The organism is Streptomyces tuirus, assembly GCF_014701095.1.
GTDB classification, from domain to species: Bacteria; Actinomycetota; Actinomycetes; order Streptomycetales; family Streptomycetaceae; genus Streptomyces; species Streptomyces tuirus.
Map to the genome: position 1 here is coordinate 980,001 of NZ_AP023439.1, position 115,343 is coordinate 1,095,343.

Annotated in this window: 96 protein-coding genes, 1 pseudogene and 1 riboswitch (2 of these 98 cut by a window edge); of the genes and pseudogenes, 30 read left to right on the forward strand and 67 right to left on the reverse strand. The window is 72.0% G+C overall.

Going from position 1 to position 115,343, the window contains the following annotated elements; all coding sequences use genetic code 11:
- A protein-coding gene (gene ptsP, locus IGS69_RS04650) for a phosphoenolpyruvate--protein phosphotransferase (RefSeq protein WP_190897243.1) crosses the window boundary here: on the forward strand, window positions 1-1,004 show its 3' portion. The gene continues 667 nt to the left of window position 1, outside the view; 1,004 of the gene's 1,671 nt are visible here — the last part of the coding sequence; its start codon lies off the left edge, out of view; its stop codon occupies window positions 1,002-1,004.
- A gap of 69 nt (window positions 1,005-1,073) precedes the next feature.
- Here ptsP and IGS69_RS04655 read toward each other — a convergent pair whose 3' ends face one another.
- The gene (locus IGS69_RS04655; protein WP_190897244.1) at window positions 1,074-1,964 is read right to left on the reverse strand and encodes a hypothetical protein; all 891 of its coding nucleotides are present in this window, start codon (window positions 1,962-1,964) and stop codon (window positions 1,074-1,076) included.
- 174 nt (window positions 1,965-2,138) lie between these two features.
- Window positions 2,139-4,106, reverse strand: coding sequence for an acetoacetate--CoA ligase (locus IGS69_RS04660; protein ID WP_190897246.1), 1,968 nt, complete (start codon window positions 4,104-4,106; stop codon window positions 2,139-2,141).
- 211 nt (window positions 4,107-4,317) lie between these two features.
- On the opposite strand from IGS69_RS04660, the gene IGS69_RS04665 reads away from it, so the two are divergent.
- Complete coding sequence (locus IGS69_RS04665; protein ID WP_190897248.1) at window positions 4,318-6,684, forward strand: glycoside hydrolase family 31 protein; 2,367 nt, start codon at window positions 4,318-4,320, stop codon at window positions 6,682-6,684.
- Window positions 6,685-6,686: 2 nt separating this feature from the next.
- Here the strand turns inward: IGS69_RS04665 and IGS69_RS04670 are convergent, their stop codons facing one another.
- Together IGS69_RS04670 and IGS69_RS04675 are read right to left on the reverse strand one after the other, a co-directional pair.
- Window positions 6,687-7,223, reverse strand: coding sequence for an NUDIX domain-containing protein (locus IGS69_RS04670; RefSeq protein WP_190897250.1), 537 nt, complete (start codon window positions 7,221-7,223; stop codon window positions 6,687-6,689).
- A gap of 46 nt (window positions 7,224-7,269) precedes the next feature.
- Window positions 7,270-8,091, reverse strand: coding sequence for a M15 family metallopeptidase (locus IGS69_RS04675; protein ID WP_190897252.1), 822 nt, complete (start codon window positions 8,089-8,091; stop codon window positions 7,270-7,272).
- 174 nt (window positions 8,092-8,265) lie between these two features.
- Between IGS69_RS04675 and IGS69_RS04680 the strand changes: the two genes are divergently transcribed.
- The 5 genes from IGS69_RS04680 to glpK all read left to right on the forward strand — a co-directional run bounded on the left by IGS69_RS04680 (window position 8,266) and on the right by glpK (window position 14,873).
- Window positions 8,266-8,691 (forward strand): Zn-ribbon domain-containing OB-fold protein, encoded by a 426-nt coding sequence (locus tag IGS69_RS04680; RefSeq protein ID WP_190904377.1) that lies wholly within the window; start codon window positions 8,266-8,268, stop codon window positions 8,689-8,691.
- Window positions 8,688-9,878, forward strand: a complete 1,191-nt coding sequence (locus tag IGS69_RS04685) for a lipid-transfer protein (protein WP_190897254.1) — start codon at window positions 8,688-8,690, stop codon at window positions 9,876-9,878. The genes IGS69_RS04680 and IGS69_RS04685 overlap by 4 nt, the downstream gene beginning before the upstream one ends.
- 151 nt (window positions 9,879-10,029) lie before the next feature.
- The gene (locus tag IGS69_RS04690; RefSeq protein ID WP_232543433.1) at window positions 10,030-11,787 is read left to right on the forward strand and encodes a bifunctional diguanylate cyclase/phosphodiesterase; all 1,758 of its coding nucleotides are present in this window, start codon (window positions 10,030-10,032) and stop codon (window positions 11,785-11,787) included.
- Between the two features lie 751 nt (window positions 11,788-12,538).
- The gene (locus IGS69_RS04695; protein ID WP_190897255.1) at window positions 12,539-13,333 is read left to right on the forward strand and encodes an MIP/aquaporin family protein; all 795 of its coding nucleotides are present in this window, start codon (window positions 12,539-12,541) and stop codon (window positions 13,331-13,333) included.
- A gap of 19 nt (window positions 13,334-13,352) precedes the next feature.
- Window positions 13,353-14,873 (forward strand): glycerol kinase GlpK, encoded by a 1,521-nt coding sequence (gene glpK, locus IGS69_RS04700; protein WP_190897257.1) that lies wholly within the window; start codon window positions 13,353-13,355, stop codon window positions 14,871-14,873.
- A gap of 220 nt (window positions 14,874-15,093) precedes the next feature.
- Here glpK and IGS69_RS04705 read toward each other — a convergent pair whose 3' ends face one another.
- The 5 genes from IGS69_RS04705 to IGS69_RS04725 are packed head-to-tail and all read right to left on the reverse strand — an operon-like array spanning window position 15,094 to window position 23,310.
- The gene (locus tag IGS69_RS04705; RefSeq protein ID WP_190897259.1) at window positions 15,094-15,699 is read right to left on the reverse strand and encodes a GTP-binding protein; all 606 of its coding nucleotides are present in this window, start codon (window positions 15,697-15,699) and stop codon (window positions 15,094-15,096) included.
- Window positions 15,680-19,378 (reverse strand): hydantoinase B/oxoprolinase family protein, encoded by a 3,699-nt coding sequence (locus IGS69_RS04710; RefSeq protein ID WP_190897261.1) that lies wholly within the window; start codon window positions 19,376-19,378, stop codon window positions 15,680-15,682. Before IGS69_RS04710 ends, IGS69_RS04705 begins: the two co-directional genes overlap by 20 nt.
- Window positions 19,379-19,402: 24 nt before the next feature.
- Window positions 19,403-19,798: a DUF742 domain-containing protein gene (locus IGS69_RS04715; RefSeq protein ID WP_190897263.1), complete on the reverse strand. Its 396-nt coding sequence runs from the start codon at window positions 19,796-19,798 to the stop codon at window positions 19,403-19,405.
- Between the two features lie 9 nt (window positions 19,799-19,807).
- Window positions 19,808-20,242 (reverse strand): roadblock/LC7 domain-containing protein, encoded by a 435-nt coding sequence (locus IGS69_RS04720; protein WP_190897265.1) that lies wholly within the window; start codon window positions 20,240-20,242, stop codon window positions 19,808-19,810.
- Window positions 20,239-23,310, reverse strand: a complete 3,072-nt coding sequence (locus tag IGS69_RS04725; RefSeq protein WP_190897267.1) for a sensor histidine kinase — start codon at window positions 23,308-23,310, stop codon at window positions 20,239-20,241. The genes IGS69_RS04720 and IGS69_RS04725 overlap by 4 nt, the downstream gene beginning before the upstream one ends.
- Before the next feature lie 418 nt (window positions 23,311-23,728).
- Here IGS69_RS04725 and IGS69_RS04730 point away from each other — a divergent pair, with 418 nt between their 5' ends.
- The gene (locus tag IGS69_RS04730) at window positions 23,729-24,289 is read left to right on the forward strand and encodes a hypothetical protein (RefSeq protein ID WP_190897269.1); all 561 of its coding nucleotides are present in this window, start codon (window positions 23,729-23,731) and stop codon (window positions 24,287-24,289) included.
- A gap of 636 nt (window positions 24,290-24,925) precedes the next feature.
- Window positions 24,926-26,488, forward strand: coding sequence for an APC family permease (locus tag IGS69_RS04735; protein WP_190897271.1), 1,563 nt, complete (start codon window positions 24,926-24,928; stop codon window positions 26,486-26,488).
- A gap of 41 nt (window positions 26,489-26,529) precedes the next feature.
- Here the strand turns inward: IGS69_RS04735 and IGS69_RS04740 are convergent, their stop codons facing one another.
- From IGS69_RS04740 to IGS69_RS04755, 4 genes are all read right to left on the reverse strand, one after another.
- Window positions 26,530-31,158: a coiled-coil domain-containing protein gene (locus tag IGS69_RS04740; protein WP_190897273.1), complete on the reverse strand. Its 4,629-nt coding sequence runs from the start codon at window positions 31,156-31,158 to the stop codon at window positions 26,530-26,532.
- 35 nt (window positions 31,159-31,193) lie between these two features.
- Entirely contained in the window at window positions 31,194-32,075 is an 882-nt protein-coding gene (locus tag IGS69_RS04745; protein WP_190897275.1) for a hypothetical protein, read from the reverse strand.
- Window positions 32,076-32,184: 109 nt separating this feature from the next.
- Window positions 32,185-33,711 carry a hypothetical protein gene (locus IGS69_RS04750; protein ID WP_190897277.1) on the reverse strand — a complete coding sequence of 509 codons (1,527 nt, stop codon included), beginning with the start codon at window positions 33,709-33,711 and terminating at the stop codon, window positions 32,185-32,187.
- A 102-nt stretch (window positions 33,712-33,813) separates the two neighbouring features.
- Complete coding sequence (locus tag IGS69_RS04755) at window positions 33,814-34,509, reverse strand: GntR family transcriptional regulator (RefSeq protein ID WP_190897279.1); 696 nt, start codon at window positions 34,507-34,509, stop codon at window positions 33,814-33,816.
- 197 nt (window positions 34,510-34,706) lie between these two features.
- Between IGS69_RS04755 and IGS69_RS04760 the strand changes: the two genes are divergently transcribed.
- The 3 genes and pseudogenes from IGS69_RS04760 to IGS69_RS04770 all read left to right on the forward strand — a co-directional run.
- Window positions 34,707-36,008 (forward strand): MFS transporter, encoded by a 1,302-nt coding sequence (locus IGS69_RS04760; RefSeq protein WP_190897280.1) that lies wholly within the window; start codon window positions 34,707-34,709, stop codon window positions 36,006-36,008.
- Entirely contained in the window at window positions 36,005-36,838 is an 834-nt protein-coding gene (locus IGS69_RS04765) for a putative hydro-lyase (protein ID WP_190897282.1), read from the forward strand. Before IGS69_RS04760 ends, IGS69_RS04765 begins: the two co-directional genes overlap by 4 nt.
- Window positions 36,839-36,869: 31 nt before the next feature.
- Window positions 36,870-37,076, forward strand: a pseudogene (locus IGS69_RS04770) (KipI antagonist); the annotation flags it as partial.
- Here the strand turns inward: IGS69_RS04770 and IGS69_RS04775 are convergent.
- The 5 genes from IGS69_RS04775 to IGS69_RS04795 form a co-directional block, all read right to left on the reverse strand.
- Window positions 37,073-37,945, reverse strand: a complete 873-nt coding sequence (locus tag IGS69_RS04775) for an SGNH/GDSL hydrolase family protein (RefSeq protein WP_232543434.1) — start codon at window positions 37,943-37,945, stop codon at window positions 37,073-37,075. The pseudogene IGS69_RS04770 and the gene IGS69_RS04775 sit on opposite strands and share 4 nt — an antisense overlap.
- Before the next feature lie 245 nt (window positions 37,946-38,190).
- Entirely contained in the window at window positions 38,191-39,384 is a 1,194-nt protein-coding gene (locus IGS69_RS04780) for a glycosyltransferase (RefSeq protein ID WP_190897284.1), read from the reverse strand.
- A complete protein-coding gene (locus IGS69_RS04785) occupies window positions 39,381-40,508 on the reverse strand; it encodes a glycosyltransferase family 4 protein (RefSeq protein ID WP_190897286.1) in 1,128 nt (375 codons plus the stop codon). The genes IGS69_RS04780 and IGS69_RS04785 overlap by 4 nt, the downstream gene beginning before the upstream one ends.
- A 186-nt stretch (window positions 40,509-40,694) precedes the next feature.
- A complete protein-coding gene (locus tag IGS69_RS04790; protein ID WP_190897288.1) occupies window positions 40,695-42,113 on the reverse strand; it encodes a HEAT repeat domain-containing protein in 1,419 nt (472 codons plus the stop codon).
- A 301-nt stretch (window positions 42,114-42,414) separates the two neighbouring features.
- The gene (locus IGS69_RS04795; protein ID WP_190897290.1) at window positions 42,415-42,807 is read right to left on the reverse strand and encodes an ankyrin repeat domain-containing protein; all 393 of its coding nucleotides are present in this window, start codon (window positions 42,805-42,807) and stop codon (window positions 42,415-42,417) included.
- Window positions 42,808-43,105: 298 nt separating this feature from the next.
- On the opposite strand from IGS69_RS04795, the gene IGS69_RS04800 reads away from it, so the two are divergent.
- Together IGS69_RS04800 and IGS69_RS04805 are read left to right on the forward strand one after the other, a co-directional pair.
- The gene (locus tag IGS69_RS04800) at window positions 43,106-43,300 is read left to right on the forward strand and encodes a hypothetical protein (RefSeq protein WP_030843336.1); all 195 of its coding nucleotides are present in this window, start codon (window positions 43,106-43,108) and stop codon (window positions 43,298-43,300) included.
- Between the two features lie 52 nt (window positions 43,301-43,352).
- Window positions 43,353-45,056, forward strand: a complete 1,704-nt coding sequence (locus IGS69_RS04805; RefSeq protein WP_232543435.1) for a hypothetical protein — start codon at window positions 43,353-43,355, stop codon at window positions 45,054-45,056.
- A 355-nt stretch (window positions 45,057-45,411) separates the two neighbouring features.
- Here IGS69_RS04805 and IGS69_RS04810 read toward each other — a convergent pair whose 3' ends face one another.
- Window positions 45,412-46,911: an SCO1417 family PLP biosynthesis transcription factor gene (locus IGS69_RS04810; protein ID WP_190897292.1), complete on the reverse strand. Its 1,500-nt coding sequence runs from the start codon at window positions 46,909-46,911 to the stop codon at window positions 45,412-45,414.
- 99 nt (window positions 46,912-47,010) lie between these two features.
- On the opposite strand from IGS69_RS04810, the gene yczE reads away from it, so the two are divergent.
- The 4 genes from yczE (at window position 47,011) to IGS69_RS04830 (ending at window position 50,466) form a co-directional block, all read left to right on the forward strand.
- Window positions 47,011-47,664, forward strand: a complete 654-nt coding sequence (gene yczE / locus IGS69_RS04815) for a membrane protein YczE (RefSeq protein WP_190897294.1) — start codon at window positions 47,011-47,013, stop codon at window positions 47,662-47,664.
- Window positions 47,661-48,428, forward strand: a complete 768-nt coding sequence (locus IGS69_RS04820) for a glycerophosphodiester phosphodiesterase (RefSeq protein ID WP_190897296.1) — start codon at window positions 47,661-47,663, stop codon at window positions 48,426-48,428. Before yczE ends, IGS69_RS04820 begins: the two co-directional genes overlap by 4 nt.
- A gap of 50 nt (window positions 48,429-48,478) precedes the next feature.
- Window positions 48,479-49,825, forward strand: coding sequence for an MFS transporter (locus IGS69_RS04825; protein WP_190897298.1), 1,347 nt, complete (start codon window positions 48,479-48,481; stop codon window positions 49,823-49,825).
- 266 nt (window positions 49,826-50,091) lie between these two features.
- Complete coding sequence (locus IGS69_RS04830; protein WP_030247095.1) at window positions 50,092-50,466, forward strand: RNA polymerase-binding protein RbpA; 375 nt, start codon at window positions 50,092-50,094, stop codon at window positions 50,464-50,466.
- Window positions 50,467-50,652: 186 nt separating this feature from the next.
- Here IGS69_RS04830 and fxsA read toward each other — a convergent pair whose 3' ends face one another.
- The 4 genes from fxsA to IGS69_RS04850 all read right to left on the reverse strand — a co-directional run bounded on the left by fxsA (window position 50,653) and on the right by IGS69_RS04850 (window position 54,793).
- Window positions 50,653-51,228 carry an FxsA family membrane protein gene (fxsA, locus tag IGS69_RS04835; RefSeq protein WP_190897300.1) on the reverse strand — a complete coding sequence of 192 codons (576 nt, stop codon included), beginning with the start codon at window positions 51,226-51,228 and terminating at the stop codon, window positions 50,653-50,655.
- 88 nt (window positions 51,229-51,316) lie between these two features.
- The gene (locus IGS69_RS04840) at window positions 51,317-52,120 is read right to left on the reverse strand and encodes a polyprenol monophosphomannose synthase (RefSeq protein WP_190897302.1); all 804 of its coding nucleotides are present in this window, start codon (window positions 52,118-52,120) and stop codon (window positions 51,317-51,319) included.
- A 534-nt stretch (window positions 52,121-52,654) separates the two neighbouring features.
- Window positions 52,655-54,256 carry an amidohydrolase gene (locus IGS69_RS04845; protein WP_190897304.1) on the reverse strand — a complete coding sequence of 534 codons (1,602 nt, stop codon included), beginning with the start codon at window positions 54,254-54,256 and terminating at the stop codon, window positions 52,655-52,657.
- Window positions 54,257-54,352: 96 nt separating this feature from the next.
- Window positions 54,353-54,793 (reverse strand): Lrp/AsnC family transcriptional regulator, encoded by a 441-nt coding sequence (locus IGS69_RS04850; protein ID WP_004002750.1) that lies wholly within the window; start codon window positions 54,791-54,793, stop codon window positions 54,353-54,355.
- Between the two features lie 203 nt (window positions 54,794-54,996).
- Here IGS69_RS04850 and IGS69_RS04855 point away from each other — a divergent pair, with 203 nt between their 5' ends.
- Together IGS69_RS04855 and IGS69_RS35165 are read left to right on the forward strand one after the other, a co-directional pair.
- On the forward strand, window positions 54,997-55,431 hold the full coding sequence (locus tag IGS69_RS04855; protein WP_190897306.1) for a hypothetical protein: 435 nt from the start codon (window positions 54,997-54,999) through the stop codon (window positions 55,429-55,431).
- A gap of 160 nt (window positions 55,432-55,591) precedes the next feature.
- Entirely contained in the window at window positions 55,592-55,840 is a 249-nt protein-coding gene (locus IGS69_RS35165) for a hypothetical protein (protein WP_078615159.1), read from the forward strand.
- Here IGS69_RS35165 and IGS69_RS04860 read toward each other — a convergent pair.
- Window positions 55,803-56,975: an acyl-CoA dehydrogenase family protein gene (locus IGS69_RS04860; RefSeq protein ID WP_190897308.1), complete on the reverse strand. Its 1,173-nt coding sequence runs from the start codon at window positions 56,973-56,975 to the stop codon at window positions 55,803-55,805. The genes IGS69_RS35165 and IGS69_RS04860 overlap by 38 nt on opposite strands.
- Before the next feature lie 332 nt (window positions 56,976-57,307).
- Here IGS69_RS04860 and IGS69_RS04865 point away from each other — a divergent pair, with 332 nt between their 5' ends.
- Window positions 57,308-58,573 carry a glycoside hydrolase family 18 protein gene (locus tag IGS69_RS04865; RefSeq protein ID WP_190897310.1) on the forward strand — a complete coding sequence of 422 codons (1,266 nt, stop codon included), beginning with the start codon at window positions 57,308-57,310 and terminating at the stop codon, window positions 58,571-58,573.
- Between the two features lie 49 nt (window positions 58,574-58,622).
- Here IGS69_RS04865 and IGS69_RS04870 read toward each other — a convergent pair whose 3' ends face one another.
- From IGS69_RS04870 to IGS69_RS04880, 3 genes are all read right to left on the reverse strand, one after another.
- Entirely contained in the window at window positions 58,623-59,279 is a 657-nt protein-coding gene (locus tag IGS69_RS04870; RefSeq protein ID WP_190897313.1) for a TetR/AcrR family transcriptional regulator, read from the reverse strand.
- Between the two features lie 75 nt (window positions 59,280-59,354).
- Window positions 59,355-59,495 carry an SCO1431 family membrane protein gene (locus tag IGS69_RS04875; protein ID WP_190897315.1) on the reverse strand — a complete coding sequence of 47 codons (141 nt, stop codon included), beginning with the start codon at window positions 59,493-59,495 and terminating at the stop codon, window positions 59,355-59,357.
- 91 nt (window positions 59,496-59,586) lie between these two features.
- Window positions 59,587-60,966, reverse strand: a complete 1,380-nt coding sequence (locus IGS69_RS04880) for a peptidase C39 family protein (RefSeq protein ID WP_190897317.1) — start codon at window positions 60,964-60,966, stop codon at window positions 59,587-59,589.
- A gap of 194 nt (window positions 60,967-61,160) precedes the next feature.
- Here IGS69_RS04880 and IGS69_RS04885 point away from each other — a divergent pair, with 194 nt between their 5' ends.
- Together IGS69_RS04885 and IGS69_RS04890 are read left to right on the forward strand one after the other, a co-directional pair.
- Window positions 61,161-61,817, forward strand: a complete 657-nt coding sequence (locus IGS69_RS04885) for a uridine kinase family protein (protein ID WP_190904379.1) — start codon at window positions 61,161-61,163, stop codon at window positions 61,815-61,817.
- A gap of 430 nt (window positions 61,818-62,247) precedes the next feature.
- Window positions 62,248-64,107, forward strand: a complete 1,860-nt coding sequence (locus IGS69_RS04890; RefSeq protein WP_190897319.1) for an AAA family ATPase — start codon at window positions 62,248-62,250, stop codon at window positions 64,105-64,107.
- Window positions 64,108-64,215: 108 nt separating this feature from the next.
- Here IGS69_RS04890 and IGS69_RS04895 read toward each other — a convergent pair whose 3' ends face one another.
- The 10 genes from IGS69_RS04895 to IGS69_RS04940 all read right to left on the reverse strand — a co-directional run bounded on the left by IGS69_RS04895 (window position 64,216) and on the right by IGS69_RS04940 (window position 73,342).
- On the reverse strand, window positions 64,216-65,292 hold the full coding sequence (locus tag IGS69_RS04895) for a hemolysin family protein (protein ID WP_190897321.1): 1,077 nt from the start codon (window positions 65,290-65,292) through the stop codon (window positions 64,216-64,218).
- A complete protein-coding gene (locus IGS69_RS04900) occupies window positions 65,289-66,623 on the reverse strand; it encodes a hemolysin family protein (protein ID WP_190897323.1) in 1,335 nt (444 codons plus the stop codon). Before IGS69_RS04900 ends, IGS69_RS04895 begins: the two co-directional genes overlap by 4 nt.
- A 245-nt stretch (window positions 66,624-66,868) precedes the next feature.
- Entirely contained in the window at window positions 66,869-67,324 is a 456-nt protein-coding gene (locus IGS69_RS04905; protein WP_190897325.1) for a PH domain-containing protein, read from the reverse strand.
- A 13-nt stretch (window positions 67,325-67,337) separates the two neighbouring features.
- Window positions 67,338-68,186 (reverse strand): ATP phosphoribosyltransferase, encoded by an 849-nt coding sequence (gene hisG / locus IGS69_RS04910; protein WP_190897327.1) that lies wholly within the window; start codon window positions 68,184-68,186, stop codon window positions 67,338-67,340.
- A 47-nt stretch (window positions 68,187-68,233) separates the two neighbouring features.
- Window positions 68,234-68,506, reverse strand: a complete 273-nt coding sequence (locus IGS69_RS04915) for a phosphoribosyl-ATP diphosphatase (protein WP_003988914.1) — start codon at window positions 68,504-68,506, stop codon at window positions 68,234-68,236.
- 34 nt (window positions 68,507-68,540) lie between these two features.
- Window positions 68,541-69,026 carry a 6,7-dimethyl-8-ribityllumazine synthase gene (gene ribH / locus IGS69_RS04920; RefSeq protein WP_185009030.1) on the reverse strand — a complete coding sequence of 162 codons (486 nt, stop codon included), beginning with the start codon at window positions 69,024-69,026 and terminating at the stop codon, window positions 68,541-68,543.
- A 20-nt stretch (window positions 69,027-69,046) separates the two neighbouring features.
- Window positions 69,047-70,336 carry a bifunctional 3,4-dihydroxy-2-butanone-4-phosphate synthase/GTP cyclohydrolase II gene (locus IGS69_RS04925; protein WP_190897329.1) on the reverse strand — a complete coding sequence of 430 codons (1,290 nt, stop codon included), beginning with the start codon at window positions 70,334-70,336 and terminating at the stop codon, window positions 69,047-69,049.
- On the reverse strand, window positions 70,333-70,974 hold the full coding sequence (locus IGS69_RS04930) for a nicotinamide mononucleotide transporter family protein (protein WP_190897331.1): 642 nt from the start codon (window positions 70,972-70,974) through the stop codon (window positions 70,333-70,335). Before IGS69_RS04930 ends, IGS69_RS04925 begins: the two co-directional genes overlap by 4 nt.
- Window positions 70,971-71,579 (reverse strand): riboflavin synthase, encoded by a 609-nt coding sequence (locus IGS69_RS04935; RefSeq protein ID WP_190897334.1) that lies wholly within the window; start codon window positions 71,577-71,579, stop codon window positions 70,971-70,973. The genes IGS69_RS04930 and IGS69_RS04935 overlap by 4 nt, the downstream gene beginning before the upstream one ends.
- A gap of 144 nt (window positions 71,580-71,723) precedes the next feature.
- Window positions 71,724-71,854, reverse strand: a riboswitch (FMN riboswitch).
- A 189-nt stretch (window positions 71,855-72,043) separates the two neighbouring features.
- Window positions 72,044-73,342 carry an ROK family transcriptional regulator gene (locus IGS69_RS04940; RefSeq protein WP_190897336.1) on the reverse strand — a complete coding sequence of 433 codons (1,299 nt, stop codon included), beginning with the start codon at window positions 73,340-73,342 and terminating at the stop codon, window positions 72,044-72,046.
- Window positions 73,343-73,476: 134 nt separating this feature from the next.
- Here IGS69_RS04940 and IGS69_RS04945 point away from each other — a divergent pair, with 134 nt between their 5' ends.
- Entirely contained in the window at window positions 73,477-74,682 is a 1,206-nt protein-coding gene (locus IGS69_RS04945) for an MFS transporter (protein ID WP_190897338.1), read from the forward strand.
- A gap of 88 nt (window positions 74,683-74,770) precedes the next feature.
- Window positions 74,771-76,150, forward strand: a complete 1,380-nt coding sequence (locus IGS69_RS04950; protein ID WP_190897340.1) for a uracil-xanthine permease family protein — start codon at window positions 74,771-74,773, stop codon at window positions 76,148-76,150.
- Here IGS69_RS04950 and IGS69_RS04955 read toward each other — a convergent pair.
- Window positions 76,129-77,265 carry a glycoside hydrolase family 6 protein gene (locus IGS69_RS04955; RefSeq protein WP_190904380.1) on the reverse strand — a complete coding sequence of 379 codons (1,137 nt, stop codon included), beginning with the start codon at window positions 77,263-77,265 and terminating at the stop codon, window positions 76,129-76,131. The two genes, IGS69_RS04950 and IGS69_RS04955, sit on opposite strands and share 22 nt — an antisense overlap.
- Window positions 77,266-77,440: 175 nt before the next feature.
- On the opposite strand from IGS69_RS04955, the gene IGS69_RS04960 reads away from it, so the two are divergent.
- Window positions 77,441-78,151: a DUF5995 family protein gene (locus tag IGS69_RS04960; protein ID WP_190897342.1), complete on the forward strand. Its 711-nt coding sequence runs from the start codon at window positions 77,441-77,443 to the stop codon at window positions 78,149-78,151.
- Here the strand turns inward: IGS69_RS04960 and IGS69_RS04965 are convergent.
- Both IGS69_RS04965 and IGS69_RS04970 read right to left on the reverse strand, forming a co-directional pair.
- Window positions 78,148-79,845 carry a flavin monoamine oxidase family protein gene (locus IGS69_RS04965; RefSeq protein WP_190897344.1) on the reverse strand — a complete coding sequence of 566 codons (1,698 nt, stop codon included), beginning with the start codon at window positions 79,843-79,845 and terminating at the stop codon, window positions 78,148-78,150. The two genes, IGS69_RS04960 and IGS69_RS04965, sit on opposite strands and share 4 nt — an antisense overlap.
- Window positions 79,846-79,892: 47 nt before the next feature.
- Window positions 79,893-80,681, reverse strand: a complete 789-nt coding sequence (locus IGS69_RS04970; RefSeq protein WP_190897346.1) for a carbon-nitrogen hydrolase family protein — start codon at window positions 80,679-80,681, stop codon at window positions 79,893-79,895.
- A 318-nt stretch (window positions 80,682-80,999) separates the two neighbouring features.
- On the opposite strand from IGS69_RS04970, the gene IGS69_RS04975 reads away from it, so the two are divergent.
- Complete coding sequence (locus IGS69_RS04975; RefSeq protein WP_190897348.1) at window positions 81,000-81,602, forward strand: Repetin; 603 nt, start codon at window positions 81,000-81,002, stop codon at window positions 81,600-81,602.
- Here the strand turns inward: IGS69_RS04975 and IGS69_RS04980 are convergent.
- The 7 genes from IGS69_RS04980 to rpe all read right to left on the reverse strand — a co-directional run bounded on the left by IGS69_RS04980 (window position 81,571) and on the right by rpe (window position 88,894).
- Entirely contained in the window at window positions 81,571-82,767 is a 1,197-nt protein-coding gene (locus IGS69_RS04980) for an MFS transporter (RefSeq protein ID WP_190897350.1), read from the reverse strand. The genes IGS69_RS04975 and IGS69_RS04980 overlap by 32 nt on opposite strands.
- Before the next feature lie 136 nt (window positions 82,768-82,903).
- Complete coding sequence (locus IGS69_RS04985; protein WP_190897352.1) at window positions 82,904-83,356, reverse strand: Lrp/AsnC family transcriptional regulator; 453 nt, start codon at window positions 83,354-83,356, stop codon at window positions 82,904-82,906.
- Window positions 83,357-83,366: 10 nt separating this feature from the next.
- Window positions 83,367-84,836: an amino acid permease gene (locus IGS69_RS04990; protein ID WP_190897354.1), complete on the reverse strand. Its 1,470-nt coding sequence runs from the start codon at window positions 84,834-84,836 to the stop codon at window positions 83,367-83,369.
- Between the two features lie 320 nt (window positions 84,837-85,156).
- Window positions 85,157-86,599 (reverse strand): GuaB1 family IMP dehydrogenase-related protein, encoded by a 1,443-nt coding sequence (locus IGS69_RS04995; protein WP_190897356.1) that lies wholly within the window; start codon window positions 86,597-86,599, stop codon window positions 85,157-85,159.
- A 108-nt stretch (window positions 86,600-86,707) separates the two neighbouring features.
- Window positions 86,708-87,061, reverse strand: coding sequence for a barstar family protein (locus IGS69_RS05000; RefSeq protein WP_190904381.1), 354 nt, complete (start codon window positions 87,059-87,061; stop codon window positions 86,708-86,710).
- Between the two features lie 24 nt (window positions 87,062-87,085).
- Window positions 87,086-88,129: a sugar-binding transcriptional regulator gene (locus IGS69_RS05005; RefSeq protein ID WP_190897358.1), complete on the reverse strand. Its 1,044-nt coding sequence runs from the start codon at window positions 88,127-88,129 to the stop codon at window positions 87,086-87,088.
- Between the two features lie 78 nt (window positions 88,130-88,207).
- The gene (gene rpe, locus IGS69_RS05010; protein WP_062925741.1) at window positions 88,208-88,894 is read right to left on the reverse strand and encodes a ribulose-phosphate 3-epimerase; all 687 of its coding nucleotides are present in this window, start codon (window positions 88,892-88,894) and stop codon (window positions 88,208-88,210) included.
- A 155-nt stretch (window positions 88,895-89,049) separates the two neighbouring features.
- Between rpe and IGS69_RS05015 the strand changes: the two genes are divergently transcribed.
- A complete protein-coding gene (locus IGS69_RS05015; protein WP_190897360.1) occupies window positions 89,050-91,188 on the forward strand; it encodes an MMPL family transporter in 2,139 nt (712 codons plus the stop codon).
- Here the strand turns inward: IGS69_RS05015 and IGS69_RS05020 are convergent.
- Window positions 91,169-92,587: an RsmB/NOP family class I SAM-dependent RNA methyltransferase gene (locus IGS69_RS05020; protein ID WP_190897362.1), complete on the reverse strand. Its 1,419-nt coding sequence runs from the start codon at window positions 92,585-92,587 to the stop codon at window positions 91,169-91,171. The genes IGS69_RS05015 and IGS69_RS05020 overlap by 20 nt on opposite strands.
- A 93-nt stretch (window positions 92,588-92,680) precedes the next feature.
- On the reverse strand, window positions 92,681-93,613 hold the full coding sequence (fmt, locus tag IGS69_RS05025; RefSeq protein ID WP_190904382.1) for a methionyl-tRNA formyltransferase: 933 nt from the start codon (window positions 93,611-93,613) through the stop codon (window positions 92,681-92,683).
- Between the two features lie 325 nt (window positions 93,614-93,938).
- Between fmt and IGS69_RS05030 the strand changes: the two genes are divergently transcribed.
- A complete protein-coding gene (locus tag IGS69_RS05030) occupies window positions 93,939-94,490 on the forward strand; it encodes a hypothetical protein (RefSeq protein WP_190897364.1) in 552 nt (183 codons plus the stop codon).
- Between the two features lie 131 nt (window positions 94,491-94,621).
- Here IGS69_RS05030 and IGS69_RS05035 read toward each other — a convergent pair whose 3' ends face one another.
- The 14 genes from IGS69_RS05035 to pyrR all read right to left on the reverse strand — a co-directional run bounded on the left by IGS69_RS05035 (window position 94,622) and on the right by pyrR (window position 111,394).
- A complete protein-coding gene (locus IGS69_RS05035; protein WP_190897366.1) occupies window positions 94,622-96,775 on the reverse strand; it encodes a primosomal protein N' in 2,154 nt (717 codons plus the stop codon).
- Window positions 96,776-97,075: 300 nt separating this feature from the next.
- Entirely contained in the window at window positions 97,076-98,284 is a 1,209-nt protein-coding gene (metK, locus tag IGS69_RS05040; RefSeq protein WP_190897368.1) for a methionine adenosyltransferase, read from the reverse strand.
- Window positions 98,285-98,521: 237 nt separating this feature from the next.
- Window positions 98,522-99,724, reverse strand: coding sequence for a bifunctional phosphopantothenoylcysteine decarboxylase/phosphopantothenate--cysteine ligase CoaBC (gene coaBC / locus IGS69_RS05045; protein WP_190897369.1), 1,203 nt, complete (start codon window positions 99,722-99,724; stop codon window positions 98,522-98,524).
- 114 nt (window positions 99,725-99,838) lie between these two features.
- The gene (gene rpoZ, locus IGS69_RS05050) at window positions 99,839-100,111 is read right to left on the reverse strand and encodes a DNA-directed RNA polymerase subunit omega (protein ID WP_003988945.1); all 273 of its coding nucleotides are present in this window, start codon (window positions 100,109-100,111) and stop codon (window positions 99,839-99,841) included.
- 68 nt (window positions 100,112-100,179) lie between these two features.
- Window positions 100,180-100,773 (reverse strand): guanylate kinase, encoded by a 594-nt coding sequence (gmk, locus tag IGS69_RS05055; RefSeq protein ID WP_190897370.1) that lies wholly within the window; start codon window positions 100,771-100,773, stop codon window positions 100,180-100,182.
- Window positions 100,774-100,831: 58 nt separating this feature from the next.
- Window positions 100,832-101,155, reverse strand: coding sequence for an integration host factor (locus tag IGS69_RS05060; RefSeq protein ID WP_003977346.1), 324 nt, complete (start codon window positions 101,153-101,155; stop codon window positions 100,832-100,834).
- A 277-nt stretch (window positions 101,156-101,432) separates the two neighbouring features.
- Window positions 101,433-102,278, reverse strand: a complete 846-nt coding sequence (gene pyrF, locus IGS69_RS05065; protein ID WP_190897371.1) for an orotidine-5'-phosphate decarboxylase — start codon at window positions 102,276-102,278, stop codon at window positions 101,433-101,435.
- Window positions 102,275-103,381 (reverse strand): quinone-dependent dihydroorotate dehydrogenase, encoded by a 1,107-nt coding sequence (locus IGS69_RS05070; protein ID WP_190897372.1) that lies wholly within the window; start codon window positions 103,379-103,381, stop codon window positions 102,275-102,277. The genes pyrF and IGS69_RS05070 overlap by 4 nt, the downstream gene beginning before the upstream one ends.
- A 70-nt stretch (window positions 103,382-103,451) precedes the next feature.
- Window positions 103,452-106,760 (reverse strand): carbamoyl-phosphate synthase large subunit, encoded by a 3,309-nt coding sequence (carB, locus tag IGS69_RS05075; RefSeq protein ID WP_190897373.1) that lies wholly within the window; start codon window positions 106,758-106,760, stop codon window positions 103,452-103,454.
- Complete coding sequence (gene carA, locus IGS69_RS05080; protein WP_190897374.1) at window positions 106,753-107,895, reverse strand: glutamine-hydrolyzing carbamoyl-phosphate synthase small subunit; 1,143 nt, start codon at window positions 107,893-107,895, stop codon at window positions 106,753-106,755. The genes carB and carA overlap by 8 nt, the downstream gene beginning before the upstream one ends.
- Window positions 107,892-108,461, reverse strand: a complete 570-nt coding sequence (locus tag IGS69_RS05085; protein WP_190897375.1) for a PH-like domain-containing protein — start codon at window positions 108,459-108,461, stop codon at window positions 107,892-107,894. Before IGS69_RS05085 ends, carA begins: the two co-directional genes overlap by 4 nt.
- Window positions 108,458-109,744, reverse strand: coding sequence for a dihydroorotase (locus IGS69_RS05090; RefSeq protein WP_190897376.1), 1,287 nt, complete (start codon window positions 109,742-109,744; stop codon window positions 108,458-108,460). Before IGS69_RS05090 ends, IGS69_RS05085 begins: the two co-directional genes overlap by 4 nt.
- Before the next feature lie 5 nt (window positions 109,745-109,749).
- A complete protein-coding gene (locus IGS69_RS05095; RefSeq protein ID WP_190897377.1) occupies window positions 109,750-110,727 on the reverse strand; it encodes an aspartate carbamoyltransferase catalytic subunit in 978 nt (325 codons plus the stop codon).
- 100 nt (window positions 110,728-110,827) lie between these two features.
- Window positions 110,828-111,394, reverse strand: a complete 567-nt coding sequence (gene pyrR / locus IGS69_RS05100) for a bifunctional pyr operon transcriptional regulator/uracil phosphoribosyltransferase PyrR (protein ID WP_190897378.1) — start codon at window positions 111,392-111,394, stop codon at window positions 110,828-110,830.
- A gap of 266 nt (window positions 111,395-111,660) precedes the next feature.
- Here pyrR and bldD point away from each other — a divergent pair, with 266 nt between their 5' ends.
- Window positions 111,661-112,164: a transcriptional regulator BldD gene (gene bldD / locus IGS69_RS05105; RefSeq protein WP_018570201.1), complete on the forward strand. Its 504-nt coding sequence runs from the start codon at window positions 111,661-111,663 to the stop codon at window positions 112,162-112,164.
- A 183-nt stretch (window positions 112,165-112,347) separates the two neighbouring features.
- On the opposite strand, the gene nusB is transcribed toward bldD, so the two are convergent.
- The 4 genes from nusB to IGS69_RS05125 form a co-directional block, all read right to left on the reverse strand.
- Complete coding sequence (gene nusB / locus IGS69_RS05110; protein WP_190897379.1) at window positions 112,348-112,782, reverse strand: transcription antitermination factor NusB; 435 nt, start codon at window positions 112,780-112,782, stop codon at window positions 112,348-112,350.
- A 2-nt stretch (window positions 112,783-112,784) separates the two neighbouring features.
- Window positions 112,785-113,351, reverse strand: a complete 567-nt coding sequence (gene efp, locus IGS69_RS05115) for an elongation factor P (protein ID WP_030843148.1) — start codon at window positions 113,349-113,351, stop codon at window positions 112,785-112,787.
- A gap of 53 nt (window positions 113,352-113,404) precedes the next feature.
- Window positions 113,405-114,520: an aminopeptidase P family protein gene (locus IGS69_RS05120; protein WP_190897380.1), complete on the reverse strand. Its 1,116-nt coding sequence runs from the start codon at window positions 114,518-114,520 to the stop codon at window positions 113,405-113,407.
- Between the two features lie 174 nt (window positions 114,521-114,694).
- Window positions 114,695-115,343, reverse strand: partial view of a Pro-rich N-terminal domain-containing protein gene (locus IGS69_RS05125; RefSeq protein ID WP_190897381.1) — the 3' portion only. Its footprint extends 209 nt past the window's final position; the window shows 649 of its 858 coding nt (coding positions 210-858); the start codon falls outside the window, past its right edge — the gene reads right to left on this strand; the stop codon is at window positions 114,695-114,697.

The window sequence follows — 115,343 nt, forward strand, 5'->3', positions numbered from 1 at the left end:
TCTTCGTGGAGCCGAGTGAGGATAAGAAGGCCCAGCTCGAGGCCGCCGCCGCCGAGCGGAAGGCTGCGTTGGCGGCCTCTACCGGACCCGGTGCCACCGCTGACGGTCACAAGGTGCCGCTGCTCGCGAACATCGGTGGCCCCGCTGATGTGGAGGCCGCCGTCGAGGCGGGTGCAGAGGGCGTCGGTCTCTTCCGTACCGAGTTCCTCTTCCTGGACGACAGCAAGCAGGCGCCGTCCGAGGAGAAGCAGGTCGCTGCCTACCGGCAGGTGCTCGAGGCGTTCCCCGAGGGGCGCGTCGTGGTGCGCGTGCTGGACGCGGGCGCGGACAAGCCGCTCGCCTTCCTCACGCCCGCGGACGAGCCGAACCCGGCGCTCGGCGTGCGTGGGCTGCGGACGCTGCTCGATCACCCGGACGTCCTGCGCACTCAGCTGACCGCGCTGGCGAAGGCCGCCGAGGGGCTGCCGGTCTACCTCGAGGTCATGGCCCCGATGGTGGCGGACCGGACGGATGCCCGGGCCTTCGCCGACGCCTGCCGTGAGGCTGGGCTGCGGGCGAAGTTCGGCGCGATGGTCGAGATCCCGTCGGCCGCTCTGCGGGCTCGCTCGATCCTCCAGGAGGTCGAGTTCCTGTCGCTGGGGACGAACGACCTCGCCCAGTACACCTTCGCCGCCGACCGTCAAGTGGGTGCCGTCTCCCGTCTGCAGGACCCGTGGCAGCCCGCGCTCCTGGACCTGGTGGAGCTGTCCGCCGAGGCGGCCAAGGCCGAGGGCAAGAGCTGTGGTGTCTGTGGCGAGGCCGCGTCCGACCCGCTGCTCGCGTGTGTGCTGACCGGTCTGGGCGTCACCTCTCTCTCGATGGGTGCCGCGTCGATTCCCTATGTCCGGGCGACGCTGGCGAAGTACACGCTGGCGCAGTGCGAGCGGGCCGCTGCGGCTGCACGGGCGACGGACAGTGCCGAGGACGCGCGCAGCGCGGCGCAGGCGGTGTTGTCGGGCGAGTAGCTCTGGCCTTGCCGCCCACGGCTTCCGGGGAGGGGCGCTCCACTGAGGTGGGGCGCCCCTCCGGTGTTCTCAGTGCTGGTGGCCCTGGGCGGGTTTCTCGTCGCCGAGGTCGGGCGGTGCGCAGTAGTCGACGTTGGATTCCGGGGAGATCAGGTCTCCGGATTCGATGTCGGTGCAGTAGGCGTCGAAGACCTCTCCCGCGGTGAGGGGTTCGAGTCCGTATGCACGCAGGCGCCAGCCATAGACCTGGTCGGGTGTATCCGGGGCGCTCGCGCGGATGACGAGTCCTCCGGGACTTTCGGTGGCCAGGCCGACGGCCAGGACCGTGGTGAACTCGAGGGCCTCGGTCTCGTCCAGTTCCAGGGCGGCTCCGTCGTCGGCGATGTGCAGGGCGGCGATGAGGGTCTCCGGCGGTCCGGTGACGCTGCAGACGAGGTGGCGGTCGCCGGGCGGGGCCGTGTCGAGAATGCGGACGAGGAGGCCCGCGGCTCGGGTGAAGGCGGCTCGTCCGATGTCTTCGCCGCAGGTGGTGCAGGCGCCCAGGCGGGCGAGGAGGGTGGTCGCGTACTCCCAGGTGGCCCGCCGGACGGCCTCGTCGACGAGGGCCGGGACGAGGTCTGCCAGCGGCCGGCCGTCGTAGGGAAGGGTCGGGCCGGTGGCTGCGATCTGCGCGGTGAAGCGGGTGCGGCTCGACGCGTTGTCGGGGTCCAGGCCCTTTTGCCTGCAGAACCCGGCGTATTCCTCGGGGTCGAAGAGGGCCACGGTGGTGTGGCCGCCCTGCAGCGCCCGGGTCCTGAGGAGGGACTCCACCTGTTTCAGGTAGGTCGCGTGGTCGGCGAAGGTGAAGGTGCGGTAGCGCCGCATGGCCCGGAAGTCGTGTTCGTCGGTGAGCAGGCCGATGGTGCCGGCGATCTCGCGGTGCAGGACGCGTCGCATGGTGCGGTTGTCGGTGTGCGCCATTGTTTCCCCCTGTGCACGGTCGATCAATGCTCACTCACAGTAATCGTCGGCACTGACAATCGGTCCGGGTCTGGTGAGCGTGCACGCAATCGCACCATGAAGGCGCAGGTCACAATGGGTGTGCGCGGTGACCTGCGCCCCGAGTCATGGTGACGGGGAGTTGCGCGGCAGGGGTCAGGCGCGCTTGCGGGCCAGGTCCTCGTAGAAGTTCAGCAGGTCGAGGTTGTCGATGGAGCCCGGGTTGACCGCCTTCTCGAGCGGGGTGCCTTGCAGGAGGCGCTTGACGGGCACCTCGATGCGCTTGCCGGTCAGGGTGTGCGGGACGCCGGGTACTTCGATGATCTCGTCGGGGACGTGGCGCGGTGACAACTGTTCCCGGATCGTCTGCTTGATGCGGTTCAGCAGTGCTTCGTCGAGGACGGCGCCGGGGGCCAGGTGGACGAAGAGGGGCATCCAGTAGCCGCCGTCGGGCTGCTCGATGCCGATGACGAGGGACTCCCTGACCTCGGGGAGCCGCTCCACGGCTTCGTAGATGTCGGCCGATCCCATGCGGACGCCCTGGCGGTTGAGCGTGGAGTCGGAGCGGCCGTGGATGACGACCGATCCGCGGGAGGTGAGGGTGATCCAGTCGCCGTGCCGCCATACGCCGGGGTAGGTGTCGAAGTAGCTGTCGTGATAGCGGCTGCCGTCGGGGTCGTTCCAGAAGTGGATGGGCATCGACGGCATGGGGTTGGTGACGACGAGTTCGCCGACCTCGTCGACGAGGGGGTTGCCGCTGGGGTCCCAGGACTGCAGGTCGGTGCCGAGGCACGGGGCCTGGAGCTCGCCTACGTGCACGGGGAGGGTCGGTACGGCTCCGGCGAAGCAGGAGCACACGTCGGTGCCACCGCTGACGGAGGCGATCCACAGGTCGTCGCGGACTTCGTCGTGGAGCCAGCGGAAGCCGTCGGGCGGGAGGGGGGACCCGGTGGTGGCGACGCACTGGACGGAGGACAGGTCGAAGTCGCGGGACGGGTGCACGCCGGCCTTGCGGCACGCCATGACGTAGGCGGCCGAGGTGCCGTAGAGGGTGGCTTTCGTGCGTTCGGCGATCCGCCACTGGGCGCCGGTGTCGGGATAGCCGGGGCTGCCGTCGTAGAGGACGATCGTGGTGCCGGTGAGCAGGCCGGAGACGAGGAAGTTCCACATCATCCAGCCGGTCGAGGTGTACCAGAAGAAGCGGTCCTCGGGGCCGAGGTCGCAGTGCAGGCCGAGTTGTTTGAGGTGCTCGACCAGGATGCCGCCCTGGGACTGGACGATGGCCTTGGGCAGGCCGGTCGTGCCGGAGGAGTAGAGCACCCACAGGGGGTGGTCGAAGGGCACCTGCTCGAAGACGGGCTCGGTGTCGGCCGAGGTGAGGGCCGACCAGTCCAGGGCGCCCTCGGGTGCCTCGGTGCCGAGGAGCGGGATGTGGATCACTGCGCGCAGGGTGGGCAGTTCGCGGCGCAGCTCGGTGACGACGTCGCGCCGGTCGTGCTCCTTGCCGCCGTAGCGGTAGCCGTCGACCGTGAAGAGCACCACCGGTTCGACCTGCTGGAAGCGGTCGAGGACGCTGCGGGCGCCGAAGTCGGGTGCGCAGGACGTCCAGACCGCGCCGACGGCGGCTGTGGCGAGAAGGGCCACCACCGCCTGGGGGACGTTCGGGAGGTAGCCGCTGACGCGATCGCCGGGGCGTACACCGAGGGCGCGCAGTTCGGCGGCCAGGGAGCCGACCTGGCGGCGCAGCTCGGCCCAGGTGACGGGGCGGGGTTCGTGTGTCTCGTCGACGTGCAGGAGCGCCGGTTCGTCCGCGCGGGTGGCGGCCGCGCGCAGGGCGTGTTCGGCGTAGTTGAGAGTGGCTTCGGGGAACCACTGGGCGCCTGGCATCGAGCGGTCGCCGAGCACGCGCGCGTAGGGGTGGGAGAAGCGGACGTCGAACCACTCCGCGACGGCTCTCCAGAAGGTGTCCAGCTCGTCGACGGACCAGCGCTGCAGCGCCGCGTAGCCGCCTTCGGCGGGGGCGCCGTGGTGTTCGGCGGCCCAGGCCTGGAACCTGGTGATCCGTGCGCGGGCGATGCGCTCGGGGTCGGGCTGCCAGAGCGGCTGGAAACTGTCGGTCGACATGGTCGGCTCCCGGACTGTGCGCGTCGTGTGCGTCCTCCGCGCACGGGCTGGGGTGTGCGCGTGAGCGGCTGGCACGGACAATGCCATGTGATCGACTTCGACACCAGGGCGCGCCCCACATAGTCCCTGTCGTGAAGATGTGGTCCTGGCACGGGTGAACGGCAGTTGAACGACACACGTGTGCGGGTCGGTCGGTGGCAGGGTGAGCAGTATGAACGGTCGTGACCTGGTGCGTTCGGTGAAAGCGGTGGCCTCGGTGGGGGCGGCGCAGGGTGTGCGTACCGTACGGGCAGCCTGGCGCAGGCGCCGGGCCGACGCCATCGGACTGCCGGCGCGGGGGCCGGAGCGTGCACGGGTGCCCGGGGCCGTGGAGGACGTGGAGCCGGGGCCGGGAGGCGGTGTGATCCGGTTCAGCCGGTCGGAGCTGCGGATTCTGGTGGCCGTGAACGGGGCCGTGTTCTGGGGCTGGGACGGGGCGGAGCCGGAGCCGTCGTACGCGCTGGCCGGTCGTTGTCCCGAGCCGGATCCTCGGGCGCTCCTGGAGCCGGACAAGGACGGCGGCTGGCGTGTGGTGGCCGAGCGGGTGACGGTGGTGGTCTCGCGGTACGGCGCGGTGGAGGTGCGTACCCCGGGTGGTGTGACCCTGCGGCGTGATCTGCCGCCGCGGTGGTGGGAGCCGGTCGGGGGCGGTCCGGCGCGGTGGATGCAGCGTTCGGAGGTGGGCGCCGACGCACGGTTCTTCGGCCTCGGGGGGCGTGCCTCGGGTCCCCGGCTGCCGGACGGGACGTACCGGCTGTGGAACAGCGATCCCGGCCGTGCCTTCGCGCCCGGGCAGGACCCGCTGTACATCACGATGCCGGTGCAGCTGGTCGTGTCCGACGGCGGTACGCATCTGGCGTTCCACGACAGCTCGTGGGACGGCACGGTGACGCTGCGGGAGGGCGAGGAGGGCGCGGGTTCCGGGCACGACCGGGCCGGGACGAGTGAGCTGCGGATGGACGGCGGGCCACTGCGCTGCTGGGTGATGGTGGGCACCCCCGCGCGCGTGCTGCTCACCTGGGCGTCGCTCACCGGGGCGCCCGCGCTGCCGCCCGCGTGGGCGCTCGGGCACCATCACGCGCGGTGGGGGTTCGGCAGTGAACAGGAGGTGCGGCGGATCGTCGCGGGCTACCTGGAACATGGTCTGCCTCTGGACGCCGTGCACCTGGACATCGACCATCTCGACGCCCATCAGGTGTTCACCGTCGACCAGGACCGCTTCCCCAAGTTGCCCGTGCTGGCCGAGGAACTCCGGCGGGACGGCATCCGGCTGGTGTCGATCGTCGACCCTGCGGTGAAGGCCCTTCCCGGCAACGCGGTGTACGACAGCGGTGTAGCCGGGGAAGCGTTTGTGCGGGATGCCTCGGGAGAGGTCGTGGAGGGGGTCGCATGGCCCGGGGAGGCGGTGTTTCCCGATTTCACGCACGCGCGCGTGCGTGCGTGGTGGGGCGGCCTCTACGAGGAGCGGCTCGCGCAGGGCTTCTCCGGGTTCTGGCACGACATGAACGAGCCCACTTCGTTCACCGCCTTCGGCGAGTCGACACTGCCGCGCTCGGCCCGTCACTCCCTGGAGGGACGCGGCGGTGACCATCGTGAGGCGCACAACGTGTACGCGCTGTGCATGGCCAGGGCCGGCTACGAAGGGCTGCGGAAGCTGGCCCCGGAGGAACGGCCGTTCCTGTTCTCCCGCTCCGGGTGGGCCGGTATGCAGCGCTACGGGGGGACGTGGTCGGGGGACGTGGCCACCGGGTGGCCGGGGCTGCGGGCATCGCTGGCGCTGGTGATGGGGCTCGGGCTGTGCGGCGTCCCGTACTCGGGGCCGGACGTCGGGGGCTTCGACGGGGATCCGTCTCCCGAGCTGTATCTGCGGTGGTTCCAGCTGGGCGCGTATCTGCCGCTGTTCCGGACGCACGCGAGTCTGCGCGCGGGCCGCAGGGAGCCGTGGGAGTTCGGCGACGAGGTGCTGGAGCACGCGCGCGTGGCGCTTGTCGAACGCCGTCGGCTGCTGCCGTACTTCGTGACGCTGGCGCATCTGGCGCGGCGGACCGGCGCGCCCTTCGTGCGGCCGCTGTGGTGGGCGGCGCCGGAGGAGCGGGCGCTGCGCGACTGCGACGACGCCTTCCTGCTGGGCGACAGCCTGCTGGTGGCGCCGGTGCTGGCCCCGGGCGCCGACCGGCGTGCCGTGCGGCTCCCGTGGGGGCGCTGGTACGACACCGCGACAGGGCGGGCGTACGAAGGGCCGGGGCAGGTGCTCGTCGAGGCGCCGCTGGCGCGGATTCCGGTGTTCGCGCGCGCGGGTGCCGTGCTTCCCGTACGCGGGGAGGACGGCGGGCTGGAGCTGGAGGTGTGGGCGCCCGCCCCGGGACGGACCGGGGGCGGGCTGGTCGTGCCGGACGGGGGCGACGGGTGGGACGAGCCGGAGATCGAGCGCTACACCGCTCGGTGGGCGGGCTCCCGGGTGGTCGTCGAGCGGGAGGGCGAGGACGGCGGCGGCGCGCCGTCCTACCCGGTGCGCGTCCGCGGGGCCGCGGAGCGCTGAGCTCAGATGTACCGGCCCTCGAACCAGGCCCGCACGGCCAGAGTGTGCAGGGGAAAGGCGAGTTCTTCTGGCCTGCGCAGGAGGTGCCAGCCCTCTGTCTCGTCCGTGGCGGCGGAGGAGGGCAGGCCCTCGGCCGGGCGCTCCGGGAGGAGGCCGAAGAGCAGCAGGTGTCCGTCGGGAGAGCTCATCGCGTCGGCGAGCCGTACGTCACGGCCGGCCGCGTCGATGCCGGTCTCCTCCCGGAGTTCGCGGATGACGGCCTGCCGCCAGTCCTCCCGGTCGTCGATGTAGCCGCCGGGCAGGGCGATGCCCCCGCGCGCGGGGGTGATGGTTCGGGTGATGACGACCAGGGCGGTGCCCTGGGTGTCGTACACGGGCTGGAGGGCGACCGCGACCGGGAGCGGGTTGCGGTAGGCCACGGCCCCGCACACCGGGCAGGTGCGGGGCCAGCCGGTGACGCCCTCTCCGTAGGGCGCGCCGCAGCTCGAACAGTGGGGGTTCGGCGCGGGGTTGGAAGCGGAGTGCTGAGATTCGGACACGCGCGGACTGTAGCCGATCACGGAGAGGGCACTTCGGGCAGGCTGCTCAGTGAGCGCCGGCGAGGGACTTCCTGGCCACGGGGAAGTCGAAGTACGTGTCCGGATGGGCCTCGGGCTTGAAGGTGTAGTGCCACCACTCCTCCGCCAGGTTCACGAAGCCGAGGCTTTCCAGGGTGCCCTTGAGCAGCAGTCGGTTGGCGCGCTGCCGGCCCTGGATGCGTGGGTCGAGGGTGTGCGAGAGGGTGTGCGAGAGGGTGTCGAAGCAGTCGAAGCCGGTCCCCATGTCGATCGAGTTGTCGGGGAACCGCTCGCCCTTGGGCGCGAAGCAGGGCACCAGGGGCTCTCCGGGGCGGTAGGGCCGGGTCGGCTTCGCCGGGAGCTTGACAAGCGTGACGTCCAGGGTCGAACCACGGCTGTGGCCGGATTTCGCCGCGATGTAGCCGTCGGCGAACAGCCGGGTCTTGTCGACGTTCGGGTAGAACTCACCCTTCATGGCCTCGTCGTCGAGATCCTCGGCCCAGCGGACGAAGTGGTTTACCGCGCGCTGCGGCCGGTAACAGTCGTACACCTTGAGGCTGTAGCCCTGGCGCAGGAGCTGTCGCTGGGCCTTGTGGAGGGCTTCTGCGGCGGGGCGGGTGAGGATGCAGATGGGCTGCCGGTAGCCGTCGATGCGCTCACCCACGAAGTTGTGCGGGGTGACGTAGCGCATCTCCTGGATGATGGTCGGATCCACGCTTCTCAGCGCCACGAAGTCCTTCGGTGCTTTCGGGTCGGTGCCGGCCTGGGCGGTCGTGCCGGGTGCGGTCGATGCCAGGAGGGCGGCGAACGTGGTGATGAGGGCACGCGCCACGGTGGTGAGTCGTGTCATGCCCCTGCGTCTACCAGGACCGGTGACGTCGTGGGAAGGGGCCGCATGCGGAATCGCGAGCGTCCGTTCGTTTCGGGCTCGCGGACTGCCGATCTCCGACCGGCCGTGACACACTCCTGACGTTCCGTCAGATTCTTTCTGCGGGAGGGTGCTGTGGCGCGTGCACGAACACCTGTGGTGACGGGGTGGTTCGCCGGGGAGGGGAATGATTTCCGGCTGCTCGGCACGCGCTGTTCGGCGTGCGCCTCTGTCTTCTTCCCCCGGGAGGACCATCACTGCCGCAACCCCTCCTGCAGGGGCGGCGAGTTGACGGAGGTTCCGCTGTCGCGGCGTGGGCGCGTCTGGTCCTACACGGACAGCCGGTATCCCCCTCCGTCACCCTATGTGACCGATCCGGAACTTTCGTGGGAGCCGTGCGCGTTCATCGCTGTGGAGCTGGAGGCCGAGCGGATGGTGGTGCTGGGGCAGGCGGCTCCCGGGGTCACCGTCGCCGACCTGGCGGTGGGCCTGGAGGTGGAGGTCGTACCCGGTGTGCTCCATGAGGACGCGGAGACGACCTGGATGACATGGCACTGGCGGCCGACGGGGGTGACGGCATGACGGAAGAGGTGGCGGTGCTCGGCGCGGGCATGCACCCATGGGGCAAGTGGGGGCGCAACTTCGTGGAGTACGGCGTCGCAGCGGCCCGGGAGGCGCTCGCCGATGCGGGACTGAAGTGGCGGGACATAGGCGCGATCGTCGGTGCGGACACGGTGCGGGGCGGCTATCCCGGCCATGTCGCCGGGGCCACGTTCGCGAAGGCACTCGGCTGGCAAGGGGCGCGGGTCACCAGCGTGTACGCCGCGTGCGCGTCCGGGGCGCAGGCCATCGACGCCGCGCGGGCCCAGATCCTCGCCGGGCTCGCCGATGTGGTGCTCGTCGTCGGGGCCGATGCCGCCCCCAAGGGGTTCTTCCGCCCCGCGGGCGGGGACCGGCCGGACGATCCCGACTGGCTGCGGTTCCGGATTCTCGGGGCCACCAACCCCGTCTACTTCGGTCTGTACGCCCGCAGACGCATGGCTGAGCACAGTGACACGCCGGACGATTTCGCGCGGGTGAAGGTGAAGAACTCGGCGATGGGAGCGCTGAATCCCCGCGCGCGCTACCGCAGTCGCGTGACCGCCGAGGAGGTCGCCGCCTCCGCCGTGGTCGCCGACCCGTTACGGCTGCTGGACATCTGCGCGACCTCCGACGGCGGCGCGGCGGTCGTGCTCTCGAGCATGGAGTACGCGCGCCGGCACGGGCAGGCGGAGCCGGTGCGGATCCTCGCGGTGTCCACGGTGACCCCGCGCTACCCCAGCACCGTGCTGGACCTGCCGGACATCGCCACGGACTCGGCACGGGCGGTGGAGCCGCCCGGCGAGACGTTTCGCAGATCGATCGCCCGGGCGGCCTACGAGGAGGCGGGCCTCGGACCGGAGGACCTGTCGCTCGCCGAGGTCTACGACCTGTCCACCGCCCTCGAGTTGCAGTGGTACGAGGACCTGGGGCTGTGCGGGGAGGGCGAGGGTGTGAAGCTGCTGAGGGACGGGGCGACGGCGCTGGGAGGGCGTATACCGGTGAATGTCAGCGGCGGACTGGCCTCCTTCGGGGAGGCCGTTCCGGCGCAGGCGATAGCCCAGGTGTGTGAGCTGACCCGGCAGTTGAGGGGCGTGGCGGGTGACCGGCAGGTCCCGGGAGCGCGCGTCGGCATCGCCGCAAACCAGGGGCTGTTCGGGCACGGGTCGGCGGTGATCGCGGTGCGGTGAGCCTCGGTGCCGTGTGGCCGGCGCTGCTCCTGATGCGGGTCGTACGGTCGATCGAGCCGTGAGGAATACGCTGTGTGATCACGCCGAAATGCTGCGTGAACGTCTCATGAACTGGGCTTGGGCGTGCACCGGTGGCGTCAATCATGCTCCCGTGCACTCCTGGACGGACACTCTCCGCTTCGCCTTCCAACCGGTGGTCAATCTGACGACCGGAGCGGTCGCTGGGCTGGAGATACTCGCCCGGCCGGAGACCGGCGACATCCTGGCCGAGGCCCGCCGGGACCCGGAGCTCGACTGCCGGCTGGCGGTGTCGGCGATCCGCGCGGCGGTGCGGAAAGAGACCCTTCTTCCGTTGTTCGTCAACGTGTTCGCCGGGACCCTCAGCGACCTCGGAGGGCTCCCTTCGCTGCACGACGCCGTGCGTGAGGCCGGGCGGCTCCCCTGGGAGGTGACGCTCGACGTCTGCCCGCCGTACACGCATGTGCCGCAGCATTCTCTGCTGGAGGCGGTGGCCGTGCTGCGCGGGCAGGGCTTCCGGATCTGCGCGGACGGTGTCGGGGACGGGGATGTGCCGTTGCGGCTGCTCTCGGACCTCGCGCCCGGCCTGGTCAAGCTGGACGCCTCGGTGCTGGCGCGACCGGCAGTGGTGCGGTCGATGCGGACGCTGTGCGACGAGATGGGGGCGCTCCTGGCCGTGGAGGGGGTGGAGACCGAGGGGCAGTGTGCGGTGGCGCTGGCGGCCGGGGCACAGCTGGCGCAGGGCGAACTCTTCGCGCCACCGGCCCGCCTGCCCGCCGCGGACGTCTACGTACCGCCCCGCTCCCCCGCCGAGGCGCCGGCTCCGGGGTCCGGGCCGTCGGTGCGGGAGTTCGTCCGGCCCGCCGCCCTGCTGCCCGCCACGGCGTCCGCGGGGCAGGTACGAGCCCTGCTGACCGGGTCACCGGATGTGTCCGGGGTGCTGCTCGTGGACGCCAGGGGGGTTCCGGTGCGGTCCGTGCACCGCTCCCGCTTCCTGCTGTCGATGTCGGGGCGCTACGGGCACGCCCTGTACGCCGACCGCCCCGCGGCCAAGCTCGGTGATCCGCCGCGGACGGTGGGTGTCGACGCCACGGCCTGGGAGGTGCTGGACGTGGTGGCGGTCGGCGAGCGGGACCGCACCTCGGACGACGTGGCCGTGGTGGACGAGAACGGACGGTGCGTGGGGGTCGTGCGGCTCGCCGACCTCGTGCGAGCACTGGCCGAGACACGAGTGGAGGAGGCGGCGGGACTCAATCCGCTGACGCGTCTGCCCGGCTCCGACGCGATCACCGGCGAGGTCGACCGCCGGATCGCGGCCGGGCGGGCGTTCGCGTTGAGCTGGCTGGACGTAGACCACTTCAAACAAGTCAACGACGGGGCCGGATTCGCGGCGGGCGACGAGCTGATCAGGGCGGTGGGCCGGGCGCTGCACCAGGCCGCGGCGGACGGCGCGAAGGTGGGGCATATCGGCGGGGACGACTTCCTGGTTCTCGCCGATCCGGACGGCCTCGATCCGCTGGTTGCCTCGGTGCTGGACGCTCCCTGGTCGGCCGGGGGCCGGCCGGTCACGCTGTCGCTCGCGACGGTGCTCTGCGCGCCGGGCAGCGTGAGCGACCACCGGCAGGCCGCGGCCTGCCTGGCCCCGTTGAAGAAGGCGGCGAAGGCGTTGAGCGGGGCGAGTTGGGTGCTGGGCCGGGCGGGCGTGGCGCGCCATGAAACCCGTCGGGGCTCACAACCCACGCCGGAGCCGGTGTATGCGTCTGCGCCCGCGCGTGCCTCTGCCTCTGCGTCTGCGCCTGCGTCTGCCTCTGCGTCTGCGCCTGCGTCTGCGTCTGCGTCTGCGTCTGCGGGGTGCGGTACGGCGGTCGAGAGGGGCGCGCAAGGCGTCTGAGGCGTGTGGGCCGGCCCCTGCAGGGCCGCTCCCTGCTCGACGGTCGTCGTGCGTCTGCGCTCGTCGGCCTTCGGCGGCGTTCGGCAGCCGAGCCGGCGACTGGGGCCCGTGGAGTTGCGACGCTGCCGAGGTCGTGCACGGGGCGGCGGTGACCGGCCGCCGGGGCCGCCATGACCCGCCGCCAGGCCACCTCCGCCGCGGGCCAGAGCCCCGCGGAACTCCTGCGGTTGAGAAACCTCCTGGTCAGGTGGATCCTGGACACTAGCAAGCAAGGAGTCAGGTGCGGCCGGGTTTTCGCCCCTGGCGGAGCCCGGCGGAGGCCGGACACCATCAGCCAAGCCTCGCGCGGCGCACCGCCGGCCGCGCGGGCCCGGACCAGATCTGAACAACGACCCGACCGGGCGCCGCCAGGGCCGAGCAACCGGCCCGTCGGCCCGGCGTGAGCCCGGTGGCCGTCGGATGGCCGCAACCGTTGCGGTCGGCGACCTTGACGCCCTGTGGGTGCCGGTGAACACTTCCGGTGTCAGTCGACATCGCCGTCCAAAGGCGGCGTATTCCGGCACTGCGGCGCATGGATGCGCCTACGCCAAGGCCCATTCCCCCACGGGCGATTCGGCTGCGACGGCACGCTCGTCACGGATGCCGGGCGGGGCGCGGGATCTCCCTGCCTTCGGCTGAAGTAGCCACGGGAAACGCACCCTGCAGGTGAGGACCGGGGCCGATCGTCCCGGGCCTAGGCTGAGGAGCAGCCATGACTAACGGAGACATTTTCGTCGGCGAGATGATAGGCACGGCGATTCTGATTCTCTTCGGTGCCGGCGTGTGTGCCGCCGTCACCCTCAGATTCTCGAAAGCACGGGCCTCCGGGTGGATCGTGATCGCGTTCGGCTGGGGCTTCGGCGTGCTGGCCGGCGCGTACACCGCCGCTCCCCTGTCCGGAGGGGTCATCAACCCCGCAGTCACCTTCGGCCTGGCCGTCGACACCGGCGTGTGGAGCAAGGTCTGGGTGTACCTGCTGGGGCAGATCACCGGCGCCATGATCGGGGCAGTCCTGTGCTACCTCGTGTACTACGCCCAGTTCGCGGCCAATGTGCGGACGACGGGCACCACGGAGGGCACGGCGGACGAACCAGTGCCCACGCTGGGGATTTTCGCGACCATCCCTGAGATCCGGAACCCGATCGCCAACCTGGTCACGGAGATCCTCGCCACCATCGCGCTGGTGTTGCCGATCCTGGCCCTGGTCGGGCAGGACAGGCACGTGGAGGGCGTCGGCATCGGCCTGATTCCCGGGGGCGGCGGCATCTACGGATCCGGTATCGCGATCCTGCTGGTGTCCCTGCTGGTCGTCGGCATCGGCCTGTCCCTGGGTGGTCCCACCGGCTATGCCATCAACCCGGCGCGTGACCTCGGCCCGCGCATCATCCACGCCATCCTGCCGATCCCGAACAAGGGCACGTCCGACTGGGGCTACTCGTGGATCCCCGTCGTCGGACCACTGATCGGCGGCCTGCTCGGTGGCGTCATCTACAACGCAGCCTTCTGAACCAGCCGAAGGGGTAGCCATGACGGACAACTCCGCGAAGTACGTCGCAGCCATCGATCAGGGCACCACATCGAGCCGCTGTATCGTCTTCAGCCAGGACGGCGCGATCGTCGCCGTGGACCAGCGCGAGCACCGCCAGATCTTCCCGAAGCCCGGCTGGGTGGAGCACGACGCCACCGAGATCTGGTCCAAGGTGCAGGCGGTGGTGGCGGGAGCGCTCGCCAAGGCCGGTCTGAGGGCCGACCAGCTGAGCGCGATGGGGATCACCAACCAGCGTGAGACGACCCTGCTGTGGGACCGGGCGACCGGCAAGCCGGTACACAACGCGATCGTCTGGCAGGACACGCGGACGGCGGCCCTGTGCAACCAGCTGGGCGGCTCGGACGGGCAGGACCGCTTCCGTGAGCAGACGGGTCTGCCGCTGGCGACCTACTTCTCCGGGCCCAAGGCGGCCTGGCTGCTCGACAACGTGCCCGACCTCCGGGCGCGGGCCGAACGCGGCGAGATCGCCTTCGGCACGATGGACTCCTGGCTGATCTGGAACCTCACGGGCGGCACGGACGGCGGGCAGCACGTCACCGATGTGACGAACGCCGGGCGCACCATGCTGATGAACCTGGAGACCCTCCAGTGGGACCCGTCGATCCTCTCGGCGATGAATGTCCCGGAGGCCATGCTGCCGGAGATCCGGTCCTCCTCCGAGGTGTACGGCACCGCGGTGGGCCAGCTGGCCGGGGTCCCCGTGGCCTCCGCGCTGGGCGACCAGCAGGCCGCCGTGTTCGGCCAGGCCTGCTACGACGTCGGCACGGCCAAGAACACCTATGGCACGGGCAGCTTCCTGCTGCTCAACACGGGTGACCGCCCGGTGCCGTCGAAGAGCGGTCTGCTGACGACCATGGGGTACAAGATCGGCACTGAGGCGCCGGTCTACTGCCTGGAAGGCGCGATCGCCATCACGGGCGCGCTGGTCCAGTGGTTCCGGGACCAGCTCGGCATCATCCGGACGGCTGACGAGATCGAGCCTCTCGCAGCGAGCGTGGAGGACAACGGCGGTGCGTACATCGTGCCGGCGTTCTCGGGCCTGTTCGCGCCGTACTGGCGCTCCGACGCGCGAGGCGTGATCACGGGCCTCACCCGGTACGTCACGAAGGCTCACCTCGCGCGCGCGGTGCTGGAGGCGACGAGCTGGCAGACGCGCGAGGTCGTGGACGCCATGTACCAGGACTCCGGGGTGCACATCACCACCCTCAAGGTCGACGGCGGCATGACGAAGAACAACCTGCTGATGCAGCACCAGTCGGACGTGCTCGACGTGCCGGTGGTGCGGCCCAAGGTCTCCGAGACGACCTGCCTGGGTGCCGCGTACGCGGCCGGTCTGGCCACCGGGGTGTGGAACGACCTGGACGAGCTCAAGGCGCACTGGCAGAAGGACGTCGAGTGGACGCCGAACATGGAGGCGTCTGTGCGGGACCGCGAGTACCACAACTGGCGCAAGGCCGTGGAGAAGAGCTTCGGCTGGGTGGAGGAGGGCGACAGCTGACCACGCACGCGTGGAGCGTCGCCACGGCTGCGGCCCGTACTCCCGGTCGGCGGGTGTACGGGCCGTGCTCATCAGTTGTCGGTTATGGGCCGTGCTCATCGGTTGTCGGTTATGGGCCTTGCCCGTCGGTCCTCAACCAGGGGCCCTGCGCGTCGGTCCCGGTTGGCGGGGCCGTGTGCGCCGGTCGTCGGGTTCGGGCCGTTCGCGTCGGTCGTCGGTGTCAGCCGGTCACGGCCTCGCGGCGGTCGGCCGCGTACGCCATGGCGTGCTGGACGACGCCGATGAGTGCCTCCTTGACCGATTCGCGGTCCCGGGCGTCGCACATGAGGAGCGGCACGCCCTCATCGAGGTCGAGGGCCTGACGGACGTCCTCTGCCGGGTAACGGGGAGCGCCCTCGAAGCAGTTGACGCCGACGAGGAAGGGGATCGAGCGCCGTTCGAAGTAGTCGACGGCGGCGAAGCAGTCCTCCAGGCGGCGGGTGTCGGCCAGCACGACGGCACCGAGCGCGCCCTCGGAGAGCTCGTCCCACATGAACCAGAACCGCTCCTGCCCGGGCGTGCCGAAGAGGTACAGCACGAGGTCCTCGCGGAGGGTGATGCGGCCGAAGTCCATGGCCACGGTCGTGGTGCTCTTGCCTTCCACACCGCTGGTGTCGTCGACCGGGCGCCCGGCCTCGGTGAGCAGCTCCTCGGTGCGCAGCGGCCTGATCTCGCTGACCGCGCCGACGAGCGTGGTCTTGCCCACGCCGAAGCCGCCGGCCACCAGGATCTTGAGCGTGACGGGCTCGACCGGAGGCTTGCCGCGCTCAGAACGCCCGAAGATCATCGATCTCTTCTCCTGCTTGATGGGGGTCGGGCGACGGCGGGCCATAGCCTCCGCCGCCTGGGGTTTCGATGACGAGTACGTCGCCGGTGACGAGGTCCGCGGAGTCGCTGCCGCCGAGTGCGGTCACCGTGCCGTCCGCGTGCTCCACCCGGTTGGCGCCGAGGGCGCCGGGCTCACCTCCGGCCATGCCGTAAGGCGGGACCCGGCGGTGCTGGGACAGGGTGGAGACGGTCATGGGTTCGAGGAAGCGGATGCGGCGTACGGCGCCGTCCCCGCCGTGCCACCGGCCCGCGCCGCCGCTGCCGCGCCGCACGGCGAACTCCTCGAGGCGTACGGGCAGTCGCCACTCCAGGACCTCGGGGTCGGTGAGGCGGGAGTTGGTCATGTGGGTCTGGACGACGGGTGCGCCGTGGAAGCCGTCACCCGCGCCGGAGCCTGAGGCAACGGTTTCGTAGTACTGGTGGCGTTCGTTGCCGAAGGTGACGTTGTTCATGGTCCCTGAGCCCTCGGCCTGGACGCCGAGCGCCGCGTAGAGGGCGCCGGTGACGGCCTGGGAGGTCTCCACGTTGCCCGCGACGACGGCGGCGGGCGGCTCGGGGGCGAGCAGGGAGCCGGGCGGGACGACGATGCTCAGGGGGCGCAGACAGCCGTCGTTGAGGGGGATGTCGTCGGCGACGAGGGTGCGGAAGACGTACAGGACGGCCGCGTTGACGACCGAGAAGGGGGCGTTGAAATTGGTGGGCAACTGCGCGGACGTGCCGGTGAAGTCGATGGTCGCGGCCCGGTTCTCGCGGTCCACGCGCACGGCCACGCGAATGACGGCGCCCGCGTCGGTCTCGTAGGCGTAGTCGCCGTCGTCGAGAACGTCGATGACCCGGCGTACGGCCTCTTCGGCGTTGTCCTGGACGTGCCTCATGTAGGCCTGGACAACGTCGAGTCCGTAGTCCTCGATCATGCGACCGACCTCGTCGACGCCCTTGCGGTTGGCGGCGATCTGGGCGCGCAGGTCGGCGAGGTTGGTCTTCGGGTTGCGGGAGGGGTGGCGCGCCTCGGTGAGGAGGCGGAGGGTCTCGGCCTCGCGGAAGCGGCCGTTCTCGGCGAGCAGCCAGTTGTCGAAGAGGACGCCTTCCTCCTCGATGGTGCGGCTGCCCGCGGGCATGGAGCCGGGGGCGATGCCGCCGATCTCGGCGTGGTGGCCGCGTGAGGCGACGTAGAAGAGGATCTTCGGATCACTGTGCTGGGCACCCTCCGAGCCGTTCCTCGCGTCACTCTCCGTGTCGGATGGTGGTGCGGTGTCGAAGACCGGCGTGATCACCGTGACGTCGGGCAGGTGGGTGCCGCCGTGGTACGGGTCGTTGACGGCGTAGGTGTCGCCCGGGCGCATTCGGGGGCCGCGCCGGCGGATGACCTCTTTGACGCTCGTGCCCATGGAGCCGAGGTGGACGGGGATGTGCGGGGCGTTGGCCACCAGGTTTCCGTCCGGGTCGAAGAGGGCGCAGGAGAAGTCCAGGCGCTCCTTGATGTTGACGGACTGGGCGGTCGATTCGAGGCGGGCGCCCATCTGCTCGGCGATCGACATGAACAGGTTGTTGAAGACCTCAAGCAGAACCGGGTCGACTTTCGTGTCGAGATCGGAACTCTGTGTAATCGCGGCGCGTTCCATGACCAGATGCCCGTCGTCGGTCGCCGCGGCCCGCCAGCCGTCGTCGACGACGGTCGTGGACCCGGCTTCGGCGATGATCGCCGGGCCGGTGACGGTGTCGCCGGGAGGAAGGTCCTCGCGGCGGTGGAGGGGTACGTCGCGCCAGGCGCCGTCCGCGTGGAGGCGGACGGTCCGGGGCGCTGCGGAGCCGCGGCCGGGGTTGCCCTCGGGGGCGGCCCGCCAAGGGGCGAGAGCGGAGAGATCAGGGGGTTCGGTGATGCCGGTGGCTTCGACGGAGAGGGCTTCGACGACGATCGGGCGGTCGAGCGTGAAGGAGTACGTGGCGCGATGACGTTCTTCGAATGCGTGGCGCATCGCGCCCGGCTCGGTCAGCTCGACGGTGAGGGTGGTGTCCGTGCCGTCGTAGCGCAGTTCCGCGCGTCGGGTGACCTCGATGTGGTCCTCCGGGACGTCTTCGGCAAGGAGTTCGGCGCGGGCCGCCGCCTCCAGGTCTTCGGCGGTCTTGAGGACGCCGGGCATCGAGGCGGCCTCCAGGGGTGCCTCGACGGACTGCTCGCGCATGGCGGTGGTGTCGGCGAGGCCGATGCCGAGTGCGGAGAGGACCCCGGCCATGGGTGGTACGAGGACGCTGCGGATGCCGAGGGAGTCGGCGACCTTGCAGGCGTGCTGACCGCCGGCGCCGCCGAACGTGGTGAGGGCGTAGCGGGTGACGTCGTGGCCCTTCTGGACGGAGATCCGCTTCACCGCCGACGCGATGTTGGCCACGGCGATCTGCAGGTACCCCTCGGCGACCTGTTCCGGCGTGCGGTCGTCGCCGGTCCGCTCGCCGATCTCGCGGGCGAGGGCGGTGAACCGGTCCCGGACGAGCACCTCGTCGAGAGGCTCGTCGCCGCCCGGCCCGAACACCTTCGGGAAGTGGGCGGGCTGGATCCGGCCGAGCATGACGTTGGCGTCGGTCACGGTGAGCGGCCCACCGCCCCGGTAGCAGGCAGGTCCGGGGTCCGCGCCCGCCGAGTCAGGCCCTACGCGGTAGCGGGAGCCGTCGAAGTGCAGGACGGAACCGCCACCGGCGGCGACGGTGTGGATGTCCAGCATCGGGGCGCGCAGCCGGACGCCGCCGATCCGGCTGGTGAAGACGCGCTCGTACGCGCCGGCGAAATGGGAGACGTCGGTGGAGGTGCCGCCCATGTCGAAGCCGATCACGCGGTCGAAGCCGGCGAGCTGCGACATCCGGGCCATGCCGACGATGCCGCCGGCCGGCCCGGACAGGATGGCGTCCTTCCCGCGGAACTGCCCGGCCTCGGTGAGGCCGCCGTTGGACTGCATGAACATCAGCCGTACGCCTTCGAGTTCGTCGGCGACGTGCCGGACGTAGCGGCGCAGCACGGGCGAGAGGTAGGCGTCGACCACGGCGGTGTCTCCGCGGGGGACGAGCTTCATCAAGGGGCTGGCCTCGCCGGAGAGCGAGATCTGCGGAAAGCCGATGCGGGCGGCGAGCTCCCCGACGGCCTGTTCGTGGGCCGGGTGGAGGTGGCTGTGCATGCAGACCACCGCGACGGCGCGGATCCCGTCGTCGTACGCCTCCTGGAGCGGCCCGGCGAGGGCGTCCAGGGCGGGGGCGCGCAGGACGGTGCCGTCGGCGGCGATGCGCTCGTCGACCTCGACGACCCGTTCGTACAGCAGCTCGGGCAGGTCGATGCGGCGGGCGAAGATGCTCGGGCGGTTCTGATAGGCGATGCGCAGGGCGTCGCGGAAGCCGCGGGTGATGAGCAGCAGCGTGCGCTCGCCCTTGCGTTCCAGGAGGGCGTTGGTGGCGACGGTGGTCCCCATGCGCACGCTGTCGACGGGCTCGTCGGAGCCGCCCAGCAGGGTGCGGACGCCCTCGACCGCGGCGTCCGCGTAGCGGGTGGGGTTGTCCGAGAGCAGCTTGTGCGTGAGCAGCCGGCCGTCCGGGCGCCGGGCGACGACGTCGGTGAAGGTGCCGCCGCGGTCCACCCAGAACTGCCAGCCAGTCACGTCAGTACCCCGCTTCCACGCTGCTCACAGCGCCCGGAGGCCGTTGATCACGTCGCGCAGAATACTCTCGTCCGGCAGCTCGGCGGGGGGTACGGGCCGGTTCACATGGACGAATTCTCCGTCCACGAGATCTCCGACGAGGACCCGTACCACTCCGATCGGCAGGTCGAGTTCCGCTGCGAGTTCGGCGACCGACTGCGGGACGTCACGGCACAGTTCGACGATGTCCACGTGCTCCGGGGAGAGCATGTGGTCCGCTTCGGGATCGTCCGCGTGCGGCTCCGCGACCACGACCGCGATCAGGTCCAGGCGGTGCTGGCCCTGGCTGCTGGTGCGGCCGCGGGTCATGGCGTACGGGCGGACGACCGGTCCGGCGTCGTCGTCGAACCAGTGGCTTCTTCCCTGACCGTCAGCGCTCATGCCATCCCACTACCCGCCTGCGGGCAGATCGGTGCGCGGAGCGGCGGCCAGATGCACACCCACCCGCTTCACGAGCAGCGTCATCTCGTAGGCGACCTGGCCGACGTCCGAGTCGGCGTCGGAGAGGACGGCGAGGCAGCTGCCGTCACCGGCGGCCGTCACGAAGAGGAAGGCGTCGTCGAGCTCGACGACCGTCTGGCGGACGTTGCCGGCCTCGAAGTGACGCCCCACGCCCTTGGCAAGGCTGTGGAACCCGGAGGCGACGGCGGCCAGGTGCTCGCTGTCCTCCCTGGTCAGGTCTTTGGACACGCCCGTCGGCAAACCGTCGCTGGAGAGCACGAGAGCCTTGCGGATGCTCGCGACTCGGTCCACCAGATCGTCGAGGAGCCAGTTCAGCTCCCCCTTGATCGTCGCGGTGTGGCCGGTCGCCTTCGGTGCGGTCATCGACCGTCCCCCTCTGTCGTTCCTTGTGGTGCTGTGCCGCTGTGGGCGGTATCGCCCGCGGCGTTCTCCTCACGGCCGCGCTGCCAGCCCCGCTGGAGCGATGCCATGCGGCTGCGTACTTCCTCGGCGTCGCGTTCGACGGGCTCGGCCCCGACGTCGGTACGCGGCTTCGAGCTCCGTTTCAGCTGCGGGGCCAGGTTCGCCTGCCGGACGCGCCGGGGCAGCGGGGCCGTGCCGGAAGCGGGCTGTGGTGCGGAGCCGGTTCCCTGGGGTGTGGCGCCGGAGCCCGTCCCGTGGCGCGAGGGTCCGGCGGCGGTCTCCGAGGAGCCGTGGTCGGGTGTCTCGGAGCCGCTCGCGGCGATCTCCGCGCGGCGGGTCCGCCTCGGGAGGACGGCTGGCTCCGATCGGTCGCCCGTGGCGCCGGGCGAGGCCGGGGATGCGGTGTGCTCCTCGTTGCGACCGGCCGCGCCGATGCCGCGGCGGGTGGAGTCGGTCCCGCGACGGCGGGCCGGCAGCGGTGGCGGTGCGTCCGGCAGGGCGTCGCCCCGGACGCTGCCGGACGAGGAGTTCTCGGTGCGGCGCCGGGCCGGAAGGGCGGACGCCGGTTCGGGGCCCGGCCGGCCGGTGGCCCGGCTGCCCGTCGGATCCTCGCTCCGGCGGCGTGACGGGAGCGCGGAGGTGGGGCTCGACTCCGTGCGGGCCAGGGCCGTGGTGGTCTCCTCGTCCGTCTTGGCCCGCCGGGTGCGCTGCTCGGTGACCGGGCGTCCGTGCGAGCTGACCAGCTTGGGGGTGTGGCGGCGGGGCAGCGGGACCGGCGGGCTCAGCTCGTCGTCGGCGTCGGACCCGTCCCCCGTGCCGCGGGCGTCGGCGGTCCGGCGCGGGTCGGTGCGGCGAGCTGCGGTCTCGTCCGTGGCGCGGATGAGGGAGTGGCGGGGCCGGAACAGGCCACCGTGTTCGCCGTCGTCGTCCTCGACGGCTCCGGGGAGGTCTGCGATGGCGTCCAGGCCGACGGGTGCCTCGAGCTCGACCGGTCCGTCCAGCAGGGTGGCGGGCAGGCCGGGGCGCTGCGCGGACGCCTGGGACAGCGCGGCGCGGCGGCTGTCCTGCGGTTCGCTGTCCGGGGCCAGCTGGGGGCGGTCGAGGCGGAACCCGATGCCGTTGGTGTCCGGGACGTCGTCGGTCAGCAGCGCGTCGGGGATGAAGACCACGGCGGTCGTGCCGCCGTACGGGGAGGGCTGCAGGGAGACCCGGACGTTCTGGCGCTGGGCGAGCCGGCTGACGACGAACAGGCCGAGCCGGTCGGTGTCGGAGAGCTCGAACTCCGGCGTCTCGGCGAGCCGGAGGTTGGCGTCCAGCAGCGCTTCGGCCGCCATGCCGAGGCCTCGGTCGTGAATCTCCAGGGTGAAGCCGTTGGCGACGCGTTCGCCCAGGACCTGGACGGCGGTGTGCGGCGGCGAGAAGACCGTGGCGTTCTCCAGCAGTTCGGCCACGAGGTGCGTGAGGTCGGCGACGGCCGGGCCGCTGATGGCGATTCGCGGCAGACGTCGGACCTCGATGCGCTCGTAGTCCTCGACCTCGGCGACGGCGGCACGCACGACGTCCATCAGCTGGACGGGCTTGCGCCACTGCCGGGAGGGCGCGGCGCCGGAGAGGATCACCAGGCCCTCGGCGTGCCGGCGCATGCGGGTGGTCAGGTGATCGAGGCGGAACAGGTCGGCGAGTTCCTCGGTGTCCTCGGTCCGGCGCTCCATGGCGTCGAGGAGGGTGAGCTGCTTGTGCAGCAGAACCTGGCTGCGGCGGGCGAGGTTGACGAAGACCTCGGAGACGCCGGCGCGCAGTTCGGCCTGCTTGACGGCGGCTTCGACGGCGGCACGCTGCAGGGTGTTGAGGGCCTGGCCGACCTCGCCCATCTCGTTCTTGTCGTATTCCAGGCGCGGGACCTCGGTCTCGACGTCGACCTGCTCGCCCGCGGAGAGGCGGCGCATCACACTGGGCAGCCGCACTCCGGACGCTTCGTGGGCCTCCAGGCGCAGTTGCCGCAGATCGCGGATGAGGGTGCGGCCGACGCGCACGGACAGGAAGAGGGAGACCAGGAGCGCGATCAGGCCGAGTGCACCGGCGATCACGGCCTTGGCGATGACACCGACGGCGACGGGGTGGACGCGGTCCTGGTAGCGGTCGTTGGCCTGGTCGTTGAGGGTGCCGAGCTCGTCGAGCACGTTCCCTGCGGCGCTGTCCCAGCTCTTGGCGGAGACGCCGCGGGGGCTTCCGGCCCCGGCCTCGGAGGAGACGGCGGCTTCCTCGGCCACGCGCAAGGGAGCGGAGGAGGCGTTCTTCCAGAAGGTCTGGTAGCGGTCGCGTTCCGCCACGGGCAGCAGCGGCAGGTTGACGTCGTACATCAGAGTGCGCTGGGCCACGAGGTCGGAGATGTCCCGCTCCTCGGAGTGCGAGATCCTGCCGACGATCAGGGCGGAGCCGAGGAGGGCGTCCTCACGGGAGAGCAGCTCGCGGGCGCGGGCGAGGTTGACCAGCGCGCGGTACTGCTTGTCCAGCTCGATGTTGTCGACCACGTGCAGGTTGGCGAGGAGCACGTAGCTGGGGTCGACCAGCCGGTTGTAGAGGTCGAGGGCCTGGGTGCGGTTGACGGTGCCGTCCTCGACGCTGCGGCGCAGCGAGTCGATGCCGTCGAAGGCGTCCAGGACGGCGGTCAGTCGCTCGTCGGTGTCCGCGCCCATCGCATCGCGCACGTCTGGGTTCCGGGCGTTCTCGCGGATGCCGGCGACGGCCTTGTCGGTGGCGTTCCGGCTGCGCCGGAGGGCGGCGAGACCGTCGGACGCGCGGGGGTCGGCGAGGTGGACGAGGGTCTGGCGGCGTTCCTCCTGGAGGACGCGGACGGTGTCCTCGATGGGGTAGCCGATCTTCTCCACCACGGACGACACGTTGAAGAGGTCGCCCGCCTCACGTCCCGTGAGCACCGTGGCGAAGGCCCAGATCGCGGTCAGGGACACCAGCGGCACGAGAAGCAGCGCCACGATCTTCCGGCGGATGGACTTCCCGCGAAAGCGCATGGCCTCCCCCAGCTCGGGCCCCCGGCTACCGGGGGTACACATGTGCGTCAACAAACGGCGCGAGCCTACTACCGACGCACAGGGAACTCGAAGACTGGTCCGGAGCCTGGAGTTCCGCGCCAGCCACGCGGCATGGCGAGTTGTCCGGGCATTGCGGGAGTTGTCTCCCGAAACCGGTGGTCGCGGCGCGGACCAACCCCTCGACTCCGTCAGGGTGGTTGGCCGAAATTTTTCGGTCTCCGGGAATCTTCATGAGGAGTTGTTCGTCCTTCTCTATGGGAAACGGGGGCGGAATCGGCCACAGGAGCCGCGTCCCGCACCTGGGCGGCGTAAAACAGCGCAAGCCGGGCAGCCACTGGGGAGCACGGGTCTTCGGACGCGAGCGATTGGTCTGCTGGCGGTGGGGAGTGACACGGTGATGGGCACGGCGGAACGGCGCGGTGCGCCCGGGGCGGGTGGGGCGCAGCTGACGGGGCATCGGGATCCCGAGGCGACCGATCGCGGCATTTCCGAGGGCGCGGCGGGGCCCTTGCAGCGAGAGGCGGGGGTTCGGGCTCGCGAGGGGGGCCGTGGCACCCGCGAGGAGTACTACCGGCCCCTTTGGGTCGAGGAGCCCGCCCGGCGGCGTCGGCTGCCGGATCCGGTGCGGACGGCTGCGGTGCGGGCGGTCCTCCTCATAGCCGTGACGCTGATCCAGGCGATGGTGGCCTTCCTGTGCACGATGGCCGGGTCCTGGCTGGCGTTCCCCATGGTGATCAGCAGTGTGGTCAGCACGATCGCGGCCACCTGGGGAGCGCTCGACGTGTGGGTGACGCGCCAGGTCTGGAACCAGCGCAACGGCGTGGTGTCCGTACCGAGCAGCACGGCGCGGGCCCTGCGGCGCGAGCGACGCCGGACCAGGCGGCAGGAGAGGACCGCCGAGCGGGCACAGGAGCGGATACGCCGGCGGGGTGGAGCGGGGCAGCTGTCCCACTCGTGAGACGTGGCGACGGGGAGGATCCGGGGCGAGGGCGAGGCCACCGGATGCGAGAGCGGCCACTGGCCGAGACCCCGCCCGGCGCGTCCTCGCCGTAGGGTCCCGCGCATCTTCATCGTCGGGCATCGCTCGTCTTCACGGTGGTGCACCAAGCGCCCTAACCGAGTGACACCGCGCGTCCTCACGCGGGCGGTCCACGGCGAGTACAGCCGTTCCGCGTTGGGGACGGCGCCGATGACGACGATCACGAGGCCCCGCGGACGGTGCGGCCGTCGGTGAGGTGGCTCACTCCAAATATCGCGGCGGTGAAGGCGACCCACTCCAGTGACGGCCGCGGTGAGGCAGCCCACTCGGCGACGGCCGCGGTGAGGCGGCCCCCTCCAGCGACGGCAGCGATACCCCACAGCCCGGCCACGCCGATGTCGGTGACCGGGAAAGCAGGTCGGCTCGGCGGTGCAGTGCGCGGCGCACACGGTGACCGTCTCGGCGCCCGGTTCCGGCTTCGGACGCGAGCTCGGGCCCGCGGGGGCGGCCGACTGTCACGAGACGAAGCACCTCTGGCGCAACACCCGTCCCACCCGCCAGGGTTGGTTCGACTGATCCACGCCGCTGTGAGGCACACCCATTGAGGAACCGACCGTGAAAACAACCGCAGAGCCGACCGATCCACACGGCCGGGACGACGCCGAACTGACCGAGTTCGGCTACAGACCCGAGCTCAAACGCACCCTCGGCAACTTCCATACCTTCGCCGCGGGGATCAGCTACATCTCGATCCTGACCGGCACCTTCCAGCTGTTCTACTTCGGCTACGGCAGCGGCGGCCCCGCCTACTGGTGGTCGTGGCCGATGGTCTTCGCCGGCCAGTTCATGGTCGCCCTGTGCTTCGCGGAGCTCGCCGCCCGCTACCCCGTGGCCGGCTCCGTCTACAACTGGTCCAAGAAAATCGGCAATCCGCACCTGGGCTGGCTCGCCGGCTGGATGATGCTGATCGCCTCGATCGTCTCCATATCGGCCGTCGCGCTGGCCTACCAGCTGACGCTGCCGCAGATCTCGTCGTTCTTCCAGTTCGTGGGGGACGGCACCGGTACCTACGACGTGGCGACCAACGCGGTCATCCTGGCCGCGGTGCTGATCCTGTTCACGACGCTCGTGAACGCCTTCGGCGTCAAGCTGATGGCGCGGATCAACACGGCGGGCGTGTTCATCGAGTTGATCGCCACCGTCGTACTGATCATCCTGTTCGCGGTCCACATCACGCGTGGTCCGCAGGTCGTCCTGGAGACGCATGGCACCGGCGCGGGCTATGGAGACGGCTACCTGGGCGCCTTCCTGGTGGCCTCGCTGGCCTCGGCGTACGTCATGTACGGCTTCGACACCGCCGCCTCGCTCGGCGAGGAGTCCCTGGACCCGACCAGGAACGCGCCGCGCGCGATCATCCGGGCGATCGTCGCGTCCTTCGTGCTGGGCGGCCTGATCCTGCTGCTCGCGCTGATGAGCGTGTCCAGCCTGAAGGGCGAGAAGCTCTCCACGGACGGTCTGCAGTACATCGTGCTGGACGTGCTCGGCCCGACGGCCGGCAAGGCGATGCTGTGGTGCGTGCTGATCGCGGTGACGGTGTGCGCGCTGGCCGTGCACACGGCGGCGGTGCGGCTGGCGTTCGCGATGGCCCGCGACAACAACCTGCCCGCGTCCTCGAAACTGGCGAAGTGCCACCCGCGGTTCCACACGCCGGTCCTGCCGACCGTGATCATCGGGATCCTGGCGCTGGCGATCCTGGTGGTCAACATCCGCCAGCCGCAGATCTTCACGGTCGTCACCAGCATCGGCATCATCATGATCTACCTCGCCTACCTGGGCGTCACGGTGCCGCTGCTGGTCGCGCGCCTGCGCGGCGCGTGGCAGCCCGCGGGCGAGGGCCGCTTCTCCCTGGGCCGCTGGGGTCTGCCGGTCAACATCCTGGCCGTCCTGTGGGGGACGGCCATGACGCTCAACCTGATCTGGCCCCGGGCCGCGGTCTACAACGCCGCGGCTCCCTACCACTGGTACCTGCGCTGGGGCGCGGTGCTGTTCGTGGCCGTCATCGCGGGCGGCGGCTTCGCCTACTACTGGTTCGTGCAGCGGCACCGCACCGGTGTGCTCGCCGAGCACCGTTCGCAGGCCACGGACACCGCTGCTGTCGCCGCCCCGGCGGCCGACTGAAGGCGGACCCGTGAGGACGCAGCAGTCTGACGGCGTCGTCGTCACACCGGGCGCTTGTACATCCTGGTCGCCGTGATCTCGCTGTGGACCGCCTCCCCCGTCCGGGCCTGCTGCGGCAGGCCCGGGCGGAGGTGCTCCTCGACGCTGATGTACTTGAGGCCGGCCCTGAGGTCGGCGTCGTTGCGCATGCGGATGACCAGGGGGAACTCGGCCAGCGCGGTGGTGTCGAACAGGCCCGTGGTGTACAGGAGCTGCACGCCCAGGGCGTCCGACACCGCCCGCTGGAGTTCCAGCAGGTACGTGGCGTTGGCGCGGCCGATGGGGTTGTCGAGGAACAGGGTGCCGGCGTGCCGGTGCTTGTCGCGGCCCCGGTCGTTGGACCGCAGCGCGGCCATCGTGCAGTAGAGGGCGATGGCCGCGGTGAGGAGCTGGCCGCCGGAGAAGACGTCGCCCATCTGCCCGACGGGGACGCGCTCGGCGCGCAGCACGGCGTCGGGCTTGAGGATCTCGACGGCGACACCCTTGGGCTCCAGCGCCGCGGCGACACCCCTGAGCAGCAGGGACATGCCGTCGCGCCGCAGGTCGGAGTTCTTCTTGACGGCGGCGCGGGTCGCCTCGTCGATGACCTCGCCGAGCCGCTCGGTGAGGGTGGCCTGGTCGGGCTCCTCGAAGCGGATGCGGAGGAACTCCTGCCCGGACCACTCCCCGAGGCCCTCCGGCAGCCGGGAGAGCCGCTGCGCGGAGCGCAGGGTGGCCAGGGCCGACTCGACCAGGCCGCGCAGGCGGTCCACGATCGAGTCGCGGTTGCGCTCCAGCTGCTCCAGTTCGTCGGTGAGGACGCGGAGCCGGGGTGCGAAGGCGTCGGCCCACTTCTGGGCGTGGTCGGGCAGCGCGGAGGCGGGCAGTTCGCGGATCTGCTGGCGGGCGGGGGTGCGGACCTGCTCGTAGCGGGTGGAGTTGGCGTGCCGGACGAGGATGTCGCTGGCCTCACGGACGGCGGCCTCGGCGGCGGACAGGTCGGCGGCGCAGCCGCGCAGGGAGCGCCGGGCCTCCGCGGCCGACTGCCGGGCCTCCTCGGGGCTGCCGGGGTAGGGCTCGGGCTCCTCGTGCTCCTCGTCCGTGGCGTGTTCGCGCAGCAGGTCCCGGAGCATGGCGGCGATCTCGTCGAAGCCGCTCGCCGCGTCCTCGGCGGCGCGGTGGGCGTCGAGGAGTTCGGCGTGCGCCGCGCGTGCCTGGTTCAGCGCCTCGGTGTGGGAGGCGAGTTCGCCCGTGGCGGTGCGCAGCAGGTTCTGCGCGTGCTCGGCGTCGCGCGGCTGAAGCTCCTCGGGCAGGTCGGTGTGCGTCTCGCCGTCGTCGGCGGGGGCGAGGCGTTCGGCCTCGCCGCGCAGCCGCCCCAGCTGCTCGCTCGCGGTCGACATCCGGGTCTCCAGGAGCTGCACCAGCTCCTCGGCGCGGGCGGCGGCGGCCTGGCGGCTGGGGCCGTCGGAGCCGTCGGGGGATTCGAGGAGCTGCTCCGCGCGGGTGCGGACCTTGTTGCTCAGCCGGTCCAGCTCCGCGCGGGCGGCGCTCTCGTCGCTCTCGGCGCGGGCCTGCTCGGCGCGCAGGTCGGCGCCCACACCGACCTTCTCGTACACCTGGGACGCGGCCCGGTAGGCCTCGCGCAGGGCCGGCAGGGAGGCCTTGGGCGCCTGGTCGTCGTCCGCGGGCACGTCGTCGGGGGCGCCCGCGATCTCGGAACGCTCGGCGCGCAGCGCGCGGGCGGTACGGCGGGTGTCGTCGGCGGCGCGCTGGGCGGCCCGCCGGTCCTCGTCGGCGGCCCGGGCCCGCTCCAGGCAGGACTGGGCGCTCGCCTCGGACTCGGCCGCCTCGTCGGCCAGTTCGCGCAGTTTGACCTGCCAGCCGGCCCGCTCGCGCAGCCGGAAGGCGAGCCCGGCGAGGGCGTCGGCGGAGCGACGGGCCTTCTGGGCTGCCTCCTGCCGCTCGTCCCGGACGCGGGCGGCCTCGGCGGCGACCTCGTCGGCCTCGGCCCGCACGGTCCGGGCCTCGGCCAGTTCGGCCTCGGACTCCTCGGCGAACGCGCGGCTGTCGTGGGCCGCCCGGGCCAGTTCGGTCAGCCGGCCGGCGGGGCAGCCGGTGCGCCAGGAGGCGAGCCGGGCGGCCAGTTCGCGGTCCTTGTCGAGCCGGGCGGCGAGGGTGCGGATCTCCTCGTCCCGCTCGGTGGCCCGGGCGCGCAGCGCCTGCCGCTCCTCGTCGGCGGCGTGCTCGTCGTGCATGGCCGGGTTCGGCGGCACGAGGAACACGTCGCCGCTACCGGAGTCCGGGGCGGGCGTCGGGGCGAGCAGGGCGGCGGCGGTGCCGACCGCGACGGCCGAACGGGGCAGCAGCGCCGCCTCGCCCAGCGCCTCCCGGGCGCGTGCGTGGGAGTCGGGGTCGGTGATGATCACGCCGTCGACGAGTTCGGGCCGGGCGGCCAGTACACGTGCGTGGTCGGCGGGGTCGACGGCCTGGGCGAGATAGCGCCAGCCGGGCAGCGCGGGGATGCCGTGCTCGCCGAGGAACTCGACCGTGGCCAGCACGTCCGGGCCGGGCGGCAGCAGCCCGCCGTCGCCGAGCGCGCCGAGGATGCGGGAGTCGTCGGCGGCGGCCGTGCGCAGGTCGAACAGCTGCCGCTCGGCCGAGGAGACGGCGTCGTCGAGCAGGTCGCGCAGGTCGTCGGCGAAGCGGTCGAGTTCCTCCGGGGTGAGGCCCTGTTCGGCAGCGGCCGGCTGCGCGACGGGCGCGCCGTCCGTGCCGTGGCGGGGTTGCGGAATGCCCGGGCGGGTCTCCGGGGTCAGGCTGAGCAGTTCCGCGAGCCGCTCCTCCCCCGCCAGTGCCTCCGCGGTGCGGCGCTCGGCCTCGTAGGAACGCTCGGCCGCCGTGGCCGCGTCGGCGGCGCGGGCCGCGGTGAGTTCGGCGCGGGATTCGGCGGATGCGGCTTCGCGGGCGTGCTCGGCGGCCCGGCGGGACGCCTCGCGGGCGGCGTCCCAGGCCGCGACGGCGGTCTTCTCGGCGTCGCTGGCGGCCAGGGCCGCGCGGGCGGGGTCGGCGTCGGGCGCGGTGTCGTCGAGCCAGCCGGCCCGGACCGCCTCGGCGGTCTCCTGCTCGACTTCGGCGAGGCGCTGCTTGAGGTGACCGATCTCGCTGCGGGCGCGCTGGGCCTGGGTGGCGGCCGCGGTGGAGTCGCGGTAGGCCGCGTCGCTGACCTCCTGGAGGGCGGCGGAGCGCTCCTCCTCCTCATTGGCGTGGCTCTCGGCCTTCTCCGCTGCGGCGTGCAGGGCCCGTACGAGGTCGACGGCGGCCTTGGAGCGGGCGGCCAGGGCAGGCGCGGCGTCCCGCTCGGCCTCCTGGATGGCGGCGGACACGCGGGTGACGCGGTCGGAGGCGGCGCGGTGGCGCAGCACGGCCTCGGCGGCCTGCCACGCCGAGTACAGCGTGCGGGCGTCGGCGAGCTCGCGCTTCTGCGCGGCGGCGGACTTCTCGGCTCCGGCGAGCGCGAGCGAGGCGTGCCGGTAGGCGAGTTCGGCGGAGATCAGCGCACTGCGCTCGCGGGCCGCCCCGGCGTGCGTGACGGCGTACGCGGCGGCGGTGACCCGCTGGGCCAGGTCTGCGGCCCGGACGCGCTCCCGCACACCGCGCGCGGACAGCCTGCGGGCCAGGGTCCGGGTGCGGCGCTCGGCTCCGGCGTGGACGTCCCGCGCGCGGGAGCGGGCCTCGGCGGCCTCGACGATCCGCCCGAGGAGGTCGACGGACCCGGCGGTGAAGTCGCGTTCGGCGATCAGCTCGGCGCGCCGGCCCAGCTTGTTGCCGAAGCCGCTGACCAGGTCGGCGAGTCCGTCGGTGTCGCGGGTGTCGGTGACGGCGCGCAGCAGCAGGTCGGTGAAGTCGGCGTCCTTCTTGACCGCGAAGAGACCGGCGGCCTCACCTTCGTCGGCGTTCATCTCGCGCTGGTAGCGGAAGAGCTCGGGGTCGAGGCCGAGGTCGCCGAGGTGCTCGATCCAGCGGTCGTGGGTCTCCTCCCAGTGCACCTCCAGGTGCGGGTAGTTCCTGCCCGCCTCGGTGAGGGCGTCGCGGAAGCCCTTCATGGTGCGGCGCCGCCCGCGCGCACTGGACTGGCCCTCGACCGGGGCCCGTACGGCGGTGGACTCCGCGACGGGCAGACCGTCCAGGTTCAGTCCGGGCCCGGGCCGGAAGGAGTACCAGGCCTCGGCGAACTTCCGCGGGTCGTTGGAGACCTGCCGCCCGCGCCACTCGCTGACCTTGCCGACGACGACGCACTCGCCGGTCAGCACGTGCTGCCACTCCAGCGCCACGTGGCCGCAGTCGTCGGCGAGGAGGAACTTGCGCAGCACACCGGAGCTGGCGCCGCCGAGGGTGTTGCGGTGGCCCGGCAGCATCACGGAGAAGATGAGCTTGAGCAGCACCGACTTGCCGCCGCCGTTCTCCAGGAAGAGCACCCCGGCGGGTGCGGGCCGGCGCGGCGGGCCGACCGGCTCGTCCTCGAAGAACTCCGCCTGCGTGGGCGCGGGGTCGGGCACGATCTCGCCGACCCCCCGCAGGTCAAGCACGGTGTCGGCGTAGCGCGCACCGGCGGGCCCGATCGAGTAGAGGCGGACCCGGGACAGCTCGTACATGGCGGACTCTCGTAAGTCTTCGTGAGATGGGGAGTTCAGGAGGAGTGGAACGGCAGCCCGGCGTCGGCGACCAGTTCCAGGTCGTCGCTCTCCTCGGCGGGCAGCAGCGTCGGTGTGCCGTCGGTGACCGGGACGACGCCCAGTTCCAGCAGTTCGGCCATGGCGGCGCTGCCGGCCATGTCGCGGACCTGGAGCTGGTAGCGGGCGGTGGTGCGGTAGGTGCCGCCGTGGTCGTCGCCGGTGCGCTGCAGGAATCCGGAGTCGGTGAGGAAGGCGACGGCCTTGGCGACGATGCCGGTGGTCGAACCGGCCAGCCGGCGGGCGTCCTTGGTGGCGCCGGTCGCGCTGCGCCGCACCCAGATCCGCCAGGCGGCCTCCAGGCCGGGCGCGTCGGTGGCCGGGTCGGTGTTCTCGCCCTGCTCGTCGGCGCGCTCCTCCAGGCGGCGGCAGGCCTGGCGCACGAAGGCGTCGACGCCGTTGACCGAGACCCGGCCGATGTAGCCGTCGTCGGCGAGGTCCTCGGGGCGCGGGAACGCCATGGCGGCGACGGCGAGATGGGCGAGCCCGTGCAGGAAACGGTCGCCTCCGTCGGCGGCCGTACGACGCGCGTAGTCGCCCATGCGGACGGCGAACACCGAGTCCTCGGCGGCGGTCACGGCCATGCCCGCGCGGGGGGAGACCTCCAGGACGATCAGGCCGAGCCCGGTCGCCACGGCGTCCGCGAGCCGCGCGAAGGGCGGGTCCTCGCGGTAGCGCCGCAGCAGGTCCGCGTACTCCTGGTCGCGGGCGGGCTGCAGCTTGGGCTGCAGGCCGAACGACACGAGCCGGGCCGCGTCGGCGGCGTCGGCGGGAGTGACGGCGGCGGTGGCCGCCGGGGCCGGGCTCTCCGCGTCGCCCCACTCGACGTGCTCGCTCACGACGGGAACTCCTTGACCTTGTAGACGGGATTGCGGGCCACGCCCTCAGGGGCGCGGGGAACTGCGCGACGGGCCACGACGGCGCCGCGGCCGGCCACCGGGGGCGGGATCACGCGGCCTCCGTCCTGTCGGCCGCCATCCCCGCCGCGTCCAGCAGTGCGGTGCCGACGATGAGGTCGGCCCCGCCGAACTCCGGGTCGTCGAGTTCGGTCCCGTCGTCGACGGCGAACAGCAGCTTCTGCTCGCCCTGGCGATAGGCCGTGCCGACCGGCGGGCTGGCGGCGTGCACCGCGAGCAGGGCGACCAGATACGGCAGCTCTCGGTCCTGCCGCCGGGCCTGCGCCAGCAGTCCGGACAGCCGGCGCGGCGCGTCCGCCGGCAGGTCGAGCAGCTCCTGCGCGGCCGCCATCTGCTCCTCGCTGAACCGGCTGTCGTCCGGCGTGGCGATCAGGTCGGGCTCGGGCATCTCCGCACCCAGGTGCTCCCGCTCCACCGGCGGCGTCAGCAGTATGTCGACCAGGTCGCCGACCCGGACGGACACCGGTGTGCGCAGCCCGGTGCCGCGGCTGAAGAAGGCGTCGGTGACGCGGACAGCCTGCTCCAGCGGCAGCGGGAGCACGGGCGAGACGAGATGTCCGTAGAGGTCTGTGCCCGACGTCGTCATCGGGGTGGCGAAGGCCTGCCGGTCCTGCTCGGCGCGGAACAGCGGTCCGGCCTCCAGCAGGCGGGACTGCAACTGTGTGTGCCGGCGGATGCAGTCCTTGACGATGTCGACGAGCTCGGCGGCGCGGCGCTTGTGCTCGGGGTCCTCGGACTCGTCCCGTGCCTTGCGGATGTTGGTGAGGATCGCGTTCTCGTGGCGGTAGCGGTCGGCGACGTGCTCCAGCGCCTCGGCGATCATGTCGGGCACGCTTGCGAGCCAGTCCACCGCGCGCACGTTGCGCCGGGTGGCGTCCAGGGCGCGGCGCAGGGTCTCCGAGTACTGCACGGTCCGGTAGCGGGCCTGTTCGGCCGCGAGCTGGGCGTCGGCGAGCCGGCCGCGGCTGATCAGCACGTCCAGCTTGACCTCGGCGGCGATCTGCGCGCTGGTGACGTCCGTGTCGAGGGCGCCGACGAGGACGTTGACCGCCTCGTCCGTCGTACGGAGGTAGACCGTGCCGCCGGGGCCGGGGACCTCTTCGATCAGCTTGAAGTCGTAGTCGCGGCGCACATAGGTGCCGTCCGCCCCGAACGTGCCGTACACGGCGCGGAAGCCGCGGTCCACGCTGCCGACGTTGATCAGGTTCTCCAGGACCCAGCGGGCCACCCGCTCGTGCTCGGCGGCGGGCCGCCGCGGGGCCTGGGCGGCGATGCGCGGGATGAGCCGGGCGACGATCTGGTCGTGGTCGGCGCCCGTGTCGAAGTCCATGTTGAGGGTGACCAGGTCGATCGCCGCGAGGGCGACCTCCGCCATGCCGTACACCGAGTACGCGCCGGCCAGGTTGGCCTTGCGCGCGTCCAGGTCGTGCAACGGCGCGGTGCAGGCGAGCGCACGCAGGCGCCGCGCCAGGCCCTCGTCGGCGGCCGGCCCCGGGGCGGGGCGCGGCCCCGCGCTGAGCTGGGGCGGAACGCTGTCCGTCGATGCAGGCGAAGTCACGGTGCACAGACTAGGTCCTGGGTCTGACAACCACCCAAACGACGCGGTACGCCCCGTGGGCCGCCGGCCTCAGCCGTCCCCACGGACTCCGGAGCCGCCCCCTCAGCCGTCCTCGCCGACCCGCCGCCGGTACACCTCGACCACCCGCTCCAGCGAGTCGTCGAGGTACCCGGCGAGCAGGCTCTCGGCCTTCTCGCGGTCCCCGCCCTGAAGAGCCTCGAGGACCGCGGCATTTCGTACGATGTACGGCTCATGCAGCTGCTGCGGCTCGTCCACCACGTGGAACGCCAGCCGCAGTTCGGCGAAGACGCTCCGCATCAGCTCGGCGGTGCGCTCGCTCGCGGCGAGGGCGACCAGCTCCCGGTGGAAGTGGATGTTCGCGGTACCCACCGCCTTCCAGTCACCTTCCCGGGCCGCGCTCCGCCCCTCCTCGACCGCCTCGGCGAGCCCGTCCAGGCCGTACGGCGGCTCACCGAGACCGCGGACGACCGCGCACTCGACGAGCCGCCGGGTGCGGTAGATGTCCTCGACGTCCTCCACGGTCAGGACCCGGACGAAGACGCCCCGGTTCAGCTCGTGGACGAGCAGGCGCTCGTGCGTGAGCAGCCGGAACGCCTCGCGCAGCGTGTTGCGGGAGACGCCGAGCGCGCCGCCGATGCTGTCCTCCGACAGGCGGGTCCCGGGCGGGAAGTACCCCTCGGCGATCCGGCTCCTGAGGATGTCCGCGACCCGCTCCGCGGTGCTGGTGCGTCCCAGGAGGGTCCGGTCGTCGGAGAGGTCCTTCAACTGCTCTGCCATGCCGGAATTCAATCGCAGATCACAAGAACGAACCAGCATGGGTATTGAGGGATCGTTGAACAATCCCCTACGGTGCTACGCACAGCGTCGCGGCGGCGGGGCCGCTTTCCCCACCGGTTTCCCCCGCCGCGGCGCCTGCCACCCCTACGGCACGGCTCACTCCGAAGCACCCTCCCTCCTCCCTCTGCGAGGTGCCCATGAGCACGACCCCTCCACCGCAGGCCCGGATCGACGGCCCACGCCCCGCGACCACCGAACGCACCTCGGACGACGGGGCGTTCGGCTGGCTGCGTGCCCTGGGCCCGCGCGGCCGCCGCGCCTTCGCCGGCGCCTTCGGCGGCTATGCCCTGGACTCGTACGACTACTTCACGCTGCCGCTGAGCATGGTCGCGCTGTCCGCCTACTTCGGCCTGAACAGCGGCCAGACCGGTCTCTTGACCACGGTCACGCTGGTGGTCTCCGCGGTCGGCGGCGCCCTGGCGGGCGTGCTCGCGGACCGCGTCGGCCGGGTGAAGGCGCTGATGCTCACGGTGATCACGTACGCGGTGTTCACCGTCGCCTGCGGTTTCGCGCCCAACTACGAGACGCTGCTGGTCTTCCGTGCGCTTCAGGGGCTCGGTTTCGGCGGCGAGTGGGCCGTCGGCGCGATCCTGGTCGCCGAGTACGCGAGCGCCAAGAACCGAGGGCGCACGCTCGGCGCGATCCAGAGCTCCTGGGCCGTGGGCTGGGGCCTCGCCGTGATCGTCTACACCCTGGTCTTCTCGGTGGCCGGCGACGACCTGGCCTGGCGCATCATGTTCTGGACCGGGGCGCTGCCCGCGCTGCTCGTCATCTGGTTGCGGCGCAGTGTGCACGACGCCCCCGAGGCGGCCGCGGCACGTGAACGGAGTGCGGAGAGGGGCTCGTTCACGGCGATCTTCAAGCCCGGCCTGCTGCGGATCACCCTCTTCGCGGGACTGCTCTCCACCGGTGTCCAGGGCGGCTACTACACACTGGCCACCTGGGTGCCGACGTATCTGAAGTCCGAGCGGGACCTGTCGGTCGTCGGCACCGGCGGCTATCTGACGTTCCTCATCTCGGGCGCCTTCATCGGCTACCTGACCGGCGGCTACCTCACCGACAAGCTGGGCCGGCGGCGCAACATCTGGCTCTTCGCGCTGCTCTCCGCGCTCTGCATCCTGGCGTACGCGAACATCCCGAGCGGCGCGAACACCCTGCTCCTGGTGCTCGGTTTCCCGCTCGGGTTCTGCATGTCGGCGATCTTCAGCGGCTTCGGGTCCTACCTGAGCGAGCTGTACCCGACGGCGGTGCGCGGGACGGGGCAGGGATTCACGTACAACGCCGGGCGCGCGGTGGGTGCCGTGTTCCCGACGACGGTCGGATTCCTGGCCGACAGCTGGGGCGTCGGCGGCGCGCTGGTCTTCGGCGCGATCGGCTACGGCATCGCGGCCCTGGCCCTGCTCGGGCTGCCGGAGACGCGTGGGAAGGAACTCGCGTGAACGGCACGGGTACCGGCACCGAGGACCGTCCGGTGGTCCTTGTCGACGAGGACGCGCACGCGTGGAGCCCCGAAACGGCCCGCTCCCGCTTCCGGGAGGGCCTGACGGGCCCCACGGCCGGGGTCGCGGCGGGCCACACGCAGGTCAACCTGATCTCGGTGCCCGCCGACTGGGCCTACGACATGCTGCTGTTCTGCCAGCGCAACCCCAAGCCCTGCCCGGTCCTCGACGTCACGGACGCCGGCTCCTGGACGACCGTGCTGGCCGAGGGCGCCGACCTGCGCACCGACCTGCCGCGCTACCGGGTCTGGCGGGACGGCGAACTGGTGGACGAGCCGACGGACGTGCGTGCCTACTGGCGGGACGACCTGGTGTCGTTCCTCATCGGGTGCAGCTTCACCTTCGAGTGGGCGCTGGGCGAGGCGGGTGTTCCGATCCGCCACGTCGAGCAGGGCCGCAACGTCCCGATGTACGTGACGAGTCGGCAGTGCCGTCCCGCGGGGCGGCTGCACGGGCCGCTGGTGGTGTCCATGCGGCCGGTGCCGCCCGGGCAACTGGCGGCGGCGATCCGGGAGAGCAGCCTCATGCCGGCGGTGCACGGCAGCCCCGTGCACTGCGGCGATCCCTCGGGCCTCGGCATCGACGACCTCGGCCGTCCCGACTTCGGGGACCCGGTGGACGCCGAGCCGGACGACATCCCGGTGTTCTGGGCCTGCGGAGTGACCCCGCAGGCGGCCGTGATGGCCTCGCGTCCGCCGTTCGCCCTCACGCACGCGCCGGGGCAGATGTTCCTCACCGACGCACACGACGAGCAGTACCGCGTGGCCTGACCGGAGAGACGGCACATGATCTCGATCGACTGGTGCCGTGCAGGTCCCGCCGCACGGCAGGCCGGTGGTGTTCCTCGCCGACCACCCGACCACCGGGGGTTACCCGGTGATCGCCGTGGTCCTGGCCGCCGGCCTCCCGGCCGCCGCCCAGGCGGTCGCGAGCGCAACGGTCCGCTTCGCGGCCGTACGCCGCCGCCCAGGCCCCGCGTCTGCATGTGACCCGGGCGACAGGCACTAGGCCGCGTCCGCCCGCTCCGCGGCCGACAGGCCGGCCAGGGCGGCGGACACCGCGGCCGAGGCCCTCAGGTCGAGCCGGGCGCTCGTGCCGCGGGCGCGGTGCCGGAGTTCGTCGGCGGCCAGGGACAGGAGCTGGGGCAGCAGGTCGGTGCAGCGGCGCGCCACCCAGCCGGTGCCGGCCGTGGCCAGCCACCACAGGCTCGCGGACGTCGACGGGACGGGGAATTCGGGCTCGGGCGAGGGCGCGGGCCCCGTGGCGAGGCCCCGCTCGGCGAGCAGTGTGTGGAAGCGCAGGGCGAGTTGCCGGTGCCCGCGTTCTCCGGGGTGCAGCCGGTCCGCGCTCCACAGGGCACGGTCGATGGTCCAGTCGCCCTCGCACGCGTGCAGGTGCAGCGCCTCGTACCGCTCGGACAGGGCGTGCACCACGGTGTTCACGGCCCGTTGCCGCCGGGCAAGCGGGGCGGCGAGGGCCCCCGGCAGGCCGAGCATCGTGCCCGGGTCGGGCAGGCACGCGGTGAGCAGGAGCGCCCCCTCCCCGGCGCAGGCCGCGTACACCTGGTCGAGCCGGGCGGCCACGGCCCGGATGTCGAAGGTGCAGCGCAGGGTGTCGTTGACGCCGACGACGACGGACACGAGGTCGGGCCGCAGCTCCAGCGCTTCGGGCAGCTGCCGCTCCAGCACGTCCCGGGTCTGTGAGCCGCTCACCGCGAGGTTGGTGAACCCGGCCGGCTGCTCCGCGAGCCCGTCCGCGAGCAGCGCGGCCCAGCCGCGCCACGCCCCGTCACCGACGGGGTCCCCCACGCCCTCGGTGAGCGAGTCACCGAGCGCCACGAACCGCAGCGGCCCGTCGAACCGCGCGCATCCGTCCAAGCGCGGGGGCCCCTCGACCCGCGAGGATCCCTCCACCCTCGGGGGTCCCTGGACCCGTGGCAGTCCCTCGACCCGCAGGGGTCCCTCCACGCCCGAGGATCTCTCGACACTCAGGGGTCCCTCGCCCCGCAGAGATCCCTCGACCCGCAGGGGTCCCTCGACACGCAGAGGTCCCTCGACCCGCGACGACCCCCCGACCCTCGGGAATCGCTCAATCCACGAGCATCCCTCGACCCACCGAGGTCTCACGCCACACCCCCGGGCACGAACGGCCGGCCCGGGCGCGCCGGGACGGCCGCGTCGTGCGCGGCGAGGAACGCGTCGACCGCCGCGTCCCAGCCGAAGCACTCCGCACGCGCGCGTGCCGCCTCGCGCCGGTCCGCCTCAAGGCGTTCCAGCAGCAGGGCCACGGCGTCCGCGAACGCCTCCCCGTGGTCCGCGGCGACGGCCCCGGCGGAGCCGATCACCTCCGAGAGCGCGGACGACGCGCTCGCCACCACCGGCGTGCCGCAGGCCATGGCCTCCAGCGCGGCGAGCCCGAAGGTCTCGGCGGGCCCCGGTGCCAGGGCCACGTCGGCGGACGCCTGGAGCGCGCCGAGCAGCCCGCGGTCGGAGACGTGCCCGAGGAAGGTGACCGGCAGGCCGCTCTCGCGTGCCCGCTGTTCGAGCCGGGGGCGCAGCGGACCGTCCCCGGCCACGACCAGCACGGCCCGCCGCCCGCGCCGCCGCAGCGCCTCCAGGGCGTCCAGCGCCGTGCCGGGCCGCTTCTCCACGGACAGCCGCGAGCACATCACGAGCAGTGTCTCGTCCTCGCGCGCGTGCCGGGCCCGGGTGTCCGGGTCGCGCAGCGCCGGGTGCCGCCGCACCAGGTCGACGCCGAGCGGCGCCCGGACGACGTTGCGGGCCCCGATCCGCACGAACTCCCGCTCGGCGAACTCGGTGGTGCACACCACGCGCGAGTACGTGTGGGCCGTACGGGCGTTGAGGGCGTCGGCGGCGCGCCGGGCGGCTCCCTCGGGCACGCCCCAGGTGCGCAGCACCCCGTCGGCCGTCTCGTGGGAAACCATCACCGACGGGACCCGGGCGCGCCGCGCCCACCTGCCGGTCCACCTCAGGGTCGTACGGTCGGACACCTCCAGCCGGTCCGGCGCGAGCTCCTCCAGAAGCCGGGCGACCCGCCGCCGGCCGGCGAGGACGCGGTAGCCGCCGGTGCCGGGCAGTAGCGGCCCGGGGAGGGTGATCACCCGCCCCTGCTCGGTCTCGCGGTCGCTCATGCGCTCGCCGGGGATCACGAGGACGGGTTCGTGTCCCGCGGCCTTGAAGCCCTTGCCGAGTTCGCGCAGCGCGGTGCGCAGTCCGCCGGACGAGGGGGCGACGAAGTTGGCGACCCGGACGATCCGCAGCGCCTCGCGGCCGCCGCCGGGGCGGGAGTCGCTCATGCCGCCACCGCCGTACGGCGTCCGGCGAGCACCTTCGTGTAGTGCCCGATCAGCCGGTCGCCCACGGCCGCCCAGGTACGGCCCTCGACTGTGGCGCGTCCTTCGGCGCCGTAGGCGGCCCGCACCCCGGGATCGGCGGCGAGGGACCGCACCGCGTCCCGCACCGCGGTCGCGTCGCGCGGCGGCACGAGCAGCCCGGTGTGCCCGTGGGCGACCAGGTCCAGCGGTCCGCCCGCGGCGGGCGCCAAGACCGGCAGGCCGCTGGCCATGGCCTCCTGGACCGTCTGGCAGAAGGTCTCGAAGGGGCCCGTGTGGGCGAAGACGTCGAACGAGGCGAAGACCCGGGCGAGGTCGTCACCGGTGCGCCGGCCGAGGAAGACGGCGCCGGGCAGGGCCTGTTCCAGGCCGGGCCGACTGGGGCCGTCGCCGGTGATCACGACCCGGACGCCCTCCAGGCCGCAGACGCCGGCGAGGAGTTCGACCTGCTTCTCGGGGGCGAGCCGGCCGACGTAGCCGACGATCAGCTCGCCGTTCGGGGCGAGTTCGCGGCGCAGGGCCTCGTCGCGCCGGTCGGGCCGGAAACGCTCGGTGTCGACGCCGCGCGGCCACAGCTCGACCCGGGGCACGCCGTGGGTCTCCAGGTCGTGCAGGGCGGCGCTGGACGGGGCGAGGGTGAGGTCGGCGGCGCCGTGGACGGAGCGGATGCGCCGCCAGGCGGCGGCCTCTCCGGCGCCCATGTAGGTGCGGGCGTAGCCGGCCAGATCGGTCTGGTAGACGGCGACGGCGGGGATGCCGAGCCGGGCGGCGGCGGCCATGCCGCGTACGCCGAGGACGAAGGGGCTGGCGAGGTGGACCACGTCGGCACGGTGCTCGACGAGGGTGGCGGCCAGGCGGCGGCTGGGGAGGGCGACGCGGACCTGGGGGTAGCCGGGGAGCGGGAGGGAGGGGACGTGGACGACGGGGCACGGCGCGAAGGCGTCGGGCTTGTGCCCGGGCGCGGGGGCCGGGGCGACGACGACGGGGGCGTGACCGCGATCGACGAGGTGCCGGGCGGTCTGGAGCGCGCAGTGGGCCACGCCGTTCACGTCGGGGGGAAAGGATTCGGTCACGATGACGACACGCATACCGGTGTTGTCGCCGTGCCGGACGTGGTCGCGTCAACGTGGATCTGTCCGGACGAGGAACGTCCTATGAGCGTTCTGAGGTGCACCCGCGCAGGTCAGGGGGTGGCCATGCCCTCCTGGCCCGCGGGTCACCCCGAGTTCACCCTCAAGGCGCGAATCCGCCCCCGCCTTCCCTCGGGAAGGGGGTCACACAGCGGTCTCCCCGGGACCGATCCGGCTGCGTACGGCCGTCTGCACCTCGGCCTCCTCGGCCGGGTCGGCGGCGAGCCGGCGCAGGCGCTCGACGACGCGGGCGTCTCCCGTCTCGGCGTGCCGGGCGGCGATCTCCCGGGTGGTCTCCTCGCAGTCCCACAGGCACTCGACGGCGAAACCGGTGGCGAAGGAGGGGTCGGTGGCGGCGAGGGCCCGGGCGGCCCGGCCGCGCAGATGGGAGGAGGCGGTCTCGCGGTAGACATGGCGCAGTACGGGGGCGGCGCAGGCGATGCCGAGCCGTCCGGTGCCGTCCACCAGCGTCCACAGGGTCGGCGCGTCGGGGCCTTCGCCCCGTACGGCCTCCCGTAGCGCCGCGAGGACCAGGTCGCGGTCCGGGACTCCGCCCCGGCAGGCGAGGACGCGGCCGGCGGCGGCACCGAGCACGTCGGGCCGCCGGGCCCAGCCACGGGCCCGGTCCACCGCGGCCGGCGAGCGCATCCGTTCGAAGGCGTCGACGGCGGCGTCCACGACGAGTGTCGAGCCGGTGGCCACGGCGCCCTCGATCAGGTCGAGGGCCTCCGGATCGTTGCCGTCAGCGAGGTACCTGAGGGCCGTGCAGCGGGCTCCGTCGGTGCCGTCCTGCGCGGCCCGGACGATCTCGGCCCGGTCCTCGGGGCCCGCCACAGCGGTCAGGCAGCGGGCGGCCGGCACATGGAGGGCGGCACCCCGCTCGATGCCCTGCTGGGCCCATTCGAAGACGGCTTGCACGCTCCACCCCGGGCGGGGGCCGGACGGCCGCATCTGCCGCTGCCAGCGGTCGAACGAGCCCGTCTCGTGGGCGGCACGCACGCGTGCGGCGACGGATGCGCGCGGATCCTCGGCCCACAGCCGCCACGGCCGGGGCTCGAAGGCGTCCCGGACGGTGGCGGCCAGCTCGGCATCGCCCTCCGGGTCCGCGGGGAACCGGGCGAGGACGGGTGCGGCGAGGGCGCGCAGTCCCGCGTCGTCGTCCCTGAGGGCCAGTTCGTCGAGGGCCCAGGCCCAGTTGGAGCCGTGGGCGGCGTACCTGCGCAGCAGTTCGAGGGCGTCCCGCCTGCCGTAGGAGGCGAGGTGGCCGAGGACGGCGAGGGCGAGTCCGGTGCGTGACTCCTCGCCGTCGAGGACGTCCTCGGCGCAGAAGAGATGGGCCTCGACCTCGTCCAGCTCGCCGTTCAGGTCGAGGAAGAGGCGGGCGTAGTAGAGGGAGCGGTTCTCCACCTGCCAGTCGTGGCGGGGGTCGCGCAGCACACAGTGGTTCAGCGCCGCCAGGGCCTCGGGGCGTGGGGCGGTGAGCGCGTGCAGCGTGCCGTCGCCGCGGCCCCGCTGAAGCAGGCCGAGCAGCGTACCGCTGGGCGCTATGACCGGATCGAACATGGGAAACAGCCTCACATCAAGCGTCGACGCAACCGGGGACGTGTAACTACCTGGCCGCGCGACAACACGTCGGAGAGCCCGCCGTTTCCTGCTTGCTGTAGACCATCTTCCTCTGCCTCTCGTCGGTGGCCCTTGCGGACCGCGTCACGGCCCGCGCGGTGCGGCAACTCCTGCCCAGCCATCACGTCCGTGAACCACGTCGTCATGATGACTCGGCACTCTCGTCTGCCGCGACCGAAATTTCGGCGGCCCTGTACCGCCTCCCCCGTTTTCTGTGTTTTTCCTGGTCAGACCTGTCGGTTCAGTGCTCGCCGAACAGTTCGAGCAATTCCGTCCGGCCGAACATCCGGGCGGTGTCGACCGCCGAGGGCGTGCCGGCGGACGGGTCGGCGCCGCCCTCCAGAAGGGCCTTGATCACGTCCGTTTCGCCCTTGAAGACCGCTCCGGCGAGCGGGGTCTGGCCCCGGTCGTTGATCCGGTCGGCCTCGGCACCGCGCTCCAGCAGTGCGCGCACCGCGTCGGAGTGGCCGTGGTAGGCGGCGAGCATCACGAGCGAGTCGCCCCGGTCGTTGGTGAGGTTGGCCGGAACACCCGCGTCGACGTACGCCACGAGGGCCTCGGTCTGTCCCCGCCGGGCCAGATCGAAGACCTTGGTCGCGAGCTCCACGACCTCGGGGTCGGGGACTTCGGTCATCGGACGGACCGCCTCTCCACTACGCATCGCCTCCGGTGCGTACGCCTGCGAGGGGCGCAGCCGTACGAGTGAATCGCCAGGGTACTGGCTCGCGCGGCACATGACCCGATGTGCCCGAGGTAAAGATCAGCACAGATCCGGACAAGCGCAACAGCCCGGCTCCACCGGGCACGTGACCACTCCGCTACACGGGGGAAATCGCCAGAATTTCACCCAGTTGCACCTTTTATCGTATGGATACATCCTGTGAGCCTGGAAGTACTCATGGTGACTGTCCCCGCGAACCAGGAGAACTCAAATGATCCTCTCCATCTCAGGCGTGGTCCTGCTCGGCATCGTCGTCTTCATCTTCTTCCGCAAGGACGGACTGAAGGCGTCGCATGCCGTGGTCGCCATGCTGTTCGGCTTCTATCTGGCGAGTACGGCCATCGCTCCGAGCATCAAGGCGGGCGGCGAGAGCCTGGCGAGCCTTCTGGGCGGAATCAAGTTCTGACAACCCCGTTCCCCGTACGCAGCACGCCCGTACGCACTCACTGGAGGCAGTAGTGGCCCGGCGCCCCCTCCCCCGCATTCTGAGCAACGGCAGCGCGCAGCTCGCCCGGAGCCGGGAGCTGGCCCGGACGGCCGCCGACAGCGCCACGGACGTCCTCCACCCGCTGATCACGATCACGCGGGGTCTGCGCCGGCTGGCAGCGGCCGGGCGGCGCAGATGGGCCGAGACCCCCAAGGAGAGACGGGGGGCGCTGCTGTTCCTGGTGGCCTCCGTGATCCTGGTCGTGGCGCTGGTGCCGTACGGACCGCTGCTCGCCGCCATCACCCTGATGGCGGCGGCGGCCTGGCAGGGCCGGGACCGCTCTCCGGCGGCTTCCGACGGGCCCGACGAGTCGCAGAGCCAGCGGCTGAAGTCGCTGTACGAGGCGCTCGTGCCGTACTTCTCCGCCGCCGAGGACCCCGAGCCGCTGTACTCCCACGGCGGCGCGTGGGACAAGGCCTTCCCCACCTACGCCTTCGACGGCGGCGGCCGGATCTCCCAGCTGGTCGTCCGCTACCCGGCGTACTTCACCGACGGCGAGGCCGAGGCCCGCGCCCGGATCGAGCACCTCCTCGCGGCCAAGTCGGGCCGGGGCCGCGAATACCACTTCACGTGGGACGAGGAGGGCAACCAGTTGACGGTCGGTGTGCTCCTGCCGCTGCCCGTCGACATCGCCGCCCAGCGTTTCGTCACCACCCCCGGCGAGACGGTTCTCGGCTTCACCGACCCCACCCGGGTCCAGCGCACCCTCCCCCTCACCTTCGGGGAGAAGCAGCGGGACGTGCCGCCGGTCGTCTGGCGCACGGGCCTGCGCTCCACCGAGCCGCACCTGCTGGCGCTCGGCCAGCCGGGCAGCGGCACCTCCACCCTGCTGCGGTCCATCGCCCTGCAGGCCCTGCTCCACGGCGACGTGGTGATCGTCGACGGCGGGGGCACCGGCGAGTACGCGTGCCTGACCGGCAGGGACGGCGTCCTGGCCGTCGAAGCCGGGCTGGCCGGGGTCACGGCCAGTCTGGAGTGGGTGGCGACCGAGACGGAGCGCCGCCTCATCGCCGCCAACCAGGCCCACCAGGCGGGCGACCCGCCGCCCGACGACACCAAGCGCCCGCTGTGGGTCCTCCTCGACCGTCCGACGGCGTTCACCCACCTGGCGACGGCGGACGGCCGCAAGGATCCGCAGTCCCTCCTCCAGGTCCCCCTCCGGCACGGCCGCCCGGCGAACGTGACGGTGGTCGTGGCCGACCAGCTGGACAGCCTGGACGCCCTCAGCGAGCCGGTACGCCAGCACACCCGCGCCCACGTGGTCCTGGGCCCGGCAACGGCGGAACAGCTCGAGTCGGTCCTGGGCGCGCCCCCGCACACGACACCGATCGACGAGCTCCCACCCGGCCGCGGCTACGCCCGGCTGGGCAGCGGCCCGGTCCACCGCCTCCAGGTCCCCGCCACGCCGAACCCCTACGACGACGCCACGCCCGACGCCCTGTGCGAGGCGGTCCTGGACCTTCTCCCGCCGCGCACCACCCCGGCGGACGGGGAGACGATCCCGGAGCAGGACCAGTCGGAGGGCGGGCCGGAGCCGGTACCGGCGGAGGGGGAACCGGAATCGGTGCCGCCGGCTCCGGAGACGCCGGAATCAAAGCCGCAGCCGACTCCCGTCCTGACCGTGACCGAGGAACCCCTGCCGAACCCGGTACCGGTACTGACCAAGGAGAAGTAGCCAGGGGCCGGGGGCCACAAGGCCCCCGGCCTCGGGCCACAGGGCCGCCAGCCTCGGATCAGAGCCCCCCGGCCTCGGGTCAGGGGTTCCGCCAGCCCGGCGGGCCACGGGTGCCGGCCACGGGCCGCGGGTCACGGTGCCAGCCTCGGGCCACGGGCCCACCGGTGCTGGCCTAGGGCACGGGGCACGGGTCACCGGCGCCAGCCACGGGCACGGGGCGCGGGGCGCGGGGCCAGCCACGAGCCACGGGCCACCGGTGCCGGCCTCAAGCCACGCGCCCGGGCCGCTGGCCCCAGGCCCGGGCCCAGGCCGCTGGCCGCCGGACGGCACACCCCGGCAGCCACCCCGTCGCCCCTCACGCCACGAACGTCCGCGGCGCCTCCGCGTTCCCCACCGCGCCGCTCTCCACCAGCCCCGCCGCAGCGGCCAGCCGCGCCGCCGCCTCCTCGGCCACGGCCCCGCCGACGGTGAACGGCAGCCGCACATACCCCTCGAACGCCCCGTCCACCCCGAACCGCGGCCCGGACGGCACCCGCACACCCACGCGCTCCCCCGCCTCGGCCAGCCGCGAACCGGACAGACCCCCCGTGCGCACCCAGAGCGTCAACCCGCCCTGGGGCACCTCGAACTCCCACGCGGGCAGCTCCCGCCGCACGGCGGTCACCAGCTCGTCCCGGTTCGCCCGCGCCTGCGCCCGCCGCACCTCCACGGCCTGCTCCCAGCCCCCCGTCCCGAACAGCCAGTTCACCGCGAGCTGCTCCAGGACCGGCGTACCGAGATCGGCGTACGCCCGGGCGGAGACCAGGCTGCGGATCACGTCCGGGGCGGCCCGCACCCACCCGATCCGCATCCCGGCCCAGAACGCCTTGCTGGCCGACCCCACCGTGATCACCGTGGATCCGGCCGGGTCGAACGCGCACACCGGCCGCGGCATCCGCACTTCCGGATCGAGCCACAGCTCACTCATCGTCTCGTCGGCGATCAGCACCGTTCCCGCGGAGCGCGCCGCGTCCACCAGCCGTCGCCGCTGGTCCTCGTCGGCGAGCGCCCCGGTCGGGTTGTGGAAGTCGGCGACGACGTAGGCGATGCGGGGCGCGGCGTCCCGCAGGACCTGCCGCCAGCGGTCCATGTCCCAGCCGGTGAGCCCCTCGGCCATGGCGACGGGCACGAGCCGGGCCCCGGCCTCCCGCATCAACTGGAGGATGTTGGCGTAGGAGGGCGACTCGACGGCGATGCGCTCGCCGCGCCCGGCGAACAGATGGCAGATGGCGTCGATCGCACCCATCGCCCCGGTCGTCACCATGATCTGCTCGGGCATGGTCGGGATCCCGCGCGCGGTGTACCGCTCGGCGATCATCGCCCGCAGCGCGGGCAGCCCGGCGGGGTAGTCGCCGTGCGTGTGCGCGTAGGGCGGCAGTTCCTCCAGCGCGCCCTGGACGGCCCGGGTGAGCCAGGGCTCGGGAGCGGGCAGCGCGGCGCACCCGAGGTCGATCAGCGAGCCGAGGGCCTCCGGCGGAAGGGGCTCCAGCCCCCGCGCGGGCAGCGGGTTCCCGGCCGGGACGGCGGTCCAACTGCCCGCGCCCCGCCGGGACTCCAGGAACCCCTCGCTGCGCAGCGCCTCATAGGCGGCGGCCACCGTCGTACGGCTGACGGACAGGGAGAGGGCGAGTTCGCGTTCGGCGGGCAGCCGGGCGGCCACCGGGACCCGTCCCTCGAGCACCAGCAGCCGGATGCCGTCGGCGAGCGCGCGGTAGGCCGGCGGCCGGCGCGTGCCGGGCCCCGCCGGGCGGTCCTGCTGGGAGCTGAGAAGCCGGGCGAGCTGCGCCGCGCCCACGGCCGAGGTCCACTCCGCCATTGAAATCAGTCCACCTTCCCCGGATTGGCCATGGATGGCTTCACCGTCCAAGCCACATGGTGGCATGCATCAGTCCACTACCACCACAGGGGGCACATCATGTCCACGCGGGGGCACCTCGCCCGGCGGCTCGTCCAGCTCTACGCCGGTCTCGCGCTGTACGGCGCCAGTTCGGCACTGCTCGTGCGGTCGGGGCTCGGACTGGAGCCCTGGAACGTGCTGCACGAGGGACTCGCCGAGCGGACCGGCCTGTCGATCGGTGTCGTGCTGACCCTGGTGGGCGCCGCGGTGCTGCTGCTCTGGATCCCGCTGCGCCAGCGGCCGGGCCTGGGCACGATCTCCAACGTGCTGGTCATCGGCCTGGCGATGGACGCGACGCTGGCCCTGGTGCCCGACGCGCACGGCCCGGCGCCGCGCATCACGCTGATGGTGGCGGGGATCGTCCTGAACGGCGCGGCGACCGGTCTGTACATCGCGGCCCGCTTCGGACCGGGCCCGCGCGACGGCCTCATGACCGGACTGCACCAGCTCACGGGCGTCTCGATCCGGCTGGTCCGCACGGGGATCGAGCTCACGGTGGTGGCGACCGGCTTCGCGCTGGGCGGCACCGTCGGGATCGGCACCCTTCTGTACGCCCTGGCGATCGGCCCCCTCGCCCAGGCCTTCCTGCGCGTGTTCGCCGTCCCGTCGGCATCCGGCGGCAGCACGGCCGTTGCCACCGGTCGACCCCGAGGAGCGATACTGCGTCCGTGACCCCGCGGATACGCCACCCCTACCTCGACCATCCCGGCCCGATCGCCTTCGCCCACCGGGGCGGGGCGGCGGACGGCCTGGAGAACACCGTGCGGCAGTTCCGGTGCGCCGTCGAGGCCGGGTACCGGTACATCGAGACGGACGTCCACACCACCCGGGACGGCAAGGTCGTCGCCTTCCACGACGCGACGCTGGACCGGGTGACGGACGGCGCGGGCCGGATCGCCGACCTGCCGTGGCAGGAGGTCCGCCAGGCGCGTGTGGCGGGCCAGGAACCGCTCCCCCTGTTCGAGCAGCTGCTGGAGACCTTCCCCGACGTGCGGTGGAACGTGGACGTCAAGGCGGAGGCCGCCCTCCTGCCCTTCCTGGACCTGGTCGGGCGGACGGACTCCTGGGACCGGATCTGCCTCGGTTCGTTCTCGGAGGCGCGTGTGGTGCGCGCCCAGCGACTGGCCGGTCCCCGCCTGGCCACGTCGTACGGCACCCGGGGCGTGCTCAACCTGCGGCTGCGCTCCTGGGGAATGCCGGCCGCGGTGCGCCGCTCGGCGATCGCCGCGCAGGTCCCCGAGATCCAGTCCGGCATCCAGGTCGTGGACCGGCGCTTCCTGCACGCCGCCCATGCGCGCGGGCTCCAGGTGCACGTGTGGACGGTCAACGACTCCGAGGGCATGCACCGGCTGCTCGACCTGGGCGTGGATGGCATCATGACCGATCACATCGACACGTTGCGCAAGGTCATGGAGGACCGCGGCGTCTGGGTCTGAGACCCCGGGCCCGTCCCCTCTGCGCGTTCACGGGGAAGCGAGGGGCACGGGTGGGCCACGACACCGTGCGGACACCGCCGGCCGACGAGGCCGCGGAGCGCAGGAGCGAACAGCGCGGCTGGTACGTCTACGACTGGGCCTGCTCCGTCTACTCGACGAGCGTGCTCACCGTGTTCCTCGGCCCCTATCTGACGTCGGTCGCCAAGTCCGCGGCCGACGCCGACGGGTACGTCCACCCCCTCGGCATCCCGGTGCGCGCCGGGTCCTTCTTCGCGTACTCGGTGTCCCTGTCGGTGATCGTGGCCGTGCTGGTGATGCCCCTGGTGGGCGCCGCCGCCGACCGCGCGGGCCGCAAGAAGCCGCTCCTCGCGGCCGCCGCCTACACCGGGGCCACGGCCACGGCGGCCATGTTCTTCCTGGACGGCGACCGCTACCTGCTGGGCGGTGCGCTCCTGGTCGTCGCGAACGCCGCGCAGTCCGTGGCGATGATGCTCTACAACTCCTATCTGCCGCAGATCGCCCCGCCCGAGGAGCGGGACGCGGTCTCCTCCCGCGGCTGGGCCTTCGGTTACGCGGCGGGCTCGCTGGTTCTCGTCGCCAACCTGGTCCTCTACACCGGGCACGAGGGCTTCGGCCTCTCGGAGAGTGCGGCGGTCCGCATCTGCCTGGCGTCGGCGGGCCTGTGGTGGGGCGCGTTCGCCATCGTCCCGCTGCGGCGGCTGCGCGATCGCGGGACCGCCGGGCGGGAGGCGGCCCTCCCGGGCTTCCGGCAGCTCGCGGCAACCGTCCGCGACATGCGCCGCCATCCGCTGACGCTCGCCTTCCTGCTCGCCTACCTCGTCTACAACGACGGCATCCAGACGGTGATCTCCCAGGCCTCGGTCTACGGCTCCGAGGAACTGGGCCTGGAACAGTCCACCCTCATCGCCGCCGTACTGCTGGTGCAGGTACTGGCGGTGGCGGGCGCGCTGGCCATGGGCCGGCTGGCCCGGGTGTACGGGGCCAAGCGCACGATCCTCGGCTCGCTGGTCGCGTGGACGGTGACGCTGGCGGCCGGGTACTTCCTGCCGGCCGGGGCGCCGGTGTGGTTCTTCGTCCTGGCCGCCGGGATCGGCCTGGTCCTCGGCGGCAGCCAGGCACTGTCCCGCTCCCTGTTCTCCCATCTGATCCCGCCGGGCAGGGAGGCCGAATACTTCTCGGCGTACGAGATGAGCGACCGCGGCATGAGCTGGCTCGGGCCGCTGCTGTTCGGGATCACCTACCAGCTGACCGGGAGCTACCGGGACGCGATCATCTCGCTGGTGGTCTTCTTCGTGCTCGGTTTCGCCCTGCTCGCGCGGGTTCCGGTGCGGCGTGCGATCGGCGAAGCGGGGAATCCGGTTCCTGACAGGATTTAGCACTCGGAGCGAAAGGGCTGTAGTGTACGCGTTTGGCCTGCCAGGCGGACCGTTACTGCGCGTCAAAGATGCCGAAACGCTGGGTTATATCTGCTATCAGATGTGACAAACCGGGCGCTGGTGGGTACAACAAGGGCGGCTACGACGGCGACGCATGACCCGGAACGGGACTCGGAACGGGAATCTTTACCGCCGACCGGACGTTGACCGGATGACGACGACAGCGACACCTGTCCTGTGGGCGACAAGCCCGGGAGGCACGATTCATGAGTGAGCGAGCTCTTCGCGGCACGCGCCTCGTGGTGACCAGCTACGAGACGGACCGCGGCATCGACCTGGCCCCGCGCCAGGCCGTGGAGTACGCATGCGAGAAGGGGCACCGGTTCGAGATGCCCTTCTCGGTCGAGGCGGAGATCCCGCCGGAGTGGGAGTGCAAGGTCTGTGGGGCCCAGGCACTCCTCGTGGACGGCGATGTCCCTGAGGAAAAGAAGGGCAAGCCCGCGCGTACGCATTGGGACATGCTGATGGAGCGGCGCACCCGTGAGGAACTCGAAGAGGTCCTCGAGGAGCGCCTGGCGGTTCTGCGCTCCGGTGCGATGAACATCGCTGTTCATCCCCGAGACAGCCGCAAGTCGGCATAGTCCCTCACGGGCCTGGCCGAAGTAACAGCGCATCAGAAGACCGCGGGCGCCGTACGAGAAGTACGGCGCCCGCGGTCTTCCGCATGTCCGGGGCCTGGTGCGGCACCTGCCACGCGTGTCCGGTTCCCGTGCGGCTCCTGCCACGCATCTCCCCTTACGTACGCGCGGGCCTGCCCCCGGGACGGCTCAGTGCGTCAGGGGCGGGCGCGGGGGCTGCGGGGTGTCCCCCGGCTCGTCCCTGATGACCTCGCCCTGGACGACCTTGCCGTCGGGCTGGTGCATACGGGCCTGCTGGAAGGCGCCGCCGAGGGTGCCCGGGCGGGCTTCCCGGAGCTTGCGCTCGAACGTGCGCTCCGCCGAGCGGCTCACGACCTTCTGCACGGGCGGCAGCAGCAGGAGCAGGCCCACCGCGTCCGAGGCCAGGCCGGGGATCATCAGGAGCAGACCGCCCAGCATCATCAGGCCGTTGCCCTCGCTGCCCGGCCGGGCCGCTTCCGGCATGCCACCGCTCTGCTGCTGTTGCAGCGCCTCGGAGAGCTTGCGGAAGGCCCGCCGGCCGGCCCGCTTGATGACGACCGTGCCGGCCACCAGACCCGCCAGCAGAACGAGGAAGACCACCAGCCCGCTGGTCGCCCTCGCCACGAGCGTGAGCAGCCAGATCTCCAGGACCAGCCACGCGGCGACGCCGAGCGGCAGGAACGTACGCAGCCGGGAGCGCTTGGGCCGGGCGGAGGGCAGCGGGGTCTGAGGGCCAGTCGTCATGCGTCCAGTGTGCCTGGCCCCGGCTCAGCACGGGATAAGGCCACCATCAGCTGATTCCGTGAACGGCCGCCCTCGCAGCGGTCTGCCGTTACGGCTTCGAGGGCTTGCCGCCGCGCCCCGTGACCTTGCCGACGCGCTCCCCCACGCCCCACGCCGTGACGCGCCACAGCGCCTCGACGAGGATGTCGCGGCTCATCTTGGAGTCGCCGAGTTCGCGCTCGACGAACGTGATGGGCACCTCGATCACGTGGTAGCCGGCCTTGACCGCGCGGCGGGCGAGATCGACCTGGAAGCAGTACCCCTGGGAGGCCACCTCGTCGAGACCGAGCCCCTGGAGGGTCTCGCGGCGGAAGGCACGGTAGCCGCCGGTGATGTCACGCAGCGGCAGGTCGAGCGCCAGCCGGGAGTAGAGGCTGCCGCCCCGGGAGATCACCTCGCGGGACTTCGGCCAGTTGACCACCCGGCCGCCCGGCACCCAGCGCGAGCCCAGCACCAGGTCGGCGCTCTTGAGGGCGGTGAGCAGACGCGGCAGTTCCTCGGGCTGGTGGGAGCCGTCGGCGTCCATCTCGATCAGCACGCCGTAGTCGCGCTCCAGGCCCCAGTGGAAGCCCGCGAGGTAGGCGGCTCCGAGGCCCTCCTTGCCCTTGCGGTGCAGCACGTGGACCTGGTCGTCCTCGACGGTCAGCTCGTCGGCGAGCTTGCCCGTGCCGTCCGGGCTGTTGTCGTCGGCCACGAGCACGTGCGCCTCGGGGACGGCCTTGCGCACCCGGCCGACGATGCTCTTGATGTTCTCCGCCTCGTTGTAGGTCGGGATGATCACCAAGGCCGTGCCGAGCGGGCCGAACGTCCTCACCTGGGCCCCTGCCGCGAGGGTCCCGTCGCCGTCGTTCACTGCTGCCCCTTCATGTCCATACGCAGAGGTCCACCATAGTGGGCCCGGCCTGCGCCGACGTGACAGGACGTTCGAATCGTGGTGTCGAATCCGCACGACGCGGGTGAGAGCGCGCCTCCGTGTGCGCGTACGCGGCGGATGGGGGCCCGGCGCCCTTCGGGCCGACCTGGGATCCGCCGGCTGCGGATCGACCTGAAGCCGTTGTCTACTGAGCGCACGGGCCCCACCCGGGTCACACCTCCCCGACCGGCCGGAACGTTCTCTCGGCGCTGCGCCGGCCTGAGCCTGGCTCCCAGTGGCGGTGCCCCGGTGCGGCACACCGTCCCTGACCCGGCGGCGCCGCGGCGAGTGCTCGGACGTTCCCCGGTCGGGCGTCCGGTGGTGGACTCGGCCGAACCTACCGGCCCCCTGCGGCCGCCTGTCAACAGCCGTTTGACCTGCGCGTTCGGCGGCAAAGCCCTGGTCAGAGCCGAGGATGCGCAGGTCGCGCGACGGGGGCGCCGCGCACGACTTCATGCGCGCCACCCCCGTAGATCACTCGCCCGGCCGTACGAAGACCGTGCGTCCGCCCACCACGGTGCGCAGACAGACGGGCAGGTCGCGGCCCGGAGTGAGGTCGGGCAGACCCGGGGTTCCCGAGCGGGGATCCGTCGACCAGCGGGCGACGCGGTCGTCCGGGGCCTGGACGACGAGTTCGCCGGTGCGCCAGACGGCGTAGTCGGCGGGGGCGCCCGGGACCAGAACGCCCGCGTCGTCCCGTCCGACGGCCCGCCAGCCGCCGCGCGTGTGCGCCGTGAACGCGGCGCGCACGGAGACGCGATGCTCCGGCGTGCGGTGGAAGGCGGCGGCCCGGACCGTGCCCCACGGGTCGAGCGGGGTGACCGGGCTGTCGGAGCCGAAGGCGAGCGGGACACCGGCGCGCAGCAGGGCCGCGAAGGGGTTCAGGGCCCGGGCCCGCTCCTTTCCGAGCCGCTGGGCGTACATGCCCTCCTCGCCGCCCCACAGGGCGTCGAAGGCGGGCTGCACGGAGGCGGTGAGGCCCAGTTCGGCGAAGGCGGCGACGCTTTCCGGAGTGAGCATCTCGGCGTGCTCCACGCGGTGCCGGGCGGCCCGGATCCGGCCGAGCCCGACCTGCTCGGCGGCGGCGCGCACGCCCTCCACCACAGCGTCCACGGCCGCGTCGCCGATGGCGTGGAACCCGGCCTGCAGGCCCGCCTCGGTGCACGCCACGACATGCGCCGCGACCGCGTCGGCGTCCAGGTAGACGATGCCGGTGTCCCCGGCGTCGGCGTACGGGTGGTGCAGACAGGCGGTGTGCGAGCCGAGGGCGCCGTCGACGAACAGATCCCCCGCGGCGCCCACGGCGCCCAGCTCCCGCGCCTTGGCGACGTCCTGCTCGGCCCAGTAGCCGACGACGCGCGGCCCGTGCTCCTCGGCGGCGAGGCGCAGCAGGCCGGTGAAGTCGTCCTCGGAGGAGATCTCCGGCCCGGCGCACTCGTGGAGCGTGCCGATCCCCAGTGACACGGCGTGCGCGAGCGCGGCGCGCTGCGCCTCGGTGCGCTGCCGAGGCGTCACGGCGGCGAACGCGGCGGCCCGCACGGCGTGATGGGCGTCGGCGGTGAGCGGACCATCCGCACGGGTGACATCGGGAACCGCGTCGAGCAGGGCGGTGCTCACGACCGCCGAGTGGACGTCGATCCGGCTGAGGTAGAGGGGCCGGTGCCCGGCGGCCTCGTCGAGCTCGGCCCGCGTCGGGGGCCTGCCCCCGGGCCAGCGGGCGGCGTCCCAGCCGTGACCGAGCAGCACCCGGTCGTCGGGCCGGGCGGCGGCGAAGTCCCGGACGAGGGCGAGGGCGGCCTCCAGCGTGGGGGCGCCGGAGAGGTCGAGCCCGGTGAGGGCCAGGCCCGTGGCCGTCGTGTGCACATGCGCGTCGGTGAACGCCGGGGTGACCAGCGCCCCGTCCAGGTCGACCACCTCGTCGACCCCGTCCGCGAAGGCGTCGGCGGCCCCTTCGGAGCCCACCCAGGCGATCTGTCCCCGCTCCACGACCATCGCGGTGGCGAAGGGGTCGGCGGGGCTGTGCACCTCTCCACGGCGGAGCAGGACGGTCTTGGGCGGGGCGGTGGACTCACTCATGGAGCACAGTCTCACAGGGGGCGGGGGCGCCGCCCGCATCAGGGGCGCGGTGAACTGCGCGAACGGCCCCGCACGACCCGCCCGGGGCAACCGGCGTCAGATCCGTGGCGGTCGGGCCTCGTACGGCGTGGACAGCACCACCGTCGTCCGCGTGGACACCCCGGCCAGTGACCGCAGCCGGGCCAGCAGCTCCTCCAGTTCGTGCGGCGTCGCCACCCGCACCTTGAGGATGTAGTTCTCGTCGCCCGCGACGCTGTGACAGGCCTCGATCTCGGGCACGCCGGCCAGCCGGTCGGCGATGTCGTCGGGCGCGCTGGGGTCGAACGGCTTCACCGAGATGAACGCGGTCATGGGCAGCCCCACCGCCTCGGGGTCGACGACCGCCGCATAGCCGCGGATCACACCGCGCTGCTCCAGCCGCCGCACCCTCTGGTGCACGGCCGAGGTGGACAACCCCGTGGCCTTGCCCAGGTCGGTGTAGCTCATCCGCCCGTCCTTGACGAGCAGCTGCACGATCTGTCGGTCCAGCTCCTCCATGGCGCAAGAACCTACAGTGCGGTTGATCTCCCCGGGTACCTGAGGCGCCGAGGAGGGCATCTGCGCAGGGCATGTGACGAACGCCACAGGCCTCGAACAGTCTCCGTGATGTTCTCGTGATTACCGCCCAGGGGGGACGGGAAGTGCTTGCTGTGGCCGAGGCCGCAGTGCCTGTGACGGCCCAGTCCGAGGGGGAGATCCCAATGCAGAGTCTTAAGCGCCCTGGTCGCACCGCACCCAAGCGGCAGCAGCTCGTCGTCGAGCCCGAGCCGGAGGGCGTCGAACCCGACGCCTACGACGACGAACTCGACGCCTACGACACGTTCGAGATGTTCCGGGTCGTCTGCCCGGACTGCGCGCAGCCCATCGCCCTGCTGGCGGACGAGGAGGTCCTGCCGGAGCACGCGATGTGCGCCTCGCCGTGGAACCCCTTCGGACTCACGGTCTGCGCCGGAACCGGCCGCAGGGCCACGGACGCCCGCCCCGCTGACGAGTCCGTGGAACCGCAGGAGCAGGACACCGCACTGCTGTTGACGCTCCCTCAGGGGCTCGACTGGCGGACCCAGCCCTTCTCGCACGTCGGCGGCCCGGGCTCACGCCCCATCAGGGTCCCGGTCATGCGCCGCCAGGCGGCCTGAGCGCGGGCTCTCCTCGCCCGCCACTCCCGTAGCTGCCCCGCACCACGGCCCGCAGACCGCCGTGGTGCGGTCCAGTGTGCCCGCGGCCGTGAGCGGCACTGAACGAACGCCCGATTCCACCATCCGGTGACCTGTCCGGGCTCTGCCGCGTTGCCCTGGTATGACCCCCATCTCCTCAGCGACCGGGCGTCAGCGCCTCCTGTACGTCCCACCGCCCGCAGAATCGGTTCGGCCGGCTCCGCCCCGCTATCAGGACCCGCCGATCTACCGCGACTTGATGCGGACCTGGGCCGAGGGCGGCCGCACCCTCCCGGGCCGTCACGACCCGGAATGGATGCGGCTCGCGGCCCCTTGGCGGGGCCTCGACCAGTTCAGCGTTCCTCTGGACCCGCGAGATGGCGGGCGATGACCATGCGCTGGATCTGGTTGGTGCCCTCCACGATCTGCAGCACCTTGGCCTCGCGCATGTAGCGCTCGGCCGGGAAGTCGGCGGTGTAGCCGTAGCCGCCGAGGATCTGCACGGCGTCGGTGGTGACCCGCATCGCCGTGTCGGTGCAGTGCAGCTTGGCCATGGCGGCCTGCTTCGCGAACGGCCGCCCCGCGTCCTTCAGCCGTGCCGCCGCGAGGTAGAGGGCGCGGCCCGCCTCGATCTGCGTCGCCATGTCGGCGAGCATGAACCGCAGTCCCTGGAAGTCGGCGATCGGCTTGCCGAACTGGCGCCTCTCGGCCGCGTAGGTCACGGCCTCGTCGAGCGCGGCCTGTGCCACGCCGATCGCGCACGCCGAGATGCCGAGCCGCCCCGAGTCGAGCGACGACAGGGCGATCGCGAAGCCCTGCCCCTCCTCGCCGATGCGCCGGGCGTCCGGGACGCGGACGCCGTCGAAGTGGACCTGGGCGGTGGGCGAGCCCTTCATGCCCATCTTCTTCTCCGGCACGGCCGCGCTCAGCCCCTCCGCGTCGCCGGGCACCAGGAACGCACTGATCCCGCGCGGGCCCTCCTCGCCGGTGCGGGCCATCACCGTGTAGAAGTCGGCGATCCCGCCGTGCGTGATCCAGGCCTTGGTGCCGGTGATCACCCAGTCGTCGCCGTCCCGCACGGCCCGGGTGCGCAGGGCCGCCGCGTCCGATCCGGAGTGCGGCTCGGAGAGGCAGTACGCGCCGAGCATGCCGCCGCCGAGCATCGCGGGCAGGTGCTCGAGCTGCTGCTCCTTGGTGCCGTAGGCGGCGAGCGCGTAGGAGGCCAGGGAGTGCACGCTGACGCCGAGACCGACCGTGAGGCGGGCCGCGGCGAGCTCCTCCAGGACCTGGAGGTAGACCTCGTAGGGCTGGTCGCCGCCGCCGTACTCGGAGTCGTACGGCAGGCCGAGCAGCCCCGACTGGGAGAGCAGGGTGAACAGCTCGCGCGGGAAGCGGCCGGCGTCCTCCTCCTCGGCCGCGCTCGGGACGATCTCCTGCGCCGCGATGTCGCGGACGAGTGTGATCAGGTCCCGGGCCTCCTCCGTGGGCAGTTGTCGGTCCACCGGCTGCGGGGCGCGGTCGGGCATGGCGACGCTCTCCTCCCTGTCGGGCACTGGCGGTCGGGCCCATGGGTGGGGGCGGCGCCGCCGGGTCGTTCTGGTGCCTGGCCGATGCTTGCAGTCCCGGGTCTCGGAAGCTGCTGACCAGCGGCTGTGCGCTGTGAGTATGCCCGATCGGAGGCATCCAGTCACCAGTTAACGACCGCTTACTTCAAGAAATGGCCGAGTGCACCCGAAGCGGCGAAATTGGTCCGAACCATTGACCCAACTGGTCTAGTCCTCCTACTGTTTCGCTCCACCGATTCACCGCGTTCATGCCAATGAGCGCGTGTTCCCCTCTCCCCACGAGGAGACACCGGATGCACACCCCCCACCGTTCCCGCTTCCGGGCCATCGTGTCCGCGGCCTGCTGCGCCGTCCTCGGCGCCGGCCTGCTGGCCGGCGCAAGCACCTCCGCCACCGCGGCGACCTCGGCTCAGGAGGCCGCCGCGAACTCGAAGGCCGCCCCCGGCGCCAGGGCCGCCGGTTCCAAGGTCATCGGCTACTTCACCGAATGGGGCACCTACGACCGCAAGTACTACGTCAAGAACATCGAGACGTCCGGATCGGGCGGCAAGCTCACGCACATCAACTACGCCTTCGGCAACGTCACCGGCGGCAAGTGCGCCATGGGCGACGGCTACGCCGCGACCGACCGGGCCTACACCGCCGCCGAATCCGTCGACGGCAAGGCAGACACCTGGGACCAGCCGCTGCGCGGCAACTTCAACCAGCTGCGCAAGCTGAAGCAGAAGCACCCGAACCTCAAGGTCCTGTGGTCCTTCGGCGGCTGGACCTGGTCGGGAGGCTTCGGCGAGGCCGCGAAGAACCCGGCCGCCTTCGCCCAGTCCTGCTACGACCTGGTCGAGAACTCCAAGTGGGCCGATGTCTTCGACGGCATCGACATCGACTGGGAGTACCCCAACACCTGCGGCGCCACCTGCGACACCAGCGGCAAGGCGGCCTTCCGGAACCTGATGCAGGCGCTGCGGGCGAAGTTCGGCTCGAAGAACCTCGTCACCGCGGCGATCACCGCCGACGCCACCCCGGGCGGCAAGATCGACGCTGCGGACTACGCGGGCGCCGCCCAGTACGTCGACTGGTACAACCCGATGACGTACGACTTCTTCGGCGCCTGGGACTCCGCCGGTCCGACCGCCCCGCACTCGCCGCTGACCTCGTACTCCGGCATCCCGAAGGCGGACAACCACAGCTCGGCGACCATCGCCAAGCTCAAGGGCCTCGGCATCCCCGCCTCGAAGCTGCTGCTCGGCATCGGCTTCTACGGCCGCGGCTGGACCGGCGTCACCCAGGCGGCACCGGGCGGCACCGCGACCGGCCCCGCGGCGGGCACGTACGAGCAGGGCATCGAGGACTACAAGGTGCTCAAGGCCACGTGCCCGGCGACGGGGACGGTGGCCGGTACGGCGTACGCCAAGTGCGGTGCCAACTGGTGGAGTTACGACACTCCGGCGACCATCGGCACCAAGATGAACTACAAGAACCAGCAGGGCCTTGGGGGCACGTTCTTCTGGGAGCTGAGCGGCGACACCGCGAACGGTGAGCTGATCAAGGCGATCAAGTAGTGCCCGGAGCGAGGGGCGGAGGGTCCGCGGCGGATCCTCCGCCCCTCGCTCATGCGCCCCGGCGCGCGGGCCGCGGGGCCGGGTAGGCCGGGTCGAGTTCCTCGATCGCGCGCAGGGCGCCGCCGAGGGTCTTCATCAGCAGCGCGCACATGGTGTCGCGGGGCAGTTCGGGCCGGTCGATCCATTCGAGCGTGGCGCCCTCGACACTGCACACCCAGGCCAGCAGGGCCATCCGCGCCAGCGGGGTGATGTCGGCCCGCTCGTAGGCGCCCTCGGCGATGGTGGTCACGACGGCCTCGCGCACCCCGTCTCGGATGGCGTGCACCTCGGTGTCGAAACCGACGCCGCCGCTCACGATCGTGCGGTACGCGGCCTGGTTGTGCTCGGCGTAGCGCAGATAGCTGTCGATGGTGCGCTGGACCCGGCCCACCGGGGGCAGTTCGAGACCGCTCGCCGCCAGGGTGATCAGCTCGGTGACCGAGTCCTGGATGATGGCCAGGTAGTAGCCGCGCTTGGACTGGAAGTAGTAGTAGATCAGCCCCTTGGCGACGTGCGCCTGCCGGGCGATGTCGTCCATCGACAGGGCGTCGTAGGAGGTGTCGGCGAACAACCTCCGCCCGATGGCGATGAGCTCGGCACGGCGCGCCGTCGAGCGCTCGGTGCCGCGGGCCCGGGGACGGGCGGCAGGCTGGGGGCTGATATTCACTTTCGACCCTGGTCTCAACGGGCGGGGCGGGACCTCCGCAGTATGGCAGGCCTCACCCTCACGTCGTGGGTCAGGTCACAGCAGCCCGAGCTGCGTCACGAGCATCGCGACGGCCACGACGAGGACCCAGCCCATCACATGCTCGACGAGCTTCGGGCGGTCGTCCTGAGGGCCGCCGGTGCGGACGCGGGCGGCGGTGGCGGAGTGCGCTGTCATGGCTTCTCGTTCGGTCGGTGGTGCGGACGGACTCCCCCCGGAGTTCCGTCCACTTTGCCACCGGAAGCGGCTTTCGCCGCCGAGAGCTTGCTCACACGCGGACGCCCACGGCCGTCAGCGCCTTCCGCTGGGCCGCGCTCGGGCGGGCCGGGAAGTACAGGTAGCAGATGCCGCCGGTACCCGAGACGACCTTGCCCGAGGCGTTGTACCGCTTGGTCCTGAGCCAGATGTTCTCCCACTCGCGCCGGCGGTAGACGCGCCGCACGGCCTCGTTGCTGGGCGAGAAGGGGTCGTTGGCGATCACGTCACCGCCGGCCGTGAAGCCGATGACGGTCATCAGGTGCCCGGCGGTGCCGTATCCGGCGCCGGTCAGCTCCTCCTTGAGGAACGACTGGGACGTTATGGCCGGGATGCCCGCGGCGATCAGCGTCTCCAGGTCGGTGAGCGAGCCGAGCCGGGTGACGACGCCCTGGAGGTCCTTGAACGTGGCGGCGTAGGCGGCGTTGAAGGGCCAGTTGCCGCAGCCCGCGTACTGGTAGTCGTAGGTGAAGCGGGCCGCGTGGCACACCTGCGGGTCGGCGTACGCGGGATCGACCCAGTCCAGCTGCCCGTCGGTGAGCCGGCCGCCCCAGTACTCGATGATCATCTGGGAGGACGTCGGGCTGCACCAGGCCTCGCCGCCGTTGTCGTACTCGGGGTACTGGCCCTTGTGGATCTCCTGCGAGTAGCGCGGGACGGCCAGTTCCTTCGCGAGGCCGGGCGCGGAGGCCGGGACGGTGAACCGGTCGGGCACATCGGAGCCCATGGCGCCGAGCCGCCACACGGTGGGCGTGGCCTTGGTGCCGGGCTTGCGGTAGAGGGTCAGGCGCAGCCGGTACGAGGCGAGGCGCAGGCCGCTCGAGGCGTCGTCGATGGCCAGGGTGTCGGTCCAGACGGTGCTCTTGCCGTCGCTCTGGTCGTCGACCGAGGTGCGCCGGATGTCCTGGTCGCCGGAGGCCCAGCGGGCCATCACGTACCAGGGGGTGCTGGTGCCGTCGGTGTAGGTGCCCTTGATCTCGGCCTGGATCCAGGTGCCGGCCGGGGTGCGGGCGTTCCAGGAGACGATCGCCTCGGTCGCGGGGACGGCGAGCCGGTGGACGGGGGAGGTCCAGGTGCCGTACTCCCACGTGGCGGTCCTGCCGGTGTGCGGGTCCGGGTAGGCGGTGGTTCCGGCGGGTTTCGCGATCGCCAGGCCCGGGCGGGTGCCCGCGACGGCCCGGGTGCCCTTGGCGGTGCCGCCGGACCAGTCGGTGTACGAGACCCAGGCCCGGTTGTCGACGGTGCGGGCCGGGACCGCCCGGGTGGGGTCTGCGGCGTCGGTCGTCATGGGGGCCTCGGGGTCGGCGGCCGCCGGACCCGCGCCCGCGGTGACGGCGGCGGCGACCGCGGCGGCCAGGACGGTTCTGCGGGAGGGCTGTTCGGCTCTGCGCATGGCGGGGACCCCCGGATGTCGGAGTCGGGCAGGTGCGGGGCAGGTCCGTGCACGGTCGGTCGTATCCGTGCGTGCGCCACATATGAGCACAGCCCGCCGTGTCCTGCCAGCACTTCGACGCGCGCCGCGTCCACCAATATTGGCGTCGACCAGTGGCATGCGCGCCGGACCCCATGGTTAGAGTGCCGATCGAGATGAATCCGTCCTTCCGCCCCGCACCGGGCCACGCCGTCCGCGACCTCGCCGCCCGGGTCCGCCGCCTCTCCCCCTCCTGCGGCCCGGTCCGGCTCGTCGGTGTCGACGGGCACGCCGGGTCCGGGAAGAGCACGTTCGCCGAGCGGCTGGCGGCGGCCCTGGACGGCGCGCCGGTGCTGCGCCTCGACGACATCGCCAGCCACGACGCGCTGTTCGACTGGACGGGACGGCTGCGGGAGCAGCTGATCGAGCCGCTCTCGCGCGGCCGGACCGCGCACTACGCCCCCTACGACTGGCGGGCCCGCCGCTTCGGCTCCCCGCGCCCGGTCCCGCCCGCGCCGGTGATCCTCGTGGAGGGCGTCGGGGCGGGGCGCCGGGCGCTGCGCCCGCACCTGGCCCTGTTGCTGTGGATGGATCTGCCGCAGGAGGAGGCCTGGCAGCGGGGGCGGTCCCGGGACGGGGAGGAGCAGCGGGAGTTCTGGGACGGGTGGGTTCCGGCGGAGCGCCGGCATTTCGCCGGCGATCCCTCGCGGCCGTTCGCCGACCTTCTGGTACGGCAGCGAGAGGAGGGGTACGAGGTGCTTCCGGGACCCGCTGGGGCCGTTGGACCGGACCAGCCCCTCACTCACGGTGACGGACCGCCCGCAGTGTGCTGAACTCGTGAAGGGCCTTGCGGGACAACTTGCCGGAGTGCTTCAACTCGGCTTGACCGTCGGGCCGTACAGGTCTTACGTTCTCAATGTGCGGCATCGCAGCCGCCCGCAGACGCGAAGCCCCCGGTTGTTCCCCCGTGATCGGGGGCTTCGTTCTGCCTTCTTCCGGTTCTCCGGCCGCCGCGGGGCGCCGAGCGCTCACCCTGGGTCACCGTTCCCGACGCCGCGGCATCCGCTCCCACCTCGCCGAACGGCGCGTGCGGCACCCTGCGGGCGCGCCGCGCCCGCGGGTACGATGCCCTCGTCGCGACCTACGGACGGTTGCTTCGCGCACTGTGCAACTCCGGTCCGTGGCGCAGCGGTTCGAGCAGGGCAGCCGACTGGGGGACGGCTCGTTGGCATTCCGACGGGGGCACGGTTTGTGGGGGACGTGATGGACTTCGGCACGCAGGGCCCACAGGCCCCGGCCGACCTCGCCTGGCTGCGAGGCGTTGACGCCTACACCATGGGCGCGTATCCGCAGGCGGAGGAGGAGTTCCGCGCCGCCGTGCGGATGGACTCCGGGATGGCCGACGGCTGGCTCGGGCTGCACGCGCTGCGCGTCGACACGACAACCGCGCTGCTGCGGATGTTCCGGCACCGGGACCGCTTCGGGGAGCAGCGCACCCGCTATCGCCGCACGCTCAACTCCTGGTACTGGCTGGGCTGGTGGGTGCAGCCGGTGCTGGAGAGCCCCCGTGATCTGCTGCTCGCGCACGCCTCCCACTGGCTGGACGGCCGCCACGTCCCCGAACTGGACCGGGCGCTCGCCGGGCTGCCGCCCGTGGACACCGATCACCAGGTCCGCTTCCTGCACTCCTGCCGCGCCTATCTGGTCAAGGACTGGGAGCAGCTGGTCCGCCACACCGACCCGCTGCTCGACGATCCGATGCTCGGCATCGAGGCGGGCCTGTTCGGCGGCATGGCCCGGGTCCGCCTGGAGATGTACGGCCAGGCCGAACCCCTGCTGTCCGCCGCGCTGATGCGCTGCCGCAGCGAGCAGCCCCAGCGCAAGGAGCTGCGCTACTGGCTGGCCCGGGCGCACGAGGGCACCGGCCGCAGCGCCGCCGCGCTCCCCCTGTACCGGGCCGTGCACCGCGTCGACCCGGCGTTCATGGACACCTCCGCCCGGCTCGCCGCCATCGCCGAGGGCGACGGCTACGAGGACGCCACGGGCCTCGCGGCGATCACCCTCACCGGTGCGGGCCAGGACGCGGTGGACGGTCCGGACGGATTCGATCCGCTCTTCGGACTCGAAGGACGCGACCTGAGGCTGCCCGATCCCGAGCCGCCGCTCCCTCCCCTGCCGCCGGTGACCGGCCCGCCGGTCCGCGAGAGGACCGGCCCCCTCTCCTCCCTGCCCGCCGGGCCCACCGACCCGGCGTTACTGGACGAGGCACTCGCCGAGCTCGAGCGCATGGTGGGTCTGGAGCCGGTGAAACGCCAGGTCAAGGCGCTGTCGGCGCAGCTGAACATGGCCCGGCTGCGGGCCGGGCAGGGCCTGCCGGTCCAGCCGCCGAAACGCCACTTCGTCTTCTCCGGCCCCTCCGGCACCGGCAAGACGACCGTCGCCCGCATCCTCGGCCGCGTCTTCTACGCCCTGGGGCTGCTCGGCGGCGACCATCTCGTGGAGGCCCAGCGGGCCGACCTGGTCGGCGAGTACCTCGGTCAGACGGCCGTGAAGGCGAACGAACTGATCGACTCGGCGCTCGGGGGCGTCCTCTTCGTCGACGAGGCCTATTCGCTCTCCAACTCGGGCTACGGCAAAGGGGACGCGTACGGCGACGAGGCCCTCCAGGTGCTGCTGAAACGCGCCGAGGACAACCGCGACCACCTCGTGGTGATCCTGGCCGGCTACCCGGAGGGCATGGACCGCCTGCTCGCCGCGAACCCCGGGCTGTCCTCCCGTTTCACCACCCGCGTCGACTTCCCGTCCTACCGGCCCCTCGAACTCACCGAGATCGGCAAGGTGCTCGCGGCGGAGAACGGCGACCAGTGGGACGAGGAGGCCCTCGACGAACTGCGCTCCATCGCCGGGCACGTGGTCGACCAGGGGTGGATCGACGAGCTGGGCAACGGGCGGTTCCTGCGGACGCTCTACGAGAAGAGCTGCGCGTACCGGGATCTGCGGTTGTCGGTGTATCCGGGGGTGTTGAGCAGGGACGACCTGGCAACGTTGCGGTTGCCGGATCTGATGCAGGCGTACGGAGAGGTGCTGTCGGGGCGCGGGCCGGGGAATCCATCGAGCTTGTGAGGAACTGGCGTTCCGCCAGGGGCCGGGTGGGCGCGCAACCCGGCGAAGCGGGGTGCCGCTGCGCCCACCCGTGCCGCCCCTAGCGGCACGCATCCCGCAGCTGGGACGCTACGTCGCCAGCACCTCTTCGCCCGACCTCGGCTCGGTCAGTCTCACCTCGCGCACCTGCCGGTGCGCCGGATCCCGCACCTCGCCCACCAGCAACTCCAGCACGTCCTCCAGGGCGACCAGCCCGAGCACCTTGCCGGACGCGTCGGCGACCTGGGCCAGGTGCGTCGCCGCCCGGCGCATCACCGTGAGGGCGTCGTCGAGGGGCAGCTCGGGCCGCAGGGTCGTCATGGGGCGCCACAGGTGCTGCGGCACGGCCCGGTCCGAGTCCTCCACGTCCAGGACGTCCTTGACGTGCAGGTACCCCATGAAGGCGCCGGTCTCCGCGGCGACCGGGAACCGGGAGTAGCCCGTACGGGCCGTGAGCTCGACGATCCTCCCGGGGGTGACCGACGGGCTGACCGTCACCAGGGACTCCCGCTTCAGCAGGACGTCCGTCACCGGGCGGGAGCCCAGCTCCAGGGCGTCCTCGAGGCTTTCGGCCTCCTCGGGGTCGAGCAGGCCCGCCTGGCCGGCGTCCTCCACCAGCCGGTTGAGCTGCTCGCTGGTGAAGACGGCCTCGACCTCGTCCTTGGGCTCGACGTGGAAGAGCCGCAGGATGCCCTGGGAGACGGCTCCGAGGGCGGCGGTGATGGGCTTGCAGAAGCGCGCGAACCAGACCAGGCCGGGGCTGAGCCACAGCGCGACCTTCTCGGGGGCCGCCATCGCCAGGTTCTTCGGGACCATCTCGCCGATGACGAGGTGGAAGAAGACCACGGCGGCCAGGGCGATGACGTAGGTCAGCGGATGGATCATGCCGTGCGGCAGGTGGATCCACTCGAAGACCGGCTCCAGCAGGTGCGCGACCGTCGGTTCGGCGACCGCGCCGAGGGTGAGGGAGCAGATCGTGATGCCGAACTGGGCCGCCGCCATCATCTGCGGCAGCCGCTCGAGACCGTAGAGGACCTGCCGGGCACGGGCGGTGCCGAGCGGCTCGATCTGGCTGCGCCGTACGGAGACCAGCGCGAACTCGGCGCCGACGAAGAAGCCGTTGGCGAGCACGAGCAGCGCGGCGAAGAGGAGTTGGAGCACGCTCATCGGACGGCCTCCGCCATGGAGACCACCGGGGCGGTCCGCACGAGCCGGACCCGCTCCGCGCGGTAGTGGCCCACCTGGCGCACCGAGAGCCGCCAGCCGGGCAGCTCCGCCTTGTCGCCGACGGCCGGGATACGGCCCAGCAGGTCGGCGATCAGGCCCGCGACCGTCTCGTACGGGCCCTCGGGCACGTCGAGGCCTATGCGCAGCAGGATGTCGACCCGGCAGCTGCCGTCGACGTCCCAGGCGGGCCTGCCGTCCTCCGGCGGCGCGGCGGCCAGCTCCGGCAGGTCGTGTCCGTCGTGCTCGTCGCGGACCTCGCCGACGATCTCCTCGACGATGTCCTCCAGCGTGACGACACCGGCGGTGCCGCCGTACTCGTCGACGACGACCGCGATGGGCTGCTCGCTGCGCAGGCGGGTGAGGAGCGGCCGGACCGGCAGTGTCTCGGGGACGAGCAGCGCCGGGCGGGCGATGTGGCCGACGGGGGTGCGCAGCCGGTCCTGGACGGGCACGGCCAGGGCGTCCTTGAGGTGGGCCATGCCGACGACCTCGTCGATCTTCTCCCGGTAGACCGGGAAGCGGGACAGGCCGGTGGCGCGGGTCAGGTTGACGACGTCCTCGGCGGTGGCCGAGGACTGCAGGGCGCTGACCTTCACGCGCGGGGTCATCACATGCTGCGCGGTGAGCTCGCCCAGTGACAGGGTCCGCACGAACAGGTCGGCCGTGTCCTGCTCCAGGGCGCCGGCCAGGGCCGAGTGGCGGGCCAGGGAGACGAGCTCGCCGGGGGTGCGGGCGGAGGCCAGCTCCTCGGCGGGTTCGATGCCCAGGGCGCGCACGAGCCGGTTCGCGACGGCGTTGAGGCCGGCGATGACCGGGCGGAACAGCCGGGCGAAGACGTGCTGCGGTCCCGCGACGAAGCGGGCGACCTGCAGCGGCCTGGACACCGCCCAGTTCTTGGGCAGGAGCTCGCCGATCACCATCTGCACGGCGGAGGCCAGCAGCATGCCGACGACGACCGTGACACCGGAGACGGCGCCCTCGGGGATGCCGATCGAGGTGAACGGGCCGTGCAGCAGCTCGGCGAGCGCCGGTTCGGCGAGCATGCCGACGACGAGCGAGGTGATGGTGATGCCGAGCTGGGTGCCGGAGAGCTGGAAGGAGAGTTCCTTGAGTGATGCGACGACCCGGTGGGCGCGCCGGTCGCCCTCGGCGGCGGCCTTCTCGGCCTCGGGCCGTTCGACCGTCACGAGTCCGAATTCGGCCGCCACGAAGAATCCGTTGGCGAGAATCAGCAGGAACGCGGCTGCGAGGAGCAGCAAGGGGGTGGTCATGATGCCGCCGCCTCCACACGGTCGCGTACCTCGGAGACGAGGTACGCGCTATGTCGGCAGGGGGCGGCGCAGGTACTGCAGGACGATCCGTCCATCGCCGGAGGGAGTCACTCCTCGGTTAGCAGGAGCCTCCGCGCACCGGTCGGGGCGACAGAGGCGGAGGCGCATCCGTCACGCCTCCGCCAACAGATTAATCAAGACATGCCCCGGTACGGCAGTGGCGGCCGCCCGGAGGATGTCCCGAGTCAGCCCTGACGCCCCTCGGGGTCCGCCACGGAACGGGCCTCGACGAGCGCCCGCAGGGCCCGGGCGTCGGCGATGGCACGCTGCTTGGCCAGGCCCGGCTGGATGCCCAGGGCAGGCAGGCTGGTGCCGTCGCTGAGGTTGAGGAACACCCAGGGGTCGCCGGGCCGGAGGGTCACCTGGAGGATCTCCGCCCACTCCAGTCGGCGCTTGTTCGTGAGATTGACGACAGTGACGCCGTCGTCGTCGACGACGACCTTGGGACGCGCCAGGAGGAGCAGCACGGCGTCCAGCAGGAGCGCCGTGAAGACGAAGCTGACGCGCTCGGCGGGGCTGAGCTGCTTCAGCAGCATCGCGACCGCCGTGATCACCACGAAGATGGCGACAGCCGCGGTGAGCAGCACCACGCGGGTGCTGCCCGGCCGGAACGTGACGGGCAGGGTGGGCAGATCGGACATCGGGTCGTGCCCCTCAGAGACGGCAGGCGTGGATGGCCGTGGTCAGGATGGCCCGGGCGCCGATGTCGTACAGGTCGTCCATGATCCGCTGGGCCTCCTTGGCCGGGACCATCGCGCGGACGGCGACCCAGCCCTCGTTGTGCAGCGGGGAGACGGTCGGGGACTCCAGGCCGGGCGTGAGGGCGACGGCCTTCTCCAGCTGCTCGACGCGGCAGTCGTAGTCCATCATCACGTACGTCCGGGCGACCAGGACGCCCTGGAGGCGGCGCAGGAACTGCTGCACCTTGGGGTCGTCGGCGTCCGCGCCGGTGCGGCGGATCACGACGGCCTCGGACTGCATGATCGGCTCGCCGGCGACCTCCAGGCCCGCGTTGCGCAGCGAGGTGCCGGTCTCGACGACGTCGGCGATGACCTGGGCGACGCCGAGCTGGATGGCGGTCTCGACGGCGCCGTCGAGGTGGACGACGGAGGCGTCGATGCCGTGCTCGGCGAGGTGCGCCGCGACGATGCCCTCGTAGGAGGTGGCGATCGTCTTGCCGGTCAGGTCCGCCAGGCCGCTGATCGTGCCGGGCTTGGTGGCGAAGCGGAAGGTGGAGCGGGCGAAGCCGAGGGGGAGGATCTCCTCGGCCTGGGCGCCGGAGTCGATGAGCAGGTCCCGGCCGGTGAGGCCGATGTCCAGCTGCCCGGAGGCGACATAGATCGCGATGTCGCGGGGGCGGAGGTAGAAGAACTCGACCTCGTTCACCGGGTCGACGATCCGCAGTTCCTTGGACTCGCGGCGCTGCTGGTAGCCGGCCTCATGCAGCATCTCCGCCGCAGGGCCGGAGAGGGAACCCTTGTTGGGGACGGCGATGCGCAGCATGAGGTCGGCTTCCTTTGCGTGGTGTGTGGGACGGGAACGGGTGCGGCTCAGAGGTGGGCGTAGACGTCGTCGAGGGAGATGCCGCGGGCGACCATCATCACCTGGACGTGGTACAGCAGCTGCGAGATCTCCTCGGCGGCGGCTTCCTTGCCCTCGTACTCGGCGGCCATCCACACCTCGGCGGCCTCTTCGACGACCTTCTTGCCGATGGCGTGGACGCCCTTCTCCACCAGTTCTGCGGTGCGGGAAGTGGCGGGGTCGCCCTGGGCGGCCTTGTGCTGGAGCTCGGTGAAGAGCTCCTCGAACGTCTTCTTGGACATGGTGACGCTCAGCCTATGCCACACCCGGCTTCCGTCAGCGCCAGGGTTCGGATACTGAGCGGAGGGTGGCCGCGGTCGCCACCGCCGCCGTCACCGCCTCGTGCCCCTTGTCCTCGTTGGAGCCTTCGATCCCGGCGCGGTCCAGGGCCTGCTCCTCGGTGTCGCAGGTCAGCACGCCGAAGCCGACGGGGACGCCGGTGTCGACGGAGACCTGGGTGAGGCCCTGGGTCACGCCCTGGCACACGTACTCGAAGTGGGGCGTGCCGCCGCGGATGACGACGCCGAGGGCGACGATCGCGTCGTAGCCGCGGCCCGCGAGGACCTTGGCGACGACCGGGAGCTCCCAGCTGCCGGGGACCCTGAGGAGGGTCGGCTCGTCGATGCCCAGGTCGTGCAGGGCGCGCAGGGCGCCGTCGACCAGACCGTTCATCACCTTCTCGTGCCACTGTGCCGCGATGACGGCGACCCGGAGGTCACCCACATTGCGTACGGACAGCTCCGGTGCACCCTTGCCGCTCACGTTGCTCCCTCTGTGCTCTCTTACTGGTTGCCGCAGGCGGGCACGGTGGTCGTGTCCAGCCAGGGCAGGTCGTGGCCCATCCGGTCCCGCTTGGTGCGCAGGTAGCGGAGGTTGTGCTCGCCGGCGCTCACGGGCATCGGCACGCGGGCCTGGACCGCGATGCCGTGGCGGACGAGTGCGTCGGTCTTGTCGGGGTTGTTGGTCAGCAGCCGGACGCCGCGCACACCGAGGTCGGCGAGGATCTGCGCGCCGGCGGCGTAGTCGCGGGCGTCGGCGGGCAGGCCGAGTTCCAGGTTGGCGTCGAGGGTGTCGCGGCCGCGCTCCTGGAGTTCGTAGGCGCGCAGCTTGGACATCAGGCCGATGCCCCTGCCCTCGTGTCCGCGCAGGTAGACCACGACGCCCCGGCCCTCTTCCTGGATGCGGGCGAGGGAGGCGTCGAGCTGGGGGCCGCAGTCGCAGCGGGCCGAGCCGAAGACGTCGCCGGTGAGGCACTCGGAGTGGACGCGGACGAGGACGTCCTGGCCGTCGCCGATCTCGCCGTGCACCAGGGCGACGTGCTCGACGCCGTCGACGGTGGAGCGGTAGCCGTAGGCCGTGAAGGTGCCGTGGGCGGTGGGCAGCTGGGTCCTGGCCTCGCGGCGGACGGTGGGCTCGCTGCTGCGGCGGTAGGCGATCAGGTCCTCGATGGAGATGATCGTCAGGCCGTGCTTGCGGGCGAAGGGGATCAGCTCGGGCAGGCGCAGCATCGTGCCGTCCTCGCCGGCGATCTCGACGATCGCGCCGGCCGGACGCAGGCCCGCGAGCCGGGCGAGGTCGACGGCGGCCTCGGTGTGGCCGTTGCGGGTGAGGACCCCGCCGGACCGGGCGCGCAGCGGGAAGATGTGGCCGGGGCGGACGAAGTCCTGAGGGCCCGAGACGCCGTCGGCGAGGAGTTGGAGGGTGGTGGCGCGGTCGGAGGCGGAGATGCCGGTGCTCACGCCGTGCGCGGCGGAGGCGTCGACGGAGACCGTGAACGCGGTCTTCATCGACTCGGTGTTGTCCTCGACCATCTGCGGCAGCTTCAGCCGGTCCAGCTCGTCGCCCTCCATGGGGGCGCAGATCAGGCCGCGGCACTCGCTCATCATGAAGGCGACGATCTCGGGGGTGGCCTTCTCGGCGGCGATGACGAGGTCGCCCTCGTTCTCCCGGTCCTCGTCGTCGACGACCACGACGGGGCGGCCGGCCGCGATGTCGGCGATGGCCTGCTCGACGGGGTCGAGGGCGAAGTTCTCGACGTCGCCGGTGCCGTACAGGGTTGTTGCGGCGCTCATGCCGGCGCTCCTTCCAGGGTGGGCTGGGCTGCCGCGCGCGAGCGCAGCCACCAGTCGCGCAGGCCCCACAGGACGAGCGCGCCGTAGATGACGTAGACGAAGCCGGAGAAGGCGTAGCCGTTGGCGAAGTTGAGGGGCACGCCGACGACGTCGACGAGCAGCCAGGCGAACCAGAACTCGACCATGCCGCGCGCCTGGGCGTACATGGCGACGACGGTGCCGACGAAGATGTAGGCGTCCGGCCAGGGGTCCCAGGACAGGGTGGGGTACGCCTTGAACAGCAGCGCCACCGCGACCGTGCCGGCGGCGGCCGCCGCGGCCATCGCGGCGCGCTCGCGCCAGGTGGCGAACCGGACGGCGATGTGGCCGTCCTCGCCCTGCCCCTTGCCGCGCTGCCACTGCCACCAGCCGTACAGCGCGACGAGCATGACGACCGCCTGCTTGCCGGCGCTGCCGGTGAGGTGGCCCAAGAAGGCGCCGAAGAGGATGAGGCCGGCCAGGAACTGCACGGGCCAGGTCCAGATGGAGCGTCGCCAGCCGAGGGCGAGGGCGGCCAGGCCGAAGAGGTTGCCGACCATGTCGGACCAGAGGATGTGCTGGCCGAAGAGGGCGAACGCCTCGGAGTTCAGCGTGTTCACCGGCCGGCCCCCTGCGCGCGGTCGCCCAGCATCCGCTCGACGTACTTGGCGATGACGTCCACTTCGAGGTTGACCGGGTCGCCGGGCTGCTTGTGGCCGAGCGTGGTCAGGTCGAGGGTGGTGGGGATGAGACTGACGGTGAAGTGGTCGGGGCCGGCGTCGACGACGGTGAGGCTGATGCCGTCGACGGTGATGGAGCCCTTCTCGACCACGTACCGGGTGAGGTCCGCGGGGAGGGAGATCTTCACGATCTCCCAGTGCTCGGAGGGCTTGCGCTCCAGGATCTCGCCGGTGCCGTCCACGTGGCCCTGCACGATGTGCCCGCCGAGGCGTTCGCCGACGGCCATGGGGCGTTCGAGGTTGACGCGGGAGCCGGCCTTCAGGGCACCGAGGCTGGAGCGTTTCAGGGTCTCGGCCATGACGTCGGCCGTGAACTCGTCGCCCTCGTGGTCGACGACCGTGAGGCACACGCCGTTCACGGCGATCGAGTCGCCGTGCCTGGCACCTTGGGTGACGACTGGGCCGCGCAGGCGGAAGCGACAGGCGTCGTCGAGGGTCTCGACGGCGGTGATCTCGCCCAGCTCTTCGACGATTCCGGTGAACACTTCCCGGGTCCTCCTGCCTCTTCGGGCACGGACTCCGGGGCTGTCGATGACGACAGAAGATACGAGCAGGGACACCGGGGACGACGCCGGACGGAGCCCGCCACGAGGACGGACTTCTCGGCGGCGCGCACGAATGCCCGCTCGCCGCGCACTGCCTCCCATCCGGACTTTAACCGTCGGTCCAGGAATTTCACCTGGTCAACCGGCCGCTGGAGGCGACCGGGTCGCGGACTGTAACCGCCGGTTCGGACTTTCACCGACCCCGGAGTGCGCTGCTACTGGTACAGGGCCAGTGTGCCACGCCCGGTGGATGTTCCGAGGGGAGAGGTATGTGGGCTGCCTCACAGACCGTGTCGCACTCCTTCCCGAGTGCGACCGGCATCCCAACTCGCGCGTCGGGCCCACCTCTTGAGGTCCGGCATTGGTACACACCTATTGACGATGTGGTCTAGTCCTTTCTAGGGTCATCGCCAGGGTCGGCTCAACCCCACTGACCGGCCCGGCGGCGGTGACGACGGCCCTTGCCCGCCGTCGGGCCTTCCCACGCCGCCCGGCTCGAACAACTCGTCCTGGGCCCGGTCCCGGGCCGTGAGCAGGGCGCCGCGCAGGACCGCGCCACCGCCCAGGGTGGTGGCGCGCACCTCCGTGGGCAGCGGCGTCATCCGGGCGATCCGGTCGCGCACGCGGGTGGCGAGCTCGGCGCCGCCGGCCTGCCCGACCTCCCCGCCGAGCACCACGCAACCGGGGTCCAGGATCGCGACGACCGAGGCGACGCCGACGGCCAGCCGGTCGGCGAGGGCGTCGAGGAAGGTGACGGCCGGAGCGGGTCCGCCGAGGGACCCGGCCCCCTGCTGCCCCGCCTGAGCCACCGCCCCCCGCACCGCGTCGACCGCCGCCCGGACCACCCCCGCCTCGGACGCCTGCGCCGAAATGCCGTGCTGCGCCGCCAGTTCCACGACCGCGGCCGACGCCGCCAGCGAGTGGAAGCCGCCCTCGCAGTCCGTCGAGGTCGGCAGTGCCGGCGTACCCGGGACCGGAAGGAAGCCGATCTCGCCGGTGCCGCCGGAGGCACCGCGGCGCAGGGCGCCGTCGAGGACCACGGCCGCGCCCGTTCCATGGCCGAGCCACAGCAGGACGAAGGTGTCCCGGTCCCGGGCCGCCCCGTCGCGCTGCTCGGCCACCGCCGCGAGGTTGGTCTCGTTCTCCACGCTGACGCGGGCCGCGGGCAACCGCTCCTGGAGGGTGACGACGAGGCGGCGGTGCCACTCCGGAAGCCCGGTGGAGTCGCGGAGTTCACCGCTGGAGGGGTCGACCAGGCCGGGCGCACCGATGCCGACGGTGTGCAGGCGTTCGGCGCCGGCCTCCTTCGCCACGCGCTCGACCAGCGTGACCGCCTGCTCCAGGGCGGGGCCCGTCCCCGTGTCACCGGCGATCGGCACCGACGCCTCGGCCAGCACCCGCCCCACCAGGTCCGCGACGGCCACCGCGACGCCCTCGGTGCGGACGTCGAGGGCGGCGAGGTGCGCCCGGTCGGCGACGATGCCGTAGACCTTCGCGTTGGGCCCGCGGCGCTGCTCCCCCGCTTCGCCGACGACCGCGATGAGCCCGGCGGCTCCGAGACGTTCGACGAGGTCGGCGACGGTGGGCCGGGACAGGCCGGTCAGCTGCTTCAACTGCCCTGCCGTCAACGGGCCTTCCTGCTGGAGCAGACGCAGGGCGAGCCGGTCGTTGATGGCCCGGGCGGTGCTCGGGGATGCGGGCATGCCGGGATCCTTCCAGATCGGCGGACCCGTTCACCGGGGCTCGCCGGGAGACCCTCTTATTATCAGGCAGGGTTCCTGATAGTTTACGCCCGCACCAGAGGTGAGCACGGCCGAGACCCGGAGGGGACCGCAGAATGGGCAACGTGGTCGACGAACAGCGCGAGGTGAAGCGGTCCCGGTACGCCGTGGCCGCCGTCTTCGCCGTGCACGGCGCCGTGACCGGCTCGTTCGCGACCCGCGTGCCGTGGATCCAGGACCACGCGGGCGTGAGCGCGGGCCAGTTGGGCATCGCGCTCGCCTTCCCCGCGCTCGGCGCGTCCCTGGCGATGCCGCTCGCCGGCAGCATCAGCCACCGCTTCGGGGCCCGCAACGCGCTGCGCGGACTGATCGCCCTGTGGACGCTGTCCCTGGTCCTGCCGTCCCTCGCCCCGAACCTCCTGGCGCTCTGCCTGGCCCTGTTCACGTACGGCGCGACGGCGGGCATGGCGGACGTGGCGATGAACGCCCTCGGTGTCGAGGTCGAGAACCGCCTCGGCCGGTCGATCATGTCGGGGCTGCACGGCATGTGGAGCGCCGGCGCCCTGATCGGCTCGGCGGCCGGCACGCTCGCCGCGCACCTCGGCTCGGACGCCCGGCTGCACCACGTCCTGGCCGCCGCGGTCCTCACCGTCGTCGGCGTGCTGTCCTGCCAGTGGGTGCTGGACCTGCAGCCGGCCGAGGACGAGGAGCCGCCGCCGCGCTTCGCCCTGCCGCCCCGCTCGGCGCTGCTCATCGGCGCGATCGGGTTCTGCGCGGTGTTCGCGGAGGGCGCGAGCCTGGACTGGTCCGCGGTCTATCTGCGCGAGCAGCTGGAGACCTCGGCCGGTCTCGCGGCGGCGTGCACGACGGGCTTCACGCTCACCATGGCCGTCGCCCGGCTCGCCGGTGACCGGGTCGTGGACCGCTTCGGTGCCGTGCGGACCGTGCGGGCGAGCGGGGTGTTCGCCGTCCTCGGCGGGCTGCTGATCGTCGTCGCGGACCATCCGGCGGTGGCCATGAGCGGCTTCGCGCTGATGGGGCTGGGCATCGCCGTCGTCGTACCGCTGTGCTTCGCCGCGGCCGGCCGCAGCGGCTCCAACCCGAGCCTGGCCATCGCGGGTGTCGCGACCATCACGTACACCTCGGGCCTGATCGCGCCGAGCGCGATCGGCATGCTGGCGCAGGCGACCAGCCTGATGGTGTCGTTCTGCCTGGTGACGGCGCTGTCCTGCGGTCTGGTGGCGTTCGCGGGGGTGCTGCGCCCCGGCGAGCGGACGAGGATCGGCCGCCCGGACACGGTGGTCGCCGACCCGCGGCCCTGAGCGGACACCCGCCCCGGTCATCAGCACAGTGGGCGCACCCCGACAATGGTCCGGACACGCACAGGCACGACGAAAGCGAAACCGCACCATGGATCTCGGCGTCCGCTGGAAACTGCACGGCGACGGACGCACCCCGGCGCCCGGCGCGGTGGTCCGCCCCGACGAGCGGCTCTCCTGGCCCCGTACGGCCGGACTCGGCGCACAGCACGTGGTGGCGATGTTCGGCGCGTCCTTCGTCGCACCCGTCCTGATGGGCCTGGACCCGAACCTCGCGATCATGATGTCGGGCGTCGCCACCATCGTGTTCCTCCTCGCCACCCGTGGCAGCGTGCCCAGTTACCTGGGCTGCTCGCTCTCCTTCGTCGGCGTGGCGGCGGTGATCCGGGCGCAGGGCGGCAGCAGCGCGACCGTCACGGGAGCGGTGTTCGTCGTCGGGGGCGCGCTGTTCCTGGTCGGGCTGGCCGTGCGGCGGTTCGGGGCGCGGATCATCCACGCCACCATGCCGCCGATCGTGACCGGCGCGGTGGTGATGCTGATCGGCTTCAACCTGGCGCCGGTGACGGCCTCGACGTACTGGCCGCAGGACCAGTGGACGGCCCTGCTGGTGATGCTGTTCACCGGTCTGGCGGTCGTCTGCCTGCGGGGCTTCTGGTCCCGGATCGCGATCTTCCTCGGGCTGGTCTTCGGGTACGGCATCTCCTGGGTCTTCGATCTGGTCTTCGGCAAGATCCACTCCGTGGACGCGAGCGGCAGGCTGACTGACCACTGGCGGCTCGACCTGTCCGGTGTGGGCAAGGCCGACTGGATCGGGCTGCCGACCCTGCACGCCCCGTCCTTCGAGTGGTCGGCGATCCTGGTCGCCCTGCCGGTCGTCATCGCGCTGGTCGCGGAGAACGCCGGGCACGTCAAGGCGGTCGGCGAAATGACCGGCGACTCGCTGGACGACAAGCTGGGCACGGCCATCGCGGCCGACGGCGTCGGCTCGATGCTGTCCACCGCGGTCGGCGGCCCGCCCAACACCACGTACTCCGAGAACATCGGCGTGATGGCGGCGACCCGCGTGTACTCGACGGCCGCCTACTGGGCCGCGGCCTGCTTCGCCCTGCTGTTCGGCGTCTGCCCGAAGTTCGGCGCGGTCGTGGCGGCGATCCCGGGCGGGGTGCTCGGCGGCATCACCGTCATCCTGTACGGCATGATCGGCCTGCTGGGCGCGCAGATCTGGATCAACGCCAAGGTCGATCTGCGCAATCCGCTGAACCTGGTCCCGGCCGCGGCGGGCATCATCATCGGCGTCGGCAACGTCTCCCTGAAGTTCTCGGACACCTTCTCGCTGAGCGGCATCGCGCTCGGCACGGTGGTCGTCATCACCGGCTACCACGCCCTGCGGGCCTTCGCCCCGGCCCACTTGAAGACGCAGGCGCCGCTGCTGGACGAGGGCACCTCCTCCTACGACGAGGCCAAGTCGTAGGCGTACGACGCCGTGAAGGTCCCCGGCCTGCCCTTGCAGCCGTCCGACTCCCCCGGCAGCTTCACCCACAGGTAGGCGTCGATCCGGGACTCGCCGGTGCTCAGGCTCGGGGTCCGGCCGAGTCTGCGGCCCGAGGGGTCGCACCACTCGCCGTCGGCCGGGGCGCCGTTGCCGTTGCGGCTGGTGTCGATGACGGCGCCGAGGTCCGCCGGGCCACCGAGCGCGTCGAGGACCCGCCGGTCGTAGGCGACCTCGTCGGCCGTGGTGTGGAAGTTGGAGACGTTGCTGAAGAAGCCGTCGGAGGACTCGGGCGAGGCGGCGCCGGCCTGCCGGAGCCAGGCGGCCTGCTTGCCGGGCGCGTTCCAGCCCGAGTGGCCCGCGTCGAAGTACACGCGGGCCCGGGGGTTGGCTGACTTCAGGACACGGCCGGCCCGGGCCAGCGAGGCGAAGCGGTCCGCGCGGTCACCGGCGGAGAGGCACTCGGTCTGGGCGACCGAGTCCGGCTCGAGGACGACGATGACCTCACCGGAGCCCAGCCCGGCCGCGAACCGGTCGATCCAGGCGTCGTAGGCGTCCAGGCCGGGCGCCCCGCCCTGGGAGTGGCCGCCGCAGTCCCGGCCGGGGATCGCGTAGGGCACGACGACGGGCACCCGGCCGAGCGCGGCCCCGCCCGAGGTCACGGCGGCGACCCGGGCGGTGACGGTTTCCGGTGCGTAGTCGGCGAACCAGACGGCCGCGGGCTGCTCGGCGATGCGGGACGCGATGACCGCGTGCCGGGGGTCGCCGGTGTGCGAGCGGACCCAGGCGAGCACCTGGGAGTCGGGGTGGCGGTAGAGCCGGCCGGCCGCGGTGGTGGTGTGCTCCCGCTTCGTGTCGGTCCTCGGCGGCGTGGGGCTCTGCGTCCGGCGTGCGGACGGGGACGGCGAGGGCGAGGGCGAGGCGGACCCGGTGGTGGGCGGCGCGGACGCGGACGGCACGGCCGGCAGGGGCGCCAGGCGGGGCGAAGCCGACACCTCGGGCGGCGCGGCCTCGTCCGAGGCCGGCTTGTCGTCGAACGCGGCGAGGACGCCCGCGACCGCTCCGGCCGCCACGACGAGCGAGGCCGCCGCGACCATCGCGCCGCGCCGGGCGGCTCGCCTGCGCCCGGCCCTGCGGGCGGCCAGGCGCTGGGCACGCGAGCCTGACACAGTGCTGCTCCCCCTCCCCCTGCGGCGGGCGGTGTTCCCCCGTTTCGGGGAAGCGCCGGGCCCGCCGGTACTCCCGCCAGCCTAGAGCTGCGACTCTGCCCGCATGCCGCGATGCGAACAACTCCCCCCAGCCGTGGACACGCCGGTCGACGCCGTCATCTCCCGGATGCGCGCCCTCGACGCGGCACTGCACCCGCGGGACGGGGTGGCGGTCTTCAACCGCGTCTACCTCGCGGTGACGGAGGCGGTGGACCGGTGGGTCGACACCGGCCGGTTCACGGACGCCCACGCGGCGATCACGCTGGACGTACGGTTCGCGCGGCGGTATCTGGCGGCCGTCGAGGCGGTCGCGGACGAGCGGCGCCCGCCCGCGTGCTGGCGGCCGCTGTTCCAGTTCCGCCGCCATCCCGGGGTACGGCCGTTGCAGTTCGCGCTGGCGGGCATCAACGCGCACATCGGGCACGATCTCGCGCTGGCCGTCGTGGACACCTGCCGTACGCTCGGCTGCGCCCCCGTCGATCTGGAGGACGAGTTCGACATGGTGGGCGATCTCCTCCTGTCGCTGGAGGAGCGCATCCGCGAAGATCTGATGCCGGGCCCCGATCTGTTCCGGATCGCCGACCCGCTGACCCATCTGCTCGGTTCCTGGAGCCTGGAGCGCGCCCGGGACGCCGCGTGGACGGCGGCCCGGGCGCTGTGGGCCCTGCGTGAACTGCCCGACGTCGCGGGCGAGTTCACCGAACGCATGGACACCGCGGTGGGCTTCGCGGGACGCATGCTGCTCACGCCCCTGACCGAGCCCGGGTACCGCTAGTCCTCCGGCAGTTCGACGGGCGCGATCTCGTCGTAGACGTCGCCGGGGCCCGGGTTGGTCGCGTCCGTCGCGCCGCCCAGGTGATGCATGACGCCCCAGACCGCGTTGAGGGCGGTCTGGATCGCGCCCTCGGCCCAGCCGGCCGTCCAGGAGATGTCGTCGCCGGCGAGGAAGATGCCGCGCTTGTCCTCGGGCAGCCTGTCCTGCATGAAGTGCGTGAACAGGCGCCGCTGGTAGCGGTAGTGGCCGGGCAGGTTGGCCTTGAACGCGCCCATGAAGTAGGGCTCGTTCTCCCAGGAGACGGTCACCGGGTTGCCGATGATGTGCTTGCGGATGTCGACCTTGGGATAGATCTCGCCGAGCGACTTCAGCATGACCTCCATCCGCTCGTTCGCGGACAGCGGCAGCCACTTCAGGCTGTCGTCGCACCAGGTGTAGGAGAGGCAGATGACGGCGGGCTTGTCCGGGCCGTCGTCGAGCAGGTAGGTGCCGCGGGTCATGCGGTCGGTGAGCGTCATCGACATGACGTCCCGGCCGGTCTCCTCGTCCTTGTCCAGCCAGAAGGGCCGGTCGACCGGGACGAAAAGCTTCGAGCTCTCCATGTAGTGGGTGCGCTCGATCGCCGTCCAGTGGTCGATCGGGAAGAGCGAGTCGTCACAGGCGATCTTCGACAGCAGCATCCAGGACTGGGCGGTGAAGATGGCCGCCTGGAAGGTGCGGATGTCGCCGTTCGCGTCGGTCACCGTGATGCGGTTGCCGGCGGTGCGGTGCAGCCGGGTCACGGCCGGGCGGGGCTCGCCGCCCTCGTGCAGGGTCGCGAGCGAGGTGCCCTGGGCCCAGTGGACGATCTTCTGCGGCTCACGCTCCCACAGGCGCAGCGGCAGCTGCTGGGAGCCGCCGACGATGCCGCGGTGGTGGTCGTCGGCCTCGGTGTAGACGACGCGCAGGATCTCCAGGATGGAGTTGGGGAAGTCGGTGTCCCAGCCGCCCGTGCCGAAGCCGACCTGGCCGAAGATCTCGCGGTGCCGGAAGGACTTGAACGCCTCGGAGTCGCACAGGAAGCCGTAGAAGGTCTGGTTGTCGAGCTTCTCGACGAGCCTGGACCAGATCTCGCGGATGCGCGGCACGTCCCGCTCGCGCAGGGCGCGGTTCATGTCGGAGAAGTCGGCGCCCTCCTCCAGGCAGCGGTTCCACGCCTCGGCGACGTCCCGGTAGACCTGGGGCAGGTCGCCGACCGTCTCGGCGTAGTGCGACTCGCCCTTGAGGTCGACGACGGTCGACGGGGTCGCCTCGGAGAGCGGGTTGGGGAACGGCCGCGTCTCGAGGCCGACGAGGTCGATGTAGTGCTGGAGGGCCGTGGAGGACGGCGGGAAGCGCATCGCGCCCATCTCGGCGGTGAGGGACTCGTCGCACCCGTCGAAGCCCACCGTGCGCAGCCGGCCGCCGATCTGGTCGGCCTCGTACACGACGGGCTTGAGGCCCATCTTCATCAGCTCGTACGCGGCGACGATGCCGGACAGGCCGCCGCCGATGACCGCGACCTCCGTGCCGTGCTCCGTCGCGGGTATCTGCCCGAGACCCGCCGGGTGGGCGAGGAAGTCGTCGTAGGCGTACGGGAAGTCCGGGCCGAACATGGTGATCGGCAGCTGCTGCGCGTCTGCGTGCTCGACGGCGTTGGGCACGGTGGACGTCATGGGGTACGGACTCCTTGCACAGATGTGAACAGGCGGGTGAGGGGGTGTCAGACGAGCGACCCGTAGAGGTCGGGCCGCCGGTCCCGCAGATACGGGTTGTTCTCGCGCGACGCGGCGAGGAAGGCGGGGTCGGCGTCGGCGAGCACGAGTTCCTCACCGCGCCCGGCCCGGGTCCGGGCGACGCCGTCGGGGCCGGCGAGCGTGGACAGGCCGACGAACTCGAACTCGCCTTCCCGGCCCACCCGGTTGACGTACGCGACGTACATCTGGTTCTCGAAGGCCCGCACCGGGATCATCGACTCGGCGACGAACTGGAAGGGGTGCATCTGCGCGGTCGGGACGATCAGCAGGTCGGTGCCGGCCAGGGCGTGCGCGCGGACGTTCTCCGGGAACTCCACGTCGTAGCAGATCAGGATGCCGACCCGCAGGCCGTCGATCTCGGCCTGGACGACCGGCAGGTCGCCCGGCGTGAAGTGGTCGCGCTCGAAGCAGCCGAAGAGGTGGGTCTTGCGGTAGTTCGCCAGGCGGGTTCCGTCGGCGGAGATCAGCTGGGCGGAGTTGAACACCGCCTCGCCGGCCCGCTCGGGGTAGCCGTAGGCGATCGCCAGGCCGTGGTGCGTGGCGATCTCGGCGATCGCGTCGGCGCAGTCGCCGTCGGCGGATTCGGCGAGCCGGCCGATGTCGTCGCCGATCGCGTAGCCGGTCAGGAACATCTCCGCCGTGACGAGCAGCCCGGCCCCCGCGGCGGCGGCCCGGCCCGCGGCCTCGTCGAGGACCTTGAGGTTCTCGACGGTGGAGCCGGGGCGGCCGGAGCTCTGGAGCAGGGCGGTGCGCATGCGTGTTCCTCACCGGGCGAAGGGTGGTTGGAGGGCCCACCGGATGGTTGAAGGGGCCACGTAGACGGTACGGGCGGCTGACCAGGGGGGACAAGAAGAAGCCGTTGCGCGTCGGCGAACGGATTGTTGCGTCCTTCCCGGGGCCGGCGGCGATTCGTTGCGCGACTTCGGGCCTAGCCCCGCTCCTCCCGGGAGCCCGGTCCGGTCCGGTCTTCCCCGCCGCGCGGCGGAGGCGGGGTCCCGTCCGCGGCGCGATGTCCCGCCCGCGCCGGACCGGGAGAGTGAGGGCTGTCCACACGACCTGCGGAAAGGACCGAAATGAAGCGCCGTACCAAGATCGTCGTGCTCGGCTCCGCACTGCTGCTCACCGCCGGGGCGGCCTCGGCCGCGACCGCGTCGGAGGCGCCCCGGCCGCGCGGGGCGGCGGCGCCGGAAGCACTGCGGCCGCACGAGGCGGCGGCGTCGGAGACGGACCGGCCGCGCGAGGCTGCGGCCCTCACCGGCACCGCCAAGCTGCACCGCTCGGCCGGGGACGACATCACCTTCTCCTTCGACGCGCACCTGGCCGCGAAGGACAAGGCCGACCCGATGAAGGCCACCGGCACCTTCGCGTTCAGCCACTACCAGAACGGCAACGGGGCCCGCGCCGAGGTCGCCGTCGACTGCCTGCTGACCGGCGGCAAGGTCGCCGTCGTCTCGGGCATCGTGACCGAGTCCGACCTGCCGGGCGTCGAGGGCAAGCGGGTCGGGGTCACCGTCCACGACCTCGACCGCCACGACCGGCTCGGCTACAGCTGGGCCGCCACGGGAACCCCCGCCGAGATGGACGGGCTGCCCAAGTGCGTGAGCTCCGCCCCCTTCGAGAAGGTCGCCAAGGGGACGGGCGACTTCACGGTCGTGCCCTGGCAGCCCGAGTTCTGACCAGCGCCAGGGCCGTCACCAGGTAGGGCACGGCGAGCGCCGCGAAGACGGTGCCGTGGGCCAGCCGGGTACCGAGCAGCGCGTACACGCCGAACGTGGCGACCGTCGCCAGCTCGGTGCCCAGGCTCGCCACCGAGGTGAGCGTGGCCCGGCGGGACTCGTCGATGCGGTGCTGGAGACGGACGTCGGCGAGTACCTCGGCGAGCTGGAACCCCGCGAAGGCGAGGCTCACCAGGGCGACACCGGCCAGGGAGCGGGCCGTGGCTCCCACGGCCAGGGCGAGTGCGGCACCCGCGAGCAGCACCGCCAGCCCGGTCGTGCCGAGGCGTTCGGCCGGTCCGGCCAGGAGGCCGCCGAGGGTGACGCCCGCCCAGATCAGCATGACGAGCCAGGGCACGGTGGCCTCGGCGACGCCGAGGTCGCGGATCAGCAGCGGGGTGTACTCGTCGAGCGCGCCCCACACCGCGGCGACGGCCGGGATCAGCAGCAGGGCGCCGCGCACCGCATGGTTCCCGCGGGCCTCGGCGAGTCCGGTGCGCAGGGTGCTCGCCCAGGTGTCGCCGGTGCTCCGCGGCCGCACCCGGTGCTCGGGGAACCGGGTCGCGGTGAGGGCGGTCAGCAGGCAGGCCAGGAAGCTCGCGACGCCGACGGCCTCGTAGCCGGCCCGGGCGAAGACGGGCCCCGCGAGGCCGGTGGAGGCCACGGTGCCCAGCAGGCGCGCGGCCCGGGCCCGGCCCATGATCCGCGCGTACCGGTCGGCGGCGCCGAGCCGGTCCAGCTCGTCGTAGACCAGTGCCTCCAGCGCGCCGGAGCCGAGCGCCCCGCCCGCCCCCCACAGGACGAAGCCGGCCGCGAAGGCCCCGTACGACGGGACGATCACCCACAGCGCGAAGCCGGCGGCGGTCAGCAGCGGGCCGGTCCACAGCAGCCGGCGCCGCGACATGGCGTCGGCCCAGGCCCCGGAGGGCACTTCCAGCACCACCGAGGTGACCGACCACAGGGCGAACAGGGAGGAGATCTGCCAGAGCGACATGCCGGTGTCGGCGAACAGCAGCGCGTACACCGGGTAGAGCAGGACGAAGTCGTCGAGGAACGCGTAGCCGTACAGCGTGCGCGTCAGGCGGCGGGCACCGGTGGCGGGCACGCGGGCGCGTGAGAGTGTCATGGGGCCTTCCCGGAAGGACGGTTCGGACGCCGGAGGTACGGCGGCCGGGGCGGTCCCCGGGAGGCACGGCTGGTGGATCAATGTCGCCAGGTCATGACACCCAGGCTAGGGGTGCCGCACGGCGCGGGCCACAGACTTACGTGGGCGATCCCGACGAGAAGCGCCGCAGCAGCGGCGAGAGTACGAGCATGGACTTGGTCCGCTCGACGAACGGCTCCCCGGCGATCCGCTCCAGGACCCGTTCGAAGTGGCGCATGTCGGAGGCGAAGACCTGGGCGATCGCGTCCGCGTCCCCGGTGACGGTGGACGCGGCCACGACCTCCTGATAGCGCTCCAGGCCCCGCTGGATGGTCTCCGGGGAGGTGTTCCCGCGGCAGTAGATCTCGACGAACCCCTCGGTCTCCCAGCCGAGCGCGCCCGGGTCCACCCGTACGGTGAAGCCAGTGATCGCTCCGGTGGCCCGCAGCCGGTCCACGCGCCGCTTCACGGCGGGTGCGGACAGGCCGACGAGCTGGCCGATGTCGGCGTAGGAGCGGCGGGCGTCCTCGGCGAGGGCGTGCACGATGCGTTCGTCGAGATCGTTCAGCACAGTGGGTTGATCACTTCTCGGATGGTGCGAGTCGGGAACGGCGGTAGCCGTACCCGAAGTAGAACACGAGACCGGCGGCCATCCAGACACCGAAGACCACCCAGGTGACGGTGGACAGGCTGCCCATCATCCACACGCAGAAGGCGAAGCCCAGCGCGGGCAGGACCGGCGAGAGCGGCACCCGGAAGGTGCGGGGCATGTCCGGCTTGGTGCGGCGCAGCACCACGACGGCCACGTTGACGAGGGCGAAGGCGAACAGGGTGCCGATGCTGGTGGCGTCGGCGAGCTGCCCGAGCGGGATCGCGGCGGCCAGCACACCGCAGAACAGCGACACGATCAGGGTGTTGGCGCGGGGGGCGCCGGTCTTCGGGTGGACCCTGGCGAACACCTTCGGCACGAGACCGTCGCGGGACATGGCGAACAGGATGCGGGTCTGGCCGTACAGCACGGTCAGTACCACGCTGGCGATGGCGATGACGGCGCAGAACGCCAGCAGCGTGCCCCAGAAGGTCTGCCCGGTGACCTCGCGCATGATCTGGGCGAGGGCGGCCTCGGAGTCGGTGAAGCCCTTCCAGGGCTTGGCGCCGACCGCGACGGCCGCGACGAGGACGTACAGCGCGGTGACGATGACCAGCGACAGCATGATCGCGCGGGGCAGGTCGCGCTGGGCGTTCTTGGCCTCCTCGCCGGCGGTGGAGGCGGCGTCGAAGCCGATGTAGGAGAAGAACAGCGTGGCACCGGCGGCGCTGACGCCGGCCATGCCGAGGGGCATGAAGTTCTCGTAGTTGCCGGAGCGGAAGCCCTGGACGCCGATGGCGCAGAACATCACCAGCGCGGCGATCTTCACGACGACCATGACGGTGTTGGCGCGGGCGGATTCGCGGGCGCCGCCCAGCAGGAACGCCATCGCGAGCAGGACGACGATCAGCGCGGGCAGGTTGAACACGCCGCCGTCGCCGGGCGGGGCGGACAGGGCCGCCGGGATGGTGACGCCGATGGTCCCGTCGAGCAGTTCGTTGAGGTACTCGCCCCAGCCGACGGCGACGGCGGCGACCGACACGCCGTACTCCAGGACCAGGCACCAGCCGCATATCCAGGCGATCAGCTCGCCCATCGTTGCGTACGCATACGAGTAGGAGGAGCCGGCGACCGGGATGGAGCCGGCCAGTTCGGCGTAGGACAGGGCCGAGAACAGGGCGGTGAGACCGGCGATGACGAAGGAGAGCGTCACCGCCGGGCCCGCCTTGGGGACGGCCTCGCCGAGGACGACGAAGATGCCGGTGCCGAGGGTGGCACCGATGCTGATCATGGTCAGCTGCCACAGCCCGAGGGTGCGGCGCAGCGATCCTCCCTCGCCCTGGCCACCCTCCGCGACCAGGCGTTCCACGGGCTTGCGGCGCGTGAGGCGCGCGCCGAGGCCGGGGGGCGCGGGGGCGGCTGTCTGGCCTGGGTTCTGCGGGGGTGCGCCTTGGTCGAGCACGCGCTGGCTCCTTATCGCTGCCGGTCAGGGCGGCAGGGACCGCAGGCACCCCGGAAGACGGGGACCCACCGAGCGGAGTCCCCGCCACGCCACGTACGAGGCGACAGCCTATGAGCAACTGCGTTGCTGTCGAAATGCAGCAACCTTGCGCACACCTGCAAGATCATTGCGTTCCGCGGGACTGGGCGGGTGTTCGTTGCGGGACGGCTGTCGAGTGTTGCGCAGGCGCTTCCCGGAGGGCCCCGGCCACGCAACGAAACGGCCCCCGCACGTCCCGCGGGGCGGGTCGGCGGGGGCCGTTCGGCGAAGCGTCGCGGGTGTCAGCTCCAACTGGCGTGCAGGGGCTTGCCCTCCGCGTAACCCGCGGCGCTCTGGATGCCGACGACGGCCCGCTCGGCGAACTCCTGCAGGGAGCCCGCGCCGGCGTAGGTGCAGGAGGAGCGGACGCCCGCGATGATCGAGTCGATCAGGTCCTCGACGCCCGGGCGGGCCGGGTCGAGGAACATGCGGGAGGTGGAGATGCCCTCCTCGAACAGCGCCTTGCGAGCGCGGTCGTACGCCGACTCCTCCGAGGTGCGGTTGCGCACGGCCCGGGCGGACGCCATGCCGAAGGACTCCTTGTAGGCGCGGCCCTGGGCGTCGTGCTGGAGGTCGCCCGGGGACTCGTAGGTGCCCGCGAACCAGGAGCCGACCATCACGTTGGACGCGCCGGCGGCGAGGGCCATGGCCACGTCGCGCGGGTGGCGGACGCCGCCGTCGGCCCAGACGTGCTTGCCGTACTTCGCGGCCTCGGCGGCGCATTCCAGGACGGCGGAGAACTGCGGCCGGCCGACGCCGGTCATCATGCGCGTGGTGCACATGGCACCGGGGCCGACACCGACCTTGACGATGTCCGCGCCGGCCTCGATGAGGTCGCGCACACCCGCGGCGGCGACCACGTTGCCCGCGACGACCGGCACCTGCGGGTCGAGGTCGCGCACCAGCTTCAGGGCGCTGATCATCGACTCCTGGTGACCGTGGGCCGTGTCGATCACCAGCGCGTCGACACCGGCGTCCAGCAGCTGCCGGGCCTTGCCCGCGACGTCGCCGTTGATGCCGACGGCGGCGGCGATGCGCAGCCGGCCGTGCGCGTCGGTGGCCGGCTGGTAGAGCGTGGCGCGCAGGGCGCCCTTGCGGGTCAGGATGCCGGCGAGCGTGCCGTCCTGGTTGACCGCGGGGGCGTAGCGGCGGTTGGCGTGGTCGAGGGTGTTGAAGGCCTCGCCCGGGTCCATGTCAGCGTCGATGAGCAGCAGGTCCCGGGACATGACCTCGGCGAGCTGCGTGAAGCGGTCCACGCCGGACAGGTCGGCGTCGGTGACCACGCCGACCGGCTTGTGGTCCTCGTCGACGACGACGCCGGCGTCGTGCGCGCGCTTGGGCAGCAGGGCCAGCGCGTCCGCGACCGTCTGGTGCGGGGACAGGATGATCGGGGTGTCCAGCACCAGGTGCCGGCTCTTCACCCAGGAGACGACGTCGGTGACCACGTCGTTCGGGATGTCCTGCGGGATCACCACGAGGCCGCCGCGGCGGGCCACGGTCTCGGCCATGCGGCGGCCGGCGATGGCGGTCATGTTGGCGACGACGAGCGGGATGGTGGTGCCCGTGCCGTCCGGGGAGCTGAGGTCGACGGCCTGCCGTGAGCCCACCGAAGAGCGGCTCGGCACCATGAAGACGTCGTCGTACGTCAGGTCGTACCCGGGCTGGATGTCATTGAGGAAACGCACGTGCTGCACATCCCAGTCGATCAGAGGTGACCCCCGGACCGGCCGGCCAGGGGGAAAGAGCACGTACTTCATTCTCCCATGCCACCTGCCGGAACAACCCCCAGCGGATCATCCAGGCTGGTCAGGGGGCCTCTCGGAGGATTCTCCAAGGCCGAGGGCCACGAACAGGCCCGGACCCCGGTCCGTCGCCTCGGCGAAGATCTCCTCGGCGACCTGCCACTCGTCGGGCCGCGTCTCGGCGTACCCGCGCCAGCCCTGGACGACGACCAGCAGCCCCCGCTCCCCGGCCTCCTCGGGCCAGAGGGCGGGGTCGGCCAGACAGTCGGCCAGCGCGTCCCAGTTGCGGCCGAACCAGTCGGGCAGGTCCAGGTCACGGGCGCAGCGGTCCATGAGGCCCGCCTTGTCCGTGACGCCGTCCAGGTCCAGGACGACGACGATCCGCCCGGCCGGGTCGTCCGGCACCGCGTGCGCCTGGTCCGCCACCCGTCAGACCCCGTCCGGGTCGGAGCGGTTGAGCGCGGACTTCGGCGCCGGTCCGGCCGTCATCAGGTAGTCCGCGGCCGACGTGTCCGTCACCAGGCTGGTGACGAGCCCGGAGCGCAGCACCGCGTCGATCGCGGGGCCCTTGCGCTGCCCGCCGGCGATCGCCACGACCTCGGGGATCCGGCGGAGCTGGTCGGCCTTCACCGTGATGCACCGCTCGCCCAGGTCCCGGCCGACCCGGCGGCCGTCGGCGTCGAAGAGGTGCGCGGACATCTCGGCGGCGACACCGAGCGAGGCGTAGTGCGCGCGCTCCTCGTCGCTCAGCATGTCGTGCACCGTGGAGATGCCCGGCTCCCAGGAGCCGATGGAGACACAGGCGACCGTGACCTTGTCGAAGTGCTCGAAGGCCCGGGCGATCCCGGTCTGGTTGCGCAGCGCCGTGGCCGTGGCCGCGTCGGGCAGCAGCATCGGCGCGTAGATGGGGTGGGCGTCGCCGCCGGACACCTGGGCGGCGCGGCGCACGGCCTCGACCGAGCCGCGCTCGGCGGTCCCGGCGTCGTACACGCCCGTCAGCTGCACCACCGTGCACGGGGGCAGCCGGTCGAGCGCCGCCGCCATGTGGATGGTGGAGCGGCCCCAGGCCAGGCCCAGCACATCGCCCTCGTTGACCAGTTCGCCGAGCAGGTCGGCGGCCACCTCTCCCAGGTTCTCGGGGTCGGGCGTCTCCTCGGCCTCGGCCGGAGACTCGACCACGACGGCGTGCCTGAGGCCGTAGCGGGCGCGCAGCGCGTCCGAGCGCTCCGCGTCCAGCTCGGCAGGGACACGGATCTCGATACGTACGAGATCCCGTTCGAGAGCGGTCTCCAGGACCCGGGCCACCTTGAAGCGGCTGACGCCGAACTCCTCCGCGATCTGGATCTTGGACTTGCCCTCGAGGTAGAAGCGGCGGGCCATGGCCGCCGCCTGCACCAGCTCAGCGGGTCCCATCCGCATGGCTGACCGGCCCGCCGACATACCCGACACGGCGATCTCCTCACTGCTGTTCACACTCTGGATTCGCCGTTCATCCTTGCAGATGTGGCGCGGTTGATCAGCCCTGATGAGAGCCGTTCACTTTGCTGTGGCTCAGTGGTCGCAGGCCCAGGAGGCCTTCGCCGTGGTGGCCTCGGCCTGTGTGCGTAGTGCACGTACCGCCTGGGCCGGGTCGTTTGCCCCGTAGACCGCCGATCCGGCCACGAAGACGTCGGCTCCGGCGTCCGCGCACCGCTCGATCGTGGAAGCGGAAACTCCGCCGTCGACCTGGAGCCAGAGCTCCAGTCCGTGCTTGCTGATCAACTCGCGGGTGCGGCGAATCTTCGGAAGCATGATGTCGAGGAAGGCCTGTCCCCCGAAGCCCGGTTCGACCGTCATGATCAGCAGCATGTCGAGCTCGGGGAGCAGGTCCTCGTACGGCTCGATGGGCGTCGCGGGCTTCAGCGCCATGGAGGCGCGGGCGCCCTTGGCGCGGATCTCCCGGGCGAGCCGGACCGGGGCTGCGGCCGCCTCGACGTGGAAGGTGACGGAGCCGGCCCCCGCTTCCACGTACTGCGGCGCCCACCGATCGGGGGCCTCGATCATCAGATGGCAGTCCAGCGGGGTGTCCGTCGCACGCGCCAGCGACTCTACGACCGGCACGCCGAGCGTGAGGTTCGGGACGAAATGGTTGTCCATGACGTCGACGTGGAGCCAGTCGGCTCCTTCCACGGCCTTCGCCTCGTCCGCGAGGCGGGCGAAGTCTGCGGACAGGATGCTGGGGTTGATCTGCGCGGCCATGCCCTAAGACTGCCATGCCCTTGGGGGGTTGTGAGCATCGGACCCAGCTGGTCTGTTGGCTGCGGGACTCACGTGGCTTGTCAGGCCCACGCGGCGGAGCCGCACGTGTCACAGCCCCGCGCCCCTGACCGGGCGTCTTCGCGGAGGGGGACGACATGAAGCAGGGCGTGGCGCATCTCGTCTGCGGGCGGCGGGCCAAGTGGATCGTGCTGGTCTTCTGGGTGGTCGTGCTGGTCGTCGCCGCGCCGCTCGCCATGAAGCTCACCGACGCGCAGGACAACGACGCCGCGTCGTGGCTGCCGGGGTCCGCCGAGTCGACGCAGGTGCTGCAGATCTCCGAGGACTTCCGGCCGGAGCAGATCCCGGCGGTGGTGATCTACGCGCGGGAGAGCGGTCTGACGGCGCAGGACCGGGCGCGGATCGCCGAGGACGTGCGGCAGCTGAAGCAGCTGAGCGATCACGGCATCATCGGGGAGCAGACACGGGGGCCGGTGTTCGACCGGCAGGCCGATCCGCGCGCGGCCCAGGTCTTCGTGCCGATCCTGATGGACGAGGAGGGCTGGGAACGGATCTCACCGGCCGTGGACTCGATCCGGGACGTCGTCGGCACGGGCAGCGACGGGATGACCGTGCACATCACGGGCCCGGGCGGCACGTCCGCGGACTTCGCGGAGGCCTTCGAGGGCATCGACTCGACCCTGCTGCTCTCCGCGATGGCGGTCGTCGTCGTCATGCTGCTCATCACCTACCGCAGTCTCACCCTGCTGCTGGTCCCGCTGATCGCGGTGGTCTGCGCGCTGTTCGCCTCCCAGGCGCTGATCTACCTGCTGGCCGAGCACGCGGGCCTGACGGTCAACGGCCAGAGCGCGGGCATCCTCACGGTGCTGGTCTTCGGAGCGGGGACGGACTACGCCCTGCTGCTGGTGGCCCGTTACCGGGAAGAACTGCGCCGCCACGAGGACCGGCACGAGGCGATGGCCCTGGCCCTGCACCGCGCCGGCCCGGCCGTGCTCGCCTCCGGCGCGACGGTCGTGCTGAGCATGCTGGTGCTCCTGGCCGCCGAGATGAACTCCACGAGCGGCCTGGGCCCGGTGGCCGCGATCGGCGTCGCCGTCGCCCTGGTGGCGATGATGAGCCTGTTCCCGGCCCTGCTGGTGATCTTCGGCCGCTGGATCTTCTGGCCGGTCGTCCCGCACTACGGCAGTCCCGACCCGACCGAGCGCGGTGTCTGGGCCCGCATCGGCCGCCGTATCGCCCGCCGCCCGCGGATGATCTGGGTGGTGACGGCGCTCGCGCTGGCGGTCTGCTCGCTGGGCCTGATCCAGCTGCGCGCGGAGGGCATCGGCAACGCGGACGCGTTCACCGGGAAGCCGGACTCGATCACCGGGCAGGAGGTCTCGGCGCGCTACTTCCCCGCGGGCAGCGGCGACCCCCTGGTCATCGTCAGCAACCAGGCGCAGGCCGTGCAGGTGGGGCGCGCGGTCGCCGGGACACCGGGCGTGGTCCCGCAGTCCCTCGGTCTGCCGCCCGGCACCGAACCGGCCTTCGAGGGCAAGGTCCTCTTCGAGGCCACCATGACCGCACCGGCGGACAGCGAGGCCGCCAAGCAGACGGTGGAGCGGGTGCGGGACGCCGTGCACGCGGTGCCGGACGCCGACGCCAAGGTCGGCGGCGGTACGGCGGCCCTGCTGGACATGGACGAGGCGACCACGCACGACAACGTACTGATCATCCCGCTGGTGCTGGTGGTCGTCCTGGTGATCCTGTGCGGCCTGCTGCGCGCCCTGATCGCCCCGCTGCTGCTGATCGGGACGGTGATCCTGTCGTTCGCGGCGGCCCTCGGCATCAGCGCGCTCGCGTTCCGGCACGTCTTCGACTACGCGGGCGAGGCGACCGACTTCCCGCTGTTCGTCTTCGTGTTCCTGGTCGCCCTGGGCATCGACTACAACATCTTCCTGACCACCCGCATCCGCGAGGAGGCGGCCCGCCAGGGCACCAGACCGGGCGTGATCACGGGCCTCGCGGCCACCGGGGCGGTCATCACCTCCGCCGGCCTGGTCCTGGCCGGCACGTTCGCCGCCCTCGGCACCCTGCCGATGGTCGCCTTCGCCGAGATCGGTTTCACGGTCGCCCTCGGCGTCCTCATCGACACGTTCATCGTGCGCTCGGTCCTCGTGACCGCTCTGTTCCTCGACGTGGGGCCCAAGGTGTGGTGGCCGCACCGGCTGGCGCGGGAGGACGGCGGTACGGCTCGGGAGAGCGTCGGGGCGGGGGTCAGCCGGTCCGGCGAATGAGCGCCAGGTACATCGCGTCGGTCCCGTGCAGATGCGGCCACAGCTGCACGTCGGGCCCGTCGCCCAGGTCCGGTACGCCGGGCAGCAGCGGCCGGGCGTCCACGAGGTCCGTGTCGGGGTGCTGCTTGAGCACGTCGGCGACGACGGCCCGGGTCTCGGCCAGGTGCGGCGAGCAGGTCGCGTAGCCCACGACACCGCCGACCCGCACGGACTCCAGGGCGGTGCGCAGCAGACCGCGCTGCAGCGGCGCGAAGCCCTCCAGGTCCTGCGGGCGGCGCCGCCAGCGCGCCTCGGGGCGGCGGCGCAGCGCGCCGAGGCCGGTGCACGGCACGTCGACCAGTACCCGGTCGAAGCTGCCGGGCCGCCATGCCGGGCGCGTCCCGTCCGCGGCGATCACCTGGTACGGCCCCGGGTTGCCGTCCAGCGCCTTAGCGACGAGGCCCGCGCGATGGGTCTGCTTCTCGGAGGCGACGAGCAGGGCCCCTCGCTCCGCGGCGAGCGCGCCGAGCAGCGCGGCCTTCCCGCCGGGTCCGGCGCACCCGTCCAGCCAGCGCCGGTCGGGTCCGTCCAGGGGCGCGTTGGCCAGGGCGAGGGCGACGAGCTGGCTGCCCTCGTCCTGCACGCCCGCGCGCCCGTCCCGCACGGCTTCGATGGCGCCCGGCTCCCCGCCCTCGGTCAGTCGCACGGCATAGGGCGACCAGCGCCCCTGTACGGCGGCGTCCTCGTCGAGCAGTTCCTCCGGGGTGGCCCGCCCGGGCCGTGCCACCAGCGTCACCTCGGGCCGTTCGTTGTCGGCGCGGAGCAACTCCTCGACGCCGTCCCGCCCGCCGCCGAGGGAGTCCCACAGCGCGGACACGACCCAGCGCGGGTGCGAGTGCACGACGGCGAGATGGTCCTCGGGATCCTCGTCGTAGGGCGGCGCGACCCGCTCCAGCCAGCCGTCGAGGTCGTCCTGCGCGACCTTGCGCAGCACGGCGTTGACGAACTTGGCCCGCCCGTCGCCGAGTACGACCCGCGCGAGCTCGACGGTGGCGGACACGGCCGCGTGCGTCGGGATCCGCGTGCCGAGCAGCTGATGCGCGCCGAGGCTCAGCACGTCCAGCACCGGCGGGTCGACCTCACCGAGCGGCCGGTCCACGCACGACGCCAGAATCGCGTCGTACGTCCCCTGCCGCCGCAGCGTCCCGTACACCAGCTCGGTGGCGAGCGCCGCGTCCCGGGCGTCGAAGTCGTCTTTCTCGCGCGCCTTGCGCAGCAGGGGCGGCAGAACGAGGTTGGCATAGGCGTCCCGCTCGTCCACGGCCCTCAGCGCCTCGAAGGCGAGGATGCGGACGGGGTCCTTCTTGGGCCGACGGTAGGGCTTGCCTGACGTGCGGGCTCGACGGGGCTGTTCGCTCACGAAAAAGGTGCTCCGGGGGTGAGATGAAGTGCGCGTCCAGCCTACGCCGCCGGGGGCTGCGTATCAGACCGAGTGGTCAGCCCCGCCCCCGTCTCAGCCGCCGAGCCGCTCGCCCTCGGCGATCCGCACCCCGCGTGCCCAGTCCGCCGCCCGCATCGGCTTCTTGCCCTGGGCCTGCACCCACAGCAGCTCGACGCCGTGGGAGCCGGTGCCGACGTGGACGTTGTTCTTCCCGGCGGCGATCTGCCCCGGGGCGAGGTCCGTCCGGTCGGGCACGGGGACGACCTGGATGAGCTTCAGGCGCTCACCCCGGAAGGTGGTCCAGGCGCCGGGGGCCGGGGTGCAGCCCCGCACCATCCGGTCGACGCGCAGCGCGGGCGCGCCGAAGTCGAGGTGCGCGTCCTCGACGTTGACCTTCGGGGCGAGGCTGATCCCGTCGGCCGGCTGCGGTACGGCCTTCAGCGTGCCGTCCTCGATCCCGTCCATGGTCGCCACGAGCAGCCCCGCACCGGCGAACGCCAGCCGCGTCAGCAGGTCCCCGCTGGTGTCGGTGGCCCGGATCTCCTCGGTCACCGTCCCGTACACCGGCCCGGAGTCGAGCCCCTCCTCGATGAGGAACGTCGACGCACCGGTGATCTCGTCGCCGGCCATGATGGCGTGCTGCACGGGCGCGGCGCCGCGCCAGGCCGGCAGCAGGGAGAAGTGCAGATTGACCCAGCCCTGCGCGGGGATGTCGAGGGCGACCCGGGGCAGCAGCGCCCCGTAGGCGACGACGGGGCAGCAGTCCGGCCCGATCTCCCGCAGCCGCTCCAGGAACTCCGGGTCCTTCGGCTTCGCGGGCTTCAGCACCTCGATCCCGGCCTCCTCCGCCCGCTGCGCGACGGGCGACGCGACGAGCCTGCGTCCGCGCCCGGCCGGCGCGTCCGGCCGCGTGACGACGGCGGCCACCTCGTGCCGCCCGGAGGCGAGCAGAGCGTCCAGGGCGGGAACGGCGACCTCGGGTGTACCGGCGAAGACGAGCTTCATGGGGTGGTGGCGGCCTCTCGGGCGGGGGTCGATGACGGGCAACGCCCAAGTCTATGAGCCGGGAACGGAAAGCCGCCGACGGTGCCCGGCCCCCACGGGAGACCCGGGCCTGCCGGCTGACAAGTTGCGGGCGGGGCGCGGGCGGGAGACATGAGCCGACGGCCGAAGGCCGAGGCGCACACCCCACGCAGACAGGCGCACGCAGGTAATCCCACGCCCCACACCGTGACCCGCGGAGCGGATCCGCGTTGGTCAAGACAGAGTTGACCACTAGAGGCCGCGATCGCGGCCCATTCCTTTCAACGCCGGTTCGAGAGGCTTGTTCATGGCCGACCACGCAACCCACGACGCCCAGGCTCGGGCCAGCCTGCACTTGCTGGTGCGGGACATCGAGCGGGTCCGCCGGCAGGTGGACGCACTGCGCACCCTCACCGCCCAGCTGGGGAACGTCTACCGCCCGCGCCGCTCCGGCCCCTCCACGGGCTTCGTCGTCTACGGACGCGCCCCCGCCCCGACGGTACGTCTCGCCCAGGAGCTGCGGGACAGTGTCGAGACCCTGGTGACGGCAGCCGTGGACTTCGACCGCTCTCTCGGCTTCTCTTGGGACGCGGTGGGCTCCGCCCTCGGAGTCACCAAGCAGGCGGTCCACCGCCGTTACGGCGCCCGCCGTGCCACGGCTCAGTCGGCCGTGCCGGAGCCGGAGCGCACGCCGGAGCCGACGCCCGCGGGCGGCCGCGCGGTCAATGTGACCACCGGTCTGCCGACGGTCCCGACGGTCCCCGCCGCCCGCTCCATGCCCACGCAGCCGACGGCCGGCAGCCCCGCACTCCGCGACGAGGTGCGGCCCACGGCCTTCCCGGGCCCGCGCAACGGCTGACGCCCCCTCTCCCTGCCCTCCCGGAAGGCCTCCGGGAGGGCAGCCGCGTCTCCGGGCGAGACCGCACCCCGGCCGGCACCCACAGCTGCACACGCGGCACCCCCTTGGGCCCCGCAACCGTCACCCGCCGATCAGCCGATGTCGGCCGGGTCGACCCTCACCCACACGCCGGCGCCGCTTCCGCTCCCCCTGGCCATCCGCGCTGCCTGCGCGGCCTTGAGCGCGGCGGCCAGCGCGGCACCCCTGCCCGGTGGCACCCGCAGCAGCGCCCGCTCCCACTGCTCCCCGGGCGGCGGCGCCCCCGCCCGCCGAGGCCGCCCGGCGGCGGGGACGGGCAACGGCACCGGCCCCAGCACCTCGGCCTCCGGCGGCAGTTCGGCCGCACGGAGGAAGTCGGCCACCGCCTCCGCGGGGCCCGACACGGCCGCCATCCGCGACACCGGCGGGAACCCCAGCTCGGACCGCTCGGCGAGTTCGCGCACCGCGTGTCCGACGGGATCCCAGCGGACGAGCGCCTGCACGGGCCGCAGCGTCGGCTCGGCCACGACCACCACCGTGCCGCCCGCCGACTGCGGCCGGACGAGGGACGCGGCCGCGATCCACCGCCGCAACGCGTCCTCCCCCGCCCGCAGATCGGGCCGCCCGAGCATGGCCCACCCGTCCAGCAGCAGCGCCGCCGCGTACCCGCCCTCGGCCACGGGCTCGGCCCCCGGCGTACTCACGACCAGTGCGGGAGCCCCCGGCACCGTGTCGAGCACATGCTCCCGCCCCGAGGTGCGTACCGGCACGGCGGGGAACGCCCGGCCGAGTTCCTCGGCGGTCCGCCGCGCCCCGACGACCGAGGCGCGCAGACGGAAGGATCCGCAGTCGGGGCAGTGCCAGCCGCTCTCCTCGCGCCCGCACCATCCGCAGTTCAGGGCACCGCCGTCCGGCGCCTCCAGCGGCCCGGAGCAGTGCCGGCAGCGCGCGGGCGCCCGGCAGTTGGCACAGGCCATGCGCGGTACGTACCCCCTGCGGGGCACCTGCACCAGCACCGGTCCGCTGCGCAGGCCGTCCCTGACGGCCTGCCAGGCGAGGGTCGGCAGCCGGGCGGCCCGGGCGGCCTCGTCCCGGGCGAGATCCTGGTCCCCGACGGTCCGTACCAGCGGAGCGGCCGCCCGAACCCGGTCCCGCCCGGCGACGAGCGGCCGGGCCCAGCCGCTCTCGACGAGCTGCGCGGCCTCCACCGTGCAGCCCCAGCTCCCCAGCAGGAAGCCGCACTTGTCCAGCGCGGCCCGCAAGAGGAGCACCTCGCGGGCGTGGGGCTGCGGGGCGTGCTGCTCGCTGTGGCTGTCGTCGCCGTCGTCCCAGAGGGCGACCAGGCCGAGGTCCTGGACGGGTGCGAACATCGCGGCCCTCGTCCCGATCACGGCCCGTACGGAGCCACGCCGCACCGCGAGCCACTGCGCGTACCGCTTCTCCGGGCCGGCGTCGGCGGTGAGCACCGCGTGCCGCCCCTTTCCCAGCAGCGAGGTCAGCGCGGCGTCGACCCGCGCGACCGCCCGTCCGTCGGGCAGGACGGCGAGCGCCCCGCGCCCGGAGGCCAGTGTCGCGGCGACGGCCCGGGCCAGCTCCTCGCTCCACTGCGGGCCGGGCAGCGCGTTCCACACGGCGCGGGGCGCCCCGCCGGAGGCCAGGGACTCCAGGAACGCCGCTCCCCGCTCGTACCGCTGCAAGGAGCCGGCCTCCGGCGCCGGGGGCGGTGGCAGCGGGTCGGGTGAGGGCCGCTGCTCGGCCCGTGCGTTGCGCGGCGGTACAGCGAGCTGCAAGACGTCGGCGAGGCTGCCCGCGTACCGGTCGGCGACCGCCCTGGCCAGACCCAGCAGTTCCGCGCTGAGCACCTGCTCGGGCGAGACGACCTGGGCGAGGGCGGCCAGCGGGCCGGGGTAGTCGGACTCGGCCAGCCGCTCGACGAGGAACCCGTCGATCAGCCCGCCGCCCTCGCGCCTCCCCTCCCGCACGCGATGCCGGCCGGCCCCGAACCTGACCCGCACCCGCACGCCCGGCCGGGCGTCCGCGTCGAGCTCCTCCGGCACGGCGTAGTCGAAGTACCGGTCGAGATGGAGCACGCCCTTGTCGACGAGGACGCGCGCGACGGGCAGTTCCTTGGCGAGCGCGGCCCCGCGCCAGGTCCGCGGCTTGGCCCTGGGTGTCCTGGCCTTGCGCACGCTGTCCCGGATGAGCGCGAGCTGCTCGGGCGGGGCACCCTCAGCCCCGCCGCCCGCCTGTTCGTTCTCGCCGCTCACGCTTGCATTCTTACCAAACAGCACTGACAAGCGGAGACGCCCGAGTTCCCGCACGCCGACGGCACGCACGCGCCTTGCACCACTCGGCCACGCCACCGGGCACCGCCCGGCCGACGGCGGGATTCAAACCCGCGGGGGCCGCTTCGGGCCCAGAAGCCTCCGTCACCTTGGCACCAGCCGCCCCGACGCCCACCAGCGCAGGGCCCCCCGCCGTCCGCGAGCCGTTTTCCCCGGAGGAACGGCGGAGGCCCGGCCCCCCGAAGGGTGCCGGGCCTCACGCGTCGCCCTGAGGGACGGGGCTTACAGCCCCGCGGCCGTGCGGAGCGCGTCCACGCGGTCCGTCCGCTCCCACGTGAACTCGGGGAGCTCGCGGCCGAAGTGGCCGTACGCGGCGGTCTGGGAGTAGATCGGGCGGAGCAGGTCGAGGTCGCGGATGATAGCGGCCGGGCGGAGGTCGAAGACCTCGTCGATCGCCTTCTCGATCTTCTCCGTCTCGACCTTGGCGGTGCCGAAGGTCTCGACGAACAGACCCACCGGCTCGGCCTTGCCGATCGCGTACGCGACCTGGACCTCGCAGCGGGTGGCCAGACCGGCGGCGACCACGTTCTTCGCGACCCAGCGCATCGCGTACGCCGCGGAGCGGTCCACCTTGGACGGGTCCTTGCCGGAGAAGGCGCCGCCGCCGTGGCGGGCCATGCCGCCGTAGGTGTCGATGATGATCTTGCGGCCGGTCAGGCCGGCGTCACCCATCGGGCCGCCGATCTCGAAGCGGCCGGTGGGGTTGACCAGGAGACGGTAGTTCTCCGTGTCGATCTTGATGCCCTCGTCCAGGAGCGCCTTCAGCTCCGGCTCGACGACGAACTCCTTGATGTCCGGCGCCAGCAGCGAGTCCAGGTCGATGTCCGAGGCGTGCTGCGAGGAGACCACGACGGTGTCCAGGCGGACCGCCTTGTCGCCGTCGTACTCGATGGTGACCTGCGTCTTGCCGTCCGGGCGCAGGTAGGGGATCGTGCCGTTCTTGCGCACGTCGGACAGGCGCTTCGACAGACGGTGGGCCAGGAAGATCGGCAGCGGCATCAGCGTCGGCGTCTCGTCCGTCGCGTAGCCGAACATCAGGCCCTGGTCGCCCGCACCCTGCTTGTCGAGCTCGTCCTCGTCGCCCTCGACACGGGACTCGTACGCCGTGTCCACGCCCTGGGCGATGTCCGGGGACTGCGCGCCGATCGACACCGACACGCCGCAGGAGGCGCCGTCGAAGCCCTTCTTGCTGGAGTCGTAGCCGATCTCGAGGATCTTGTTCCGGACCAGCGTCGCGATGTCCGCGTACGTCTTGGTCGTGACCTCGCCGGCCACGTGCACCAGGCCGGTCGTGATCAGGGTCTCGACGGCGACCCGGGAGGACGGGTCCTCGCGCAGGAGCGCGTCGAGAATGGTGTCGCTGATCTGGTCAGCGATCTTGTCGGGGTGACCCTCGGTCACGGACTCCGAGGTGAAAAGGCGACGGGACACAACGCTCCCTGGGGTTGCAGCGGCTGCTGGCTGATCATTGGCGGACGGCGGGGGCTGCACCCGGCGCCGTCCGTGGAACAGTTTACGGGTCACGCTTCGGCCACGGGCCCCCTGTCTCGCCACTCGGGAGTGCTGTGACCTGCGGCACGGGCATTCTGCCCAATGCCGAGCGACGTTGGCCAGAGGCGCCACGCCAGGATCGACCGGCTTTCGAGGGGGTGCACGGCGTCTGAGCCATCAGCGCAGACGCTCGGCCACCAGGTCCCACACGGTGTCGGCCAGGGCTTCCTTGGGTCCGTGCGCCACCGCGGTCTCGCTGCCGTCTGCGCCGAGCACGACGGCCTCGTTCTCCTCGGAACCGAAGGTCTTGCGCTCCCCCACCTCGTTCACGACCAGCAGATCGCAGCCCTTGCGCTTGAGCTTGGCGCGGCCGTTGGCGAGGACGTCGTCCGTCTCCGCGGCGAAGCCGACGATCACCTGTCCGGCGCGGGCCCGGTCCCCGGAGATCTCCGCGAGGATGTCCGGATTCCGCACGAGAGTGATCGGCTCCGGTTCCTGGCCGTCCTTCTTCTTGATCTTCCCCGCCGCGTAGACCGCGGGGCGGAAGTCGGCCACGGCGGCCGCCATCACCACGGCGTCGGCGTCGGGGGCGGCCCGCAGCACCGCCTCGCGCAGCTCCACGGCGGTGCCGACCGGCACGACGTCGACGCCCGCCGGGGCTGGCAGGGTGCTGTTGGCCGCGATCAGCGTGACCCGGGCGCCGCGGGCGGCGGCGGTGCGGGCGAGGGCGTAGCCCTGCTTTCCGGAGGAGCGGTTGCCGAGGAAGCGGACGGGGTCCAGGGGCTCGCGGGTGCCACCGGCGCTGACGACGACATGCCGGCCCGCGAGGTCGGGCTCGGCGACGCCCCGGGCCAGCACGCGGCGGCAGACCTCGAAGATCTCGCCCGGGTCGGGCAGCCGGCCCTTGCCGGTGTCGACGCCGGTGAGGCGGCCCACGGCCGGCTCGACGACGAGGGCGCCGCGGCGGCGCAGCGTCGCCACGTTCTCCTGGGTGGCCGGGTGCTCCCACATCTCCGTGTGCATGGCGGGGGCGAAGACGACCGGGCAGCGGGCGGTGAGCAGCGTGTTGGTCAGGAGGTCGTCGGCGAGGCCGTGGGCCGCCTTGGCGAGCATGTCGGCGGTGGCCGGGGCGACGACGACGAGGTCCGCGTGCTGTCCGATGCGGACGTGCGGGACCTCGTGCACGTCGTCCCACACCTCGGTGGAGACCGGGTGGCCGGAGAGCGCGGACCAGGTGGCCGCGCCGACGAAGTGCAGCGCGGAGGCGGTGGGCACCACGCGCACGTCGTGGCCCGACTCCGTCAGCCGCCGCAGCAGCTCACAGGCCTTGTACGCGGCGATGCCCCCGCTGACCCCCAGAACGACCTTCGGCTTGTCCACGTCTCTCCCCGGACCTCGGCAACCGGCACACCGTACGACTCCATGACACACCACAGGCCCGGCAGTCGGCCTGCCGGGCCTGTGGATAAGTCAGCGTCAAGCTGACAATCCTACTTACTGCGCCGGGCCCTCGACGGCCTCGGACGTCAGGAGCCCCGCGTTGATCTCGCGGAGGGCGATCGAGAGCGGCTTCTCGTGGACGTGGGTGTCGACGAGGGGACCGACGTACTCGAGGAGACCCTCGCCGAGCTGCGAGTAGTACGCGTTGATCTGGCGGGCACGCTTGGCCGCGTAGATCACGAGGCTGTACTTCGAGTCGGTGGCCTCGAGGAGCTCGTCGATCGGCGGGTTGATGATGCCCTCGGGCGCGGAGATGGAAGAGGACACGCTCTACCTTCCGATGGATGGGAAAGATTCTGTCGGGCTGATCTGCCGACCGGGACGATCGGCGATGGTCACACGACGTTCATCAAGGCTAGCAGCTCGCGCGCCACGTCCTCGACGGAGGTGTTGACCAGGGTGGTGTCGAACTCCGGCTCGGCCGCGAGTTCGATCTTCGCCGCTTCCAGCCGGCGCTCGATCACCTCGGGCGATTCGGTGCCCCGCCCGGTGAGTCGGCGCACGAGCTCCTCCCAGGAGGGAGGAGCCAGGAACACCAGCTGGGCCTCGGGCATCGACTCACGCACCAGGCGAGCGCCCTGGAGGTCGATCTCGAGGAGTACGGGCTCGCCGTTCTCCAGGCGCTCCTGCACGGCCGCTCGCGGCGTGCCGTAGCGATGGCCGGCGAACTCGGCCCACTCCAGCAGTTCCCCGTTGGCGATCAGTTTGTCCATCTCGTCGTCGGAGACGAAGAAGTAGTGGACTCCGTGCTGCTCGCCGGGCCGGGGCTTGCGTGTCGTCGCCGACACGGAGAGCCAGACCTCGGGGTGTTCCTTGCGCATATGAGCGACGACCGTGCTCTTGCCGACCCCGGAGGGGCCGGAGAGCACGGTCAGCCGCGGACGTACGTCCGGGGGTACGGGGGACGTCCCCCGGGGTGTTGCAGCCATGCAGCGATTATCCAGCAATCGCGGAGTGCCCGGGACTCGGTTCCCCGGAGCGCCCGGTTCAGGAGCCGGTGCTGCCGAACTCGCGCTCCAGGGAGGCGATCTGGTTGGAACCGAGACCCCGCACGCGGCGGCTCTCGGAGATGCCGAGTCGCTCCATGATCTGCTTGGCGCGGACCTTGCCCACGCCCGGCAGCGACTCGAGGAGGGCGGAGACCTTCATCTTGCCGATGACGTCGTTCTCCTGGCCCTGCTTGATGACCTCGTGAAGGGAGGCGCCGGAGTGCTTGAGTCGATTCTTGACCTCGGCCCGCTCCCGGCGAGCCGCGGCGGCCTTTTCGAGCGCGGCTGCGCGCTGTTCAGGGGTAAGGGGCGGAAGAGCCACGCCTACGTCACCTCGGATGTCGAACTGTCGGATACGGACCGGTGAGGAACCTAGTCGCCCCACACCTGGGGAGCCACGAGCAACACACGCTTGCCCGTTCTCTCGTCGGAGACTAGCGGGCAAGTCCGCCGGAGTCAGCGAGAACAGCGGAAAAGTCCTGGTCAGCCTTCATCTGAATGGACATTTAGGACATACTGCCCCGGATTTGAGGATGTATTCAGACTCAAGCGGGCCCCGGACCACTCATCGGAGGTCTCGCGGGAAGGTCTGGACCGCCTCAGGAGGAGGTCACGGCGTGCCGGATCTCCTCCGCGAAGCGCTCGGCGGCGTCACGCAGAGCGACGGTGTCGGGACCATGGCGTAGCACTCCCCTGCTGACGTTCGGCACCACGTTGCGCACCGCCGCCCCGAAGACCCCGGGAAGATCGGCCGGCGTGGCACCCTGGGCGCCGATTCCTGGTGCGAGGAGCGGACCGTTGATGTCCAGGTCGTACGTCGACAGATCACCGAGGGTGGCGCCGACGACCGCGCCGAAGGATCCCAGGGGCTCCTCCCCCGTGTTCTCGGCGGCCAGGTGCGCGAGCATCGTCGCTCCGACGTTCCGTCCGTCGGGCCGCACGGCGTGCTGGACCTCGCCGCCCTCCGGGTTGGAGGTCAGCGCCAGCACGAACAGTCCCGCGCCGCTCTCCCGGGCCAGCGCGACGGCCGGGCTGAGCGAGCCGTAGCCGAGGTAGGGCGAGACCGTCAGGGCGTCGGAGAACAGCGGTGCGTCCTTGTGCAGGAAGGACTCGGCGTACGCGGCCATGGTGGAGCCGATGTCGCCGCGCTTGGCGTCCATCACGACCAGCGCGCCGGCCGCCCGGGCCTCGGCGACCGACGTCTCCAGCACGGCGACGCCGCGCGAGCCGAACCGCTCGAAGAACGCGCTCTGCGGCTTGAGCACGGCGACCCGGTCGGCCACCGCCTCGACGACCGTGCGGCTGAACCGCTCCAGGCCCGCCACGTCGTCGTTCAGGCCCCACTCGGCGAGCAGGGAGGCGTGCGGGTCGATGCCGACGCACAGCGGACCGCGCTCGTCCATGGCGCGGCGCAGGCGCGCACCGAAGGGTTCGAGAGCACTCATGCCGTCTTCCTCACGTCGGCGCCCACCGCGTCGGCGAGCGTGGCGTAGGGGCTCGTGGCCAGGCGTGCGGCGAGCCCCTTGTGGACGGAGCGGCCCCAGAAGGGCCCCTCGTAGATGAAGGCGCTGTAGCCCTGGACCAGCGTGGCACCGGCCAGGATGCGCTGCCAGGCGTCCTCGGCGTTCTCGATGCCACCGACGCCCACCAAGGTGATCCGGTCGCCCACGCGCGCGTAGAGGCGGCGCAGGACCTCCAGGGAGCGTTCCTTCAGGGGTGCCCCGGACAGACCGCCGGTCTCCTTGACCAGGGTGGGGTCGGACGTCAGACCGAGTCCCTCGCGCGCGATGGTGGTGTTCGTGGCGATGATCCCGTCCAGGCCGAGCTCCACGGCGAGGTCGGCGACGGCGTCGACGTCCTCGTCGGCGAGATCCGGCGCGATCTTGACCAGGAGCGGGACGCGCCGCGCGGACACCGTGCGGTCGGCGGCCTCGCGGACGGCGCTCAGCAGGGGGCGCAGGGCCTCCGTCGCCTGGAGGTTGCGCAGACCCGGCGTGTTCGGCGAGGAGACGTTGACGACCAGGTAGTCGGCGTACGGCGCGAGCCGCTCGGCGGACTTCACGTAGTCCGCGACGGCCTCCTCCTCGGGGACGACCTTGGTCTTGCCGATGTTGACGCCGACGACCGGCTTGAAGACCGGCCTGCGGGAGGCCAGGCGGGCCGCGACCCGGAGCGAGCCGTCGTTGTTGAAGCCCATGCGGTTGATCAGCGCCCGGTCCTGGACCAGGCGGAACAGCCGCTGCTTGGGGTTGCCGGGCTGCGGTTCGCCGGTCACGGTGCCGATCTCGACGTGGTCGAAGCCGAGCATGGCCATGCCGTCGATGCCGACGGCGTTCTTGTCGAAGCCCGCGGCGAGCCCGAAGGGGCCGTGCATGCGCAGCCCGAGGGCCTCGGTGCGCAGCTCCTTGTGGCGGGGCGCGAGGGCGGCCGCGAGGAAGGTGCGCAGCACGGGCACGCGGGCGGCCAGGCGGATCCAGCGGAAGGCCAGGTGGTGGGCCTGCTCCGGGTCCAGCCGCTTGAAGACGAGACGGAAGAAGATCTTGTACATGGTGTCCTCACGAAGACATGGCGTCCTCACGAAGAGGGGGACACCGTTTCCGGTGTCCCCCTCGGGGCTGCTAGTCGCGGGCCGCGGTCAGGTGTTCCGCGTGTTCCTGGAGCGATCGGACGCTCACGTCACCGCGGTTGAGGGCGTCGATGCCCTGGACCGCCGCCGCGAGGGCCTGGACCGTCGTCAGGCAGGGCACGGAGCGCGCCACGGCCGCCGTACGGATGTCGTAGCCGTCGAGACGGCCACCGGTGCCGTACGGGGTGTTGACGATGAGGTCGACCTCGCCGTCGTGGATGAGCTGGACAATGGTCTTCTCGCCGTTCGGGCCGGTGCCCTCGGACTGCTTGCGCACGACGGTGGCGTTGATGCCGTTGCGCTTGAGGACCTCCGCGGTGCCGGACGTGGCGAGCAGTTCGAAGCCGTGGGCGACCAGCTCGCGGGCCGGGAAGATCATCGAGCGCTTGTCGCGGTTGGCGACCGAGATGAACGCGCGTCCCTTGGTGGGCAGCGGGCCGTAGGCGCCGGCCTGCGACTTGGCGTACGCCGTGCCGAAGACGGAGTCGATGCCCATGACCTCGCCGGTGGAGCGCATCTCCGGGCCGAGGACGGTGTCGACGCCGCGGCCGTGGATGTCGCGGAAGCGCGACCACGGCATGACGGCCTCCTTGACGGAGATCGGCGCGTCGAGCGGCAGCTCACCGCCGTCGCCGTTGGCCGGGAGCAGGCCCTCGGCGCGCAGCTCGGCGATGGTCACGCCGAGCGAGATGCGGGCGGCGGCCTTCGCGAGCGGTACCGCCGTCGCCTTCGAGGTGAAGGGGACGGTCCGGGACGCACGCGGGTTGGCCTCCAGGACGTAGAGGATGTCGCCGGCGAGCGCGAACTGGATGTTGATCAGGCCGCGCACCCCGACGCCCTTGGCGATGCCCTCCGTGGAGGCGCGCAGGCGCTTGATGTCGAAGCCGCCGAGCGTGATCGGGGGCAGGGCGCACGCCGAGTCGCCGGAGTGGATGCCGGCCTCCTCGATGTGCTCCATGACGCCGCCGAGGTAGAGCTCCTCGCCGTCGTAGAGGGCGTCGACGTCGATCTCGATCGCGTCGTCGAGGAACCGGTCGACCAGGACCGGCCGCGAGGGGCTGATCTCGGTCGACTCGGCGATGTACGACGACAGCCGGGTCTCGTCGTAGACGATCTCCATGCCACGGCCGCCGAGGACGTACGAGGGCCGCACCAGGACCGGGTAGCCGATCTCGTCGGCGATGGCCTTGGCCTCGGCGAAGGTGGTGGCGGTGCCGTGCTTGGGGGCCGGCAGGCCGGCCTCGGCGAGCACCCGGCCGAAGGCGCCCCGGTCCTCGGCGGCGTGGATGGCCTCCGGGGAGGTGCCGACGATCGGCACGCCGTTGTCCTTCAGCGCCTGCGACAGGCCCAGCGGGGTCTGGCCGCCGAGCTGCACGACGACGCCCGCGACCGGTCCGGCCTGCTGCTCGGCGTGCACGATCTCCAGCACGTCCTCCAGCGTCAGCGGCTCGAAGTAGAGGCGGTCGGAGGTGTCGTAGTCCGTGGAGACGGTCTCCGGGTTGCAGTTGACCATCACCGTCTCGTAGCCCGCGTCGCTGAGCGCGAAGGAGGCGTGGACGCAGGAGTAGTCGAACTCGATGCCCTGGCCGATGCGGTTCGGGCCGGAGCCCAGGATGATGACGGCCGGCTTCTCGCGGGAGGCGACCTCCGTCTCCTCGTCGTAGGAGGAGTAGAAGTACGGCGTCTTCGCGGCGAACTCGGCGGCGCAGGTGTCGACCGTCTTGTAGACCGGGCGGATGCCGAGCGCGTGCCGGACCTCGCGGACGACGTCCTCGCGCAGGCCGCGGATCTCGCCGATCTGCTGGTCGGAGAAGCCGTGCCGCTTGGCCTCGGCGAGCAGGTCGGCGGTCAGCTCGGGGGCCTCGGCCAGCTCGTCGGCGGTCTCCTTGATGAGGAAGAGCTGGTCGACGAACCAGGGGTCGATCTTCGTGTACTCGAAGATCTCCTCGGGTGTGGCGCCGGCGCGGATGGCCTGCATGACGGTGTTGATGCGGCCGTCGGTGGGGCGGACGGCCTGCTCCAGCAGCTGCGTCTTGTCGCCCGGCTCGCCGGTGAAGGTGAACTGGCTGCCCTTCTTCTCCAGCGAGCGCAGCGCCTTCTGGAAGGCCTCGGTGAAGTTGCGGCCGATGGCCATGGCCTCGCCGACCGACTTCATGGTGGTGGTGAGGGTGGCGTCCGCGCTCGGGAACTTCTCGAAGGCGAAGCGCGGGGCCTTCACGACCACGTAGTCGAGCGTCGGCTCGAAGGAGGCCGGGGTCTCCTGCGTGATGTCGTTCGGGATCTCGTCCAGCGTGTAGCCGACGGCGAGCTTGGCGGCGATCTTGGCGATCGGGAAACCGGTCGCCTTGGAGGCCAGCGCCGAGGACCGCGACACGCGCGGGTTCATCTCGATGACGATGACCCGGCCGTCCTCGGGGTTCACCGCGAACTGGATGTTGCAGCCGCCGGTGTCGACGCCGACCTCGCGGATGATCGCGATGCCGACGTCGCGCAGCACCTGGTACTCGCGGTCGGTCAGCGTCATCGCGGGGGCGACGGTGATGGAGTCGCCGGTGTGCACGCCCATCGGGTCGAAGTTCTCGATGGAGCAGACGACCACGACGTTGTCGTGCTTGTCGCGCATCAGCTCCAGCTCGTACTCCTTCCAGCCGAGGATGGACTCCTCCAGGAGCACCTCGGTGGTCGGGGAGAGCGTGAGGCCCTGGCCGGCGATGCGGCGCAGCTCCTCCTCGTCGTGGGCGAAGCCGGAGCCGGCGCCGCCCATGGTGAAGGAGGGGCGGACGACGACCGGGTAGCCGCCGAGCTCCTCGACGCCCTTGAGGACGTCGTCCATGGAGTGGCAGATGTAGGACCGGGCGGACTCGCCGTGCCCGATCTTCTTGCGGACCTCCTCCACGACCTCCTTGAACAGGTCGCGGTCCTCGCCCTTGTGGATCGCCTCCACGTTGGCGCCGATCAGCTCGACGCCGTACTTGTCGAGGACGCCGTTCTCGTGCAGCGAGATGGCCGTGTTGAGGGCCGTCTGGCCGCCCAGGGTGGGCAGCAGCGCGTCGGGGCGCTCCTTGGCGATGATCTTCTCGACGAACTCGGGGGTGATCGGCTCGACATAGGTGGCGTCGGCGATCTCCGGGTCGGTCATGATCGTCGCCGGGTTGGAGTTCACCAGGACGACCCGCAGGCCCTCGGCCTTGAGGACGCGGCACGCCTGGGTGCCGGAGTAGTCGAACTCGGCGGCCTGGCCGATGACGATCGGGCCGGAGCCGATGACCAGGACGGACTGGATATCGGTGCGCTTAGGCACGCTGGCCCTCCATCAGGGAAACGAAGCGGTCGAACAGGTAGGCGGCGTCGTGCGGGCCGGCTGCCGCTTCGGGGTGGTACTGGACGCTGAAGGCGGGGCGGTCCAGAAGCTGGAGCCCCTCCACCACGTTGTCGTTCAGGCAGACGTGCGACACCTCGGCGCGGCCGAACGGGGTCTCGGAGACCCGGTCGAGGGGGGCGTCGACGGCGAAGCCGTGGTTGTGCGCGGTGACCTCGACCTTGCCGGTCGTGCGGTCCTGCACCGGCTGGTTGATGCCGCGGTGGCCGTACTTCAGCTTGAAGGTGCCGAAGCCGAGCGCGCGGCCCAGGATCTGGTTGCCGAAGCAGATGCCGAACAGCGGGGTGCCGCGTTCCAGGACGCCCTGCATGACCGAGACGGGGTGGTCGGCGGTGGCCGGGTCGCCGGGGCCGTTGGAGAAGAACACGCCGTCCGGGTCGACCGCGTAGACGTCCTCGACGGTGGCGGTGGCGGGGAGCACGTGCACCTCGATGCCGCGCTCGGCCATGCGGTGCGGGGTCATGCCCTTGATGCCGAGGTCGACGGCGGCGACGGTGAACTTCTTCTCGCCGATGGCCGGGACGACGTACGGCTCGGTGGTGGCGACCTCGGCGGCGAGGTTCGCGCCCTTCATCTGCGGTGCTTCCTGCACGCGCGCGAGGAGCGCCGAGTCCTCCCGGACGGCGTCCCCGCTGAAGATCCCGACGCGCATGGCGCCGCGCTCGCGCAGATGGCGGGTGAGGGCTCGGGTGTCGATGCCGCTGATGCCGACGACGCCCTGGGCGTCGAGCTCCTCGTCGAGTGTGCGCCGGGAGCGCCAGCTGGACGGCACGCGCGCGGGGTCGCGCACGACGTAGCCGGAGACCCAGATCTTCCGGGACTCCATGTCCTCGTCGTTGATGCCGGTGTTGCCGACGTGCGGGGCGGTCATCACGACCACCTGGCGGTGGTAGGAGGGGTCGGTGAGGGTCTCCTGGTAGCCGGTCATGCCGGTGGAGAACACCGCTTCGCCGAAGGTCTCCCCCACGGCCCCGTAGGCACGGCCGCGGAAGATCCGGCCGTCCTCCAGGACGAGTACGGCGGGAGTCCTGGCAGCTCCCCTTGTGGAGGTGGTCATCGTTCGACGCCTTCCCTGGTGTTCGTTTCGATCATGGAGTTGAGGGCCTCGACCCACTCGTTGTGCTCGGCCGCGTGGTCGGAGCGGAACCCGGAGTCGATCAGCCGGTCACCGTGCTCCCAGGTGACGATCAGCAGGCCGCCCTCGGTGAGGACCTTGCCGGCGATGCCCTTGTCGAGCCGGGCCTCGCGCAGCTGTGCGACCGGGACGAAGAAGTCGCTCGCCCCGGGGCGTACGACGTCGAGTCCGGCGTCCGTGAGGGTCAGCTCGGCCCGGCTGCGGGTGCCCAGGCCCCGGGCGACGATGCGGTCGAGCCACTGACCGGCGGTGGTGGAGCCGTGGTAGCGGCCGCTCAGGCTCAGCTTCTCGGGGCCCGGGTCGTCCGGGGCGGTGGGCAGCTCGGGCAGGTCGCCCTGGAGGGTGCCGCGCCACTTCCAGCCCTCGCGCATCAGCCAGTAGACGAGCGCGACGAACAGGCCGAGGCCGACGACCCAGCCGATGCGGGCGGCCCAGTCGGTCACTTGCGCCGATTCCTTCTCGGCGGCCAGCAGGAGTACAGGTGTCACGTGAGCTTCCCGTCGACGAGCGTGGCCTTGCCCCGCAGCCACGTGTGCGTCACACGGCCCGGCAGCTCACGCCCCTCGTAGGGGGTGTTACGGCTGCGCGAGGCGAAGCCCGCGGGTTCCACGAGCCCACGGTATGCCGTGTCGACCAGGGTGAGGTTGGCGGGCTCACCTGCCGAGACGGGACGTCCGTGGCCCCTGGCCTGTCCGATCTGCGCGGGCTTGACGGACATCCGGTCGGCGACGCCGGCCCAGTCCAGCAGGCCCGTGTCGACCATGGTCTCCTGCACCACCGACAGCGCGGTCTCCAGGCCGACCATGCCCATGGCGGCCGCGGCCCACTCGCAGTCCTTGTCCTCGTGCGGGTGCGGGGCGTGGTCGGTGGCGACGATGTCGATCGTGCCGTCGGCGAGGGCCTCGCGCAGGGCCATGACGTCGCGCTCGGTGCGCAGCGGCGGGTTGACCTTGTAGACGGGGTTGTAGGTGCGCACCAGCTCGTCCGTGAGGAGGAGGTGGTGCGGGGTGACCTCGGCGGTGACGGCGATGCCGCGGGACTTGGCCCAGCGGACGATCTCGACGGAGCCGGCGGTCGACAGGTGGCAGATGTGGACGCGGGAGCCGACGTGGTCGGCGAGCAGGACATCCCGGGCGATGATCGATTCTTCGGCCACCGCCGGCCAGCCCCCGAGGCCCAGCTCGGCGGAGACGATGCCCTCGTTCATCTCGGCGCCCTCGGTCAGCCGCGGCTCCTGCGCGTGCTGGGCGACGACACCGCCGAAGGCCTTCACGTACTCCAGGGCGCGGCGCATGATCACGGCGTCGTGGACGCACTTGCCGTCGTCGGAGAAGACGGTGACGCCGGCCGCGGACTCGTGCATGGCGCCCAGCTCGGCGAGCTTCCTGCCGTCCAGGCCGACGGTGACGGCACCGATCGGCTGGACGTCGCAGTAGCCGTGCTCCTTGCCGAGCCGCCAGACCTGCTCGACGACACCGGCGGTGTCGGCGACCGGGAAGGTGTTGGCCATGGCGAAGACGGTGGTGAAACCGCCGGAGGCGGCGGCGCGGGTGCCGGTGAGGACGGTCTCGGAGTCCTCGCGGCCGGGCTCACGCAGATGGGTGTGCAGGTCGACCAGGCCCGGCAGCAGCACCTTGCCGTCGGCCTCGACGACCTCGGCGCCCTCGGCGCTCAGGCCGCCGCCCACCTCGGCGATGGTGCCGCCGTCGATCAGCACGTCCTGCGGCTCGCCGCCGAGCACCTTCGCACCACGGATCAGGGTCTTGCTCATCTGTCTTACTTCTCCTCGGTGCGGGGGTGGGTGACGGCGGGTTCGTTCCCACCGAGCAGCAGGTACAGGACGGCCATCCGGATGGACACTCCGTTTGCGACCTGCTCGACGACGGTGCAGCGGTCGGAGTCGGCAACCTCGGCGGTGATCTCCATGCCCCGGACCATCGGGCCGGGGTGCATCACGATGGCGTGCCCGGGCATCCGCGCCATGCGGTCGCCGTCGAGGCCGTAGCGCCGGGAGTACTCGCGCTCGGTCGGGAAGAAGGCGGCGTTCATGCGCTCGCGCTGGACGCGCAGCATCATCACCGCGTCGGACTTGGGCAGCGTGCTGTCGAGGTCGTAGGAGACCTCGCAGGGCCAGGTCTCGATGCCGACCGGCAGCAGGGTGGGCGGGGCGACGAGGGTGACCTCGGCGCCGAGGGTGTGCAGCAGGTCGACGTTAGAACGGGCGACCCGGCTGTGCAGGACGTCGCCGACGAGCGTGATGCGCTTGCCCTCGAGGTCCTGGCCGAGTCCGGCGTCCGGGCCGACCAGGCGGCGGCGCATGGTGAAGGCGTCCAGCAGGGCCTGGGTGGGGTGCTGGTGAGTGCCGTCGCCGGCGTTGACGACGGCGGCGTCGATCCAGCCGGAGTTGGCGAGGCGGTACGGGGCTCCGGAGGCGCCGTGCCGGATGACCACGGCATCGACGCCCATGGCCTCCAGGGTCTGCGCGGTGTCCTTCAGGGATTCGCCCTTGGAGACGCTGGAGCCCTTGGCGGTGAAGTTGATGACGTCCGCGGACAGCCGCTTCTCGGCCGCCTCGAAGGAGATCCGGGTCCGGGTGGAGTCCTCGAAGAAGAGGTTGACGATCGTGCGGCCGCGCAGGGTCGGCAGCTTCTTGATCGGCCGGTCGGCGACCCGGGCCATCTCCTCGGCGGTGTCGAGGATCAGGACGGCGTCGTCGCGGGTGAGGTCGGCGGCCGAGATGAGATGACGCTGCATCTGTCAGGCTCCGTAAGGCAGTTCATTCGGGAGAATTGGGGCAGACGGGCGCGCGAGGGCCCGACTGGCGGACGTACGACGACGGCGTACGCCGGGAGCGCTACTGAGAGGCCGGCTTGGCACCGAGCAGCACGGTGTCGCGACCGTCCTCCTCGGCGAGCTGGACCTTGACCGTCTCCCGCAACGACGTGGGGAGGTTCTTGCCGACATAGTCGGCACGGATGGGCAGTTCGCGGTGTCCGCGGTCGACGAGGACGGCGAGCTGCACCGCGCGCGGGCGCCCGATGTCGTTCAGGGCGTCGAGGGCGGCCCGGATGGTGCGGCCGGAGAAGAGCACGTCGTCGACGAGGACGACGAGCTTGCCGTCGAGGCCGTCACCGGGAATCTCGGTGCGGGCCAGCGCACGCGGCGGGTGCATGCGCAGGTCGTCGCGGTACATGGTGATGTCGAGCGAGCCGCACGGAACCTTGCGCTCGGTGATCTGCTCGAGCTTGTCCGCGATCCGCCGGGCGAGGAAGACGCCCCGGGTCGGAATGCCGAGGAGCACCACGTCGTCGGCGCCCTTGGCGCGCTCGACGATCTCGTGGGCGATGCGGGTCAGCACCCGCGCGATGTCGGGCCCTTCGAGAACGGGCCGGGCATCGGACTGCGTGTCATGCGTGTCCATACGAAACGGACCTCCTTCTCCGCCTCACGGGACGGACCTTAAAGGACGTCGGGATTGCGCCATACACGGTAGCAGGTCCCCGAGATCGCCCGTACGGCCCCCTCGGATCACTCATCCGGCCCAATGGGAGGCCGATACCACGGAAGAGTCGGTGCGGACCATTCGGCTTGACGCAGCAGAGTAACGCTGCGTAACCTCACAGTGAGTTACCAGCCGCGCGGCCTGGCACCCACGCCAGACGCGTCGACACAGTGCCGGGGAGCTATATGTCCAGCGAATACGCCAAACAGCTCGGGGCCAAGCTCCGGGCGATCCGCACCCAGCAGGGCCTTTCCCTCCACGGTGTCGAGGAGAAGTCCCAGGGCCGCTGGAAGGCGGTCGTGGTCGGTTCGTACGAGCGCGGCGACCGTGCCGTGACCGTGCAGCGTCTTGCCGAGCTGGCGGACTTCTACGGCGTTCCGGTGCAGGAGCTGCTTCCGGGCACCACCCCGGGCGGCGCCGCCGAGCCGCCGCCCAAGCTGGTCCTGGACCTGGAGCGGCTGGCCACGGTGCCGGCCGAGAAGGCGGGCCCTCTTCAGCGCTACGCGGCCACGATCCAGTCGCAGCGCGGTGACTACAACGGCAAGGTGCTGTCGATCCGCCAGGACGACCTGCGCACACTCGCCGTCATCTACGACCAGTCGCCGTCCGTCCTCACGGAGCAGCTGATCAGCTGGGGTGTCCTGGACGCGGACGCGCGCCGCGCGGTGGCGTCCCACGAGGAGGCCTGACCCGCTCCGCGGGCCCAGCAGAAACGTGCCGCCGGGGTGGCCGGAACCGTATGGTTCCGGCCACCCCGGCGGCGTTGTGCGGCTGTGCAGGACCTCGGCGGGGCCCAGAAGGCCCGGGGACCTGGGAGAACGCCCAAGGGCCCGCAGCGGTGACGCTGCGGGCCCTTGGGCATGTGGTCCGTCTCAGACCTCGTCGCGGCGGAGCGAGGGCTTGAGTTCCTTGAGCCGGCCGAGCAGGCCGTTCACGAACGAGGGCGACTCGTCCGTGGAGAACTCCTTCGCCAGCTGCACCATCTCGTCGAGGACGACGGCGTCCGGCGTCCCGTCGACCCAGATCAGCTCGTAGGCGCCGAGCCGCAGGATGTTGCGGTCGACGACGGGCATCCGGTCGAGGGTCCAGCCGACGGCGTACTGCGCGATCAGCTCGTCGATGCGCTTCGCGCGCTCCGCGTAGCCCTCGACCAGCTCCATCGTGTACTCGCTGACCGGCGGCTGCCGGGTGTCCGCCCGGGAGAGCCGGACCCAGTCCGCGAGGACGGTCAGCACCTCGACGCCGCGCTGGTCCCCCTCGAAGAGGATCTGGAAGGCGCGCTTACGGGCCGTGTTGCGGGCAGCCACGGTTAGCTGTTCACCCGGCCGAGGTAGTCGCTGGTGCGGGTGTCGACCTTGATCTTCTCACCGGTGGTGATGAAGAGCGGCACGTTGATCTGGTGGCCGGTCTCCAGGATGGCGGGCTTGGTGCCGCCGGTGGAGCGGTCGCCCTGGACGCCCGGCTCGGTCTCCTGGATGACGAGCTCGACGGCGGCCGGCAGCTCGACGAAGAGCACCTCGCCCTCGTGCTGCGCGACGGTGGCGGTGAAGCCCTCGATCAGGAAGTTCGCGGCATCGCCGACGGCCTTCTTGTCGACGTGCAGCTGGTCGTAGGTCTCCATGTCCATGAAGACGAAGTACTCGCCGTCCATGTAGGAGAACTGCATGTCGCGCTTGTCGACGGTGGCCGTTTCGACCTTGACGCCGGCGTTGAAGGTCTTGTCGACGACCTTGCCGGAGAGCACGTTCTTGAGCTTGGTGCGCACGAAGGCCGGGCCCTTGCCGGGCTTGACGTGCTGGAACTCGACGACGGACCAGAGCTGGCCGCCTTCGAGCTTGAGCACCATGCCGTTCTTGAGGTCGTTCGTGGAAGCCACGGTTGCGGAATCTCCTGGACTGACGTACGACCCCGGGGCACGCGCCTGCCTGGCTACAGGGCGAGCAGCTCCTTGGTCGTGATGGTGAGTAGCTCGGGTCCGCCGTCCGCCTCGGGGCGGACGACGAGCGTGTCATCGATCCGGACACCGCCCCGGCCCGGGAGGTGGACCCCCGGTTCGACGGTGACTGGCACGCAAGCGTCCAGTTTACCCATGGCCGCAGGACTCAATTGAGGGTCCTCGTCGATTTCGAGCCCTACGCCGTGTCCGGTCAGGACCGTCAGTCCCTCCGTGTACCCCGCGGAGTCGAGCACCTGACGGGCCGCGCGGTCGACGTCCCGGCAGGCGGCGCCGGGTACCAGGCTCTCACGCCCGGCCCGCTGGGCCGCGAAGACCAGGTCGTACAGCTCGATCTGCCAGTCCGCCGGAGCCGTGCCGATGACGAACGTGCGGCCGATCTCGCAGCGATAGCCGCGGTAGGTCGCGCCGAGGCAGACGGAGAGGAAGTCGCCCTCCTCGACCCGGCGGTCGGTGGGCCGGTGGCCGGGGCGGCCGGCGTTCGGCCCGGCGCCGACGGACGTCGGGAAGGCCGGCCCGTCCGCCCCGTGGTCCACGAGCCGTCTTTCGAGTTCCAGGGCGAGGTGACGCTCGGTGCGGCCGACCAGGATCGACTCCAGCAGTTCGCCGAGGGCCTGGTCGGCGATCTCGGCGCCGATGCGCAGGCAGGAGATCTCCTCCTCGTCCTTGACGACCCTGAGCTGCTCGACGGCGCTGCCGAGGCCCGCCAGGCGCAGCCCGGGGGCGACCGAGCCGAGGGCGCGGTGCCGGGCCACGGTGAGGTGGTGCTCCTCCACGGCGAGGGAGTCGGCGCCCTGATCCGCGGCGAGGCCGGCGGCCGCGACGGCCGGGTCACCACCGCCGACTCCGGGCAGGGTCTGGACGCGCAGGGCCTCGTCGAGGCGCTCCTGCGTGGGACGGTCGGCCGCCGCTCCGGCACTGACCAGGAGGTCGTGCTCCTCGGTCCTGCCCAGCAGCAGAACGGCGCCCTGCGGGGCGGCGCCCGCGAGGTAGCGCACATTGGCGGGGCGGGAGACCAGCGCCGCCGCGCTGCCGCCCGCGTTGCAGTATTCCCTCAGACGCGTCCGGCGGGCCGCGTACACCTCTGACATGACCCGAGCGTATGAGCTCCGCCGGTTTTGCGCCGGTTGAGGGCGGCTGAGTGGGCGGTGCCCTGGATGTCCGGGTGGGCAGGGGTGTCGCCCGGGGTTGTATGACGTCCGCGCGTGCGTGGGGGCTCGGCGCGCAGTTCCCCGCGCCCCCTTGGGGCGCGTACTAAGGGGTGCTCACCACTGGGGTGGGCTGGCGATGGACCTGGCCAGGACGTCGTCGAGAACCCTCGCCGTCTCCGGGACGCCCAACTGCGAGTTGTCGATGATCGGCAGGCCGGAGCCGTACCAGCCGGCCATGCGGCCGTGGATGCGGGCGACCTCCTCGTCGGACAGCCGTCGGTTGCCCGAGCGCTCCGCGTTGCGTTCCAGGACGATCTCCAGGCCCGGCAGGAGCACGACCGGCAGCAGGCCCGGCCCCACATGACGCTTCCAGCCGCCGAGGCCCACGACCGGGCGGTCGGGGAAGACCGCGTCGTCGAGGATGCACGAGATGCCGTTCGCCAGGAAGTTGCGCGCGGCGAAGCCGCAGGTGCGGCGGGCCAGGCGGTACTGCGCCTCGGAGTTGTCGTTCCACCCGGACTGGGGGTCGGCGAAGCCGGAGCGGACCCACTCGCGTACGTCGTCGAGGCTGATGTGGGCCGTGGGGACCCGGCGGTGGTCCGCCCAGTACTTGGCGACGCTGGTCTTGCCGGCACCCGCGGGGCCGATGAGCAGCACCGCGAGCGTCGTGCCGGCGAGGTCGGGGACGGTCGCGGCGGGCGGGGCCATCGGCATGGCGACCGGGCCGCCGGGCGGTAGCGGCACGTGCCCGGTGGTCTCCGGC

Coding starts and splice junctions, on each gene's coding strand:
- IGS69_RS04785 (WP_190897286.1), bottom strand. CDS start 40,508: ATGCGTGTCGTCATCGTGACCGAATCCTTTCCCCCCGACGTGAACGGC.
- IGS69_RS04880 (WP_190897317.1), bottom strand. CDS start 60,966: ATGCGCAGAGCCGAACAGCCCTCCCGCAGAACCGTCCTGGCCGCCGCG.
- IGS69_RS04740 (WP_190897273.1), bottom strand. CDS start 31,158: ATGTACGAGCTGTCCCGGGTCCGCCTCTACTCGATCGGGCCCGCCGGT.
- IGS69_RS04940 (WP_190897336.1), bottom strand. CDS start 73,342: ATGCCCGCATCCCCGAGCACCGCCCGGGCCATCAACGACCGGCTCGCC.
- IGS69_RS04660 (WP_190897246.1), bottom strand. CDS start 4,106: ATGTCGACCGACAGTTTCCAGCCGCTCTGGCAGCCCGACCCCGAGCGC.
- glpK (WP_190897257.1), top strand. CDS start 13,353: ATGACGGACAACTCCGCGAAGTACGTCGCAGCCATCGATCAGGGCACC.
- IGS69_RS04915 (WP_003988914.1), bottom strand. CDS start 68,506: ATGTCCAAGAAGACGTTCGAGGAGCTCTTCACCGAGCTCCAGCACAAG.
- IGS69_RS04810 (WP_190897292.1), bottom strand. CDS start 46,911: ATGGCGGAGTGGACCTCGGCCGTGGGCGCGGCGCAGCTCGCCCGGCTT.
- IGS69_RS04655 (WP_190897244.1), bottom strand. CDS start 1,964: ATGGCGCACACCGACAACCGCACCATGCGACGCGTCCTGCACCGCGAG.
- IGS69_RS04860 (WP_190897308.1), bottom strand. CDS start 56,975: ATGCCCGACCGCGCCCCGCAGCCGGTGGACCGACAACTGCCCACGGAG.
- IGS69_RS04790 (WP_190897288.1), bottom strand. CDS start 42,113: ATGTTCGATCCGGTCATAGCGCCCAGCGGTACGCTGCTCGGCCTGCTT.
- IGS69_RS05070 (WP_190897372.1), bottom strand. CDS start 103,381: ATGTACAAGATCTTCTTCCGTCTCGTCTTCAAGCGGCTGGACCCGGAG.
- hisG (WP_190897327.1), bottom strand. CDS start 68,186: ATGCTGCGCATCGCCGTCCCCAACAAGGGTTCCCTCTCCGGCCCTGCG.
- IGS69_RS04780 (WP_190897284.1), bottom strand. CDS start 39,384: ATGAGCGACTCCCGCCCCGGCGGCGGCCGCGAGGCGCTGCGGATCGTC.
- IGS69_RS04665 (WP_190897248.1), top strand. CDS start 4,318: ATGAACGGTCGTGACCTGGTGCGTTCGGTGAAAGCGGTGGCCTCGGTG.
- carA (WP_190897374.1), bottom strand. CDS start 107,895: ATGACCACCTCCACAAGGGGAGCTGCCAGGACTCCCGCCGTACTCGTC.
- IGS69_RS04760 (WP_190897280.1), top strand. CDS start 34,707: ATGAGCACGACCCCTCCACCGCAGGCCCGGATCGACGGCCCACGCCCC.
- IGS69_RS04845 (WP_190897304.1), bottom strand. CDS start 54,256: ATGAGTGAGTCCACCGCCCCGCCCAAGACCGTCCTGCTCCGCCGTGGA.
- fmt (WP_190904382.1), bottom strand. CDS start 93,613: ATGAAGCTCGTCTTCGCCGGTACACCCGAGGTCGCCGTTCCCGCCCTG.
- IGS69_RS04675 (WP_190897252.1), bottom strand. CDS start 8,091: ATGACACGACTCACCACCGTGGCGCGTGCCCTCATCACCACGTTCGCC.
- pyrR (WP_190897378.1), bottom strand. CDS start 111,394: ATGGACACGCATGACACGCAGTCCGATGCCCGGCCCGTTCTCGAAGGG.
- IGS69_RS04975 (WP_190897348.1), top strand. CDS start 81,000: ATGAAGCGCCGTACCAAGATCGTCGTGCTCGGCTCCGCACTGCTGCTC.
- yczE (WP_190897294.1), top strand. CDS start 47,011: ATGTCCACGCGGGGGCACCTCGCCCGGCGGCTCGTCCAGCTCTACGCC.
- fxsA (WP_190897300.1), bottom strand. CDS start 51,228: ATGACGACTGGCCCTCAGACCCCGCTGCCCTCCGCCCGGCCCAAGCGC.
- pyrF (WP_190897371.1), bottom strand. CDS start 102,278: ATGAGTGCTCTCGAACCCTTCGGTGCGCGCCTGCGCCGCGCCATGGAC.
- IGS69_RS04900 (WP_190897323.1), bottom strand. CDS start 66,623: ATGACCACCCCCTTGCTGCTCCTCGCAGCCGCGTTCCTGCTGATTCTC.
- IGS69_RS04965 (WP_190897344.1), bottom strand. CDS start 79,845: ATGACGTCCACCGTGCCCAACGCCGTCGAGCACGCAGACGCGCAGCAG.
- IGS69_RS04800 (WP_030843336.1), top strand. CDS start 43,106: ATGATCCTCTCCATCTCAGGCGTGGTCCTGCTCGGCATCGTCGTCTTC.
- IGS69_RS04705 (WP_190897259.1), bottom strand. CDS start 15,699: ATGATCTTCGGGCGTTCTGAGCGCGGCAAGCCTCCGGTCGAGCCCGTC.
- IGS69_RS04955 (WP_190904380.1), bottom strand. CDS start 77,265: ATGGTCGCGGCGGCCTCGCTCGTCGTGGCGGCCGGAGCGGTCGCGGGC.
- IGS69_RS04885 (WP_190904379.1), top strand. CDS start 61,161: ATGAATCCGTCCTTCCGCCCCGCACCGGGCCACGCCGTCCGCGACCTC.
- rpe (WP_062925741.1), bottom strand. CDS start 88,894: ATGGCCGCGCAGATCAACCCCAGCATCCTGTCCGCAGACTTCGCCCGC.
- gmk (WP_190897370.1), bottom strand. CDS start 100,773: ATGGCTGCAACACCCCGGGGGACGTCCCCCGTACCCCCGGACGTACGT.
- IGS69_RS04890 (WP_190897319.1), top strand. CDS start 62,248: ATGGACTTCGGCACGCAGGGCCCACAGGCCCCGGCCGACCTCGCCTGG.
- IGS69_RS04895 (WP_190897321.1), bottom strand. CDS start 65,292: ATGAGCGTGCTCCAACTCCTCTTCGCCGCGCTGCTCGTGCTCGCCAAC.
- IGS69_RS04945 (WP_190897338.1), top strand. CDS start 73,477: ATGGGCAACGTGGTCGACGAACAGCGCGAGGTGAAGCGGTCCCGGTAC.
- IGS69_RS35165 (WP_078615159.1), top strand. CDS start 55,592: ATGACCCCCATCTCCTCAGCGACCGGGCGTCAGCGCCTCCTGTACGTC.
- IGS69_RS04855 (WP_190897306.1), top strand. CDS start 54,997: ATGCAGAGTCTTAAGCGCCCTGGTCGCACCGCACCCAAGCGGCAGCAG.
- IGS69_RS05015 (WP_190897360.1), top strand. CDS start 89,050: ATGAAGCAGGGCGTGGCGCATCTCGTCTGCGGGCGGCGGGCCAAGTGG.
- IGS69_RS04980 (WP_190897350.1), bottom strand. CDS start 82,767: ATGACACTCTCACGCGCCCGCGTGCCCGCCACCGGTGCCCGCCGCCTG.
- IGS69_RS04725 (WP_190897267.1), bottom strand. CDS start 23,310: ATGCGCTTTCGCGGGAAGTCCATCCGCCGGAAGATCGTGGCGCTGCTT.
- IGS69_RS04875 (WP_190897315.1), bottom strand. CDS start 59,495: ATGACAGCGCACTCCGCCACCGCCGCCCGCGTCCGCACCGGCGGCCCT.
- IGS69_RS04730 (WP_190897269.1), top strand. CDS start 23,729: ATGGGCACGGCGGAACGGCGCGGTGCGCCCGGGGCGGGTGGGGCGCAG.
- IGS69_RS05030 (WP_190897364.1), top strand. CDS start 93,939: ATGGCCGACCACGCAACCCACGACGCCCAGGCTCGGGCCAGCCTGCAC.
- IGS69_RS04720 (WP_190897265.1), bottom strand. CDS start 20,242: ATGACCGCACCGAAGGCGACCGGCCACACCGCGACGATCAAGGGGGAG.
- IGS69_RS04950 (WP_190897340.1), top strand. CDS start 74,771: ATGGATCTCGGCGTCCGCTGGAAACTGCACGGCGACGGACGCACCCCG.
- IGS69_RS04925 (WP_190897329.1), bottom strand. CDS start 70,336: ATGAGCGCCGCAACAACCCTGTACGGCACCGGCGACGTCGAGAACTTC.
- IGS69_RS04905 (WP_190897325.1), bottom strand. CDS start 67,324: ATGTCCGATCTGCCCACCCTGCCCGTCACGTTCCGGCCGGGCAGCACC.
- IGS69_RS05095 (WP_190897377.1), bottom strand. CDS start 110,727: ATGCAGCGTCATCTCATCTCGGCCGCCGACCTCACCCGCGACGACGCC.
- IGS69_RS04685 (WP_190897254.1), top strand. CDS start 8,688: ATGACGGAAGAGGTGGCGGTGCTCGGCGCGGGCATGCACCCATGGGGC.
- IGS69_RS05090 (WP_190897376.1), bottom strand. CDS start 109,744: ATGAGCAAGACCCTGATCCGTGGTGCGAAGGTGCTCGGCGGCGAGCCG.
- IGS69_RS04755 (WP_190897279.1), bottom strand. CDS start 34,509: ATGGCAGAGCAGTTGAAGGACCTCTCCGACGACCGGACCCTCCTGGGA.
- IGS69_RS04970 (WP_190897346.1), bottom strand. CDS start 80,681: ATGCGCACCGCCCTGCTCCAGAGCTCCGGCCGCCCCGGCTCCACCGTC.
- IGS69_RS04960 (WP_190897342.1), top strand. CDS start 77,441: ATGCCGCGATGCGAACAACTCCCCCCAGCCGTGGACACGCCGGTCGAC.
- IGS69_RS04850 (WP_004002750.1), bottom strand. CDS start 54,793: ATGGAGGAGCTGGACCGACAGATCGTGCAGCTGCTCGTCAAGGACGGG.
- IGS69_RS04695 (WP_190897255.1), top strand. CDS start 12,539: ATGACTAACGGAGACATTTTCGTCGGCGAGATGATAGGCACGGCGATT.
- IGS69_RS04795 (WP_190897290.1), bottom strand. CDS start 42,807: ATGACCGAAGTCCCCGACCCCGAGGTCGTGGAGCTCGCGACCAAGGTC.
- IGS69_RS04715 (WP_190897263.1), bottom strand. CDS start 19,798: ATGAGCGCTGACGGTCAGGGAAGAAGCCACTGGTTCGACGACGACGCC.
- IGS69_RS04830 (WP_030247095.1), top strand. CDS start 50,092: ATGAGTGAGCGAGCTCTTCGCGGCACGCGCCTCGTGGTGACCAGCTAC.
- IGS69_RS04865 (WP_190897310.1), top strand. CDS start 57,308: ATGCACACCCCCCACCGTTCCCGCTTCCGGGCCATCGTGTCCGCGGCC.
- IGS69_RS05120 (WP_190897380.1), bottom strand. CDS start 114,520: ATGTCAGAGGTGTACGCGGCCCGCCGGACGCGTCTGAGGGAATACTGC.
- bldD (WP_018570201.1), top strand. CDS start 111,661: ATGTCCAGCGAATACGCCAAACAGCTCGGGGCCAAGCTCCGGGCGATC.